Source organism: Marinomonas gallaica (assembly GCF_049821165.1).
In the GTDB taxonomy this organism is placed as follows: Bacteria; Pseudomonadota; Gammaproteobacteria; order Pseudomonadales; family Marinomonadaceae; genus Marinomonas; species Marinomonas gallaica.
This window is the reverse complement of sequence record NZ_CP187511.1, coordinates 3755857-3871199: the sequence shown is the minus strand read 5'-3', so window position 1 is coordinate 3871199 and position 115343 is coordinate 3755857. Positions and strand designations below refer to the sequence as shown.

Annotated in this window: 96 protein-coding genes, 1 tRNA gene and 2 pseudogenes (2 of these 99 only partly in view); 67 read left to right on the top strand and 32 right to left on the bottom strand. The window is 45.4% G+C overall.

Annotated elements, in window-relative coordinates:
• The 4 genes in view from ACPUEK_RS18290 to ACPUEK_RS18275 are tightly spaced (at most 10 nt apart) and all read right to left on the bottom strand, a layout consistent with a single transcriptional unit that may run on beyond the window.
• Positions 1-630, bottom strand: partial view of an ABC transporter ATP-binding protein gene (locus ACPUEK_RS18290; RefSeq protein WP_067032511.1) — the 5' portion only. The gene continues 231 nt to the left of window position 1, outside the view; only the first 630 of its 861 coding nucleotides appear in the window; the start codon lies at positions 628-630; the stop codon falls past the left edge of the window.
• Positions 627-1700 carry a FecCD family ABC transporter permease gene (locus ACPUEK_RS18285; RefSeq protein WP_425641744.1) on the bottom strand — a complete coding sequence of 358 codons (1074 nt, stop codon included), beginning with the start codon at positions 1698-1700 and terminating at the stop codon, positions 627-629. The genes ACPUEK_RS18290 and ACPUEK_RS18285 overlap by 4 nt, the downstream gene beginning before the upstream one ends.
• 10 nt (positions 1701-1710) lie before the next feature.
• Complete coding sequence (locus ACPUEK_RS18280; RefSeq protein WP_425641742.1) at positions 1711-2742, bottom strand: FecCD family ABC transporter permease; 1032 nt, start codon at positions 2740-2742, stop codon at positions 1711-1713.
• The gene (locus ACPUEK_RS18275) at positions 2742-3671 is read right to left on the bottom strand and encodes an ABC transporter substrate-binding protein (protein WP_425641741.1); all 930 of its coding nucleotides are present in this window, start codon (positions 3669-3671) and stop codon (positions 2742-2744) included. The genes ACPUEK_RS18280 and ACPUEK_RS18275 overlap by 1 nt, the downstream gene beginning before the upstream one ends.
• 314 nt (positions 3672-3985) lie before the next feature.
• On the opposite strand from ACPUEK_RS18275, the gene ACPUEK_RS18270 reads away from it, so the two are divergent.
• The gene (locus ACPUEK_RS18270; protein ID WP_067032498.1) at positions 3986-4180 is read left to right on the top strand and encodes a hypothetical protein; all 195 of its coding nucleotides are present in this window, start codon (positions 3986-3988) and stop codon (positions 4178-4180) included.
• 56 nt (positions 4181-4236) lie between these two features.
• Here ACPUEK_RS18270 and epmB read toward each other — a convergent pair whose 3' ends face one another.
• Positions 4237-5253 carry an EF-P beta-lysylation protein EpmB gene (gene epmB / locus ACPUEK_RS18265; protein WP_425641739.1) on the bottom strand — a complete coding sequence of 339 codons (1017 nt, stop codon included), beginning with the start codon at positions 5251-5253 and terminating at the stop codon, positions 4237-4239.
• Positions 5254-5420: 167 nt separating this feature from the next.
• Between epmB and efp the strand changes: the two genes are divergently transcribed.
• The 5 genes from efp to ACPUEK_RS18240 all read left to right on the top strand — a co-directional run bounded on the left by efp (position 5421) and on the right by ACPUEK_RS18240 (position 11575).
• Positions 5421-5996, top strand: a complete 576-nt coding sequence (efp, locus tag ACPUEK_RS18260; RefSeq protein WP_067032494.1) for an elongation factor P — start codon at positions 5421-5423, stop codon at positions 5994-5996.
• A gap of 85 nt (positions 5997-6081) precedes the next feature.
• The gene (gene epmA, locus ACPUEK_RS18255; protein WP_425641737.1) at positions 6082-7056 is read left to right on the top strand and encodes an EF-P lysine aminoacylase EpmA; all 975 of its coding nucleotides are present in this window, start codon (positions 6082-6084) and stop codon (positions 7054-7056) included.
• Between the two features lie 20 nt (positions 7057-7076).
• Positions 7077-9350 carry an ATP-binding protein gene (locus ACPUEK_RS18250; protein WP_425641736.1) on the top strand — a complete coding sequence of 758 codons (2274 nt, stop codon included), beginning with the start codon at positions 7077-7079 and terminating at the stop codon, positions 9348-9350.
• Between the two features lie 16 nt (positions 9351-9366).
• A complete protein-coding gene (locus ACPUEK_RS18245; RefSeq protein WP_067221497.1) occupies positions 9367-10725 on the top strand; it encodes a sigma-54-dependent transcriptional regulator in 1359 nt (452 codons plus the stop codon).
• 97 nt (positions 10726-10822) lie between these two features.
• Positions 10823-11575, top strand: a complete 753-nt coding sequence (locus ACPUEK_RS18240) for a sulfite exporter TauE/SafE family protein (protein WP_425641735.1) — start codon at positions 10823-10825, stop codon at positions 11573-11575.
• Here ACPUEK_RS18240 and ACPUEK_RS18235 read toward each other — a convergent pair.
• Entirely contained in the window at positions 11568-12461 is an 894-nt protein-coding gene (locus ACPUEK_RS18235) for a LysR family transcriptional regulator (protein WP_067221493.1), read from the bottom strand. The two genes, ACPUEK_RS18240 and ACPUEK_RS18235, sit on opposite strands and share 8 nt — an antisense overlap.
• A gap of 119 nt (positions 12462-12580) precedes the next feature.
• On the opposite strand from ACPUEK_RS18235, the gene ACPUEK_RS18230 reads away from it, so the two are divergent.
• From ACPUEK_RS18230 to ACPUEK_RS18220, 3 genes are read left to right on the top strand one after another with little or no spacing between them, the layout of a single operon-like run.
• Entirely contained in the window at positions 12581-13636 is a 1056-nt protein-coding gene (locus ACPUEK_RS18230; RefSeq protein ID WP_082866240.1) for a 4-oxalomesaconate tautomerase, read from the top strand.
• 33 nt (positions 13637-13669) lie between these two features.
• Positions 13670-14743, top strand: a complete 1074-nt coding sequence (locus ACPUEK_RS18225) for a Bug family tripartite tricarboxylate transporter substrate binding protein (protein ID WP_425641734.1) — start codon at positions 13670-13672, stop codon at positions 14741-14743.
• A gap of 32 nt (positions 14744-14775) precedes the next feature.
• On the top strand, positions 14776-16734 hold the full coding sequence (locus ACPUEK_RS18220; protein WP_425641733.1) for a tripartite tricarboxylate transporter permease: 1959 nt from the start codon (positions 14776-14778) through the stop codon (positions 16732-16734).
• A 428-nt stretch (positions 16735-17162) separates the two neighbouring features.
• Here ACPUEK_RS18220 and ACPUEK_RS18215 read toward each other — a convergent pair whose 3' ends face one another.
• From ACPUEK_RS18215 to ACPUEK_RS18165, 11 genes are all read right to left on the bottom strand, one after another.
• Entirely contained in the window at positions 17163-18776 is a 1614-nt protein-coding gene (locus ACPUEK_RS18215; protein ID WP_425641732.1) for a TRAP transporter large permease, read from the bottom strand.
• Positions 18777-18793: 17 nt separating this feature from the next.
• Positions 18794-19471 carry a TRAP transporter small permease gene (locus ACPUEK_RS18210; protein WP_067221485.1) on the bottom strand — a complete coding sequence of 226 codons (678 nt, stop codon included), beginning with the start codon at positions 19469-19471 and terminating at the stop codon, positions 18794-18796.
• A 137-nt stretch (positions 19472-19608) separates the two neighbouring features.
• Complete coding sequence (locus ACPUEK_RS18205; protein ID WP_067032478.1) at positions 19609-20601, bottom strand: TRAP transporter substrate-binding protein; 993 nt, start codon at positions 20599-20601, stop codon at positions 19609-19611.
• A gap of 248 nt (positions 20602-20849) precedes the next feature.
• Positions 20850-22850 carry a GNAT family N-acetyltransferase gene (locus ACPUEK_RS18200; RefSeq protein ID WP_425641731.1) on the bottom strand — a complete coding sequence of 667 codons (2001 nt, stop codon included), beginning with the start codon at positions 22848-22850 and terminating at the stop codon, positions 20850-20852.
• Positions 22851-22982: 132 nt separating this feature from the next.
• The gene (gene prpD / locus ACPUEK_RS18195) at positions 22983-24467 is read right to left on the bottom strand and encodes a 2-methylcitrate dehydratase (protein WP_425641730.1); all 1485 of its coding nucleotides are present in this window, start codon (positions 24465-24467) and stop codon (positions 22983-22985) included.
• 51 nt (positions 24468-24518) lie between these two features.
• Entirely contained in the window at positions 24519-25646 is a 1128-nt protein-coding gene (gene prpC / locus ACPUEK_RS18190) for a bifunctional 2-methylcitrate synthase/citrate synthase (protein WP_067032703.1), read from the bottom strand.
• 185 nt (positions 25647-25831) lie between these two features.
• Positions 25832-26716: a methylisocitrate lyase gene (gene prpB, locus ACPUEK_RS18185; protein WP_425641728.1), complete on the bottom strand. Its 885-nt coding sequence runs from the start codon at positions 26714-26716 to the stop codon at positions 25832-25834.
• A 19-nt stretch (positions 26717-26735) separates the two neighbouring features.
• The gene (locus tag ACPUEK_RS18180; protein WP_170756299.1) at positions 26736-27443 is read right to left on the bottom strand and encodes a GntR family transcriptional regulator; all 708 of its coding nucleotides are present in this window, start codon (positions 27441-27443) and stop codon (positions 26736-26738) included.
• A 155-nt stretch (positions 27444-27598) separates the two neighbouring features.
• Positions 27599-28312 (bottom strand): SDR family NAD(P)-dependent oxidoreductase, encoded by a 714-nt coding sequence (locus ACPUEK_RS18175; protein ID WP_067221465.1) that lies wholly within the window; start codon positions 28310-28312, stop codon positions 27599-27601.
• Positions 28313-28367: 55 nt separating this feature from the next.
• On the bottom strand, positions 28368-28763 hold the full coding sequence (locus ACPUEK_RS18170; RefSeq protein ID WP_067221461.1) for a thiol-disulfide oxidoreductase DCC family protein: 396 nt from the start codon (positions 28761-28763) through the stop codon (positions 28368-28370).
• Between the two features lie 10 nt (positions 28764-28773).
• Positions 28774-29220, bottom strand: coding sequence for a DUF3429 domain-containing protein (locus tag ACPUEK_RS18165; protein WP_067221458.1), 447 nt, complete (start codon positions 29218-29220; stop codon positions 28774-28776).
• A gap of 208 nt (positions 29221-29428) precedes the next feature.
• Here ACPUEK_RS18165 and ACPUEK_RS18160 point away from each other — a divergent pair, with 208 nt between their 5' ends.
• On the top strand, positions 29429-30805 hold the full coding sequence (locus tag ACPUEK_RS18160; protein WP_067095251.1) for a glycine--tRNA ligase: 1377 nt from the start codon (positions 29429-29431) through the stop codon (positions 30803-30805).
• A 103-nt stretch (positions 30806-30908) separates the two neighbouring features.
• Here ACPUEK_RS18160 and ACPUEK_RS18155 read toward each other — a convergent pair whose 3' ends face one another.
• Entirely contained in the window at positions 30909-31292 is a 384-nt protein-coding gene (locus ACPUEK_RS18155; protein ID WP_067221453.1) for a rhodanese-like domain-containing protein, read from the bottom strand.
• Positions 31293-31304: 12 nt separating this feature from the next.
• Positions 31305-32099: an alpha/beta hydrolase gene (locus ACPUEK_RS18150; RefSeq protein ID WP_425641725.1), complete on the bottom strand. Its 795-nt coding sequence runs from the start codon at positions 32097-32099 to the stop codon at positions 31305-31307.
• A gap of 226 nt (positions 32100-32325) precedes the next feature.
• On the opposite strand from ACPUEK_RS18150, the gene nfsA reads away from it, so the two are divergent.
• Together nfsA and ACPUEK_RS18140 are read left to right on the top strand one after the other, a co-directional pair.
• Complete coding sequence (gene nfsA / locus ACPUEK_RS18145) at positions 32326-33063, top strand: oxygen-insensitive NADPH nitroreductase (protein WP_067221449.1); 738 nt, start codon at positions 32326-32328, stop codon at positions 33061-33063.
• 130 nt (positions 33064-33193) lie between these two features.
• Positions 33194-33270, top strand: a tRNA-Ile gene (locus ACPUEK_RS18140).
• Positions 33271-34095: 825 nt separating this feature from the next.
• Here the strand turns inward: ACPUEK_RS18140 and ACPUEK_RS18135 are convergent.
• Entirely contained in the window at positions 34096-35265 is a 1170-nt protein-coding gene (locus ACPUEK_RS18135; RefSeq protein WP_425641724.1) for an EAL domain-containing protein, read from the bottom strand.
• 227 nt (positions 35266-35492) lie between these two features.
• On the opposite strand from ACPUEK_RS18135, the gene ACPUEK_RS18130 reads away from it, so the two are divergent.
• From ACPUEK_RS18130 to ACPUEK_RS18100, 7 genes are all read left to right on the top strand, one after another.
• Positions 35493-35924, top strand: a complete 432-nt coding sequence (locus ACPUEK_RS18130) for a helix-turn-helix domain-containing protein (RefSeq protein WP_425641723.1) — start codon at positions 35493-35495, stop codon at positions 35922-35924.
• 1609 nt (positions 35925-37533) lie between these two features.
• The gene (locus tag ACPUEK_RS18125; RefSeq protein ID WP_425641722.1) at positions 37534-38064 is read left to right on the top strand and encodes a hypothetical protein; all 531 of its coding nucleotides are present in this window, start codon (positions 37534-37536) and stop codon (positions 38062-38064) included.
• 134 nt (positions 38065-38198) lie between these two features.
• Positions 38199-38927: a DUF4145 domain-containing protein gene (locus tag ACPUEK_RS18120; RefSeq protein ID WP_425641721.1), complete on the top strand. Its 729-nt coding sequence runs from the start codon at positions 38199-38201 to the stop codon at positions 38925-38927.
• Between the two features lie 25 nt (positions 38928-38952).
• Positions 38953-39474 carry a cysteine hydrolase family protein gene (locus ACPUEK_RS18115; RefSeq protein ID WP_425641720.1) on the top strand — a complete coding sequence of 174 codons (522 nt, stop codon included), beginning with the start codon at positions 38953-38955 and terminating at the stop codon, positions 39472-39474.
• Between the two features lie 162 nt (positions 39475-39636).
• Positions 39637-40200, top strand: a complete 564-nt coding sequence (locus ACPUEK_RS18110; protein WP_425641719.1) for a DUF6891 domain-containing protein — start codon at positions 39637-39639, stop codon at positions 40198-40200.
• A 79-nt stretch (positions 40201-40279) separates the two neighbouring features.
• Positions 40280-40594 carry a DUF1330 domain-containing protein gene (locus ACPUEK_RS18105; RefSeq protein ID WP_425641718.1) on the top strand — a complete coding sequence of 105 codons (315 nt, stop codon included), beginning with the start codon at positions 40280-40282 and terminating at the stop codon, positions 40592-40594.
• 377 nt (positions 40595-40971) lie between these two features.
• A complete protein-coding gene (locus tag ACPUEK_RS18100) occupies positions 40972-42957 on the top strand; it encodes a methyl-accepting chemotaxis protein (RefSeq protein WP_425641717.1) in 1986 nt (661 codons plus the stop codon).
• 58 nt (positions 42958-43015) lie between these two features.
• On the opposite strand, the gene ACPUEK_RS18095 is transcribed toward ACPUEK_RS18100, so the two are convergent.
• The 6 genes from ACPUEK_RS18095 to ACPUEK_RS18070 are packed head-to-tail and all read right to left on the bottom strand — an operon-like array spanning position 43016 to position 53559.
• A complete protein-coding gene (locus ACPUEK_RS18095) occupies positions 43016-44302 on the bottom strand; it encodes a DEAD/DEAH box helicase (protein WP_067032422.1) in 1287 nt (428 codons plus the stop codon).
• A 32-nt stretch (positions 44303-44334) separates the two neighbouring features.
• Positions 44335-45216 carry a transglutaminase family protein gene (locus ACPUEK_RS18090; RefSeq protein ID WP_067216873.1) on the bottom strand — a complete coding sequence of 294 codons (882 nt, stop codon included), beginning with the start codon at positions 45214-45216 and terminating at the stop codon, positions 44335-44337.
• Positions 45213-47783, bottom strand: coding sequence for a circularly permuted type 2 ATP-grasp protein (locus tag ACPUEK_RS18085; RefSeq protein WP_083202891.1), 2571 nt, complete (start codon positions 47781-47783; stop codon positions 45213-45215). The genes ACPUEK_RS18090 and ACPUEK_RS18085 overlap by 4 nt, the downstream gene beginning before the upstream one ends.
• A 21-nt stretch (positions 47784-47804) precedes the next feature.
• Entirely contained in the window at positions 47805-51158 is a 3354-nt protein-coding gene (locus ACPUEK_RS18080; RefSeq protein WP_067032417.1) for a DUF2126 domain-containing protein, read from the bottom strand.
• Positions 51155-52102, bottom strand: a complete 948-nt coding sequence (locus ACPUEK_RS18075) for an alpha-E domain-containing protein (protein WP_067032413.1) — start codon at positions 52100-52102, stop codon at positions 51155-51157. Before ACPUEK_RS18075 ends, ACPUEK_RS18080 begins: the two co-directional genes overlap by 4 nt.
• A 2-nt stretch (positions 52103-52104) precedes the next feature.
• The gene (locus ACPUEK_RS18070; protein ID WP_067216871.1) at positions 52105-53559 is read right to left on the bottom strand and encodes a circularly permuted type 2 ATP-grasp protein; all 1455 of its coding nucleotides are present in this window, start codon (positions 53557-53559) and stop codon (positions 52105-52107) included.
• 263 nt (positions 53560-53822) lie between these two features.
• On the opposite strand from ACPUEK_RS18070, the gene ACPUEK_RS18065 reads away from it, so the two are divergent.
• A complete protein-coding gene (locus ACPUEK_RS18065; RefSeq protein WP_067216867.1) occupies positions 53823-55043 on the top strand; it encodes an FAD-dependent monooxygenase in 1221 nt (406 codons plus the stop codon).
• A gap of 58 nt (positions 55044-55101) precedes the next feature.
• Positions 55102-55983 (top strand): DMT family transporter, encoded by an 882-nt coding sequence (locus ACPUEK_RS18060; RefSeq protein ID WP_067032406.1) that lies wholly within the window; start codon positions 55102-55104, stop codon positions 55981-55983.
• 9 nt (positions 55984-55992) lie between these two features.
• On the opposite strand, the gene ACPUEK_RS18055 is transcribed toward ACPUEK_RS18060, so the two are convergent.
• A complete protein-coding gene (locus ACPUEK_RS18055; protein WP_067216866.1) occupies positions 55993-56565 on the bottom strand; it encodes a TetR/AcrR family transcriptional regulator in 573 nt (190 codons plus the stop codon).
• A 105-nt stretch (positions 56566-56670) separates the two neighbouring features.
• Between ACPUEK_RS18055 and ACPUEK_RS18050 the strand changes: the two genes are divergently transcribed.
• The gene (locus ACPUEK_RS18050; protein ID WP_067216862.1) at positions 56671-57867 is read left to right on the top strand and encodes an efflux RND transporter periplasmic adaptor subunit; all 1197 of its coding nucleotides are present in this window, start codon (positions 56671-56673) and stop codon (positions 57865-57867) included.
• A gap of 15 nt (positions 57868-57882) precedes the next feature.
• Entirely contained in the window at positions 57883-60990 is a 3108-nt protein-coding gene (locus ACPUEK_RS18045) for an efflux RND transporter permease subunit (RefSeq protein ID WP_425641714.1), read from the top strand.
• A gap of 83 nt (positions 60991-61073) precedes the next feature.
• On the opposite strand, the gene ACPUEK_RS18040 is transcribed toward ACPUEK_RS18045, so the two are convergent.
• Entirely contained in the window at positions 61074-62981 is a 1908-nt protein-coding gene (locus tag ACPUEK_RS18040; RefSeq protein ID WP_425641713.1) for an alkaline phosphatase family protein, read from the bottom strand.
• Positions 62982-63212: 231 nt separating this feature from the next.
• Here ACPUEK_RS18040 and ACPUEK_RS18035 point away from each other — a divergent pair, with 231 nt between their 5' ends.
• From ACPUEK_RS18035 to ACPUEK_RS17920, 24 genes are all read left to right on the top strand, one after another.
• Positions 63213-63944 (top strand): hypothetical protein, encoded by a 732-nt coding sequence (locus ACPUEK_RS18035; RefSeq protein ID WP_067216854.1) that lies wholly within the window; start codon positions 63213-63215, stop codon positions 63942-63944.
• A 298-nt stretch (positions 63945-64242) separates the two neighbouring features.
• Positions 64243-65817, top strand: coding sequence for a type VI secretion system-associated FHA domain protein TagH (gene tagH, locus ACPUEK_RS18030; protein WP_425641711.1), 1575 nt, complete (start codon positions 64243-64245; stop codon positions 65815-65817).
• Positions 65814-66320 carry a type VI secretion system lipoprotein TssJ gene (tssJ, locus tag ACPUEK_RS18025; RefSeq protein WP_067216849.1) on the top strand — a complete coding sequence of 169 codons (507 nt, stop codon included), beginning with the start codon at positions 65814-65816 and terminating at the stop codon, positions 66318-66320. The genes tagH and tssJ overlap by 4 nt, the downstream gene beginning before the upstream one ends.
• A gap of 6 nt (positions 66321-66326) precedes the next feature.
• Positions 66327-67649 carry a type VI secretion system baseplate subunit TssK gene (gene tssK / locus ACPUEK_RS18020; RefSeq protein ID WP_067032382.1) on the top strand — a complete coding sequence of 441 codons (1323 nt, stop codon included), beginning with the start codon at positions 66327-66329 and terminating at the stop codon, positions 67647-67649.
• Between the two features lie 23 nt (positions 67650-67672).
• Positions 67673-68995: a type IVB secretion system protein IcmH/DotU gene (icmH, locus tag ACPUEK_RS18015; protein WP_067032379.1), complete on the top strand. Its 1323-nt coding sequence runs from the start codon at positions 67673-67675 to the stop codon at positions 68993-68995.
• Complete coding sequence (gene tssM / locus ACPUEK_RS18010) at positions 68995-72543, top strand: type VI secretion system membrane subunit TssM (protein ID WP_425641710.1); 3549 nt, start codon at positions 68995-68997, stop codon at positions 72541-72543. The genes icmH and tssM overlap by 1 nt, the downstream gene beginning before the upstream one ends.
• Positions 72543-73253: a type VI secretion system-associated protein TagF gene (tagF, locus tag ACPUEK_RS18005; protein WP_425641709.1), complete on the top strand. Its 711-nt coding sequence runs from the start codon at positions 72543-72545 to the stop codon at positions 73251-73253. Before tssM ends, tagF begins: the two co-directional genes overlap by 1 nt.
• Before the next feature lie 8 nt (positions 73254-73261).
• On the top strand, positions 73262-73996 hold the full coding sequence (locus ACPUEK_RS18000; RefSeq protein ID WP_067032371.1) for a PP2C family protein-serine/threonine phosphatase: 735 nt from the start codon (positions 73262-73264) through the stop codon (positions 73994-73996).
• 2 nt (positions 73997-73998) lie between these two features.
• Positions 73999-75123 carry a hypothetical protein gene (locus ACPUEK_RS17995; protein WP_425641708.1) on the top strand — a complete coding sequence of 375 codons (1125 nt, stop codon included), beginning with the start codon at positions 73999-74001 and terminating at the stop codon, positions 75121-75123.
• A 24-nt stretch (positions 75124-75147) separates the two neighbouring features.
• Positions 75148-76263: a type VI secretion system protein TssA gene (tssA, locus tag ACPUEK_RS17990; RefSeq protein WP_067216837.1), complete on the top strand. Its 1116-nt coding sequence runs from the start codon at positions 75148-75150 to the stop codon at positions 76261-76263.
• A gap of 105 nt (positions 76264-76368) precedes the next feature.
• Complete coding sequence (gene tssB, locus ACPUEK_RS17985; RefSeq protein ID WP_067032361.1) at positions 76369-76881, top strand: type VI secretion system contractile sheath small subunit; 513 nt, start codon at positions 76369-76371, stop codon at positions 76879-76881.
• 11 nt (positions 76882-76892) lie between these two features.
• Positions 76893-78389 (top strand): type VI secretion system contractile sheath large subunit, encoded by a 1497-nt coding sequence (gene tssC / locus ACPUEK_RS17980; RefSeq protein ID WP_425641707.1) that lies wholly within the window; start codon positions 76893-76895, stop codon positions 78387-78389.
• A 71-nt stretch (positions 78390-78460) separates the two neighbouring features.
• Positions 78461-79906, top strand: coding sequence for a type VI secretion system contractile sheath large subunit (tssC, locus tag ACPUEK_RS17975; RefSeq protein WP_425641706.1), 1446 nt, complete (start codon positions 78461-78463; stop codon positions 79904-79906).
• Between the two features lie 2 nt (positions 79907-79908).
• Positions 79909-80745, top strand: coding sequence for a type VI secretion system accessory protein TagJ (locus tag ACPUEK_RS17970; protein ID WP_067216827.1), 837 nt, complete (start codon positions 79909-79911; stop codon positions 80743-80745).
• 18 nt (positions 80746-80763) lie between these two features.
• Positions 80764-81231, top strand: coding sequence for a type VI secretion system baseplate subunit TssE (gene tssE, locus ACPUEK_RS17965; RefSeq protein ID WP_425641705.1), 468 nt, complete (start codon positions 80764-80766; stop codon positions 81229-81231).
• Positions 81231-83057 carry a type VI secretion system baseplate subunit TssF gene (tssF, locus tag ACPUEK_RS17960; protein WP_425641704.1) on the top strand — a complete coding sequence of 609 codons (1827 nt, stop codon included), beginning with the start codon at positions 81231-81233 and terminating at the stop codon, positions 83055-83057. The genes tssE and tssF overlap by 1 nt, the downstream gene beginning before the upstream one ends.
• On the top strand, positions 83054-84142 hold the full coding sequence (gene tssG, locus ACPUEK_RS17955) for a type VI secretion system baseplate subunit TssG (protein ID WP_425641703.1): 1089 nt from the start codon (positions 83054-83056) through the stop codon (positions 84140-84142). The genes tssF and tssG overlap by 4 nt, the downstream gene beginning before the upstream one ends.
• 12 nt (positions 84143-84154) lie before the next feature.
• Positions 84155-85822 (top strand): protein kinase domain-containing protein, encoded by a 1668-nt coding sequence (locus ACPUEK_RS17950; protein WP_425641702.1) that lies wholly within the window; start codon positions 84155-84157, stop codon positions 85820-85822.
• A complete protein-coding gene (gene tssH, locus ACPUEK_RS17945; RefSeq protein WP_425641700.1) occupies positions 85819-88470 on the top strand; it encodes a type VI secretion system ATPase TssH in 2652 nt (883 codons plus the stop codon). The genes ACPUEK_RS17950 and tssH overlap by 4 nt, the downstream gene beginning before the upstream one ends.
• A complete protein-coding gene (locus tag ACPUEK_RS17940) occupies positions 88463-89098 on the top strand; it encodes a hypothetical protein (protein ID WP_425641699.1) in 636 nt (211 codons plus the stop codon). The genes tssH and ACPUEK_RS17940 overlap by 8 nt, the downstream gene beginning before the upstream one ends.
• A 284-nt stretch (positions 89099-89382) precedes the next feature.
• The gene (locus ACPUEK_RS17935) at positions 89383-89859 is read left to right on the top strand and encodes an Hcp family type VI secretion system effector (RefSeq protein ID WP_067032331.1); all 477 of its coding nucleotides are present in this window, start codon (positions 89383-89385) and stop codon (positions 89857-89859) included.
• 113 nt (positions 89860-89972) lie between these two features.
• The gene (locus ACPUEK_RS17930; RefSeq protein WP_425641696.1) at positions 89973-91820 is read left to right on the top strand and encodes a type VI secretion system Vgr family protein; all 1848 of its coding nucleotides are present in this window, start codon (positions 89973-89975) and stop codon (positions 91818-91820) included.
• A gap of 14 nt (positions 91821-91834) precedes the next feature.
• Positions 91835-93310, top strand: a complete 1476-nt coding sequence (locus ACPUEK_RS17925; RefSeq protein WP_425641695.1) for a YwqJ-related putative deaminase — start codon at positions 91835-91837, stop codon at positions 93308-93310.
• A gap of 1 nt (position 93311) precedes the next feature.
• Positions 93312-94190, top strand: a complete 879-nt coding sequence (locus ACPUEK_RS17920; protein WP_425641694.1) for a hypothetical protein — start codon at positions 93312-93314, stop codon at positions 94188-94190.
• Here ACPUEK_RS17920 and nfi read toward each other — a convergent pair.
• A complete protein-coding gene (gene nfi / locus ACPUEK_RS17915; protein WP_425641693.1) occupies positions 94180-94857 on the bottom strand; it encodes a deoxyribonuclease V in 678 nt (225 codons plus the stop codon). The genes ACPUEK_RS17920 and nfi overlap by 11 nt on opposite strands.
• 188 nt (positions 94858-95045) lie before the next feature.
• Positions 95046-96202 (bottom strand): IS3 family transposase gene (locus ACPUEK_RS17910; protein WP_425641692.1). Its coding sequence is split into 2 segments (ribosomal slippage): positions 95046-95954 and positions 95957-96202, totalling 1155 coding nucleotides; the frame shifts between segments, so codons are not numbered across the junction.
• Positions 96203-96278: 76 nt separating this feature from the next.
• Here ACPUEK_RS17910 and ACPUEK_RS17905 point away from each other — a divergent pair.
• From ACPUEK_RS17905 to ACPUEK_RS17825, 17 genes and pseudogenes are all read left to right on the top strand, one after another.
• Positions 96279-96707: pseudogene (locus tag ACPUEK_RS17905) on the top strand (polymorphic toxin type 15 domain-containing protein); the annotation flags it as partial.
• Positions 96708-96723: 16 nt separating this feature from the next.
• A complete protein-coding gene (locus ACPUEK_RS17900; protein ID WP_425641691.1) occupies positions 96724-97407 on the top strand; it encodes a GAD-like domain-containing protein in 684 nt (227 codons plus the stop codon).
• A gap of 140 nt (positions 97408-97547) precedes the next feature.
• A pseudogene (gene tssI / locus ACPUEK_RS17895) lies at positions 97548-98495 on the top strand (type VI secretion system tip protein TssI/VgrG); the annotation flags it as partial.
• Between the two features lie 11 nt (positions 98496-98506).
• Entirely contained in the window at positions 98507-98644 is a 138-nt protein-coding gene (locus ACPUEK_RS17890) for a hypothetical protein (RefSeq protein ID WP_425641690.1), read from the top strand.
• Between the two features lie 14 nt (positions 98645-98658).
• On the top strand, positions 98659-99408 hold the full coding sequence (locus ACPUEK_RS17885; RefSeq protein WP_425641689.1) for a PAAR domain-containing protein: 750 nt from the start codon (positions 98659-98661) through the stop codon (positions 99406-99408).
• Positions 99386-99748 (top strand): hypothetical protein, encoded by a 363-nt coding sequence (locus ACPUEK_RS17880; RefSeq protein ID WP_425641688.1) that lies wholly within the window; start codon positions 99386-99388, stop codon positions 99746-99748. Before ACPUEK_RS17885 ends, ACPUEK_RS17880 begins: the two co-directional genes overlap by 23 nt.
• Positions 99749-99833: 85 nt before the next feature.
• Positions 99834-100259, top strand: a complete 426-nt coding sequence (locus ACPUEK_RS17875; RefSeq protein ID WP_425641687.1) for a hypothetical protein — start codon at positions 99834-99836, stop codon at positions 100257-100259.
• The gene (locus tag ACPUEK_RS17870; RefSeq protein ID WP_425641686.1) at positions 100252-100599 is read left to right on the top strand and encodes a hypothetical protein; all 348 of its coding nucleotides are present in this window, start codon (positions 100252-100254) and stop codon (positions 100597-100599) included. The genes ACPUEK_RS17875 and ACPUEK_RS17870 overlap by 8 nt, the downstream gene beginning before the upstream one ends.
• A gap of 53 nt (positions 100600-100652) precedes the next feature.
• Positions 100653-101264: a type VI secretion system tip protein TssI/VgrG gene (gene tssI, locus ACPUEK_RS17865; RefSeq protein ID WP_425643041.1), complete on the top strand. Its 612-nt coding sequence runs from the start codon at positions 100653-100655 to the stop codon at positions 101262-101264.
• A gap of 603 nt (positions 101265-101867) precedes the next feature.
• On the top strand, positions 101868-102311 hold the full coding sequence (locus ACPUEK_RS17860) for a DUF5675 family protein (RefSeq protein ID WP_425641685.1): 444 nt from the start codon (positions 101868-101870) through the stop codon (positions 102309-102311).
• Positions 102308-102796 carry a hypothetical protein gene (locus ACPUEK_RS17855; RefSeq protein ID WP_067216750.1) on the top strand — a complete coding sequence of 163 codons (489 nt, stop codon included), beginning with the start codon at positions 102308-102310 and terminating at the stop codon, positions 102794-102796. The genes ACPUEK_RS17860 and ACPUEK_RS17855 overlap by 4 nt, the downstream gene beginning before the upstream one ends.
• A gap of 176 nt (positions 102797-102972) precedes the next feature.
• A complete protein-coding gene (prfC, locus tag ACPUEK_RS17850) occupies positions 102973-104562 on the top strand; it encodes a peptide chain release factor 3 (protein ID WP_425641684.1) in 1590 nt (529 codons plus the stop codon).
• 91 nt (positions 104563-104653) lie between these two features.
• Positions 104654-104995, top strand: coding sequence for an iron-sulfur cluster insertion protein ErpA (gene erpA / locus ACPUEK_RS17845; RefSeq protein ID WP_067032299.1), 342 nt, complete (start codon positions 104654-104656; stop codon positions 104993-104995).
• A 278-nt stretch (positions 104996-105273) separates the two neighbouring features.
• Positions 105274-106371 carry a polyamine ABC transporter substrate-binding protein gene (locus ACPUEK_RS17840; RefSeq protein WP_425641682.1) on the top strand — a complete coding sequence of 366 codons (1098 nt, stop codon included), beginning with the start codon at positions 105274-105276 and terminating at the stop codon, positions 106369-106371.
• 56 nt (positions 106372-106427) lie between these two features.
• On the top strand, positions 106428-107549 hold the full coding sequence (potA, locus tag ACPUEK_RS17835) for a polyamine ABC transporter ATP-binding protein (RefSeq protein ID WP_425641681.1): 1122 nt from the start codon (positions 106428-106430) through the stop codon (positions 107547-107549).
• Positions 107546-108460: an ABC transporter permease subunit gene (locus tag ACPUEK_RS17830; protein ID WP_425641679.1), complete on the top strand. Its 915-nt coding sequence runs from the start codon at positions 107546-107548 to the stop codon at positions 108458-108460. The genes potA and ACPUEK_RS17830 overlap by 4 nt, the downstream gene beginning before the upstream one ends.
• Positions 108457-109275, top strand: a complete 819-nt coding sequence (locus ACPUEK_RS17825; protein WP_067216735.1) for an ABC transporter permease subunit — start codon at positions 108457-108459, stop codon at positions 109273-109275. Before ACPUEK_RS17830 ends, ACPUEK_RS17825 begins: the two co-directional genes overlap by 4 nt.
• Before the next feature lie 7 nt (positions 109276-109282).
• Here ACPUEK_RS17825 and ACPUEK_RS17820 read toward each other — a convergent pair whose 3' ends face one another.
• The gene (locus tag ACPUEK_RS17820) at positions 109283-110095 is read right to left on the bottom strand and encodes a hypothetical protein (RefSeq protein WP_425641677.1); all 813 of its coding nucleotides are present in this window, start codon (positions 110093-110095) and stop codon (positions 109283-109285) included.
• A gap of 92 nt (positions 110096-110187) precedes the next feature.
• Positions 110188-110490 (bottom strand): YhbY family RNA-binding protein, encoded by a 303-nt coding sequence (locus ACPUEK_RS17815; RefSeq protein WP_067216728.1) that lies wholly within the window; start codon positions 110488-110490, stop codon positions 110188-110190.
• Between the two features lie 758 nt (positions 110491-111248).
• On the opposite strand from ACPUEK_RS17815, the gene ftsH reads away from it, so the two are divergent.
• The 3 genes in view from ftsH to glmM are tightly spaced (at most 40 nt apart) and all read left to right on the top strand, a layout consistent with a single transcriptional unit that may run on beyond the window.
• Complete coding sequence (gene ftsH, locus ACPUEK_RS17810) at positions 111249-113222, top strand: ATP-dependent zinc metalloprotease FtsH (protein WP_156489030.1); 1974 nt, start codon at positions 111249-111251, stop codon at positions 113220-113222.
• Between the two features lie 40 nt (positions 113223-113262).
• Positions 113263-114102, top strand: a complete 840-nt coding sequence (folP, locus tag ACPUEK_RS17805) for a dihydropteroate synthase (protein ID WP_425641675.1) — start codon at positions 113263-113265, stop codon at positions 114100-114102.
• A protein-coding gene (gene glmM, locus ACPUEK_RS17800; protein WP_425641674.1) for a phosphoglucosamine mutase crosses the window boundary here: on the top strand, positions 114095-115343 show its 5' portion. It continues 110 nt past the right edge of the window; the window shows 1249 of its 1359 coding nt (coding positions 1-1249); its start codon is at positions 114095-114097; the stop codon falls past the right edge of the window. Before folP ends, glmM begins: the two co-directional genes overlap by 8 nt.

Sequence of the window (115343 nt, the reverse complement as noted above, 5' to 3'; positions counted from 1 at the left end):
ATAACGGGCTGCCATAGCCAGATCATGTACCACCATCACAATGGTTTTACCTTGTGAGGACAGTGCTCGAATTAATTCAAACACTTCGATTTGATGACCTAAATCTAGAGCAGAGGTTGGTTCATCCAGTAACAGCAGCGGCGTTTCTTGAGCCACGGACATCGCAATCCATGCTCGCTGACGTTGACCGCCCGAAAGCGTGTCTAACAGTCGCTCTCCTAAGTCTTCTAGATTGGCGGCTTTCAAGGCAAATTCAATCGCCGTGCGATCATCCATGCCCCATTGTTTCAAAAAACTTTGATGAGGGTGACGACCAAAACGAATCAACTCTCGAACGGTAATACCATCAGGCGCCGATGTTTCCTGTGGTAGCAGAGCCAATTTTTTTGCGACTTCCTTAGCTGGCATTGTATGGATGTCTTTGCTTTCAAGAATGATGTGCCCCGATGATGGACGGTGTACACGAGACAAACCATTCAGTAGAGTCGATTTACCACAGCCATTGGGCCCGACAATGGCGGTGACTTTCCCTTTTGGGAAGGTCACACTTAAGTCTTTAATGATCGTATGATCGGCATGTTTTAACGTGATAGTTTCTGTGCCTAATGGCGCTTGAGAAAGCTCGCTCATAGGGTGCTCCGCTTAGGTTTGCGAATTAAGATCCAGAGTAAGAATGGGCCACCAACGATAGCGGTGATCACACCAACAGGAATTTCAATGGGGCTAAATAGAGTACGTCCTGCTAAATCGGCTAACACCATCACAATAGCGCCACAAATAGCACTCGACAGTAATGGTAGCCCTTTATGCCGAGCAAAGGCGCGTGCCATTTCTGGTCCAACCAGAGCAACCAAACCCACTGGACCTGCAAGAGCAACGGCGAAGCCAGTAAGCACTACGGCAATGACGACCGCCGCAAAACGTAATCGATTTGGTGTATGCCCTAAGGCTGTGATGACTGAGTCTGAGAACGCCATCAGTTGAAATCGATAGCAAAGTACTAGACCAGATAGCACGCCGATGAGCGTAATTAAGCCCATAACAGGAATTTGTTCTTCAGGACGACCAGATAAACTGCCTACCGTCCATGGATAGGCTTCGTTCGCGACATCAATATGCACTTGAGTTAATAGCAACTGCGACACTGCGGCTGACACAGAGCCAATGGCTAAACCCGCAACAATAAATCGATAGCCGCGGGTACCGCTACCGCCACCGATCATAAAGGCCAAAGCCGTTGCCGTAGCTGCACCAGTAAGCGCCATGGCTGATGGTGCAAAGCTGACTCCAACACCCACTACTGAAGCAACAGCAAAGGCCATAGCAGCATTATCGATGCCAATAATGCCCGGTGTCGCCAGTCGATTACGTGCTACCGTTTGCATTAAACAGCCCGCTACGCTAAATGCAGCGCCGGTAAAAATACCGGCTAACAAACGATTCAGACGCAATTCGTTGATCACAAATTGTGTCATGCTGTCCCCTTTGCCTAATAACGCGAGCAATACATCGTAAGGCGCGAGGGATAAGGTACCCATCCCCAAACTGAGTACACTGATGGCGAGTAATGCCACAGAGAGAAGAGCGTTGCGCTGTATCGCTCGTTTGTCTATTAAGACACTGTAGCCGGCAATGGCGACTAGCCAATGACCCGTTGGAGCAGGTACGTAAGAACGAGAAGTCGAATCAAAAACAGACAAAAAGTGACTCCTAGGCCAAGGTGGGAAGACGCTTAGCGCGCACAATTATCATCAATACTGGCGCACCGATTATCGCGGTTAAAACGCCCAGCGGCATTTCAGTAGGTTGCGCGATTACACGTGTCAGAATGTCCGCACTAATGATCATCAAAGGGCCAATCGGTAAACACATGATCATCGTACGACGAATGTCAGGTCCGACTAACGCACGCGCGGCGAAGGGAACCACTAAACCTACGAACATAATGGGTCCTGCAATCGCCGTTGCTGAACCTGCTAGGAGTGCCACGGTGAGCATAACCAAGTAACGTATTGTTCGTGGATTGTGGCCTAAGCCAAGCGCGACTTTTTCACCCAAAGCCATGGACGCCAATGGGCGAGCAACATATAAAGTTAAGAGGGCGGCGATGACAAAGTAGGGCATGACCGCCATGAGATGATCGAGCGCGCGCCCAGCCACACTGCCTGTTACCCAGAAGCGAATTTCATCTGCAGCACGTTGGTCATACATTAGTAAAATAGACGTTAAAGCCGTTAATAATGAGCTCAGCGCCGCACCCGCTAAAATAAGGCGCACAGGATCTTTAAATTGACCTTGAAGGCGAGCCGCTGCCATAACAAAAAAACAGCCGATGAGTGCGCCAATTTGAGCAACGCCTGCCGCAAGGGTGGCCGCACTTGCGCCCAATAAAAGCGCTATAGCTACTGCAAACGATGCACCAGCACTGACGCCGAGTAAACCGGGTTCCGCCAGAGGGTTGCGAGCAACCGCTTGCATTAACGCCCCAGCAATACCGAGTGCCATGCCGACGACTAAGGCGACTAATGTCCTAGGGAAGCGTAACTCTCGGATGATAAAGGTGGCTTCCTCAGTGCCTTGCCCAATCAGCGCTTGCCATGATTGGCTGATATTGACACTGCCTGCCCCGATAAGAAGAGACAGTAGTATGCAAGTCAGCAATATAAGACAAATGAGCGTAAAGCAAACTGATAAAGGGCGCTGCGAAGGCGCCCTTTGAAAAAACTGAACGAGGTAGGGCATTATTGATGGCTATCCAATAACTGTTCGATGTCATCCAGTACCACTTGTGCTGCCAGCGGGCCAGATGTGCTGCTCCACACTTGACCATCCACCGTTTGTACGCGGTCTTGCTGTACTACGTTTAAACGTGAAAACGCGGCCGACTGCTTCGCGGCATCGTACGCTTTTTTACCATCTTGATTAAGGGTTGCCATAAATAGCCAGTCTTGATCGATCACAGCGATATTTTCTAAACTTAATATGCTGGAGTGTGGGCGGCCTTCTTTTAAAAGATCCCCGTCTTGCGGTTCAAACCCAGTTGATCTCAGTAAGCTACCCGTGAATAAGTCTTTAGACATGATCATTGGGCCTTGGGGCATCCAGCGTGTCACAAACACTTGACGCTGGTCGCTAGGAACCTGTTGCTCAACACGTTTTTTAAGCGTCGCCGCACGCTTATCTACCGCGTTGAGGGCACGCTCTACATCAGCACTGTGACCGACGGCTTTGCCGAACAGACGTGCTTCATTGCGCCATGCGTCAGGTGTGCTAAAACTCCACTCAGGCACAATAGTCGGAGCAATTTTTGATAAAATATCGTACTGCTCTTTTGATAGGGCGTTTGATGCAAGAATGACATCCGGGCGCTCTTTAATGACCGCTTCTAGGTTGGTTTCACGTGCTGTACCAACGATTTGAATACCGGGTTGCTTGTCTGCTAAGTAGTCCGATACTGTGTCGCTACCTCGAGTAGCGACTGAGCCCGCCACTGGGACGTCAATTGAAGACATCACGTCTAAGGCACCTTCATGCAGCGTTACGATACGTTTTACGTTGTCTTTAACGGTGACGGAGCCGTATTTAGTGTCGACGGTAACGTCTGCAAAGGCAGTGTTGGCAGACAAACCTAAAATGGCTGAGCACAACACAAGAGGGCGCATAATAGACATAATATCTCCTTAGTTAAAAATGAATCTCTAATATTAATGATAATGTTTATTATTAGTCTTTAATATGCAGTTGCACTGGATTTACTTAGTTGTAAGGGCAATGAAGTGTTGCGAATTTTGCAACCTATTTGCGGGAACTAATAGAAAACCTGTTTGTTATTTTTTGTAAAACTGACCGTTTTTTCAGCGGTTTATGTAATTTTGCGTTAAAGTACTCTTATGCTTTGCCGTAAAGGTAGAGTGAGTAAAGCTAGGAGAGCTTTGCTTGTAGATACCAGACTTGGTAGGGATACCACCCAAAAAGAGGGTTGACTATGAACAGTGTCACTAATGTCAGCACGTCGTACGCGATGGAAATGATGGGTGTGGCGATGGCGAAAACGCAACAAGAGGAGCAAGGGCGTCAGGCTTTGCAACTACTTGATGGTGCTGCGTCGTCTTCCAAGCAAATTCAGTCTAGTGCGCCTGCTACTGGCAACCTTGGTCAAAACATCAACGTCAAAGCTTAGTATTTGATAGATGTTTAAAAAGCCGTTCACGTTTACCGTGAGCGGCTTTTTGCTTTTTAACGGCTTAAAGTTGGGGCCAATACCGTTTTTGCGGGTTGTCCGGGGATTTCTTTGGCCAATTTAGGCATCAAGTAGCCTGGCAATTTCTCTGCGACTTGCCCCATGAGTCGTTGCGCGAATGACACCGATAGATCAAAGTGCGCTCCCCCTTCAATGGGGTCAAAGGTGAACATGTAGTACGGTAAAATTCCGGCTGAAAATAAACGTTCGCTTAGGTCTACCTGCGCTTCAACCGAGTCGTTAACCCCTTTTAACAAGACACCTTGGTTTAATACGGTGACGCCTGCTTGTTTCAGTAAGGCTACTTTTTCCGCTACTGATTGATCGATTTCATTGGCGTGGTTACTGTGCAGTACCAAGATAATGTCTAGACGGCTGTTATTGATCCACCCCAACAGTTCGTGATTGATACGGCTAGGGATCACTATGGGTAAGCGGGAATGAATGCGTAGGCGTTTAAGTTGTGGCAAAGCGTTCAGCTTTTCAATGTGCGGGCCTAGCTGACTGTCTTTGAGCATTAATGGATCACCGCCACTGAGGATTACTTCGTTTACTTCTGGGTGCTGCGTGAGGTAATCGATCACACTGTCCCATTCTTTTTGTGCCAATTGGTTATCCCCATAAGGGAAATGACGGCGAAAACAGTAGCGGCAGTTGACCGCACAGGTGCCTGTGGTGATCACCAAAATACGGCGCTCGTATTTATGTACGATGGCTTTTTGTGGATTGTGATTGCCTTCTTCTAACGGGTCTTTGCTATAGCCTGCGCTGGGTAGCATCTCAATATCATCGGCTAAAACTTGTCTGAGCAGCGGGTCATTGACGTTGCCATACTCCATACGCCCAACAAAAGGTCGTGGTACCAACATTTTAAAAGAGGTCATGGCTTGCGCTGCAGGCGGCAGTGTTTGCTCACTTAAACCAAGTAGTGGCATAAGCTCCGCTGGGGATTTGATGGCTTGAGCCAGCTCAGTCGACCAATGAGGGGCCGTAGTATTTTGAATCGGGATCACGTCAAATATCTGCAAAATTAAGTTAAATTGGGTTATTATGGCGGCCAATCTTTGGCCGTTTGGCCAACGGCTCTAGCGAGTCTCGCAACATTATCGAGCGATTGACTCCTTGAACAAAGACTTGTTCGAACAGAGCCTTTATCTAAATCATGACATTGTGAGGATTTATGGCGAGTTATTCTACCAGCGAATTGCGCAGCGGTAACAAAGTAATGGTCGATGGCGACCCTTGTGCAGTATTGGACAACGAACACGTAAAGCCTGGTAAAGGCCAAGCGTTTAACCGTATCAAACTACGTAACCTAAAGTCTGGTCGTGTATGGGAACGTACGTTTAAGTCTGGTGAATCATTAGAAGCTGCAGATGTAATGGATACGGATATGGAATATCTGTACACAGATGGCGAGTTCTACCACTTCATGTTAACGGATGGCTCGTTTGAGCAGCACGGTGCCGATGCAAACGCTGTAGGCGAGACGTCTAAGTGGCTAAAAGAGCAAGAAACGTACGTTGTCACGCTGTACAACGGTGCACCGTTGGCCGTTACGCCACCAAACTTCATTGAACTTGAAGTGACAGAAACTGACCCGGGTTTGAAAGGCGATACCGCAAACGGTGGTTCTAAGCCTGCTATTCTTTCGACCGGCGCGATGGTGCGTGTGCCATTGTTTATCAACATTGGTGAAGTATTGCGTGTTGATACTCGTACTGGTGAGTACGTATCACGCGCGACAGGTAAGTAATTAGCTCTGTTAAAAAGCCCTCAAGCTGCGTGTTTGAGGGCTTTTTTTGTAGCTAAAATAGAGCAATCAAGGCGAACTGAGCAGCATGTACAATAAACAGATTTGGCAACCCACAGCGGATTTAACTACGCTGCAGTATCGCGCAAAGGTGTTCCATAAGATTCGAGCCTTTTTTTACGAGCGAGAAGTATTAGAGGTGGACACCCCTTGCTTGTCGTTAGGCAGCATCAGTGACCCGCATATCGAAGTCTTATCTACTCAAACAAAGACACTCGGCAAACACGTTACCTATTACCTACAAACCTCTCCTGAATACGCGATGAAACGGTTATTGTCGGCGGGCGCAGCGAGTATTTACCAATTAGGTAAAGTGTTTCGTGCTGAAGAGATCGGCCGTCGTCATAGCATTGAGTTCACTATGCTAGAGTGGTACCGCTTGGGGTTCGATCATTGGCAGTTAATGAACGAAATAGACGACTTACTCAGCGTACTGACGAATGATGTGATTATCTCGGAACGTTTAAGTTATCAAGACGCATTTTTACGCCATGTAGGATTGGACCCTTTTTCTGCATCGTTGTTAGATTTACAGCAATGTTGTCACCAACACACAGAATACGGTCTTGAAGAAATGGATCGTGATACGTTATTAGAATTGCTGTTTACGACACTGATAGAGCCTCAAATTGGGCAAAATCAACCCTGTTTTATTCACTCGTATCCTGCCTCACAGGCAGCCTTGGCAAAACAGCAAATTGAATCAAGCGGAGCGCGAACCGCAGCACGTTTTGAGTTGTATTGGCGTGGTATGGAGCTGGCCAATGGATACTTCGAGCTGACAGATGCGAAAGAGCAACAGCAGCGCTTACAAGAAGACATGGCACAAAGAGCCGAACACCATAAAATGTGGCGCCAAGTTGACGAACGTCTAATTCGTGCGTTGGAAAAAGGACTGCCTGATTGTGCTGGTGTCGCCTTAGGTGTTGATCGTCTGCTAATGTTATTGCTTAAAGAAACACACATCGATGCGGTCATACCGTTTGCCGGTGCCCACGCCTAAACGCTAACAGAGAGCTTTGAATGCCACGATTATTTGCTACCTTCAGTGATTGGTTGTCTTCGCCTCAAAGGAGCTTAGATCCAAAGCGATTTGCTTGGTTGTATGTGGCGGTGTTTATCATCTGCTTGTTGACGCTGTGGCGGGGGGGCGATGCACTCAAACAGCAGCAAACTCAAGATCTAGCCATCGATACTCAAGAGCAGCTGGATCAGTTAGCCAGCGTGGTGGAAAGTGTCATTGCGAAGTATCAGCATATGCCGACGCTATTAGCGTCGAATGATCGAGTTCGCAAAGCATTACGTGACGGGCTGCCATCGGATATCAATCAGCTTAACCGCGAGTTGGAGCAGATTAACCGCATTACCGAAGCCTCAGATAGCTATATTATTGATACCAACGGCGACACCATTGCGGCCTCTAATTACCGTCTAAGTACATCTTTTGTCGGTGGGAACTTTGCTTTCCGCCCTTATTTTAAAGACGCCATTGGGGGTAAGCCGGGACGATACTATGCACTTGGCACCACCTCAAATCGTCGTGGCTATTATTTTTCCTATCCTGTTTTTGAAGGGGACAGCATCATTGGCGTGGCGGTCGTGAAGGTTGATCTGACCCAATTTGAAAAGCGTTTTAGTAATCAAACGTATGACTTTTTAATGCTAGACCCAGATGGCGTCGTTTTTAGCTCATCACGCTCCCAGTGGCTTTATAAAGTGATGGGTGAGCTGTCCCATGAGGAGTTGATCCGGATTGCCGAATCTCAGCGTTATTTCGATCAAGCCATTGAAACATTGCCGATTGTCAGTCGTCGAGAGTATAGCGAACACGCCAATATTATCGAAATGTTGGATAAAGTTACTGACAATTTAGGCAATCAATTGGTCGAGAGACATCGATATTTGGTCATGAGTCGACCGATACAATTGCTGAATTTTCAAGTGGCCGTGTTGGTCCCTCTGACATCTATTGAAGAGCAGATTGCGCTATGGCGAGCCATTTTTGCCGGTGGTATTACGATTACCGTACTTATTTTTGGGCTCGCACATTTACGCTCTCGAATGCTGAAAGAGCGCTCCGATGCGATTGAAATGGCTCGTCATAATCAAGCGTATATCCGAGAAGTGATTCAACATACACAAGCGGGCCTAGTGACGCTTGATGACCGTTATCGAATCGAAGCGTTGAACCCCGCGGTCGAAACGCTTGCTGCGCGACCTCTTTCTAGCTTAATTGGTCGGCCTTTGTCTGACTTGTTTCAAGTCTCTGAAGTCGATCGCGAGCGTTGGATGGCGGCTTTATCTACCACATCGACAGACAGTGAGTTAAGGCTGACGACGGTTGAAGGTAAGTTCGATATAGAGGGCGCGGATCAAGATGTAGTCGTTGAAGCAACATTATGTGAACTGCAATTACCGAATCGTCGCAGTCATTTGGTGACATTTCATGATATGACTGAGCGCAAGCGCTACGAACAAGAAATTACGGACGCGCGGCGTGCATTGGAAATTCGAGTCAAAGAGCGTACATCGGAACTTGAAGAAGCGAATCAACGCCTACGTCATGAAATAGCAGAGCATAAAACGACCCAACAAGAGCTAATACAAACGGCCAAATTAGCGGTGTTAGGTCAGCTAAGCGCAGGGCTTAATCACGAATTAAATCAGCCGTTAACGGCTATCCGTTCGTTTGCAGACAACGGATTGAAATTTCTTGAGCGCGAAAAGTATGACCAAGCGAAAGGCAATTTACAGCATATTAGCCAGCTGGGCCATCATATGGGGGACATCATTGCCCGGTTTAAAGTGTTTGCCCGCAAAGGCAATGTGGCGCATACCCCAATAGATGTGCAAACCGCGTTGAATGGGGCGATGAAGATCATGCAGCCACGTCTGAAAGAAGCCGATATTCAAGTCGACATGCCAGATAATATTCAGGTCGTCGTTTTAGCTGATATGGTGTTCTTAGAGCAAGTGCTAGTGAACTTATTAGCCAATGCCAGTGATGCCATTTTAGAGGCAAAAACGAGTGACAAACGAATCTTTATCCGAGTTCAACCGTTCTATAGCAAAGTACATATTTATGTACGTGATAGTGGTACGGGGTTGAGTGAGAATGCCATAGAGCATCTATTCGAACCGTTTTACACTTCCAAGGTCTGTGGTACAGGTCTTGGCCTTGGTTTGTCTATCAGCCAAAGGATTATGGACTCGATGAATGGCGACTTGACGGCTCGAAATCACCCTCAAGGTGGTGCTGAGTTTTGTGTTACTCTAAACGCCTACGAGCTAGAATAATAATAAGGATTCTGCCATGTCAGAACTTGATCGCGTCATTGTCATAGATGATGAACAGTCGGTCCGAATGGCCATATCACAAACCCTACAGCTAGAAGGCTTTGACGTGGCGGAATTCGCCAGCGCGCAAGGCGTTACGGAGCAGGTGTCGATAGACTGGCCTGGTGTCATCGTTAGTGATATCAATTTGCCGGGTATGAACGGCCTTGAGTTGTTCGAACACGTCAAAAAGATTGATGCTGAGATTCCATTTATTCTGATTACGGGTCATGGCGACATCAGTATGGCAGTCAATGCTATTCGGGATGGCGCTTACGATTTTATCGAGAAGCCGTTTTCTAACGATGACTTTATTGAAGTGGTGCGCCGTGCTTGTGAGAAGCGTCGTCTGACCTTAGAGAACCGTAACCTTCGTTTAGAGTTGGCTGCACATAATGCGCCCGGCCCACGCATTATTGGCAACACTCCTGGTATTCACCGTTTGCGTCAAGCGTTACTGCATGTGGCCGATACCGGTGCGGACATCCTTGTGCAAGGGGAAACGGGTACCGGTAAAGAAATGGTGGCGCGTTTTATACACGAGCACGGCTCGCGACGCAGTCATCCGTTTGTTGCTATTAACTGCGGCGCTGTACCGGATTCGATCATGGAATCAGAGCTTTTTGGTCATGAGAAAGGCGCGTTTACCGACGCCAAAACTCAGCGGATCGGTAAACTCGAACACTCAAACGGCGGCACATTGTTTTTAGATGAAATCGAAAGCATGCCCATGTCCATGCAGGTTCGTCTACTGCGCGTATTAGAAGAGCGCAAAGTTGAACGGCTTGGTTCAAACAAAGGCGTTGATTTAGATTTACGCATTCTAGCCGCCACCAAAGTCGACCTAAAAGAGCTGAGTGAAACGGGTATTTTCCGTGAAGATTTATACTATCGCTTAAACGTTGTACGCGTTGATATTCCACCCCTGCGCGCACGCAAAGAAGACATTCCACTCTTATGGCAACACTTTTGTTTGGTTGCTACCGCCCAATATAAGCGTGAATCAGAACCTTTGACTGCTGAGCGAATGCACAGCTTGATGAGCTATGATTGGCCGGGAAATGTCCGCGAATTACGCAATCTTGCAGAGCGTTATGTATTGATGGGCGAAGCGGGTTCGTTTGAGTTTGACCAAATCATTACCAATGAAACTAACCCTGGCATTATGACCCTGCCGGAGCAAATGGAACGTTTTGAGAAAACCTTACTAGAACAAGAGCTAATGCGTCAAAAAGGCTCCATTAAAGACACTATGGATGCGTTAGGTCTACCACGTAAAACCCTCTACGATAAGATGCGTAAGTACGACCTCGATAAGGACTTGTATAAGTCGTAATTCAATTTTCTCCTAAGCTATTGAAAACACCGCGATTCATCAGCTCTATGATGAGGTCGTGGTAGCATCGTATATCAATCATGTATGCGGAGTAATCATGGCTGACGTTTTCTTAAACGGCTTATCGCCAATCGTTTTCATTTTGTTAGTTGTTACGGCAGGACTAACCTCATTATTTACCGCAAGTTTTGGTGCGGGTGGTGGCGTCATGCTGTTGGGTGTCATGGCGCAGATACTTCCGCCGCAATTGATTATCCCATTGCATGGGGTTGTACAGCTGGGCTCGAACGCAGGTCGTTCAGCCATGAGTTGGCGCCATATTGATTGGCCTCTGATCGGAACTTTTTTACCTGGAGCTATCATCGGTGCTTTGATTGGCCAGTTTGTATTGGTGGCGTTAGAGCCTTCCGTGATGTACTTATCGATCGCTGTTTTCATTCTATTTCTATGCTGGGGACCGAAATTACCGAAATTGGTATTAGGTAAGTTTGGAACCGTGTTAGCAGGCGCTATAACAACGTTTTTAACCTTGTTTGTCGGCGCCACTGGGCCCCTTGTCGCTGCGTTCATTAAACAAGTTTTTGTCGATCGATTTCGTACAGTGGCGACGTTTGCTACCGCCATGTCATTACAACATGTGTTAAAAATAGTGGTATTCGAACAAGTGGGTTTTCCAATTACACCATGGTTGCCACTGCTTCTGTGCATGGTCATCAGTGGCGCCATAGGCACTTGGATTGGCCTAAAGGTGCTAAGAAAAGTGTCAGATCACCATTTTAATCGTATTTTTAATATCATTCTAACGCTGCTGGCTGGGCGTCTGTTTATCCAAGCGTTTTATCTTATGTAGACCACTGTTCTAATAGAATTTCGATAAAGAGATCTGCCGAAGGGGAAACAGGTGTCGCGGTTCGTTTAATTAAGCCAATAGAGCGGTCAATTTGTTCACCCGCTAAAGGACGAAACGTCAAGGCGCTATTGGTGCCTAATGGCATTGCCAGTCGCGGTACAATGGATAATCCTAATCCGGTTTCTACTAACCCTAATGAGGTTGATAAGTGTTGAACTTCATAAAAGCTGTTGAGGTTGACTTGATCGCGGGCGATGGATTTATCGAGTAGCAAGCGGTTACCACTGGTACGACTCACGCTGATCAATTTGTAATTTTCTAGATCTTTCCAAGTGACTTCTTCCAGTGCCGTGAGTGGGTGATCCTGTCGCATACAGACGACAAAAGGGTCATCGATAAGCGGTGTAAAACTCACTTCCGAATGCTGCGCAATGGCCATGTTAATGCCAAAATCTGCGTCACCTTGAATGACCGATTCAAGCCCTTGGTTGGCACTTTCATCAAGAATTCTAATGCGGATGCCAGGGTACTTCTCGTTAAAAGGCTTGATAACGGATGGTAAAAAATAGAAGGCGGCGGTCGGAATACAGGCAATCGTGATGGTGCCTTTTTGCTGGCTTGCCATGTCCTTTATGCCCAGCACAGAAAGCTCAAATTCTTCTAACATGCGTCTTGCTTTGGGGAGGAATTCTCGACCTACCGTCGTTAGTTTGGTTTTCCTAGTGGTGCGCTCAAATAGCGTTGCGCCTAAGACATTTTCTAGTTTTTGTATACGTCGACTAAGGGCTGGCTGAGATAAAAATGTGGCTTCGGCTGCTTCATGGAAGTTGCCCGTTTCTGCGACCTTAACAAAGATGATGAGGTCTTTGAATTCAATTTGATGCATAGGTTTACCAGCTCTATTGATGCGTTTCTTGCATTGATTATGCTCTATATTTGCATTTGATGCATCCGTTGGGGCGTGTAATTCTTTAGCCCAAAGAACAACAACGGATACTTACGTAAATGGCGGAACTTACTATACCTTGCATGTTAATGAGAGGAGGTACCTCAAAAGGGCCTTACTTACGTTTGACTGACATGCCAGAAGACCGTGGGCAGTTAGCTGAATTGCTAATGAAAATAATGGGAGCTGGGCATGAATTGCAAATTGATGGTCTTGGGGGCGGGAACAGTCTAACCAGCAAAGTTGCTATGGTTGGCCCTTCAAGAACGCCAGATGCAGACGTTGAATATTTGTTTGCGCAAGTAGGCATTGTAAATAGGTCAGTCGATTTTTCTCCGAACTGTGGAAATATGTTGGCTGGCGTCGCTCCCTTTGCCATTGAGTCAGGCCTTGTGTATGCGACGGAAGGACGAACCACAGTTAGAATTAAGAATTTGAACACTAATAAGGTGATCCACTCAACGGTTCAGACCCCCAACAGACGTGTTGAATACGGTGGCGAGTTTATGATCAGCGGCACCAATACACCGGGCGCACCGATCGAATTAACTTTTTTAGATGTAGCTGGTTCTAAAACAGGCAAGCTATTCCCCACAGGGCAAAAGGTCGATGATATTGATGGCATTCAAGTGACCTGTATTGATGCAGCGACACCGGTAATGATTGTTAACGCTTCGAGCCTTGGTAAAACGGGCCATGAAACACCCAGTGAGTTCGATGCGGATGAAATTTTCATGCAGCGCCTTGAAGAACTACGCCGTAAAGCCGGCTTACTGATGGGCATGGGCGATGTCTCTAATATGGTGATACCAAAACCTATTTTGGTATCACTACCGCAAACTCAAGGGGTGATTTCTGCTCGCTATTTTGTGCCAGATCGCTGTCATAAAGCGCTAGCGGTGACAGGTAGTATTGCCATCGTCAATGCACTTTGCAATGAAGGCACTATTGCACAAACACTGGTTCAGTCTGCTCAAGGTAGAACTGGTTTTAAGTTGGAGCATCCCACAGGTTTTATTGATTTAACCGTCAATTGGCTAAATGGTGAAGTTCAATCTGTTTCGTTAGTGCGGACAGCGAAGCCGATCTTTTCCGGTCTGGTCTACTTAAACTAGGCTAGTTTAATATAAAAATAATAGGTAACTACTATGAAAAAACTAAAGCATATTGCCATGGGAGTTGTGACAGCTCTCTCAATTTCAACCGCTGTTGCAGCAGACAATGTTGTGCCTGACACAGTTGATTTTACCATTCCATTTGGTGTCGGAGGTGGGACAGACGTTTGGGCACGCTTCATGGCTCCTAACTTGTCTAACTTTATTGAAGGCAATCCAACGGTTGTGATCAAAAACCAGCCAGGTGGTGGTTCGATAACAGGGGCGAACTTGTTCTACAAGCGCGCTGATAGTGATGGTTCCGATATTATTGGTACCTCTGCGTCGACATTGTTCCCATACATGCTGGGTGACAAACGCGTGCGCTTTAATCTAGATGACTGGTCTCCGATTCTAGCCAGTCCAACAGGCGGTGTGGTTTACGTTCAGCCTGATTTAGGCATTTCCGACAGCAGTGATGTTAAGAAATTAATGGATCAACAGCTTAAGTTTGCGTCGCAAGGCCCAACTCAGCTTGAGTTGCCCATTTTGATTGCGTTGGACTTGATGGGTGCTGACATCAAACCTGTTTTTGGTATGAAGAGCCGTGGCGCGGGTCGTTTAGCCTTTGAACGTGGCGAGGCAACAATCGATTTCCAAACATCTTCAGCTTACAAAAACTCTGTTCAAGGCTTGGTAGATGACGGTAAAGCTATTCCTGTGTTCAGTGTTGGTGTTATGAACAAAGAAGGGAAAATTGTTCGTGATCCTGCGTTCCCTGATATTCCAACATTTGAAGAAGCTTACCAAACGGTTCATGGTAAACAGCCTAGTGGCATGCAATACGATGTGTACCGTAAATTCTTGGCAGCAGGCTTTGCTTTCCAAAAAGTTATTTTCGTCCCTTCTGATGTACCAGGTGAAGTACTGGCAGAATACAACAAAGCGGTACGTGAGATGATTGCTGACCCTAAGTTTCAGGAGGAAGCAGCAGAGCAAGTGGGTCCATATGAAAATGCCGTTGGTGTCGACATTGCGATGTACCTAGGTGATGCCGTAAAGATCTCTCCTGAAATGTATAAATGGATTAAAGACTGGTTGAAATCTGAGTTCAACTACTCGCTGTAATTGGTTGATCTTATAGATTTATTGGAGAGTTTATGTCTGTTTTATTCAGTGCCCTAGATCAGGTGATGTCTGTTATGCATCTGTCATACCTGATGCTTGGTGTCGTCATAGGTCTAATTGTTGGGATCATCCCAGGATTAGGCGGTATTGCAGGGATGTCTTTGCTGTTGCCGTTTATTTACGGTATGGATGCTTCTGTTGGTTTAGGGATGCTGATGGGACTGGTGGCCGTCGTACCCACGGGGGATACATTTACCTCAGTCTTAATGGGGATACCCGGTTCCAGCTCTTCACAGGCTACAGTCATGGATGGCTTTCCATTAGCGAAAAAAGGGCAGGCAGCGCGCGCGTTGTCTGCCGCTTTCTTATCTTCAATGATCGGCGGTGTGGTTGGTGCTGTTATACTGAGTGTGTTTATCTTGGTCGCGCGCCCCGTCGTACTCGCCTTCTCTTCCGCTGAGCTGTTTATGCTCACCTTGCTCGGCCTTAGTGTGGTCGCTTCGCTCTCGGGTGGCAGTGTTTACAAAGGTCTTGCTGCATGTGGCATGGGGCTATTGATTGGTACTATTGGTGGCGCGCCTGCAACAGGCGATTTCCGATTTACCTTCGACGTAGACTATTTATACGACGGTATTCCTCTGATCGTTGTTGGTTTAGGTATTTTCGCGTTACCAGAAATTATTTCGTTATTGATTAAAAATAAGTCCATTGCAACAAAAGGCAATCAGCTTGGCCAAGGTTTAGGTCAAGGTCTGAAAGACGTTATGAGCAACTTACCTTTGGTTGGACGTTCATCCGTTTTTGGCAGTCTTGTCGGTGCAATCCCGGGACTGGGTGGTTCGGTTGTGGACTGGATGACCTACAGTTTTGCCATGAGTGCCAGTAAAGATAAGAGCCAGTTCGGTAAAGGTGAAATCAAAGGTGTCATTGCACCAGAGTCTGCGAATAATGCGTGTTCCTGTGGCAGTATGATTCCGACTATTTTGTTTGGTGTACCTGGCTCAGGCTCTGCCGCGGTATTTTTGGGCGGTATGTTGTTACTGGGTATCCAACCTGGCGTATCCATGGTATCGACTCACCTTGACCTGACCTATACCATTATCTGGTCTCTGGCTTTAGCGAATATTTTAGGTGCGGCGTTATGTATTTTCTTAACACGTCCTATTTCGATGCTGACGTACATCAAATTCTCTATTCTAGCGCCCGTTATTTTAACCTTAATTCTGTTTGCCGCTTATCAAGCCACTCGTAGTTTTGGTGATTTCCTAGCGTTAGGCGCCATTGCCTTAATTGGTGTGTTAATGAAGAATGCAGATTGGCCTCGACCAGCTTTCTTAATTGGCTTTGTACTGTCTGCGGGTGCAGAAAATTACTTTTTCCAAAGCATTCAGTTTTATGAATATAGCTGGTTTACACGTCCTGGCGTGTTGATCATTGGCGCACTGATTCTATGTGGTTTATTCCTACCTACGGTATTCCGTAGAATGATGCGTAAACGCCAAACCCCTGAAGAGGCAAAAGCCGCATCAGAAACAGCGATTGTCACCAACTTTAATTTGGATATATGGATTGCTGGTTTATTTTTGCTAGTAGCCGTTGTATTTGGTTACCAAGTTTGGGGCGAACAAACGCTAACAAGCGCTTTCCCATTGATTGCGGTGACCTTATTGGGCGGCTCTTCGCTAATGGTCATTATTAACCATCTGCGTCATCGTGGACAAATTGCAACGGCTGAGATTCGACAAGGACTGTTCTATATAGTGGGCTTTTTCATCATGGCTTTCTTGTATTTCGAACTCGGTTTCTTAACCACTACCTTCGTGTTCTCGCTGTCGTTCATCTACTTCTTTGCCCGTGCAGGAGTAGTAAAATCGTTATCAATTGCCTTCGGTTTGTTGGTATTTCTTTTGGTGTTAGGTCGAGTCATGAGTGTCGACTACCCTGAAGGATTGCTAGACGGCTATGTATTGGCAATAGCGAATCTGGTTTAACAAGTATTCGCTGACCCCGCGACTTGTTTGATGCCCGGCTATTTAGGCGGGCATTTTTTGTCTGTTACATAACCTATGAAAAGCCCCTTTTCTGTTCGCAAAGGGGGATCGAAAATAGTATTTAAGAGATTTTCAAAACCGTAGTCTTTGTCGAAAATGTCGCTACCATCGAGCCTTTTGTCGCTGCGTTCATTAAACAAGTGTTTGTCGATCGATTTCGCACTGTAGCGACGTTTGCCGCCGCTATGTCATTACAATGTGTGTTTAAAAAGTGTCAGATCATCTTTTTAATTGTATTTAATATTATTTAAACGCTGCTTGTTGGGCGTCTATTATGGCAAGGCATGTTGTTTTAGTGGGGGACTAGCAAAAAAAAGCGCCCCGTAGGGCGCTAATAACATGACAATAGTTAATGTCATAAAAGGGTGTTACTGGACAATCTCAGGTCCCATGATCGCATATGGAAGTGCAGTCGATAGAGAAGGAATGTAGGTGACAAGGATCAAGAAGACAAACAATACCGCAACGAAAGGCATGGCTGCTTTTACTACTCGAGCCAAGCTCATCCCGGTGATCCCTGAGGTCACAAAGAGGTTGAGACCTATTGGCGGCGTTATCATCCCGATCTCCATGTTGACCACCATGATGATACCTAGATGAATTGGGTCAACCCCCAGCTCCATCGCGATTGGGAACACCACAGGTGCAACAATCACCAATAGACCAGATGGTTCCATAAACTGACCACCAATCAACAATAGAATGTTGACAGCGATTAGGAACGTGAACCAGTTGAAACCAACACCTAGCATCCATTCTGTAATCGCTTGCGGAATACGCTCAGCGGATAACGTATGTGCGAACAGCAATGCGTTAGCGATGATAAACATCAGCATGATGGTTGTCTTAGTACCATCTAGCATGGTTTTACGAGTCTCTTCGCCAAATAAAGCAGGGAAGAAGCCACGCGCCATCAGTGAAAAATTACGACCCCAAATAGGCATACCCTGAGCAATACAGCTCACTAAGCTTGTTTCAAGCTTAGCACCACGTTTGGACACGTAGAACAGAGCCAGTAAAGCACCTAGAACCAAACCAATAATAGCTCGTACACCAGCGGTCATTGCTTCACTGCCAGACAGCGCGAAGAAAGACATGATTTCCCACACTAGGAAAAATGACACACCGTAAACCGTACCATTGAAACCCACACGTGCTGCGGGTGCATCCGTTTCTTTAGTCCATGTCTCGCCTTTAAGTGGCCCCATGTCGCGATACACGAATAGTGCGATGAAGATCGAGTAAATCGCGGCTACCACAGCTGCTTCTGTTGGTGTAAAAGCACCACCGTAGATACCGCCCATGATGATTACGATTAGAAATAATCCCCACCCCGCGTCTTTACCGCCACGGATTAAATTACCAAAGCCTTTCCACTCTTCCGCTGGTAGATTTTTGATACGTGCAACCACATAGATTGCCAACATCAACATACCACCCGCCATCAAGCCTGGGATCACGCCCGCTAAGAACATACGACCAACAGATACGTCCGTTGCAGCCGCGTAGACTACCATTACGATGGAAGGCGGAATTAGGATACCTAAAGTACCCGCATTGGCGATGATGCCGGAGGCAAACTCTTTTGAGTAACCGACTTGGCGCATGCCCGCAATGGCAATGGTACCGATCGCTACCACGGTTGCTGGCGATGAACCAGACAGTGCTGCGAACATCATACATGCCAATACGGAGGCCATTGCCAAACCACCACGGAAGTGACCGACAGATGCGATGGCAAAGTTAATCAAACGCTTTGCCACACCACCAGTAGACATAAATGACGACGCCAAAATGAAAAACGGAATCGCTAAAAGTGTGTAGTGTTGACCTGCGCCAAATAATGAGATTGCTACCGATGACAAAGAGTCATGGGAGAAAAATGTAATAAACAGAATGGACGTTAAGCCCAAACAAATACCAACTGGTAGCCCGATAAAGAGCAGCGTTAGTACCATACCAAATAAAATTAATGCTTCCACGATACGCTCCTAACCAATTAGTCTTTCAATGCACCTTTGTTCTCTTCAACAAGGTCTTGCGCTTCGTGACCACTGATCAACATATCACGCTTGCCTGTTGCGATGGCTATAAAAGCCTGTAGAGAACGGTACGCTAGTAATGCCAAACTGATTGGCAGAATCACAAGTACTAACCAGCGATGTACACGCGGTTGAATGTCGAACGCTTCGACCATAAAAGCAGGGTAGCGAAGTTCTTCTTGGCCTAGACCAATACGCCACATTTTGTACCAGTACTCAATGGCACCACCACGCACGTCTATGCCTAACATCGCAACCCAAGTTGAATCGAGTAAGATAAGACCATAGAGCATCGCACCTGCGGCACCGATCAGAGACAACACTTTTGCAGTCCCTTTAGGTACTGCATTCAGAAGAATATCGACCCCAAGATGCGAACCCGTTTTGATGCCATAGCTCATGCCCAAAAGGATCAGCCAAGAAAACATAACGGTATTGAATTCCAGCGCCGCCACCCAACCTGTGTTGAAAGCATAGCGCGCAATCACCTGGCCGAATGACACCACCATGATTGAAGAAATGACGAGAACTAATAGATTTTCTTCAAATCGTTCCATGAATTTCGGAAAACGTTTTTCCAGCACCCATAGGGCTAGAATAAATATCAATAAGTATAAATGAGGCCAGTATGCCATGGGGGACTCCTAAACATCGGAAGGCAGCGTAAAAAGGCCTTTCACACCAGAGCTCACGGGTGGGTTAACACATATGTGAAAGGCACGAAAGGGCTAGCGCCATATGGCGCTAGCTTTGCTGCTCGGTCGTACTACGCTTATGCGCCAGCGGCTGCATCGATTAGATTTTTACCGATATCGCCTTCGAACTGTTTCCAAACAGGTTTCATTGTGTCAACCCATTCAGCACGTTGCTCTGGCGTTAGCGTATTGATCGTTCCGCCTGCTTTTAGGATATTTTCACGGTTAGCGGCTTCTTTTGCTTTAACGGACTCGTTCGCTTCTTGAGTGACTTCGTCAGCAATGGCGATGAATTGAGCACGATCTTCATCGCTTAGGCTCGCTAGAAAATCAGAAGATGTCATAAATAGGTAAGCCAACAACTGATGGTTGGTTTCCGTAATACTGTCTTGTACTTCGTAAAATTTCTTCGTGTAGATGTTTGACCAAGTGTTCTCTTGACCATCTACAACGCCTGTCTGTAAAGCACCGTATACTTCAGAGAAAGCCATTGCTTGAGGCGATGCGCCCATGGCAGAGATCATTTGTTTCGCTACATCAGAGGTCTGTACGCGGAACTTAAGGCCTTCAGCATCGCTAGGTACCATTAGAGGCTTGTTCGCTGAGAAGTACTTCATACCTGACATCCAGTAACCTAGACCAACGAAACCGGCATATTCGTCCATCGCAGTTAGAAGTTCTTTACCTTCGTCTGTTTTGGTGAAGCGAATCGCATGATCCATGTCTTTAAAAATGAAAGGTAGATCAAAGACACCGTATTTAGGTGTGTAAGAACCGAATTTAGAAAGAGAAGGTGCTAGAAGTTGTACGTCACCTAGAAGCAGCGCTTCAAGCTCTTTGGAATCACCAAACAGTGTTGAGTTAGGGAAAACTTCGATACACAGTTTACCGTCCATCTCCTTGTTAACACGTTCCGCGAAGTTGTTAGCGGCAACCACTTTAGGGTGCGTTGTACCACCTGTTACGTGACTGAACTTTACAACGCGCTCACCTGAATCACAGTTTGCAGAAGCGGCAGTCGCAGACAGTGCAAGGGCAGCAGTGGTTAGTGCAAGGCTGATTTTTTTCATTTTCATGACTCCAAATTTTGAGTATTTATTATTGTTAGCTTGGGCATTGCCAAACATGCAACGCAATTTGGTTGTTGCTGTTCGTACTTGTTACACATTTTGTGCCAACTATTTAATAAAAATATAAGTGATTGAATTGTAAAGGAAAAATAAATTTTGGTGGATATTGCTATCCAGTCAACTTGGGAGGGATGAGTGACAATTCGCCCATGAAAAAAAGCTAATGGGTGGTTATTCACCCATTTAAGTTAAGCCGGTAAAAGTGCGTTTACAGTGGCTTTTAGAGCTTTAAAAAGATCTTTCTTGCCACTGAAATCTAAGTCATGAGCGTCTTTTTCAGTAAAGATATTTAGAGCGCAGCCCAGTAATAGCAAGTGTTGGGGGTTATTTGGGTGTAGTTTTTTCTGTTCTAATAAATTGAGCGTAAAATGAAGTAATTGAGAACGCACGGAATCGTAAGGGCGGCTGTAGTTCGCAAAAAAGATCAAATCTGACACAGTTTTGTCTGTCAAAGAGGGAATGTGTGGATTCTCCCCCATGAGACAACTGGCTGCAATGGTACTGATTAAAGCAGGGGATAATTGCTGAAGTCCAAGGGGTAAACTGCTTAACCAGAGCTGGCTAAACTGCTGGCACCAGAAATGATGACGTGAGTGAGCGATTTTAGATAAGGGCCTTAGCATCATTAAAGAGTAGGCCCCGCTCGCTTGGTCTTTTGCACTGCCCAAACGTACTGCACGGAAGTTGTTTTGTTGCCAGAATGACACCACTTCAGTGGTTGCAGCAAAGCTAGTACAAAGAAAATCGATCGCTTGGCTATGAGCCGCTTGGTAGATACTCTCGATAAGCTGGCTACCTAAGCCTTGTCTCTGCGCTTCGGGCGCGATAGCAATACGGCTGATCCGCCAATAGGTGTATTGTCCTGCGTCTTGTATTCCTTCGTGGGCCAATAAAGACTGTGGTACAAGATGGCCTCTTGGGCGCCGTTTGCCTTGGGCAACTTGCTCTGATAAATCTTTAGGTAAACGGCCCTCAGCTGTCATCAATGCTACGCCTAATAACTTTTTATCGCGGTAGTGAAAAAAGGTGATTACGCTTGGGTCGTCAACCAGCCATCTTTTATTTTCAGGCGTTGTTTGATAGTGGGCGCTTACTAATAAAGCAAATGCTTGATCTAAAAGGTTCGGGTATTGTAACCATTGAGCACCACTCAATGTGCTTGGCGTGTCTTCTAGTTCTACATTCCTTTGATACTCTTTAAACAGCAGCTGATCGAGCCAAGTTTCCAATGGGTCACTTTCCCCCCACCTTAAAGGCGTACTCAATGTGTACTCGTGACAAGGGGTTTTTAAGTGTCGAAGGTGTTGGCGAAAGCGTAGACCAAAGCCCCTACCGGAGCCTTCGTAGCCAAAATCGGTACTGCTGAATATCACGCGCTTCGCTTTCTGGGCCATTTGCTCCAGCATTGGTAATGGTATGCTAGCTGCTTCATCGACGACCAATAAATCAATGGGCGTGTGTAAGCGAAGTAATTCATCCGGTGCGATGAAAGGTGCTTGTGTCTCGGACAGCTCTTGAAAGTGCTGCACTAGCGTCGCTAAGTTATGAAGACTTGATGCCGTACAAAAACATTGTTGGCCGCGTGTCTTAGCTTGATATAGCAACTCAGCTAATGCATAGGATTTCCCTCTACCTCGAGCGGCGATCAGTACATGTGTGCTGGGGGGGCGCTCTAGCACTTGGCTTATAAATTGGTGTTGATCCGAGGTTAAGTTCTTCTCGGTGAGTTGATAGGGCGATAACGTTTGAGGCCATTGCTCTGTAAAAGGAGAGTTAGGTTGGCTAAGGGCTTGCCAAAACAGCGTTTTATAAGTGCTGCTCACCTGAGTACTTTCTAAAGGCCAAGGAAGAAAACGGGCTAACTCTTGATCTTCATTTGAACACCAGTGGGGGCCGAGATAAAGAACTAGAAGGCCTCCGCCTTTTAGTGTTCCGGCTACTATTGCTAATGCCGATAGATTAAGGCCCGCAGATAAATCGAGAAAAATAGCCGAGTAATTATTGCCGAGTTGGCGTTTCAGACCATTGAAAGTAGTTTGTGTGGTGCCGGCTAAGAGTACCTCTTCACAATGCGAGACGACCAGTGTGTCCGCTAGCCTTTCGGTTAACTCTGCAAAGTTATTTAAGGCATTGCCACGAGTTTGCTGGCTGATCACACAGTGGCGATGAGGCGAATGAATACTGGTCATGAATGGCCCTGCTGACATAAAAAAAGAAGCCTATCTATGTAGGCTTCTTTTTATCATACCTAGGTTCTTGGTTTCAGAGAATCTAGGATTCACATGAGTACTTTAAGTTCGGTCGTTTCGCATACGGTTGAATTAAATAACCAATAGATCCATGAACTTATGTACGGCTGTCGCTTCAAGTTGCGACTGATCTTTACATAAAGAGTAAATGTCGCTGCAACGAGCAGAGGGGAACCGAGTTGCTAAATTGGCTCTGAACTTCTTCTCGAGTAGCGGAATGCCTTGCTCTCGGCGACGGCGGTGACCAATCGGGTACTCAACTGATACTTCTTCTGTCGATGTGCCATCTTTAAAGAAGACTTGGATAGCATTGGCAATAGAACGCTTATCTGCCTCCAAGTATTCACGAGTAAAGCGCTCATCCTCGGTGATTTCCATTTTTTCACGCAGCTCATCAATAATGGGGTTCTGTGTATGGAAGTCGTCTTCATAGTGTTCAGCGATCAGGTTACCAAAGGCAAGTGGTACGGCCGTCATGTATTGTAGACAATGGTCACGGTCTGCAGCATTGGCTAATGGGCCGACTTTGGAAATGATTCGAATAGCGGATTCGTGGGTACGAATCACAATTTTCTCGATTTGATCTAAGCGGTCTTTCACTTGCGGGTGTAAGGTGACGGCTGCTTCAGCCGCTGTTTGTGCATGAAACTCCGCAGGGAAAGAGATCTTAAACAGCACATTTTCCATAACATAGGTGCCGTAGTCCTGAGTAAACTTAAAGGTACGATCTTCAGGTGTTTTTAACTGCTGGTCTTTATTGGTTTTAGAAAAAGACACATCGTAGAACCCCCATTGCGGCGCGGTCAGTACGCCGGGAATACCCATTTCACCCCGCAATGACATATCGGCTAGACGGACTGCTCGAGACGTAGCATCCCCCGCCGCCCATGATTTACGTGAGCCTGCATTTGGAGCGTGACGATAGGTACGTAATGCTGAGCCATCAACCCAGGCTTGCGAAATGGCGGCCATAATTTGCTCACGGTTGCCGCCCATCATTTTTGCTACAACCGCAGAAGATGCTACACGCACTAATAAAACGTGACACAGACCGACACGGTTAAACGAGTTCTCCAAGGCAATCACGCCTTGGATTTCATGGGCCATGATCATGCCCTCTAATACTTCTCGCATGGTTAATGGTGCTTCGCCGCGAGAGACGCGCACTTGAGACAAATGATCAGCGACCGCCAAAATACCACCGAGGTTATCGGAAGGGTGGCCCCATTCTGCCGCGAGCCAAGTGTCGTTGTAATCGAGCCAGCGAATAATACAACCGATGTCCCATGCTGCTTTCACTGGGTCGAGAGTGAACGACGTGCCCGGCACACGCGCACCATTCGGTACAACAGTGCCTTGCACCATAGGGCCAAGGTGTTTAGTACACTCTGGAAAACGTAGGGCTAATAGGCCGCAACCTATAGTATCCATTAGACAGTTGCGAGCTGTATCGAGGGCTTCTTGGCTTTCAATTTTGAAATTTAAAACATAATCCGCGATGTCTTGGATGACCTGATCGTATTCAGGGCGGTTATTTAAATCGACGTTTGCACTCATGGTGGTTCCTCTAATTCTTATCTAACCAGCTCATGCTGGTGTATCTGTCTATTAATCTCGGTCTGCAATATCGACCCAAGTGGCTTTTTCAGGGCCCGTGTAATCTGCGCTGGGTCGAATTATGCGATTGTTTGCGCGTTGCTCCATCACATGGGAAGCCCACCCTGTCACACGTGAACATACAAAAATTGGTGTGAATAACTTGGTTGGAATGCCCATAAATCGATACGCACTGGCATGGAAAAAATCGGCATTACAGAAGAGTTTTTTCTCGCGCCACATAACGGCTTCGCAGCGTTCAGATACCGCATATAGATGTGTGTCACCGACTTCTTCAGACAATCGCTTGGACCACTTCTTGATGATGTCGTTGCGAGGGTCGCGTTCACGATAGATTGCGTGACCAAAGCCCATGATTTTTTCTTTGTTGACCAATTTATCGAGGATCGCCGCTTCGGCTTCGTCGGCACTTTGCCAAGGCTCGATCATGTCCATTGCTGCTTCGTTGGCACCGCCATGAAGCGGGCCGCGTAAGCTGCCAATGCCGCCGGTAATACAGGAGTGCATATCGGAAAGCGTTGAAGCACACACTCGCGCCGTAAAAGTAGACGCATTAAATTCGTGTTCTGCATATAGAATCAGCGAGGCGTTCATCACTTTTTCATGTAATGGATTAGGGGTGTCACTGTGCAGCATCGCTAGAAAATGCCCTGCTAGGCTGCTCACTGATGGGTTGAGTGTGTCGATACGAACACCGTCATGACTAAATCGATACCAATACAATATGATGGCAGGAAGCGTTGCCAATAGGCGATCGGCAACGTCCTGTTGCTGACTAAAGTCGGTTTCTGTTTCAACGTTGCCTAAAAAAGAACAACCTGTGCGCATGACATCCATTGGATGGGCGTCTTTGGGAATTAATTCCAAACACGATTTTAGGGCTTGTGGCAGCTCCCGTAAGTTCATTAGCTTAGTTTTGTAATGATCCAGTTCCGTTTGGTTTGGCAGTTTGCCATACAGGAGCAAATGCGCCACCTCTTCAAAACAGGCTTTTTCAGCCAACTCTTCTATGTCATAGCCTCGATAAGTGAGGCCAGAGCCCGTTTGGCCAACGGTACAGAGAGCGGTTTCACCTGCACTTTGACCTCGAAGGCCAGCGCCTGATAATTCTTTAGCCATTTCTTTATCTCCATTTTTATTGTTAGCGAGATAATCAGTTAAACACCAGCTCGTACGACCCGATTCCATCGGGGACATCGCACTTTTATCACTGAGCAGAGTTAGCTCGTAGCCCCGATTCTATTGGCAACAAAGCGTGGTGTATGACTGATAATATGTATGTCATCAAGAGTTTCTGATCCTTATTAACGCTTATTTTCAGAGAACAACGCATCGAGCTTTTGTTCGTAATCGTGGTAATTTAAGAAGTCGTATAAATCCATGCGTGTTTGCATCGTGTCGACCACATTGCGCTGGTGGCCATCATCTAACAGGTGTTGATACACATTCAGTGCGGCTTGGTTCATCGCGCGAAAAGCACTGAGTGGATACAGCACCATATCGATGCCTGCGCTGGCTAACTCTTCACGACTAAACAATGGCGTGGCGCCAAATTCAGTGATGTTAGCTAATACCGGTACTTTTACAGCATCCACAAACTCGCGGTATTGCTCAAGAGTCAGCATGGCTTCGGGGAAGATCATATCAGCCCCTGCCTCAACGCAGGCTACGGCCCGTTCAATGGCGGAATCCATGCCTTCTACGGCTAACGCATCGGTACGAGCCATGATGACGAAGCTGTCATCGTTACGCGCGTCGACACAAGCTTTGATGCGATCCACCATTTCAGCTTGGCTGACAATGGCTTTATTTGGGCGGTGGCCACAACGCTTTTGCTGAACTTGGTCTTCAATGTGAACGGCAGCCGCACCTGCTTTTTCCATTTGTTGCACGGAACGGGTGATGTTAAATGCACCGCCAAAGCCGGTATCAATATCGACCAGTAATGGTAATTGGCTGGCTGCAGTAATACGGCGTACATCTTCTAATACGTCATTCAGGTCGGTCATACCAAGATCGGGCAAGCCGTATGAGGCGTTGGCAACCCCACCACCTGATAAGTAAATGGCATGGTGGCCTGTTTGTTCCGCCATCATGGCGCAGTAGGCGTTGACGGTACCAACGACTTGCAATGGTGAATGGTCTTTTATCGCTTGGCGAAAACGTGCGCCGGGTGATGCTAACGTCATACGATCCTCACTTTTATTGTTATTGGCTCGGTTGGCCAGTGTTACCCTGAGAAATGCTGTTGTGCAGCATCGCTTTTTTCAAAAGACTTGCGGCGCGACTAATGTGGCGACGCATGAGCAGTTCGGCTAGATCGCCCTCACGGTTGGCGATGGCGTCTAGAATGGCTTTGTGTTCGCGCAATGCCTGACGTGGGTCTGGACGCGAGTCGGCCGTGTAGCGACGATACATACGAATCGTGGCATACAAATCTTGTGTTAATACACGAATCAGTTTTTTGTTTTGGCTGGCGTGAATAATACGCAGATGGAAGTCCTCGTTGCCGTTTTGGCTGGCATAGTGCTCATCTTGATTGGCGTCTAAATGCGCTTGGTGATCTTCTAGAAGCGCATAAAGTTGTTCGATTTCAGCCTCACTAATCAATTCTGCCGCCAAGCGTGCAGCCATTCCCTCCATCGCTTCACGTAGCGTAAACGTGTCTAACAGGTCGGCTATATTTAGCTCAACCACACGAGCCCCAACATTGGCTGTACGTGTGATGAGGCCAAGGGTTTCCAGTTTTACTAAGGCTTCACGTAGCGGTCCACGAGACACACCATAGCGTTTGGCGAGTTCCGGTTCTGAAATTTTACTGCCCAGTGGTAGCACCCCATCAATGATTTCAGCGGTTAAACGCTGAGTTAAATCATCCGGCAGTGTGGCAGACTTTAGAGTTGTGACCTTGTTCACGCTCATTTCCTATTTTGTTGTCTACAATGAAACCCGTTATAGAGTGAAAATGAGTATAGATCAATATAGATTGTCGACAATTCGACTTAGGTCTTAGTCTAAAAAGAAAGGCAAATCCTACATTGTCGACAATGTAGAGGGTGTTCAGGGGCGTGTTACCAAGTGATCGATTGGTGGTTCCAGTCCATATAGCTGGCTTTTCCGTCCATTTCTAAAGTATCGAGTAAGCTCAATAATTGCGAGGCGACAAACTCAGGTGTAAACAACTTCCCCTCAGGGACAGAGCGTTGGAAGGGTTCAGAAAGCGGTGTATCCGTTGTACCTGGGTGAAAAGCTAACAGCTTAACGTTTTTGGCACGCCTTGCGAGTTCCACTGAAAACGTCTGTACCATCATATTCAGAGCGGCTTTAGAGGCGCGGTAGCTGTACCAGCCTCCTAATTGATTATCACTGATGCTACCAATGCGTGCACTAAACAAAGCCACTTTACAGGGCTCATTGCTTTTCAAATGCGGGGTTAAGTACTTTAACCAAAGCGAAGGTGTGACTGTATTCGCTTCATAGACTTTGAGCATGTTGTCTGAGGAGATTGACTCAAACTTACGTTCTGGTTGTAGTTCGTCTTGGTGCAAGATCCCTTGGCAAATAAACACTTTGCCGACAGGCGCGGATAACGAAATCTGAGAGCAGGCTTGCTCAATGCTGGCTTCGTCGTATTGAGTGTTAATGGATGTGATTTTGGGATCAGAGAAAGCTTGTCCCCGGCTGATGGCAAGAATATGTTGGCAAGTATCTTCTTTTACTAATTTAGCGATTAATGCTTGTGCGATTTTACTTCCGGCACCGACAACAATGACTGTGTGTGGCATAGAGCCTCCTTCGTATAATAATGAAGCATACGCAGAAGGCGTGTGACTTGGATGACTAGCGAGGAGGGCAATGGTCTTTGCTGCAAGGCTCGCAGCGCTTTTCACCCGTTAACCAATAAGACAGTTTGTGGCGGTGTTTGGCAAATAATAAGTAGCCTTGGTCCGCAAACCAGCGAATGACCGGCCAGCGCAACACTTTAAGCCATTTATGTTTGCCGATGGCTTGCCAGACGGCCACATTGGCATCTAAACCTGTCACGAGTTGACCGTTGTCTAAAATAGCATGCAGTAAACGATCGGCCGCATGTTCATCAATTTGCGGATAAAGGTTGTTGAAGGTGTCACTGTGAATGTCCACTAGGTTTAGGCGCTGTGCGGTATCGTAGCGCTTTAGTAATGTGATTTCTTTTACACAAAGTGGGCAGTACCCGTCGTAGAACAACGTAATCATAAGGGGTAACCTAAATTTTTGGGTAGAGCATGAGCAAATGCATAGCACACACCGCTACCGTTAGACCAAAACGCAAATTTGGGTAATAACTTTGATCCGGACGAATTTGTTTTAACCAACGTACTTCCAACCAAAAGATGCTGATGTAGCCACATAACAGTAGCAGTAAAGACATGTGCGGCTGATCAATGAGTAATCCACACCATGCGATCAACGCTACCACATTACTGGCGATGAGCAGTATTTTACATTTCGATTGAAACGGCTGTTCCAGTACTTGTCCCCAAATTGCACCGCTTAGAAAACTTAAGATAACAGCGCTGTACGCGACGAAAACAGACTGAGCAAGCAGACCATAATGGTAAAAATTGAAGTGAAAAGCTAACGTACTCGCGATAAATGGGATAAGCCCTAAAACGCCAAGCGTTTTAATAAGCGAGCTTGAATTGTTACGCATTGTTTATCCTAAAAGTAAAAGCTGCTGACAATAATTACGTATTATCTAACAGAATAGATCTTGAGGCATTTAAAAAAGTATCTAAGAGCGAACTTTTTCGCCCCATTGAGTAGAGCGAGGGCACAGAGTACAATGGTGAACTTATTTTATCGGCTACGCCGTTGCGCGCCAGCCGCCCCTAAATTAACGAATTAAGGTGTGTTGAAAAATGCCAGCTAAAACGATGGATGAACTCGTCTCCCTTTGTAAACGTCGTGGATTTATCTTCCAAGGCAGTGAGATTTACGGAGGTATGCAAGGTGCATACGACTACGGTCCACTAGGTATTGAGCTTAAAAACAACCTTAAAGCAGCATGGTGGCGCGCTATGGTCTATGACCGTGACGATGTTGAAGGTCTAGACGCTGCCATTATTCAAAACAAATATGTGTACAAATACTCGGGTCACGAAGATACCTTTACAGATCCGATGGTAGACTGCCACGAATGTAAATCGCGCTTGCGTGCTGACCACATGAAAGACATCAAAGTATGTGACAACTGTGGTTCAACCAACGTCACTGAGCCTCGTGATTTCAACTTGATGTTTAAGACGAACGTTGGCCCGATGGTTAACGAAGAGTCTTACACGTACCTGCGTCCAGAAACGGCGCAAGGCATTTTTACAAACTTCAAAAACGTCGTTGATTCAACATCGCGCGCATTACCATTTGGTATTGCTCAGATCGGTAAATCGTTCCGTAACGAAATCACGCCACGTAACTTCATTTTCCGTGTTCGTGAATTTGAACAAATGGAACTGGAATTCTTCTGTAAACCAGGTGAAGACGAAAAATGGCATCAAACATGGGTCGATCTTCGTACTCAGTGGTGGCTTGATCAAGGTTTGGCAAAAGAGAACATCGAGTTTGAACATGTGACTGGCGATGATCTAGCGCATTACTCAAAAGCGACGGTTGATATTTTGTACAAATTCCCGCATGGCTTTGAAGAGCTGGAAGGGATCGCAAACCGTACCGACTATGACCTAGGGTCGCACACTAAGGCTCAAGAAGAGTTCGGCTTGTCAGCCAAGGTTAAACCAAATGCGCACTCAACGACTAAGCTAGCAGTACGTGATTTAGAAGAAAACAAAATGGTTGTGCCATTCTGTATCGAGCCTTCAGCAGGTTTGGATCGCGGTTTGTTGGCGGTGCTGACGGAAGCGTACACCGAAGAAGAGCTTGAAAACGGCTCAAGCCGTACCGTGTTAAAACTTAAGCCGCATCTAGCTCCGATCAAAGTTGCTGTTCTACCTCTTAAGAAGAACAAACCTGAAATCGTTGAAGCCGCAAAAGGCATTAAGAACCGTCTACAGAAACTTGGCCTAGGTCGTATCCTTTATGAAAATACCGGTAACGTAGGTAAAGGCTACCGTCGTCATGACGAAGTAGGTACGCCGATCTGTATCACAGTTGACTTTGATACGATTGAACAAGAAGGCGCACCAGTGACTGTTCGCCACCGTGATACCATGGAACAAGAAGTGGTTAACACGGCCGATCTTCCAAGCTTCATCTTGAACTACTTTGTAAATCAAGACTAAGTCAAAGTCGCGCTCTTAAAAAAATCAAAAGCCGATGCAGTGTGAACTGCATCGGCTTTTTAGTTTTTGACAAACAGACAGGTTCTGTAATGTGTCTATTAGGCTAAGGTTTACTTGCCTGCATTTCCTCTAGACCACCACCATTGATGACATTGACAAAGCCCATATCATACAGCTGGCGCTTTGCGTGGCCGGCACGGCTGCCTGATCGACAATAGACAACAATTGACGTGTCGCGGTCTATTGGGTTGGCCAATTTATTCAAACTGCTAAGAGGCATATTGACCGCTTCTTCTAAGTGACCAGACTTAAACTCCTGAGCGGTGCGAACATCAATTAACATGGCACCATTATTGAGGGCTTGCCAGGCAACATCTGAGCGTTTTGACGCCGTTGCACTGAGGCTAAACACACCGATAATCAAAGCAATTAACGCTAATATAGAAAACTTTATAGGGGTATTGGTATCTAGCGACAAACGTTCCATGGTGATTCTCCGTTAGTGTTGTCGAGCAAAAAATTCCGAAATTTCTTGGTCGATAGAGACCTCACTCGGAATAAACCAAATCAAATTAGAAATCATGTCTACGTGCCCCATTTCTGGGAAGGTTTTTGTGGTGACGCGTCCTCGTTCAAGTTTTATTTTAGTGCTTAATAAATCGATATTGCGTTGGCCCACTAACGTATCTTCCTCTCCCCACATTAGTAGCATCGGTGGCTCATTGCCATCAATAAAGGTCGTAACCGTCATTTGAGGGTAGCATTCTGGAGGGCCAAAGATATCTTTAAGATCCTCTTCCATAGGAATAAAGTCATAAGGTCCAGATAGCCCCGCAAATGCTTTAATGTTTTGGTTTGAGCGTCCTTTGCTAGATAGGTATTGTTCGTCTGCACTGATCAGCGCGCCAATGTGCGCCCCAGCAGAGTGTCCCATCACAAATAACTTATCAGGGTTTCCTTGAAATGAGCCTATGTTGTCCATGGTCCAGACAATCGCATCCGCACCATCTTCAACAAAGCTTGGAAACTTAACTTGAGGGTATTTGCGATAGTCAGGAATCACAACAATGTAACCACGATCAACAAAAGGCTTGGCCACAAAGGGGTACATTTCTTTATGACCGTCTTGCCAGCTACCGCCGTAGAAAAACACAATGACTGGATGCCGTTGGCCTGTTTCTTGTTGTGGCGTGTAGATGTCTAACGTTTGTTCAGGCAGGTTGCCATAACTTATATTTTCATGGCGTATAACATCCCCAAAATGACTCGGTATGTTAGCTACGTTTACACCCACTTGAGTGCATCCGGAGCTGATGACGGCCGCAACAGTCGTAAAAAGGGATGAAAGTTTGATAGGATCCACCTATAGATTTTTAATAATCAATTACCATACGTAAGGTAATATCAATTGGATCTGTTTTTACTGAAAAAAAGGAAGTATTTTTAAAATAGCGGGTGTGGCTTGGTCTTACCACCTTGGCTGTCATAATGCGTAGCATGACAAAGATAAGGAGTTATTCATGAATTCTGTTATGACGTTGTTAAAGTCGCATCGATCCATTCGAAAGTTTACCGAAAAACCGTTAGCAGTCGGAATGCTTGAGCAGTTAGTCAGCGCAGCCCAAGGCGCATCATCAAGCAATCACGTTCAGGCCTACAGCATTATTCGAGTAACAGACCCAGAGAATCGGGCTAAGTTGATGGCTCTCTCTGGTGATCAAGCCTACATTCAACAAGCTGCTGAGTTTCTTGTATTTTGTGCCGATATGAAACGTAATACAGAAGCAGCGGCTCGCACAGGCATTGAACCGACTATGGGCATGACGGAACAATTACTGGTATCGACCATTGATACGGCCTTGGTCGCGCAAAACCTAACCATAGCCGCTGAATCTGAGGGTCTTGGCGTCGTCTATATTGGTGGAGTGCGTAATAATCCAGAAGCAATCAGCGAATTACTGCGATTGCCAGAGCATGTCTACCCAGTGTTTGGTATGTGCCTTGGCTACCCAGATCAAGATCCAGACGTTAAACCGCGCTTACCCTTGGCAACAGTGTTGAAGCAAGACTACTACGATGCACAACATGACCCAGTATTAATTGAGCAATACGATTCAGAGATGGAGCGTTACTATCAAGCACGGACGGGCGGGAACAAATCCTCGAATTGGTCGCAAAGTATGGCGCCCATGTTCTCCGGGAAGCTGCGCCCACATATGCGCGATTTTCTGATCTCTCAAGGCTTTGAAATGAAGTAATGGCACTTTGAGCCTTTTCTAATAATGGCGATAGAGTGATTGGGTGCTTAGTTGCTTGATTTGTCGGAAGAATTTTACTTAATGTTCTTGGCAAGTAGATGTGGTCTGGCTATAATAGGCGCCGATTTAAGGCCCCATAGCTCAGTTGGTTAGAGCATCCGACTCATAATCGGCAGGTCCCCTGTTCAAGTCAGGGTGGGGCCACCATATAAATAAGCCCTAGCAGGTTAATGCCTGCTAGGGCTTTTTTATTGCCAGCATTTGCTGCACCTCATTTACCTAGGTAAATGTGATCTCGTACGAAATCCTTTCTCGATTGGTAGGACCTCGGTCTCCGAGGAAAACACACTCAGACCAAGCGATCCTATGAATAATACAGAGTAACGAGTTTCGGTGCTTACCAGCTACTTTGTTGCTTCATTCCATGCCATTTAATTTGTTTGCGCTATGTCTTGCCTCGTACCTCGCCAGCGACGCGTCAGCACAAATCAAACGCATGGAATACCGCTGACCAGCTTTTGTACGAGCGAAATCCTTTCGCGATTGGTAGGACTTCGGTCTCCGAGGGAAACACACTCAGACCAAGCGATCCTATGAATAATACAGAGTAACGAGTTTCGGTGCTTACCAGCTACTTTGTTGCTTCATTCCATGTCATTTAATTTGCTTGCGCTATGTCTTGCCTCGTAACTCCCCAGCGACGCGTCAGCACAAATCAAACGCATGGAATACCGCTGACCAGCTTTTGTACGAGTGAAATCCTTTCTCGATTGGTAGGACTTCGGTCTCCGAGTGAAACACACTCAGACCAAGCGATCCTATGAATAATGCAGAGTAACGAGTTTCGGTGCTTACCAGCTACTTTGTTGCTTCATTCCATGCCATTTAATTTGTTTGCGCTATGTCTTGCCTCGTACCTCGCCAGCGACGCGTCAGCACAAATAAAACGCATTGAATACCGCCGCTCCAGCAGGGCCTTAGGCTAAGTAATCTATTAAAAGCGTGGAGTAATGAGCTTGCTGAGGTCTGGTGTCACACCAGAGAGTCTATAGAAATATTGGAGTGCTGGTGTTGAGCCAGCCAATTTTCAAAGTCCGAAGCAGGTAGTGGCTTTGAGAAAAAGTACCCTTGGAAGATTGTGTACCCGAGTGATTGAAGTATTTGCAGTTGCTGTTCATTTTCGACGCCCTCTGCAATCACCGCTAAACTAAGGTTATGGGCAATAGATAAAATAGATTTGCTTATTTCTGTATAAATAAATTTTGGCAAGTTCAAAACAAAAGATCGATCAAGCTTTAGTTGCGATACAGGGATTTGTGCTAGCCGATTAAAGTTGGAAAAACCAATGCCAAAATCATCCAGAGATATTTTCAGGCCAGCATTATAAAGTTCAAAAATAGTTTTCTCTGCTTGGCTATAACAGTTTATTTCTTTGCTTTCTGTTATCTCTATTGTGATATTTTTAGGATGAACCTCGTTGTATTTAAGCGTTTTTAATATTTTTTCACTGAGATACACATCGTTAAAGCTGGATGCCGAAAAATTGACGGCCGTCACGGGGAGTTCGATCCCCTTGCTTTCCCAGTCCGCTAACTGCTGGCAGACATGATCCAATACCCAGAGATCCAGCTCTGCGATGAAATTATAACTTTCCGCCAAGGGGATAAATGTATCAGGGGGGATTTGCTCGCCGTCTTGTCTTATCCATCTAACTAAGGCTTCTACGCCAAACAGCGTTTCATTTTCTGCATCGTACTGAGGTTGGTAGTGAACAAAAAGCCTGCCAGCGGCCAAATCACTGACCAATTCATCCATCAGCGTTACGGAAGGGGCAGTGTTGTGGGTAGTCAGTAAGCTCTCATTAACCAACTTGATGTTGATATACTGGTTGCCAGATATTTCAATTTCTTCTGGCAAAAAACGTAATTCAATAGGAGCGTGATTTTTAACTTTAAAGAGAAGATCAACCTGTTGGCCACTTAACTTTCGGAACTCACTTGGATGAAAAATACGCTGTTCCGATTCGAGCCAAAAGCAATCCAAAGATAAGAAATAACGATTGTGTGAAGGAGAGTAAGTCGCACCCGCCATAGGATTACAAAAAACCACTGAATCATTACGGTCCAACACAATAAAGCATCGAATCGTTTCTTGTAAGGCAAGCCAATCAGCCGCAAAATCTGTTTTGTTAGTGTTGATCAAGATCCTACCCAAAAATTTACTACAAGCTGAAAATTGCACCAGAATTGCAGACTCGAACTAACGAAACAACAAAACGTCTAGGACAGTTAGTGAAGACTAATATTGCCTTAAGGGCAATTAAAGTCAAGCAATTTGCCCGTACTGCGTTGCCTCAATGGCAATAAAATGTCGAGTAATTTGCCCTATTGGTTTTGCCTAGATGGCAAAAAAATACGGATAATTCCGCTATGAATATTGGCTATGTTATAAAAACCCTTCGAAAACAACGTAAGATGACGCAAGAGCAGATTGCACTGGAAGCAGAAATTGCCACCAGCAATGTTTCGCGCATTGAAAAGGGCTTAAGACAACCCTCTCAAAAGGTGTTGCAGAAAATATCAAAAGCCTTAGATATCACACCCTCAGTGCTTTACGCCGCATCTGAGCTGCCTATTACAAGCATCCCAAGTTTCTTAGAAAACCATAAAAGCGCGGCATTGCAAGAACATATCCACCCGATTGATCTTAATGCAGACACCAGCGCCTTATTAAAGCTTTTTCACGAACTCTCCCCGAGTAACAAAAGCTTATTGCTTGAGCAATTGAAAACCCTCCACCGTTGGCAAATTTCCACTGATGTGGACGTCGACAACCACACCTCTATACATCGTTTTAATTAAGCGCTCGCCAAGGTAGAACCCAGTCCCATAGTGCGTGGGAATAATACGTAGGAATCCTTTCGCGATTTGTGGCGCCTCGATCTTCGAGGGAAACATTCTCAGATTAAATGATCTTATTAAAAACTAAGAATAACGAGTTTCGGTGCTTAGCAATCGCTTTGTTGCTTCATTCCATGTCATTTGATTTGCTTGCGCCATGTCTCGCCTCATACCTCGCCAGCGACGCGTCAGCACAAATTAAACGCATGGAATACCGCTAACCAGCTTTTGTACGAGCGAAATCTTTTCGCGATTTGTAGAACCTCGGTCTCCGAGGGAAACAGTCTCAGATCAAATGATCCTATTAAAAACTAAGAATAACGAGTTTAGATGCTTACCAACCGCTTTGTTGCTTCATTCCATGTCATTTAATGTGCTTGCGCCATGTCTTGCCTCATCAGCTTTTGTACGAGCGAAATCTTTTCGCGATTTGTTGGACCTCGGTCTCAGAGGGAAACATTCTCAGACTAAATGATCTTATTAAAAACTAAGAATAACGAGTTTCGGTGCTTACCAACCGCTTTGTTGCTTCATTCCATGTCATTAATTTGCTTGCGCCATGTCTCGCCTCGTACCTCGCCAGCGGACGCGTCAGCACAAATTAAACGTATGGAATATCGCTAACCAGCTTTTGTACGAGCGAAATCCTTTCGCGATTTGTAGAACCTCGGTCTCCGAGGGAAACAGTCTCAGATCAAATGATCCTATTAAAAACTAAGAATAACGAGTTTAGGTGCTTACCAACCGCTTTGTTGCTTCATTCCATGTCATTTAATTTGCTTGCGCCATGTCTCGCCTCGTCAGTTTTTGTACGAGCGAAATCTTTTCGCGATTTGTAGGACCTCGGTCTCCGAGGGAAACAGTCTCAGATCAAATAATCTTATTAAAAACTAAGAATAACGAGTTTCGGTGCTTACCAACCGCTTTGTTGCTTCATTCCATGTCATTTAATTTGCTTGCGCCATGTCTCGCCTCGTACCTCGCCAGCGACGCGTCAGCACAAATTAAACGCATGGAATACCGCTTACTCTGTAGAACCGCGCTGCGCGAGGGATTGAACATATTTTAATTTGAAATGATCTCGATGATTCAACTGCTTTTATAGCCCTTGTGGATAAGCCAAAAAACTTGTTTGTATATACAGTCTATTTTTGCTTTATCAAATTGAATGCTCAGCTTTATGATCTGAACGCGGCTCAGCTTCTCGGTTTGTCATGGAAGCGTCAACGAAAGTGTATTAAGATCAATAATTAACCAATATCACAGTCAGCGAAAGTGTATTAAGATCAATCATTAACCAATATCACAGTCAGAATAACGTGCTGTGGACAAATGATATAACACGCATGCTTAAATATGTGTTTTACATTGTGACGGGATAAGCCAAAAAAAGGCTGAAAAACCATCACATTAGTGGGTTTTATTTAAGCTCACTGGCATTGCGTAAATGCGCATTCACACTATTAAGCTGTTATGTGAAGTCCTGAATTTAGCTGCAGTCCTTGAAATACACCAATATTGGTGTATTATGATGTTTCATACACCAATCTTAGTGTACTTGGGGCACAGTATGAATAATATTGAATATAAACAAGCAAAAGAAAAATTAGGGATGAAAAACCCTGATATATGGTGCGGCTATTTTAATATTGCTAAAGACACTGATAAGTCATATAGCAGTGGGCGATTATCAATTCCTGACGAAATTGAAGCTAAGGTTCAAACGTTAGTTGAAGCTAGGCAGCTAAAAGTACAAAAACTGAAAGATAGAATATCTGAAATTTTCCCTAATGATAGTGTAGATTTATGTGATCATACTAATGATATTAACCTACATATCAAAGAGTTAGGTGTTACTGTTAATTTTAAAAATAATGGGAAAGATCATTTTCTACATGATGTGTATAGTTTCATCGGACCCGGAAAAATCAACCACTTATTACTTTACTACCCCGAAAAGCCTTGGGTAAAGGATAGGTCACAAACTGCATTTGATTGGTTCTATTGGCGTTCGGATCCATCTCAAAGTATAGGTATGCAAAATTATCATAATGTCATCACAGAAGAGCTGTTAAGGCAGTTGGTGCTACCGAAAAAATAATCACATAACAAGGCCATCAAGATTGACGTCTTTTCCGTTGTTAGGTTTGTGGCTTAACGCTACGCTACCACAAACCTAACAACTCTAAAGCCGCAACTTATGGCGGCGTTAGATTTACACGAGGAAATTAGAGTATGGCAATAAAATTCAATTGGTCGTGCCCATACTGCAATAGGGATGCAACGATTACTGATTCTAATTTCAGTAGAAGTGTTCATTTCTACGACAATGATAATAAAGACGGTGACTCTGCAATAGTAACAACCGTAATAACCTGCCCAAACGAAACCTGCAAAGAATACACAATAAAGGGCGCACTTCATTCAGCATATTGGGATCGCAATCATAAAATAAACCCTGATGTCCGTTTTGAGTGGAGCATGAAACCAAATTCGATGGCCAAGCAATTTCCGCCGTACATCCCCAAAGCCATCATTGCAGATTATGAAGAAGCCTGTCTTATAAAAGAGCTAAGCCCGAAAGCATCAGCAACTCTATCTCGGCGTTGTTTACAGGGAATCATTAGGGATTTCCATGGAATCAAAAAAGGTAGGCTTGTCGATGAGATAAATGCTATCCAAGAATTAGTGGATCCGATTACTTGGCAGGCCATAGATTCGGTGAGAAGCATTGGTAATATCGGCGCCCATATGGAAAAAGATATCAATTTAATAATTGATGTTGAGCCTTCAGAAGCTCAATTGCTTATAGGACTAATTGAAATTCTAATTAAGGATTGGTACATAGCGAAGAATGAGCGTCAAAAGCATCTCGAAAGCATAATCGGTGTGGCCGGCGCTAAAGCCGAAGAGAAAAAATTTAACAAGTCAATGCAGCCGACCGCTAAAGCGTCGGCTGATTGAAGTGTTAGCCCTAGGAGGAAGTAATATGAAATCGGCACTTTTAGTCGTAGATGTACAAAATGGAGTTTTTGGTTCCCCCAATCCTCCATATTTATCTGAGAATGTAATAAGCAACATTGAGCAATTGTTGAGTTATGCCAGTTCTTCTGAAATTGAAATTATATTTATACAACATGAAATATCGGGAGTGCTCGAGCCAGAAAGTGATGCTTGGCAACTATTTTCAGATTTAACAATTAATGATTCTAGCTATAAGGTTCGCAAAAAAACGCCAGATTCGTTCTATAATACAAACTTAAGAGAGTATCTAGATGAAAATGGAATTGAGCATGTACTTATATGTGGCTATTCAACAGAGTTTTGTATAGATAGAACGGCGTTTAGTGCCGCAAGCAAAGGCTACAAAGTTACCTTGATAGAGGATGCTCATACAACACACAGTAAGCCTCATTTAGATGCACCTTCGATTATTGCACACCATAGCTTTACTCTGTCTAAGCATCCCAATATTTTTCTGAGCTCTACTGCAACGTTAACTTCGGGCTAATAAGTTGATGCATGAGGATTCGATACAGTTATTGCGGTTTAAAAGGCAGTAAAAAAAGCGCCAACTTACTTGTCGCTTAGCGAAGCTTTATCCGCTATGAGAGTTATCGTTCTATCAATACTGCTAATAATTAGCGGATTTGCTGTGTCCAAGGAAGCAACCATGAATGAAGTGAATCAATACATCTTAGATACCATCAAAAGTCATGTATGGGGTGGGTTTGATACACCTGACGATATTCAAGAGGTCATTTCTGATTTACTTGAAGAAGGCGCTGATGAAAAGATGCTTCGTGAATCTGTAAGCACCGAATTTATGAAAAAGTTAGAAGCTGAAAAGTCATGGCCTAAAGTGACGGATATTGACCGGTTGGAAAGTGTGTTTTTAACGCTCAAGACTAATGGTATTCTTTGTTTACATAATGCAGGCTATACAATGTCTGATGGGCATGAGGATTCGAATGAGGCGTTGAGTTCCTATCCGAAAGATAAATTCTTTGGCTATTGCTTTTACCATGGTCAAGATTTAGAACGTGCTGTTTCTGGTGAAGGATTGATGCTAGCGTATGATCACGTTAATGGTGATGTGCCTGAAAATATTAATGTTGCTCAAACGATTCAGAAAGCGTTAAAGAAAGCGGGATTCGACGTAGAGTGGGATGGCACCACTAATCAACGACTTTCTATCCCTAAATTCGATTGGAAACATCGTGCAAACAGCAGATAGCGAGCGCGTGTTATCGGGCTGGTTTTCCGGTTCGCTGCAAAAAGGTCGCCGCTAGACATAAAATCATGGAGAGATATTTTTGAAAGCATACTTAGTTTTGGATTTTGAAATTACTAACTTACCTGCATTTATGGAGTACGTTGAAAAAATTCCAGAATATCTCAGGAAGCATGCAGGTCGATATTTGGTTGAGGGAGTTACCCCAGAAATTTTGGAAGGTGACTGGGAGCCAAAAACAATTGTCATTCTGGAATTCGAAACTCAGGAGAATTCAAATAACTTTCTATCTGACCCTGAAGTAAAGCAATTGTTTTCTATCCGTCATAAAAACACGAATAGCAATCTTATCAAAGTTAGCGGTGGGTCGTGGAGAGATGAATTATCTTCAAATTGAGGCCAAAGTATAAGGTATAACAAACTCTGGGAAGTCACAAAGCGTTCATTTTTAGTCGCTCTTACCAGCTCTGAATAACAACCTAAACCCCCTCTAAGAAAACGATTTTGAATGCATCATGCCACCGCATTGAGAAAATAATGCCTGATGTCGGCCCAAACTTCGCCTATGGCGGCCTGCTTCATAAAGACTCATGTCTAGTAAACTTTATCTTTCTAAAAAGTCGTACTGATGTTGGCCTGTTCGCTTTTCCATCTTCACTTCACTCTCTATTGATGCATTAGACTTTTCTTACCATAAATTGACATTTACGTTTGCTTAGGTAAATAAGTTGAACCATGATAATAAGACGCAAGAAGGAATGTAGGGAGAGATGCGTGTTTAAGAATCTTAAGGTATCTAATGCGATCGCGCTGGTGGGCTTTATACCACTGCTATTAGTTGTAATACTCGCTTTTTTCTTGGGTTCGAGTTTGATGAACAGTATCCGAGATACTCAAAAAGCTAATGACATTGTGCATTTAACGGAAAGGCTTGATGCAATTGCTCACAACTTTGCCGTTGAACGTGGTTTAACTGCAGGCTTTTTAGGGTCTAATGGTGAGCAAGGAAAAGACAAGGTTTTAAAACAGCGCTCGGTCGCTGACCAAGCTGAACAGTCGTTACGGAATCTTTCTGCCGACGATTTTCATGCGCTGACCCAGTCTGAAATTAATACGTTAATCCAACCTACTTTGGCGCTTCTTAACAACAAATCCTCAGTTCGCAATAAAGTCGACAGTTTATCTACTGATAATGGGGCATTTGCCTTTTATTCTGATCTTAATGCCTCGGCTTTACGCGCTATTCAACGCGGTATTAATCAAGTGGCAAGTCCTAAGATTACCCAAGCGTTGTCATCGCGTTTAAGTCTGCTTTGGATGAAAGAGCGTATTGGGCAATACCGAGGGGCTCTGAATGGTGTATTCGCGGCGGGTAGTGTCAGTGAGCGTCGTTTTGTTCAAGTGTCGAGCTTTATTGCAGATGAATCTGTCTGGGAAAGTTATTTTAACGATGTCGCCACGCCTGAACGTAAGCGTCAACTTGAAAGTCTGAAAAGTCAGTCTGAGTGGAAAAGTGTTCAGCAAGTACTGTCTGGTTTTATGAATACCAGTGACCTTCAAGCCGTTCAAGGTCCAGATAACTGGTTTGCGTTGGCGACTGCGAAGATCGGTCTTGTTAAGAGCTTGTCAGACGAGATTGGGTCAACAGTAGATGATATTGCGGATGCTCAAGAAAGCCGTGATGTAACAACCTTTACGTTAGTTGTTATCGCCATCTTAGTAGTGGGCTTATTGGTGCTACTGCTGACGATCAGTGTGATTCGGTCCGTTTCTAGCCGTGTTGCTATGGTTCATAATGCATTGAGTTCTGTGGGTGAGAAGAAAGATTTCACGGTGAATTTAGAGGTCAATTCTAAAGATGAATTGGGCCATATAATGCATGAGCTGAATTTACATCTTGAGCATTTATCTAGCACGTTTGGAATGTTGGCGCAAAAGTCTCAAGAATCAAACAGCAGTATGGATGGCTTAATCGTGCAAGCCAAAGAGGCCGCGGCAGAGACTCAAGACCAGTTGGCTCGAACGGATCAAATTGCCGCTGCGATCGAGGAGATGTCGTTAACCAGCGGAACTATTTCAGCAGACATGCAAGCGGCTGCAAAAGCAACGGAAACCATTCAGTCTCGTGCTTCGGAAGGCCGTGCAGGCATGCATTCAATTCAGTCATCGATTGAAATCTTGAGCCGTGAAGTGACCGGTGGATTTGATTCTGTGCAACAGGTCACCAATCAAACGGAACAAATTGCGTCGATCCTACAAACGATTGAGTCGATTGCTGAGCAGACTAATTTGTTGGCGCTGAACGCTGCTATTGAAGCGGCACGAGCAGGTGAACAAGGTCGCGGTTTTGCTGTGGTCGCGGATGAAGTTCGTAGTTTGGCACAGCGAACTCAAGACTCGACAGAAGAGATTCGTTCGATGATCGAGACGTTGATTAGCTCCAGTAAAAATGCGTTATCGTCGATGGAAAGTTGTTCTTCGATGGCGACGAACACTGCATCGGAAGTGATCAACAATGCGGAAATGATTGAATCATTGCTTGAGTCTGTGGACGAGATCAATATGACCATTGAGCGTGTTGCTACGGCGTCGGAGGAGCAGTCTCAAGTCACCGAAGACATTAACCGTAATGTGCAGATGGTGCGAGATCGCTCAAGCCATATTACGGAAACGGTTAATTTAACCGAGTCTGAGGCGCGTCAAACTCAGGATCGCTTTGATGCGGTGCTTAAAGAGTTACAGTCTTACCGACTACGTTAGTCGTTGGTGGCGTGTCACGATGTAAGAAAAAGCCGCTTGTGAGCGGCTTTTTTGTCGATTACTTTTTGGCTTTCGCAAAGGGGTTACTGCGCAGTCCAGGGCCTTTTGTGACATCCGGTTTGACGGGGTCAATCTTGGCTTTTTTGCCTTGAACTTCTGGCGCAGCTTTGACGACTTTCTTTTGGCTACGAGGATGGGTATCGGGCACGCGATGTTCCGGCTCAAAGCCTGGGATTTCTTTGCGTGGTACGCGTTGTTTTAGTAGCACTTCAATAGCACGTAGGTTTTCTACCTCATCGGCACACACTAAGGAGACAGCGCGACCTTCTAGCCCAGCACGTCCGGTTCGACCAATACGGTGTATGTAGTCTTCTGCGACGTGTGGCAGGTCAACATTGATCACCACTGGCAAGCCTTCGATGTCCAGCCCACGAGCGGCGACGTCGGTTGCCACAAGGTAGGCCAGTTCGCCTTTTTTAAAAGCATTAATTGCTGATAAACGTGCGTACTGTGGTTTGTCGCCATGCATCGCGAGGGCATTAAAGCCTTCTGCTTGCAGGATCTCCGTAATTTCATCAGCACCACGCTTTGTCTTGGTGAAGATCAACGCTTGATTCCAGTGTTGACGATTAAGTAGTTCAGCTAACAGTTCCGGTTTACGCACTTTATCGACGGTGTAAATTTGGTGACGAACGGTGTTTGCAACGCGGTTGCTTTGTTTTGCGGCGACTTCTTCTGGGTCTCGTAGCCATAGCTTGGCTAATTGTTTGACGGCATCAGAATAGGTCGCAGAAAACATCATGCTTTGACGTGTTTTAGGCAGCAGCGCCAGCAGCGCATTAAGCGCTTCTTCAAAGCCTAAATCCAACATACGATCGGCTTCGTCTAATACTAAAAACTCCAGTTCATCGAACGCCACGGCATTTTGCTTAAACAAGTCCATTAAGCGTCCAGGTGTGGCGACCAGTAAGTCTGCTCCGCGTTTCATGCCGTTGATTTGCGGGTAAGCTTGAACGCCGCCGTACATGGTCTGGCTACGCAGCCCTAGACCTTGGCTGTAGGTGCGTACGCTGTCGCCGATTTGGCTGGCGAGTTCGCGAGTAGGGGCCAGAATTAAACAACGAACTTGTGTTGCACTGGCACGTTTACCTTTGCTCAGTTGCTCGATGATTGGCAGAGTAAAGGCAGCGGTTTTACCAGTACCGGTTTGCGCCGCGGCCAATACGTCTTTACCCGATAGAATCAGTGGAATCGCTTGTGCTTGGATCGGTGTCGGGGTGTGGTAGCCCAGTTCTTTGAGTATGTCCGTGACAGCGGAAGATAAACCAAGTGTTGCAAAGGTCATTGTAGTACCAAATTGAGGGAGGCAACGCTGTATTAAACGCGCTGCACGTCCACAGAAACATTAAGTGATTGACTGTCGCCACCGTCGAAAATCACGCCTTGTAGCGGTGTGACATCAGCGTAATCACGCCCCCAAGCGGTGACGATGTGCTGTTCGTTAGGCATTAAGTCATTTGTGGGGTCGAATTCTACCCACCCTAGATCAGGAATGAAAATAGCAAACCACGCATGGGAGGCATCGGCTCCAACTAATTTCTCTTGCCCAGGAGGTGGCAGTGTTTCTAAATAGCCACTCATATAGCGTGCAGGCAAGCCAATAGAGCGAATACAAGCGATGGCTAAATGGGCAAAGTCTTGGCACACACCGCGTTTTTCTTCCAGCACTTGTTCCGCCGGAGTGCTGACGCTGGTCGCCGCTGGGTCAAAGGCGAATTCTTCAAAAATCTTGTGCGTGAAGTCCATACTGGCTTGAAGTACGGGGGTATCATCCAGAAAGCAGTCGCGTGCGTAATCTGCTAATGCTTTGCTACGACGAATATGCAAAGAATCTAAGGTGTACTCTTTGACCATGCGCAGCTGTGGTGTGGATGCTTCGGTAAGCTGATCGCGTAACTCTTTACAGGTCAGGCCATGCAGTGATAACTGTCCAGAGACATCATTTTGTTCAATTTCAAAATAACACTCCACATCAATCGCGAGTTTTTTATGGGGCTCTTGCACAGAAAAATAAAACGTCGGGTTGCCAAAATAGTCTTCCCCGTTGGTCTGATACACCGGTGTCGGTGTTACTTTAATTCGACGGCTTAAGCAACGTTGGTTGAGCGTATCACGCGGAAGTAGATGCGCCATGTTGTAACACAAGGTGACGGGCGCATTGTATAGGTATTCCGTTATGTGGCGGACTCGATATTTCATACGTTATTCTTCCATTTCGCTTTCACGAGCTGCTGCGGTCCTGCGGTGTGATCAAAGTACTTATCACTTAGAATGGTCGTCAGATGCTCTAGGTTATCCATTACCTGAGTCATCAGCTCGGTTAAGTTATGACGAGTTTGGCTAGTCTCATCGATTTGCGCTAAGGAATCCAAGTCTGCCAATTGAATGTCGTTTAACGATTTTATGATGAAACGATTTTCCGGTGATAAGCCCAATGTGCCTTGATCTGTCGTTGGTAGCTCGCTGACGTACTTGCGCAGTTGCTCGACTTGATAAATTAAGGAGCGTGGATTGGATCGATCGATCATCAATAAATCTAAACCGTAGGACACACGTGCTCGTGTTCGATAGCGGCGACGGAAGGATATTAGCGCTTCTACACTGAGTAATACCGACTCGAGTACTTGTTGCTGTTGCAAGCTCGGAAGCGGTTCAGACAAGGTGTTTTTCAGTAGGTTTGCCGTCAGCATTGCCCGTTCTGTTCGACGGCCAATTTCTTGGAACATCCAGTCCATACCGCGCAGCATGCTTTCATGATTGAGCCCCGAAATCGCTAGCAAAGACGTTACAAGGCTGTCTAATGACTCTTCTGGAACGGGGGGGAGACCATTGATGTAGGCCCGATCAATACTGTGAATGTGGTCGCGCAGTTCGTTCAAAATGATACGCGTATCCGCGGATAGCATTTCTTTTACTTGCTCGGCACAAGCTAGCATCTGTTGTAGATTCGACTTGATCGATCCCATACGTTGACTGTCGACTACCAGTGCAGCCAATTCATCGTTCGGATTTTCAAGCAGCTCAGGCTGATCGTGGAAACCGGGGAGTGAACCACTGATATCAGACATGGCGCACAGCAGTACTTTGCGGCTTTCTGTAGGGAAAATATCAATGCCATTCAGTTGTTTAAAGATCGTGCGCATTAAGCGTAAGCTCATTTCCGCACGTTCGGCATATCGCCCAAACCAGAATAAGTTTTCAATGACACGACTAGGCAAGTTTGCGGCTTCGGCCTGCGCGCCCGGTAAATTGTCCAACGGCACGTCGATATCGGCTTCCACCGTATCGCTTAAGATCCACATATCTTTGCTGCGTGAACCCGATAAATTCTTACTGACGATTGTTTGGTCACGAGAGTCCGCAACGCGCGCTAACCCTCCCGGCATTACACGATAACCCTCATCACTTGCGACACTAAAGGTACGCAAAATACAGGGTCTTGAGCTGAGCGCACCATCTTCCCAAATGGGGCTATGGGAACCGGGAATATACGTTTGAGCGACATAGGCGATTGGGTTTTCTAAAATCGCGGCCGTCATATCAGCTAGACCTTGCTTATCAAGCTGGTGTCCGTAAACGCTTTTGCTAAGTTGGCTACGGAACGCTGGTTTGATGATCAGCTGTGGCAAGTTATTTAAGACATAGTCGAGCTGCTTCGCATTGCCACACCAATAGCTGTCTACTGACGGAAGCAGTAATTCTTCGCCCATTAAACATTGCGCAATGTCGGGTAAAAATGCCAATAGGGCGGGGGTCTCTAATAAGCCTGAACCAAGTGGATTGGTGACGATGACATTGCCTTGACGCGCGACTTCGAGCAGTCCAGGCACACCTAATCCAGAGTCTGAGCGCAATTCGGCTTGGTCACAGAAGGCATCTTCGACACGACGTAATATGACGTCGACGCGAGACAAACCATCTAAAGACTTCATCCACACTTTGCCATTGCGAACCGTTAAGTCACCCCCTTGAACCAATGGATAGCCTAAATGATTTGCTAGAAAGGCTTGTTCAAAGTAGGTGCTGCTGTAAGCCCCTGGTGTCAGCACTACAATACGGGGTGATTCGGTAATGTGTGCCGCCAGCTGGCTAATGGTTTCACGCACCGTTTGAAAGAAGCCAGAGAGTCGCATGGTACGACTGTCGCGAAACAAACTGGGCAAAATACGAGACACGACCGTGCGGTTTTCCAGTGCATAACCCGCCCCACTCGGGGCTTGAGTACGGTCGCCTGTGGCAATAAATCGACCACTTTGGTCGCGTACCAGATCCACGGCATGAAAGGTCAGTCGATGTTCGCTTGGCCACGGCATATCATGGCATTGACGTAAAAAACCGGGATGAGAAAAAATGATTTCAGAAGGAATGACGCCTTCTTTGAGCAGTCGTTGCTCACCGTATAAATCCTTATAGAGCAAATCAAACAGCTTTGCGCGCTGTTGTAATGCGCTTTCCAGTTTCAACCATTCGGCTTTCATCATGACATTAGGAATAATGTCTAATGACCAAACATTAGGTGAAAGAGGATCGCTTTTTAAGTTATAGGTGGCCCCATCATCACGCAAAATCCGTTGCGCTCGCAGATGGCGGTCTTGCATCCCTTCTGCACCGAGCTGTTGCATCGCGGTCGTGATCGCTTGCCAAGGCAAGCGAACCGAGCCACGACCATCAAATGCCTCGTCGTAGGCATTTGATGGTGCAAGGTAAGGTGCAACAAACAACTCATCAGCAGTGGTTGTTATGGATGGAGCAACTGTATCTGTCATAGTTAGACGTTCTAATGGAAATTAGAGCCTAGTATACCTCTTCCTTAGATCAAGAGTATGAGGATATTCATGACAGACTTCCTCTTCCGGCGGCGCCATAGGACGAGTTGCTTTGTCGTGAGGCATTAGATGGCGCAATTTACTCAGCTCCGGCTGCGCGGGTAACGTGCCTTGCGTAAAACCATGATCCCAGAAACGATTGATACGTCGAGCCTCGGCTTCGTTGCTGTTGACTGGCAAGGTATCGTAGCTGCGGCCACCTGGATGGCTAACATGATAAGTACAGCCGCCAATAGAAACCCCGTTCCAAGTATCGATCAAATCAAACACTAATGGCGTATCCGTGCCGAGTGTTGGATGCAGGGCAGACGGTGGCGCCCATGCTTTGTAGCGAACCGCGCCAACCGCTTCGCCTTTACGGCCGGTGTTTCTAAGCGGAACGCGGCGTCCATTACAAGACAATACGTAGCGCCCTTCGGTTAGTCCTGACAAGCGCACTTGCAAGCGTTCTACAGAGGAATCCACATAGCGTGCCGTACCTGACTGAGAAATTTCTTCGCCCAGTACATGCCATGGCTCAATTGCCCAACGCAATTCCAGCTCAATATCGTCGATTTGTTGACGGCCATAGTGCGGGAAGCGGAACTCTTCAAACGGTGCTAGCCAATCAAGTTTGAATGGTAAGCCGTGCTCTTGAAGATCGTCTACGACGGCTTTTATGTCCTGCCAAACAAAGTGCGGCAACATAAACTTGTCGTGTAACGAGGTGCCCCAACGTACTAATGGCTTGTGATACGGTTTGTCCCAGAAACGCGCCACCAAACAGCGTAACAACAGCATCTGTACCAATGACATACGCGCATGCGGAGGCATTTCAAATCCACGAAACTCAAGTAAGCCTTGGCGGCCACTGCTGGTGCCTGCGGCATACAGTTTATCAATACAGAACTCTGAGCGATGCGTGTTGCCAGTGATGTCTACTAGTAAATTACGCATTAAGCGATCGACTAACCAAGGTTCATCGACCAACCCTTCGGGGATGTTTTGGAACGCAATTTCCATCTCATATAAGGCTTCATCACGACCTTCATCCGGGCGAGGTGCTTGGCTGGTTGGGCCAATAAACATGCCTGAGAACAAGTACGAAAGTCCTGGATGGTGTTGCCAGAAGGTCACTAAACTGCGCAATAGATCGGGGCGGCGTAGTAATGGGCTGTCAGCTGGCGTAACGCCACCTAAGGTGACATGGTTACCACCGCCGGTGCCAGTGTGGCGGCCATCGTTCATGAACTTTTCAGCACCCAAACGAGACTGATAGGCCTGCTCATAAAGTGTTTCGGTATTGTGCAGCAGTTCGTTCCAGTTTTTTGCTGGATGAATGTTTACTTCGATAACACCTGGGTCTGGGGTGATTAAGAACTTCTGCATACGAGGGTCTTTCGGAGGTTCATAACCTTCGATAACCACCGGCAGTTTCAGTTCGGTTGCCACTTTTTCAATGCTGTGAAGCAAGCTTACGTAATGCTCCAAGTTTTCAAGTGGTGGCAAGAATAAGTGCAGTCGTCCTTCACGAGCTTCCACGCATAATGCGGTACGAATGATCGGTTTGGTCGCATTTTTAGCCGCTTGACGTTGCGCCATTCGTGCCTGAAGCGTTCGCACTTGAGGCGTCGTTTTAGGCGCATCGGACTGACTAAATGCAGGCAATGGTCCACGTTCTGCAAAAGGATCGCATTCAGGTGTTTGATCTTCTTCTTTGATCGCTGGTAAGGAGTTCAATGGCAGGCGGTAACCCATAGGACTGTCACCCGGAATTAAGGTGATCACGTCTGAACGCATTGGCCATAAGCTGCTTTGCCATTTTGCACCATCAAACTCAATGGGTAACACATAACCGCTGACACGCTCTAAGCCTCGGCTTAGAAGTTTGGCTAAGCGACGACGCTCTAGATCGTCTTTTAGCGTTGCTTTGCGCGGGTTCACATCATCCGGTAAAGAGCGCTCTAACCAAAGGTAATAAAGCGTATCTTCGTAAGAAGGCTGAAGGAATTGCGCATCCAACTTTAGCTTTTTACACAGTGCTTGGCCGAAGCGTCCGGCATCTTTTTCAGTATGACCGTAATCTTTGTCGACACGTGCTAAATAGCTAGGATCCTGCCATAAGGCTTCACCGTCAGTTCGCCAGAAACAACCTAAAGCCCAACGCGGTACTTCTTCACCTGGATACCACTTACCTTGGCCATAATGCAGCAAACCGTTGGCACCGAACTCTTGTTTCATGCGCAACAGTAAATCTTTGGCAAGGCGCAATTTATCAGCGCCCAGCGCGTCAGTATTCCATTGCTCTGAATCCATGTCATCAATGGAGACAAACGTTGGTTCACCGCCCATGGTCAGGCGAACGTCGCCTTCCTCTAAACGCTTATCCACTGCGTGGCCTAGCGCTTTGATATTTTCCCACTCGTCGTCGTCATAAGGTTTGGTGACACGTGGGTCTTCATGAATACGAATGACTTTGTTGGTGTAGCTAAATTCGCATTCACACTCATCAATAAGACCGGAAATAGGCGCAGCAGAAATAGGTTCGGCTGTACACGCCAGCGGAATATGACCTTCGCCAGCGAACAAGCCACTGGTTGGGTCAAGACCTACCCAGCCTGCACCCGGTAAGTAAACTTCACACCAGGCGTGAAGATCGGTGAAGTCTTCTTCTGGGCCAGATGGGCCGTCTAACGCTTTGATGTCAGAGGTAAGCTGAACCAAGTAGCCTGACGCGAAACGTGCAGCTAGACCGAGGTGGCGTAAAATCTGTACCAACAACCAAGACGTGTCACGGCAGGAGCCTTTTTTTAGCGTCAGCGTTTCAGCACAAGTCTGTACTCCGGGTTCAAGACGAATACCGTAGCCAATTTCATTTGCTAGGCGGCTGTTTAACGCCACCAAAAAGTCGATCGTCACCATGGGGGTTAGATCAACGCTTTTCAGCCACTCGTCTAATTCAGCGCAACTTTCAGATTTGTTTAAATACGGTTGCAGCTCCTCTAACAGCTGTTGGTCATATTTAAAGGGGAACTTATCCGCGTATTCTTCAACAAAGAAGTCAAACGGGTTAAGTACCGTCATATCGGCAATAACTTCTACTTCAAATTCAAGACGATTGGTTTTTTCTGGGAAAACCAGACGTGCTTGAAAATTGCCGTACGGGTCTTGCTGCCAGTTAACAAAATGCTCTCCGGGCTGCACTTTAAGTGAATAGCCATGAATATGTGTACGCGAATGTGGTGCTGGACGTAAGCGTAGAATATGCGGCGAAACATTGATAAAGCGATCAAACTCATAGGTGGTTTTATGCTGTATCGCGACGCGAATGGTCATGCCGCTTCTCCTTTCTGGAAGTTAAACCAGTTTTCCGTGATTTGCTGATTCAAGGTAATAATACTCAGCTGAATGTCGTTTAAGTAGTCACTAAACTCATGGTTAAGGTCACTTGAAAGTTCGATGGAGCGCGTCTCTTCAAGTAATCGATCCGCACTCATAATGACAATGCCAGAGCGTGGTAGCTCTGCTGCTGCCACTTTAATTTGTTCTAAACAGTAACGCTGTGAGCGTGGGAAGTATTTATCGTTCAGCAAGAAGGTCACCGCTTTAGCGCCGCGAATCGAGCTGCGCATAGTGCGTCGAAAACTCAAGTACGCACTTTGCGATTTCAGTACTTTGGACCAGACAATCTGTCCAAGTTCTAGGTCTTGCTCTTCTTGAGATTGAACCATCAAAGAAGTGGCGGCATCGATGATACGCGTATTCATATCGGCGCGTTCTAGGTAACGCCCTAAAATAAGGAACTGCCAACCCGCATCGCGATCCATTGTTCCAGCCAGCAAACCTATGATTTTTTGACAGCCTTCAATAATTGTATTGAGGTAAGCGTGTCGCGCTGAGCGATTAATGCCTTGCTTGATATTCTGTTTGGCAAATAAATCCAGCTCGTTAATCAGTTCCCACATTTCGTTAGGCAATACATCGCGTGTCGTACGAATGTTTTCGCGTACCAATTTGATGGAATTTAACAATGAGCTTGGGTTATCGTCGTCTGACAATAAAAATTTCACCACATTGCGCTCATCTTGTACTTTGTAGCGATTATTAAACGCTTCGATACCACTGTTGATCTCGATAAGGTTATACCAAGAAATTTCGACCACATTGTGCGGTAAGTCGTACAGTAAATCGTCGTATACGCTAACTAAACGGGCCGTATTTTCCACGCGCTCTAGGTAGCGAGCACTCCAATATAGGCGTTCTGCAACTCTTGAAAGCATGATTAGGCTCCTTTTGTATCCACAATCCAAGTATCTTTACTACCACCACCTTGTGACGAATTAACGACCAGAGAGCCTTTTTTCATCGCCACACGGGTCAATCCTCCCGTCGTGACATAGGTGTCTTTGCTTTGCAAAATAAATGGGCGTAGATCCAAGTGACGCGGTTCTAACGATCCTTTTCCGATCAAGGTAGGTGCTGTGGACAGTTTCAAGGTGGGTTGAGCAATGTAGTTACGAGGGTTGTTTTTAATCAGTTCCGCAAACTGCTGCTGCTCTTTTTTGGTTGAGTGTGGTCCAACAAGCATGCCGTAGCCGCCAGATTCATTGGCTGGTTTTACGACTAATTCGTCAAGGTGCGCTAGCACATATTCGCGCTCTTCTGAGTTATCGCATAAGTAGGTTTTGACATTTTTCAGAATCGGCTCTTCGTCTAGGTAGTAACGAATTAACTCTGGTACATACGCGTAAACCACTTTGTCATCGGCAACGCCTGCCCCAGGGGCATTGGCTAAGGCCACATTGCCCGCTTTCCAAGCGCGCATCAGACCTGCAACGCCCAATACTGAATCAGGATCAAACGCTTCAGGGTCGAGGAACAAATCGTCAATACGGCGATAAATGACATCAACGCGCTCAGGCCCGTAGATGGTTTTCATATAGACGCAATCGTCTTCGTCGACGAACAGGTCAGAACCTTCGACTAATTCAGTACCCATTTTCTGCGCTAAAAAGGCGTGTTCAAAGTAAGCCGAGTTATAAATACCTGGCGTCATGACGACAATTTCTGGTCGCTCAATATCACGTGGAGATAGGGCGGCAAGCGTGTCAAATAGGTTGGATGTGTAAGCACCAACGGGCAATATTTCATCGTTTTCAAACAGTTCTGGTAACACGCGCTTAGTGATTGCACGGTTTTCTAACATATAAGACACGCCAGAAGGCACTCGAAGATTATCTTCTAATACATAGAAATCGCCGTGCTCATCACGCACTAAGTCTGTACCACAAATATGTGCCCAAACACCGTATTTCGGTGACACGCCAACACATTCTGGGCGAAAGTTCTTAGAGTCTTTAATAATATGTTCTGGAATGATGCCGTCTTTGATGCAGTTTTGGTCGTGGTAGAGATCGTCGATGAAGCGGTTAAGGGCGGTGAGTCGTTGTTTGAGGCCTTGGGCGGTAATCTCCCAATCTTTGGCGGCAATGGTGCGAGGTACGATATCGAAGGGCCAAGCTCGGTCAATGTTGCCTTCTTCGGTATACACTGTGAAACTAATGCCCATCTCTTGAACCGTTGCTTCAGCCATAATTCGCCGCTTTTCAAGCTCGTCTGTTGGTAGGCTGTTTAAGTAGTCTAGCAATTCTTTAGCGGGTGGATGGGCTTGTCCAGATGAAGTAATAAGCTCATCGAAAAAAACGCTGGTGTTGTAATTATCTGTCAATTTATCCATATCTTATTATCCCCGTTAACGTCTGCGGGAGTGCGTCAACACAGTTCATCCTCATTTGCGTATAGGTTATTGATGAACCAAAAGCATGCATTAAGCAAGTGAAACTTCGAATTTACTAATACAATTGTTATGGACTTAGCAATTATTACGCCAGAATACCGGCTAAATATTCCCATTAAGTGACTGAGTAAACTTGTTGGGTTTCCGTATTTATGTCAGGTTTCTAGCGAGAGTTTTTGTTATGATGCGGAATGGATTGATAAATGAGTAAGGAAAATACTGTGGCGCATTTTGACCAAGCCAAGCACGTAATCGTCGTTGGCGCTGGCATCGGTGGTTTGACGGTTGCTTTAGGATTAGCCAAGCAGGGCTTTCATGTCAGAATCTTTGAGCAAACATCGGCGTTAAGTGAAGTGGGTGCTGGCTTGCAGCTTAGCCCTAATGCAATGAAAGTGCTTCGTGAGTTTGGTATAAAAGACCGCCTCGAAAGTCACGCCTTTACTCCGCAGAAAGCCTGTATTCGAGATTATCATTCTGGTCGTTATTACTTAGAAGCACCACTTGGCAAGCATATTGAGCAACGTTATGGCGCGCCTTATTGGCACATTCACAGAGCTGATTTACACAAAGAATTAGTGCAAGCCTGTTACAGCGCTGGGGTCGAAATAGAACTGGACCATAAAGTGTTGGGTTATCGTGAAGATCATAAAAATGCCACGGTACTACTGGAAAACAGTACAGAACATGCGGACATTGTGATCGGCGCTGATGGCATTCATTCCAAAATGCGGGAGCTAATGCTAGGCGTTCAAGCGCCTATTTTTACTGGCCAAGTAGCATGGCGCGGTACGGTTCCAGCGGCCGCGATCAAAGGTACCATGATTGAACCAAATGCCACCGTTTGGGCGGGGCCGAACAAGCACCTTGTGACCTATTATCTGCGCGGTGGTGAGTGGGTTAACTTTATTGCCGTGGAAGAGCGAGCTGAATGGCGGTCTGAATCGTGGCGTGAAGCGGGAGATGTCGAAGAGTTACGTAGCAAGTTCGTCGGTTGGCACCCTGAAGTTACCTCTGTTTTAGAAGCCTGTGACGAAACGTTTTTATGGGCTTTGAATGGTCGTCCAACGCTCCCTAAATGGCATGATGAACGCCTAGTGTTGCTGGGCGATGCATGCCACCCAATGTTGCCTTTTATGGCACAAGGTGCAGCGATGGCCATTGAAGACGCTTTTGTACTTGTTACAACACTGACAAAGTATCCTTTTAAAGACGCTTTTGAGAAATACGAAAGCGTTCGTAAACCGCGAGCAACTGCAGTTCAGCGTCAGTCTCGTGATAATGCCGCCTTGTATCATATGCATGGTGGTTGGGAAGGGCGCTTAAAGCTCAAAGCGCTTGGCGTTGCATCAAAATACTTCAGTCGTATTATTGAGTCTAAACTGGATAATATTTATGGTCATGATGTGACCACGTTGGCTCTGTAAGTCACTGATCTGACAATCATCTATTCAACGAAATTCGTGTCATGCATAGGACGCTTCTGTGAGCACCTCTTCTCATCTTAAAGCTGAACTGATTTTAGTGTTGGTCACTGTTATCGCTGCGTTTGGTTGGATTTTTTCCAAAGAAGCACTGGCTGGCTTACCGCCGATTTTTTTTCTTGGCGTACGCTTTGTCTTGGCTGGGCTGATTTTGTTTTTTGCGGGCGCGCGCTTTTTTAAAGGCGTTACATGGCATGATTTAAAAGGCGCGATGATTGTCGGGGTTGTCATGGGCATTGCCATGATGTTTTGGATCATTGGGCTTGATCAGGTCAGTAACTTAGGCGTTGGGGCTTTCATCAATAGCCTTGGGGTTATATTGGTGCCTGTGTTTGCGCGCTTTTTATTTAATGAGCGCCCAGCCAAAAGTATTTGGTTTGCCTTGCCTATCGCAATAATTGGTCTAGCGTTTTTGGCGTTGGGTAATGGTTTGGCTTTTGAATTCGCGCAGGTGTATTTTTTTATTGCCGCGGTGACCTTTGCGTTGCAATTCAATCTACTGACGCGTATGTCGAGCCGCTTACATGTGTTGGTACTTACTTCGATCCAACTGGTAACAGCGGGCGTATTGTTATTGATCATCTCACCAACAGTAGAAGAGATTCCCCATTCTGTGTCGATACCGATCGTTGGCTGGTTTTTAGCCAGCACCGTGATAGCGACCAGTTTACGTTTTTTGTTACAAACCTATGGACAAAGCTTAACGCCCGCCAGCCATGCAGCGGTGATTATGAATTTAGAGCCAGTGTGGACGGCGTTGCTAGCCGCCATATGGTTCAGTGAGACAATGACGGCGTTGCAAATGTTTGGATGCTGTTTGATCTTTGTCGCGATGTTGGTGAGTAAATGGCAACAAGTGTTGGTTTTTCTGCGTCTACGTTAGGGGTGCCATTCATTCATCTGGAAAAAGCTCGTTGAGCATATGCTCGAAGAGGCGATGAGACGGCTCACTAAACGGTTCTGCGTAATCGGCACTGCGGTGAAATAAACCATCGGTTAACGCGACCAGAAAACGTACACGTGCCTGAATATCTGCTTCATCATTGAGAGCATAGCGTTGGCGAACGATGTTCACGGCGTGTTCGGTTAAACGACGGTCAGCGTTCGCTTGAATTTCTGCCAGCGCTGGAGAACGATTAGCCTCAGCTTTGATTTCCATGTTAAGAATGCGTTCTATACGAAACTCTTCACTGTTTTTTTGTTCGAAGACGCGTGCTAGCCAATTTCGCTTTTCTAAAAAGTCTTCCATCATTTCCATGTATTCTTCCGTTTTATGCTCTACAACGGCGCGGATGATGTTCTCTTTGTGTGCAAAGTAACGGTAAATTTGACCGACACTTAACTCTGCCGTCTTAGCGACGTCTGCCATGCTGGCTTTATGGAAGCCTTTTTCCACAACGTGTACGATAAATGCATCCATGATTTGCTGGCGACGTTGTTGCTCGTTGATCGGAGACTTTTTCATATTTATTTGCACGATTAAAAGATGGGAAGTGTAACGTCCCTAGATTATAGTAGGAATGAACGCTCATTCTCAAATGATAATTAATTATTGGAGTTGTCACAGTTTATGCTGTCTCGGAACTTTTTATTAACAGGGGTAGTGCTGGCCTCAGCTATTTTGGCAGGATGTCAAGAAAGCGAAAACAGTGCAGCTGGAGGTAATGCGCAAGCTCAGCAAGCGCCTAAGACCCAAGTGGGGATTATCACCATAGAAAAACAAGCTGTTGAATTAACGTCCGAGTTACCTGGCCGCACGAAATCCAGTTTGGAAGCGGAGATTCGCCCACAGGTTGGCGGTATCGTAGAAAAACGTTTGTTTGAAGAAGGACAAACCGTTGCCGCAGGTGATTTACTGTATCAACTGGACGATTCCATTTACGAATCCAACCTAGAGCAAGCGCAAGCGGATTTAGACAGTGCACGCGCGACGTTAACGTCGACCAAGCAAACCTACGAGCGCTATCGTCAGCTGAAAGAGCGTAATAACGTCTCTCAGCAAAACTTAGACGATGCCAATGTGGCTTATTTGTCTGCTGTCGCTGCTGAAAAGCGTGCGGTGGCTTCTTTAAATAGCGCTAAGATTGACCTGAAGTACACACAGATTGCAGCGCCTATTGACGGTAAAATCGGCATCTCCGAAGTGACGGTGGGGGCTTTGGTGACCGCTGGACAAGCGACACCAATGACGACGATTCGTACCACTGATCCGATGTATGTAGATCTAGCACAAACCAGTGTAGAGCAACTTCGTATTCGCAACCTTTTGAGTCTTGAGCATGTTGAGTTGGGTGACCAAAATGTCACTCTAGTGTTAGAAGACGGATCGATCTACCCATATGAGGGTCGCTTAAAAACACGTGAAGTCAATGTCGATGAAATGACGGGCAGTGTGACGCTGCGCGCAGAATTTGATAATCCAGACGGTTTGTTGCTACCGGGTATGTTTGTACGTGGTCGTATCAACGATTTAACCGATAGCCAAGCGATTCTAGTGCCTCAACAAGGTGTTGCGCGAGATGTAAAAGGTAATGCTTTTTCATTGGTTGTGAACGCTGAAAATAAAGTAGAGCGTCGTTTTGTCACCACCGAACGTGCACTTGGCAACCAATGGTACATTACTGATGGTATTAAAGATGGCGACAAAGTGATCGTTGAAGGCAGTATGAAAGTGCGCCCCGGCGCTGATGTCACGACGGTTGAGTTAAAGCGAGACCCTCAAACCGGTCGTATGGTAGAGGTTAATGCCGCGACGACTGGCCAGTAGCAAAGGGAGCTATAAATGATTGCGCATTTTTTCGTAAAGCGTCCGGTTTTCGCGTGGGTTATCTCCATCGTTATTATGTTGGCGGGTGTGCTTGCGATTACCCAACTGCCGGTATCTCAATACCCCAATGTTGCGCCGCCAACGGTCAGTATCTCGGCCACTTATAATGGTGCGTCGGCGGAAACCGTTGAAAACAGTGTGACTCAGATTATTGAGCAACAACTGACAGGTATAGATGGACTGCTCTATTTCTCATCAAGCAGTAGTTCAACCGGTCGTTCCAGTATTAGTGTGACCTTTGAACAAGGCACTGATGCCGATACGGCTCAAGTTCAAGTACAAAACAAAGTACAGCAAATCACGTCCAATCTTCCTTCGTCTGTACAGCAGCAAGGGGTCACAGTGACCAAGTCACAATCCGACTTCTTGTTGATTATGGCGCTGTACGATGAGAACGACCAAGACACCGCGAGTGATTTATCAGATTACCTTGTATCAAACATGCAAGATCCGGTATCTCGATTAGAGGGGGTGGGTAGTGTGCAGGTGTTTGGTTCTGCCTATGCTATGCGTATTTGGTTAGACCCACTTAAACTATCGACCTATAACCTTATCCCTGCGGACGTAGCTAATGCGATCAAAGCACAAAACGTCCAAGTGGCTGCAGGTAGTTTAGGCAGTTATCCGATTGCGAAAGGCCAAGAGCTGAACGCTACGGTGACCGCTCAATCTAAGCTGGAAACGCCGGAAGAGTTTGAAAACATCATTCTTAAGTACGACGACAACGGTGCCACAGTGCGTATTAAAAACGTGGCAACGGTTGAAATCGGCAGTGAAAACTACAACTTCTCACCACGCCTAGATGGCCACCCAGCAACGGGTATGGCCGTGATGTTGGCTCCGAGTGCAAACGCATTAGAGACTTCTGAACGCGTGAAGGCGGCGATTGAAGAGCTTAATAAAAACTTGCCAGATGGCTATAAAACAGCGTTACCACTGGATTCGACCGAGTTCATTAAGATCTCTATTGAAGAGGTGGTGAAGACTCTGTTTGAAGCCATCGTGCTGGTTGTCATCGTAATGTTCGTGTTCTTGCAAAGCTGGCGTGCGACCTTGATACCAGCCATTGCTGTACCGGTGGTATTGTTGGGGACGTTCGGTGTACTGCAGGCGTTTGGTTATTCGATTAATACATTGACCATGTTTGGTTTGGTGCTGTCGATCGGTCTTCTAGTGGATGATGCCATCGTCGTGGTGGAAAACGTTGAGCGTGTGATGGAGGAAGAAAAGCTTTCACCACGAGAGGCGACCATCAAATCTATGAAAGAAATCACCAGTGCCTTGATCGGTATTGCGGTGGTGTTGTCAGCGGTATTCGTACCTATGGCTTTCTTTAGTGGTTCGACCGGTGTTATTTATCGTCAATTCTCGATCACCATTGTGTCGTCGATGGTGTTGTCTGTGATTGTGGCGCTAACGTTGTCTCCCGCACTGTGTGCAACGTTACTAAAACCGGGGCAGCACGGTCAGAAACGTGGACTAGGGGGGTGGTTTAACCGCAAGTTTGATTCAACCACCAACCGCTACAGCAGTGGTGTATCTAAATTAATTAAGCAGCCAATGCGTTGGTTGGCGGGTTACTTAGTGATTATTGCGGGGATGGGTTACTTGATGGTCAATGTACCAACTGGTTTCCTGCCAACGGAAGACCAAGGTAACGTGATGGTGATTGTTTCTTTGCCTGAAGGCGCCTCCATGGCGCGTACTGAAGAGGTAATGGATCAGATTCAAGATCATTTCCTAATCAAAGAAAAAGACTACGTCGATTCTATTTTTACCATTTCTGGCTTTAGCTTTATGGGAACAGGGCAAAACTCTGGTATGGCGTTCGTGCTGTTAAAGCATTGGGATGAACGTACCGAGCCTGGTAGTTCGGCGTCAGACATTGTTGGACGTTCTTATCCAGGGCTTGCTGGCATTCGTGATGCGCAAATCTTTTCCTTGTTGCCGCCGTCTATTCGAGGTATGGGACAAAGTAATGGCTTTACGTTTGAGCTTCAAGCAGCGGGTAATACTGACCGTGATACCTTGTTAGAAATGCGTGATCGATTGCTCGGTGATGCGCGTGCAAGTCAGATCTTGGAAGGCGTTCGTATGGGGGGGCAGAGTGAAACGCCGCAACTTCATATTGATGTCGACCAAGAGAAAGCATCAGCATTGGGTCTATCTATGGCAGATATTTCCAGTACGCTGTCGGCTGCGTGGGCAGGCAATTACGTCAATGACTTTGTTGATCGAGGCCGTGTTAAGCGCGTTTATATAGAAGGCGATGCGGAATACCGTGGTGCGCCATCTGACTTACAGCATTGGTATGTGCGTGGCAATGGCGACAAAATGACACCGTTCTCAGCCTTTGCTGACAGCGAGTGGACGTTTGGTCCGAAAGCACTGACCCGTTTTAATGGACTGCCATCCTATGAGATCCAAGGTTCTGCGGCACCGGGTTTAAGCTCGGGTGATGCAATGGATGAAATGGCGCGGTTAGCGAACAAGCTGCCTCAGGGAACGTCGTATGCATGGAGTGGCTTGTCTTACCAAGAGCAACAATCCGGTGGTCAGACGTACTTCTTGTACGCGGTCTCCATTTTGGTGGTGTTCTTGTGTCTGGCGGCGCTTTATGAAAGCTGGACGGTACCGTTCTCTGTGATCATGGTGATTCCTTTGGGGGTCATTGGTGCGGCAGGTGCGATCTATCTACGCGATCTTCAGAATGATGTGTATTTCCAAGTGGCACTCTTGACCATCATTGGTTTGTCCTCGAAGAATGCCATCTTAATCGTGGAGTTTGCTGAAGCGGCTTATCGCCGTGGTGAAGATGTTTGGACAGCTGCGACCGAAGGCGCGCGATTGCGTTTACGTCCGATCATCATGACATCGTTAGCGTTTATCGTGGGCACGTTGCCGTTAGCTTTGTCTTCTGGTGCAGGTGCTAACAGTCGAATTTCAATTGGTACGGGGATCGTAGGTGGGACATTGACCGCTACGGTTCTGGCGATTTTCTTTGTACCTTTGTTCTTCGTCATAGTGCGTCGATTATTCCCGAAACGCCCGATTGAAGACTAAATGATCATGCTGACGTGATCTGCATTAAGAAGGAGCCTCTCGGCTCCTTCTTTGTTTTTAGCAAGCGCTATTTAGTGTGTGTTTTATTTTTTTTTGCTAACAAGGAAGCGAGTTTTCTGATGATTATTACCCAGTTGAGCTATTTCTGTCGGGCGGCCCACCGTGTCTAAACGTACGTAGCCAATGCCTGATTGGTTGATCAAGCGTTCGCCTCGAGAGGCGTGTTCGGGCTTTCGAGGGGAGATTCGCAAAGAACGTCGTTTAGTAAAAATATTCAGCGGAGACCACGGGGCATAAAGCCAACGGTTTAGGCGATCAAACCATTCTAATAACGTATTCGGGAATTCGTTGCGTAAGCCACTGCTGGTGATCTGCCAAATAGTTGGGCTGCTTTTATAGCTGCGTAGTTTAATATCGTAGGCAAAAGAGTAGTGCACATCGCCCGATAAAATCACGAAGTTGGTTGGGGTTTTTGCGTGCGTAAATAAATTCATCAAAGCATAAGCTGAACCTGGGTGTGCCATCCAGTTTTCCGCATCGACCATCAAGGGTTTACCGAACCAAGTAAACACTTCCTGAATGGCTTCGATCAGTTTTACCCCGAACATCGGGGCAGGAGACACTAAAATCACCGAGTCCAAGTCTTTGATGTCTTGTTGTAAATCGGTGATCGCCTCCCAATCCATTAACCCTGAAGGGTGATTAAAGTTTTGTTCAGAGCGCCAGCGGCGAGTTCGCGTATCTAGTACCACCAGTCGTGGTTGAGTATCCCATTGATAGTGCCATTGTTCATAGGCCAAGAGTTGATCAATGTACTCATCCTGTAAGACACTGTCTTGGCTTTGTAGGGCGAGTTCCGCCTGTTTTAAGAATTGATCATCGTATTGTGACGGGTTGTTTCCCCAACCTTGGCAAATCATATATCCGAACAGAGCGTTGCCTAAAATTCGTTTAGACAGATCATGGCCGTAAGCTGTTTGCTCCCAGTCAGCGGTTAAGTTCCAGTCATCGGTGACATCATGGTCATCAAATATCATCGCGGTAGGTAAGTGGGCCAATACGCGCTGCACTTGAGGTAATGTCTCAACAAACTCTTTAATAGCTTTGCGCTCTTCTAAGTAGCGTGTTCTATGGTCTTCATTGGTTAAACCTTCTGGGATTTCTAACGATATGTAAGCCCATAATGTCGGCGACCAAACTAGTAGATACATACACATGATTTCGGCAAAGCTAATCAAATGATTGTGTGCTGTGTCCGTGGTAAAGACAGGTTTCTTTTTGCCTTTAAAAAACTGACGGCGAACGTCGTCACCTTGTTCTGACTTGGGCAACAGCGCTTCACGACAGTAATAGAATGGATCGTCGTGCAAACGGTGGCCTGACTCGGGTAAACGCTCCTCCTTGATACCTAGTAAGTCAACGGCTTGGCGAATCGCGTACAGCATCGGTCCGGCTACGTCGTCGGCGTAGATTTGATCGCCTGATAGCATTAACAGGGAGGGCCAATCACTTATGTTGGTGCGGGCCAAATGTCGATCTGCTTGCGCTAGACCATCGCCAATGGAGGCTCTGCTAGCAAGCTGCTGATAGCCAAAATGGGCTTTACGACAAGAGCCATGAAGCAGTGATGAAATTTCTGGCTTCCAAATGAATTGGATTGTGTCGTCTTGTTCGTCGTAGAGGCAGTTGCCACTGTTGAGTTCTACTGGGTAGCTTTCCTCAAATGCTAAACGGTAGCCAAGAGCTTCTGTGTTAGGGAGCGAGTCTTTAAGTGTGACGCTGATGAGTTTAATGAATAAGCGTGCGCCGACGCGGATTGATGTACATTGCGTTTCACTGATAAGTGAGTTGGCCCCATGAAATATGCTCACCGTTGGTGTGAGATCAAGGCTTGTGGCCAGCCATAAATGCACAGCGTTAGCCTCTACTTTGCGCAAAATAGGGCCTGCGATAATTGACGGTAACGTCACATCTGTCGCCATAGAATTCATAGGGAATGCTCCAAACCTATCAGTAAATTTTCATATCGTACCTCAGAGTTGCTTTGAAAGCCTGTAACAGTGCGTAAAACTTATTCACTTTTTTTGCAAAAAGCTTCTCCCTGTAGCCATTGCAACAAACGGATGGATTCGTTAGCGTTAACAGATTGAGCTAAAACGTGTTTCGTGACTTAGTCACGGGGCCTCTTACACACAACTATCCAATTTGCTTAAGAGATTCCGATGCTGAAAAAGTCGTTGTATTTACCGTTAGTCTGCGCTCTACCTCTAACAACATACGCCGGAAATCTTTCTACAGAACAGCACCAGTCCTCTCAAATTAAGCAAGTATTCCCCTCTAAAACCTATTTCTTGATGGCGGTTGATAACGAAATCAAGAGTACGATTAAATACGATGACATTGGCCAATTGTTAGGCTTGCCAAGCATGAGTGAAGAAGATGCCGAAACGGTCTTTTTTGGTATGCGTAAGTCAATGTTGAGATACGCGGCTCGAGCGTGGGATGCAGGCGTTGCCGTGCATTATGGTAAAGATGTTGGCGGAATGGTTGGCTTAGAACCTGCTGATTCTGAACGTTTCGCGAATGAGGACAGTGGAGTAAGTCAGTTTAATAAGCTGCTGTTATTCCGTTACGCGCAGCAATACCCAGAGTCTAAGCAACTGTTGCAGCAATACCAGCAGCGTCTCAATCAGGAGGTTGCAAAAATAGAGGTAACCCCTTCGGATTTTAGTACCTATTGTGCGCAGTTGGAAAGCTATACCGACTTTACTTTTTATCGTTCTCTTGGCCAGCTTTCTGCTGCACCTTCCCGTGTATATTCCGTAACGAAACAATATGAGATGCTGCCACCATGTAAAAAGCATCATGTAGAAAACCTCTTGTCTTCTTCCTATTCTGCGCCGTCGCTTTCTGATTTTCTGATGGTTGTGAGCTCTAACTCAGATGCCCCTTAGTGTATAAAGCGAAAATCAATAGTTTTCTGTTTTCAATCCCCCTTTATGAGTATTAGGTAAGCCTAAAGTAATGCTCTTTTATGGCCTCTCGCTTTGAAAGTTTTGTGTAGGTTCGTGCTTGTAAAATGTAAAGACTGCTTTAAAAAAATGAATGATTTGCGGCGGAGTTAGGCTTAACAATGTAACTGATGTTAAAAATATGCCCGTATAGAGGTGAAGGTAGACAGTGGCACAGAGTGTCTCGGTTCTTCGTTCGTCTTTGATTAAAGCTTTTGTGTTTTTAAAGGGTTAATTATTCATGGATTTGAAGCTTACTGCTCATCAGGGAAAAGAGTTACTAGGTAATCGCGCTAGTGTTTTAGTGGATGCCGATGTCTATTCCATTGGCCGTGGAAACGACAATTCTTGGGTATTACCCGATCCTAGACTTCATATTTCTAATAAACACTGTGTAATTCATCGTAAGAATAATGAGTTTCATCTCACTGATATCAGCACCAATGGTGTTTATCTAAACGGTTCATCAGACCCTCTTGGACGTGGCCGAAGCCAAGTGTTAAAGCAGGGTGATGTGCTAGTGATCGGTGAGTACACGGTTTATGCCGATATGATCGGAAGTGATGCTTATTCAGAAAGCTTGGCCGAAACGCCAACCCACCAAGAGTTGGATCAAAGCGCTATTATTGCGGAAGCTATGCAAGAAGCCGAATCGCGTGATATGAAATCCGCATCGGTGTCTGACGTTGTTCGAGATGTACTGACTCATACTGATCCTGTCAAAGCGGACCAAGACTCTCATAAAACGGCGGTCAGTGAATTAGTGAATTCAAGCGCGGCCCCCGCTAGTACCTTATCACCAGATCCTACAATCAGTGAGCTGCTACGGCCCATTGCGCCAGAAAAAGCCTACTACGTACCGCCTAAAGTACAGTCTGCTGCTCAGCCAGATCAGAAGCATGACACTGAGACACCTCATGCAGAAGATAATAGCCATGATGCCATTCCTGATAACTGGCTTGATTTAGTGGCAGGAAATGAAAGTGAAACAGCACCCGTTCATGAAGAAATGTCTCAAGCTGCGGCATCTGTAGCGCAAGCGGAAAGGGGAGAGGTAACGAGCCAAGCGAGTGATCTGACAAAGCAAGAGTTGGGTTCGTTTGAAAACGTGGCGTCGCCAGCGCAAACAGACACGCCTCCCAAAGCAGAGCCTTATGTTATTAAGCCTACTAGCAAACCCTCGGTACAGACCCCCGCTCAATCAACACCGGTATCCCAAAAGACACCAGAGAATAATGACTTGTTTGAGCTGATGATGAAGGAAGCCGGACTTCCTGAGCATCTCTATAAAGGCAAAGATCATACAGAAATGGCACTGCAAATTGGGCGTATGTTAAGACAGTTTGCTCAAGGGACAACGGAAACGTTAGCGACTCGCAATATGGTAAAAAGTGAGTTTCGTTTACAGCAAACGATGATACGCCCCGTTGATAATAACCCCCTAAAATTGTCGCCATCAGGTGATGAAGCATTGAAAGTTATGTTGATGGCCGATTCGGCGGCGTATTTGCCTGCTGAAAACGCAATACAAGAAGGTTTCAAAGACATTCAAGCTCATCAGCTTGCGATGATGTCTGGCATTCAGGGTGCGTTTTCACACTTATTGAATCGCTTTGACCCACAAAAACTGGTGCAAAAGTTTGACGCGCGCCCGCGTTATAACAAAGGCTTGCTGGCTCGAGGTAAAACAGATTATTGGCGTGAATATCAAGATTACTATCAAGATATTTGTACGATGATGGAAGACGAGTTCCAAGACCTATTTTCTAATGAGTTTGGTAAAGCCTACGAAAGTCAGTTAAGGAAGTTACGATGAAATCGAGACTTCTAAAGGGAATGGTTCTTAGTTGTTTGTTCTTGATAGGGTGCTCTTTAAATCCATTTTCCGATGCGGATGAAAATGCAGTGACGCTGGTGTTCAAAATAAAGGCGTCAGAGGACCTCAATCCAGATATACAAGGCAAACCTTCACCAATAGAGATTCGATTGTATCAACTAAACTCTTTAACAGAGTTTCATCAAGCCGATTTCTTCGACTTGTTTACTGAAAAACCTTTAGCCTCGAGTTTACTGGATACACGTATCTTTATTGTGAAACCCGGTGAAGAGGTTTTTGTAGAGACAGATTTAGACATAAATACACAGTTTATCGGGGTTGTGGCAGGTTATAGAGATTTAGATAACGCTATCTGGCATGACTCCATTCGAGTACGCGATGAACGGGGTTTTTTACTGCGTTTAATCGGTTCCCATAAGCGAATGACTTTACAGGCAAAAGCCAGTGAAGATCAGGTTTCCCTAATAGTTGAGCAAGAGTGAATTTGCATGAGTTGGCACAGGAAAGTTGCATGGCAGGAAGGGGCATTCATTCGGCCTCAGCATTTTCAGCAGCAAGATCGTCATTTGGAGTGGAGTCTTGCTTCCCTTACGCATCAGTTACACAGCTATGGTTGGGGAATATCTGAATTAGAGTTTGATGTCGCTGCACTGCGTTTAGGGCACTTTGTGATTAAGAAATGTCGAGCATTTCTTCCCGATGGCAGCGTTATTGATATGCCTAGTGAAGATGGCATTCCAGACCCCATCGTTATACAAGAGAAAGACGAAGGTCTACTTATATATTTGGCCTTACCTATTTGGCGGGCCGGTGCAAACGATATTGATCGCCAAAATGCGGATGACAGCAATGCGCGTTACCGCCTAAGTCATATGGAAGTTCCGGATATCGTTAGCAGCTCTAATACCGCTGCCAACATCGAGCTTGCCAGTAAAAAGGTACGTGTTGTTACTGAGCGAGATGGCCCGCAACAGTATTCTGCCATTGCAATCGCTAAAGTGAAATCGGTAAAAAATAAAGCGATTGAGCTTGACGAGCGCTTCATTCCAGCTGCGTTAGATGTGCAGTCGAGCGCAGCCTTAGTCAATATTATTCGAGATGTCCAAGGGTTAGCGCAGAAGCGTACGATTTTGCTAGCAGAGCGTTTGAAGTCTTTAGCGGATGGTAATGGCGTTGAAATGGCTGACTTTCTGTTGCTGCAGATGTTGAATCGCTATCAACCAATTTTAGCGCATTACTTAACAGCAGACAGTGTTCATCCAGAACGTGTCTATCAGTTGTTTGCTCAGCTTGCGAGTGAGCTAGCAACCTTTACGCATCAAGATAAGCGTTTGGCATCCGTGCCACCTTATTTGCATGATGATTTGCAAGTGACGTTTGAAAGCTTTGAGCCATTGTTACAGCAGCCGTTGAGCTTGCTGTTAGATCAAAGTGCCATTCAGATAGAGCTTGAGAACAAAGGCTTTGGTATTCGCATCGGCTATATTCCCCAGCTCGAATCCAGTGCAAGTTTTGTCTTGTGCGCACGAGCTGAAATGCCGAATGAAGAGTTACGTCGTCAGTTGCCTATGCAGGCAAAAATTGGCTCAATCGAAAGAATTAATAATTTGGTCAATAAGCAGCTGCCGGGTATTCAAATTGATCCTTTGGCCTCTGCGCCGCGACAAATTCCATTTTATTCTGGCGCTGTGTACTTCGAACTCAAGACGCAAGGCAAGTGGTGGCAAGATGTTGTTGATAGTAAAGGTCTTGCATTACACGTAGGTAGCCAGTTCCCAGGTATTTCCTTGGAACTCTGGGTTATTAAATAACGACTTACAGGAAGAGTTCGAAAATGGATTTTAATGGTAATCGCACCGTCATCATTCCTATGCCTGGCGGGCAAACTTCCCTTTCAGAGCAAGCGCCCTCTACAAGTACGCAGGGCGACGTTAATTGGTCAGGTTTATTTGATGACCCTGAAAAATTTACGTGTTCAGGGCTGAATCGCTTAGAGAGTTCTGCATTTAAGTTGCTGTCTTTGGTGCCCGCTATTCGTAAGTCTCAAACCAACCCTAGCTTAGCTTTGTTACGTCAACAGATCGTTGAGGAAATCGAGGTCTATGAAGCTTCCGCTCGTAAAGCTGGGATTGATGCTCGCACAGTGATGATTGGTCGCTATATTCTGTGCACGGTATTAGATGAAGCCGTATTGAATACTCCTTGGGGTGGGCAAAGTGATTGGCAAAATGATTCATTGCTAAGCCTGTTTCATAAAGAGACATGGGGCGGCGAGAACTTTTTTGTCATGCTTGAGAATCTTGAAAAAGATCCTGCGGGCAATATTGATCTGCTTGAGTTGATGTATGTCTGCCTTTCGCTGGGCTTTGAAGGGCGCTATGCCGTTGAGGAAGATCGTGCTGGTAAGCTTATGCAAATCAGATCGCGTTTGTACCGGTTAATCAGTACTCAGCGTAAGGATCCAGCACGCTACCTTTCAGCAAACTGGCAAGGTGAAAGTATGAGTAATCAAGGGCTGCGCCGGTTTGTGCCGTTGTGGGTCTTTGTTGCCGTGCTTAGCGGTGTCTTAGCACTATTACTGTTTGTTCTACTGTATGTTTTAAATCAGTCTTCTAACCCGCCTTACCATCAGCTTACTAGCTTATCTGAACAGACGGTTACAACGCTGGATCGTCCGCGCATTATTGATGTCTCGGCGCTGCAGACGCTTCGAGAATTCTTGAAACCTGAGATAGAGCAGGGTTTGGTTAAGGTGGAAGAGCGCAACGCCAATGTACGAATAATCATGCAAGGTGATTTATTCTTCCGCTCAGGCAGTGCCCAACTGACGTCTAAATACGACTCTCTGGTGAGGCGAGTCGCTCAAGCGTTACTGGAGGTTGAAGGTTCCGTCTTGGTAGAAGGTCATTCCGATAACCAGCCGATCAATACACTTCAGTTCCCATCAAACTGGCATTTATCGAAAGCTCGAGCGGAAGCCGTAGCAACTGAATTGCGCGACTATACAAATGAAAGTCAACGCTTTAAATCTGAAGCGAAAGCGGATAGTCAACCCGTGGCAGATAACAGCACCCGTGATGGTCGAGCTCAAAATCGTCGAGTAGAAATTGTTTTGCTTTCCAATGTGATTTGGCGTTCCCAAGGAGGGAGTAACTAATGCGTTTTATGACGTCATTCCTACGTCTTTTTAAGGGCCTATTGTGGCTGCTTGCACTGGTTATTGTTGCCATATTGATTTGGTTTGTCCTACCGATGATCAGTATTGGTGGCAGTACGCCTTTTGGGTCATCTATGACACGTATTGTCGGCATAGTGTCTATGTTTGCTATGGCAGGGGCCTACAAGCTGAAACAATATATTGGTCGTAAGCGAAATAACGCTGCAATGGCCAAAGAGATGACAGAAAAGCCTGATGTTCCACAAGCAGCGGTTGGTGAGGCAGAAGTCGCTGAGCTGAAAGGTAAATTTGAGTCTGCCCTAGAAGCGCTTAAGAAGGTAAAAACCAAAGAAGGCGGACGAGGTAGTTATTTATATGTTTTGCCTTGGTACGCGATTATTGGCCCGTCAGGTGCAGGTAAAACGACCGCGCTATTAAACTCGGATTTACACTTTCCATTAATGGATTCCGTTGGCGCATCTGTTAAAGGCGTGGGCGGTACCAGAAACTGTGACTGGTGGTTTACTGATGAAGCTGTCTTGCTGGATACCGCAGGGCGTTATACGACCCAAAATAATCAAAGTGAGTTAGATGAGGCTGAATGGAAAGGCTTTTTAGGATTGTTGAAAAAGTTCCGATCCCGTAAGCCGATTAATGGTTTGATCGTCTCTTTTCCCGTGGATTATTTTCTAAGATTGCCTGAATCTGAGTTGATTGCGCACGCTAAGTTTATTAAACAGCGAATTCAAGAGTTCCAAGAAACCTTTAAAATTCGGTTCCCTGTCTACATCACGCTCACTAAAAGCGATTTAATGCCTGGTTTTAGTGAGTATTTTGACGACTTAGGTAAAGAAGATCGAGCTCAAGTCTGGGGAATGACGTTCCCTGTCAGCGAAGATCAAGAACAGGATGTTGTGCCTGATTTCTTAACCGAATACCGTACTTTGCAAGAGCGAATTCAATCGCGAGAGTCTAGTCGGCTGCAAGCGGAAAGTGATGTAAATCGCCGCGAACTTATCTATGTTTTTCCTCGTACATTGGGGTTGCTGCAAGCACCTATTGCGACTTTCTTGGGCGAAATATTCAAACCAACACGTTATGAGACGCAACCTTTGTTACGTGGTGTGTATTTCACCAGTGGTACACAAGACGGTACGACGCTGGACCGCGTCATAAGTTCATTGGGTGCGAACTTCGGCCTTAAGAGCGATACCTCATCACATCGTGCTGGCAAAGGTAAAGCATATTTCCTGCATAACTTAATGACAAAGGTGATTTTCAAAGAGTCGGGTCTTGCTGGCGTTAACATTAAGCAAGAGCGACGTATGTTGTGGATGCATTTGGCTGCTTATGGTGCCGCAGCATTAATGACATTAGGACTCTCCAGTTATTGGATCTACAGCTACTTCGATAACAAACAGCTGATTGCCCAAGTAGAACAAGACATTGCGGCAGCACAAGATGAAATCAGCAATATTAGTGCTTACGATCATAACCTGATGGCACCTGTACCAGCGTTAGATAAAGTGCGCAATATTACGACAGGCTACGTTGATAAAGATGCTAGCCGTCTACAGTCGGTATTCCAAATGGGTTTGTATCAAGGCGATAAGTTGGGTCAAGAGGCGATAGAAGCTTATAAACAGCTGCTTTATAAAAGTTTCTTGCCGCGCATTATGGCGCGCTTGGAAGAGGCTATGTATCAAGAGCGAAGCAGTGCGGATGCGCTATATGAAACACTGAGGGTTTACTTGATGTTGTCTGACTCACAGCATTTTGACGCTGATGTCGTGAGTGGATGGTTTGAACGGGATTGGCAGAAAAGTTTGCCCAATGCTCGTCAGCAAGAATTGATCAACCGCTTGCAAGAACACTTGAGTGCCTTAATGGAATTCATGCCTGGTCTTCCAGCGCTACAGCCTAACGAAGAGCTGATTGCCAGTGCGCGTACCATTTTAAGTAAACAGCCGCCCGCTCGCCGTTTTTACGCACATCTAAAACAAGATGGTTTAAATAACCCTGAATTGGGTGAGTTTCGTCTAGTAGATGCTGTTGGCGCGGATTCTATTTATTTATTCCGTTTTAATAACGGGCAGAAGCTTACGGCAGGTATTAATGGGTTTTATACGGGAACGGCGTATCAACATTACTTTATTAAACAACGTCATATCCTGATTCAAGATCAACTTACGGACGAGTGGGTGATGGGGGATGAGTATGGTTTATCTGCTGTGGGTGCCAATGGCGACCGATTATTTAAACAAGTAGAGCGTTTGTACTTAGAGGATTATTTGTCTCAGTGGCGTGGTTACATTGAAAGCATTGCGTTTAAGCCAGTGCATTCTAATCAAGAAAGCCTGCTGCTGCTAAAGCGATTGTCTCGCGATGATTCCCCTTTGATAGGATTGTTGCAAGGCATTAAAAAGCACACCTCTGCTGAAGCATTTTCTGTATTGCCATCAGAGTCAAAAGAAGGTGTGATGAGCAATGTTTCATCGGTCTTAACGTCGATTAATAATAAAGCGCCTGTTGAGCAATTTGAGAGGCCAGATAATCCAGTTGTGGCGTACTTTAAAGACCTTAATCTAATGGTTGAGGGCAGTGAAGGAAGTGCTCTACCCATTGATGAAATACTCAAGCTTTTGGATGAGCTGTATGTGTATATGAGTGCAATGGATGGTTCTTTAAATCGAGGTAAGGCAGCTTTCCAAAATACCTCTGATCCTAATGGACCCTCTGCTGTCCTGCGTGAAATAGATGTGGAAGCTTCTCGCTTTCCACAACCATTGGCTGGTTTCATTGGCCGAGTGACCGATAATGCTCGTCGATTAACGACCACCGATGCAAAAGGTTACATGGCGCGCCGTTGGGAAAATGATGTGGTTCAGCAGTGTAAAGCGATGATCGAGGGCCGCTATCCGTTCGACAAATCCAGTAAGAGAGAAGCAACATTGGATGATGTAAGTGCTTACTTCGGTCCAGGTGGAATTGTTGAAAGTTATTTTGACGAAGTGATGATTGATTATGTCGACACGACTCGCCGTCCTTGGCAGTGGAATACAACGAATGGGATTAGTCTTGGTTTTTCCGATGAAGTGTTAACGCAGCTTGAAACAGGCCGAGTGATCCGAGATACCTTCTATCGTAATGGGCATCCTAATCCAAATATCAACTTTGAGTTGAAACCTATCAGTATGGATAAGTCTATTTTGCGTATGAGCTTAACAATTAACGGGCAGCAAATGGCTTATGCGCACGGTCCTCAACGAGGTAAACGCTTTCAGTGGCCTGAGTCTGATGGGCATGCTGAACGTGGTTTAGCGCGCTTAGTTATTGTCACAAGTGATGGTCAAGAATCGATTACTGAGCAAGGGGATTGGGCACTCTTTAAGCTATTTGATCAGGCTAAAATTCGACGCGTTGACAGCGAGCGCTACCTGCTTGATTTTACCCTTAATAACACTTATTCGATCTCTCTCGAACTACGAGCTGGGAGTGTTTATAACCCGTTTTTAATGTCCGAGCTGCAGCAAGTGAGGTGTCAATAATGTCACTTATAAGAGTAGGTATATACGGTAAGCTGCCAGCCCATTCTGATTTTATATCGGATGGCATGCCTACGGATATTTCAAATGAGCTGTATGAATGGATCCAATCTGTTATGTATCACAGCCGGGAGAGGCTGGAGGATAATCAATGGCTTTCAGCTTACTTGGTATCACCTATTTGGCGCATGTTCGTACCAGAAAGTGAAACTCGAGCACATGGTTGGATGGGGATCATGGTCCCCAGCGTCGATGCTATAGGTCGGTACTTTCCACTTTTTATAGTATTTGAAACAAAGTGTAAATCGTTGACAGTCGAGTGGTTATTTAAGGAAGCCACTGATCTGTTTGCAGTCATGGAAGCGGTAGCTATAAGTGCGCTACAGCAGCAGCTTAATTTTTCACAGCTTAAGAGTCTTTTGGCGAATAAACTGGAAGACTTTAATTTTGGTCAAAAGCCAGTGCTACCAAATTCCCTAAATTCTGAGGTATTGGAGTTTAGTTGTGAGCAACCTTCCACGTCTAATGATGCGTTTTTACAGCAGCCATTAGCCCAGTTAGACGGCGTTTTTTGGTGGACTTTAAGTGATATCAATAAACATCAAAAACCGTTTTTTAAATGCCGTGCTTTACCAACATCAAACGAATATGAGTTTTTGTTAACTGGCACAGTAGTAAGTACTCAAAGTAAACATAAAGCAATGCAAAGTTAAGGTTAACTATGACTAAGCCAAGTTGGACTGGGCACGGACAAACGGACATTGGACCGCTTCGTAAAGAAAATCAGGACAGCCTAACCGTTCTTGATCAGATCGGTGTTTGGTGTGTAGCCGATGGCATGGGCGGCCACAAAGAAGGTGGCATCGCCAGTCATTTGGCCACGCAAAGTCTTGAAGACTTACAACGCCAGCAGTTCACCTCTATTGAACAAGTGACTCAAGCGGTTAAAGACACGATTCATGAGGTGAATCAGTCTCTTTGTGCGATGTCCAGCAGCTTTTATGAGCAGGAGGTTATAGGAACGACTATCGTCATTTTAATTATTCATGATCGCCAAGCGAAGGTGCTATGGGTAGGCGACTCCCGTCTTTATCGCATGAGAGATTTGGCGTTTGAATTAATGACGGAAGACCATACCCAGTTTCAAGAATTGGCCAATCAAGGTGTCTTAGAAATGACGAATTCTGATCACCCTAGCAATCATATGTTAACCAGAGCGTTGGGTGCGAGCACCTACTGTGAAATTGAAGAGCTCGATATTGAATTAGGCGACAGTGATGTCTTTATGATGTGCAGCGATGGATTGTCAAACATCATTAGCCAACTTGATATGGCAAAAATTATTTATTACAGCGAAGACAAACACCGAGCAGTAGCTAACTTGATCAACATGTCTATAGCGAAACAAGCGACCGATAATGTCACCGCGTTAATTGTCGATAAAGAAGGGGTGTGACTATGAGGATAGTATTGTACTGCCTCTCAACTTTATTAGCGTTATCAGGGTGTTCGGCTTTTCAGACCGCTGAAGATCGTGCGCAAGAAAGCTGGCAAACTGTCACCGTTGCGGATCAACAACAGATTGAACCGAGCATAGACAGCTATATTGGCATGGAGCGTATTGGTGTAATAACACTGACACCTTCCACTGAAAGTCCAAATGATCTTATAGAAAAAGCGAAGCAGTGGGTTTATGCGTCTGCGGATTATGATCAAGCTCGTCTTGAATTAGGTAAAGTCTTTTACCAAGATCAAGATAATTCGGAAGCGATCGAATTATACAATCAAATATCTAGCGAATTAGCTGCGTTAGCGGTTAAGGAAGGATTTGACCTAAATGCGGATAAGGTGGTTTATATCACCAAAGCAAATGACAACTTGAAAAGCATCGCTGAACGGTTTTATGGCAATACAGACGGATTAATATTTTTGATGCGTTTAAATAAGCTTTCTGGAATAAACCTGGATGAGAAAAGACAGCTTTGGATTCCCCTTAAAAAGAACGCTTCAAAACCATTACCTATTAAAAAAGCTTACAAAGCTAGCCTGGCTAACCGAAAAGAAAGTGTAAAAAAAGTTAATGTAAAAGCAGTGTCTACCAATAAAGAGGCAGGCGTGGTTGCTCTTTCTGAGCCGGGAAAAACAATTATATTAGATAAGCGTTCTAATAAAATAGGTGCTAATAAATCACCGGAAATCGATATTTTAAATGAACACCCTCAGTCGAATCATGGAGGAACAAAGCATAACCCTAAGGAAACTCTTGCCAAGTCTAAAGAAGAGATAAAAGGTTTGTCTGAATATCGTAAAGGCTCACACAAGGTGGCTTATTCTCTGTTAGTCTCTGCATCAAACCTTTCTACTGAAGGGCGAAAAGTCCTAAGTGACTTAAAACGTGAATTAATTGAACAGCCTTATGCTCGAGGTCTAACGTTGTATCAAGAGCAAAAACTTGAACAAGCCGTTAACGAGTTCGATCAAGTGCTAAGTGTTGATCCGACGTATTCACAAGCAAGTGTCTACCGAGCGAGATGTATGCAATTGCTAGAAAGGTTGAAAACGATTCAAGAATCAATTGACTGAACAAAATCGTATGACAGGGATGGTATGGAACTTAGTAGCGTACTTACGCCAATCACCCAAGATGCTCCTGCTGGATTTGATATCCGCGAACACGCAGACTTTAGTGAGCAATATTTTACCTTACGTGACCTGCGTAACCGTATTCGAGCAGAAGAACGACAAGTTGTTCAGCTGGAAGACTTACAAGGTCTGACGGGTGAATGGAAGCCTGTGCGAGACGAATGTCTTGTTGTGTTGTCTCAATGCTCAAAAGATGTGGAAGTGCTTGCATGGCTTATTGAAGCCAGCATTCGATTAGAAGGCTTCCAAGGTCTAGCTCAATCCTTAGAGTTAGCTGATCAGCTTATCCGTCAATATTGGGGGGACTTGTATCCTCGCCCCGATGAAGATGGCATTCAAGCTACCCTGTATCCGTTAAGTGGCTTAAATGGTGATAACGGCGAAGGCACTCTTATTATGCCGATTCGCATGGCACCTTTTATGTACAGTGCCGAACAAGAGCCAGTGTTGGTATGGGATTACATTAAAGCCTGTGAGCTAGCCCAAATTCAAGACCAAAATAAACTAAAGCGTCGAACAGATAATGGTGAACAGACCATTGCCCAGCTACAAAAACGGGTTCATGGCAATGACTTGACGGCGATACGTGCCACCGCTGATGCAGTGCATGCAGCCAAAGAAAGCTTTATTTCCTTAGAGGGCTTTTTGAGTGACATGTGTGGCTTCGATGCACCGCCAACGTCTGCCATAAAAAACACCTTGTCGGTGGCTCAAGAAGCCTTGAAAGTTATTGCTCATATTGAAGCTCGTTCTGAAGAGCCTGAAGACATACCAGAGCCAGAATTAGAAGCGTTTGAAGATGGTGATCAGGCGGAATCAAAACCAGTGATGCGCGCAGGCGTAATTGATCCGACCAGTTATTACCCCGCCTCTCGAGAAGAAGCATTGGTGATGACTTCAAGACTTAGTTTGTTTTTTGAAAATACTGAGCCTCATTCACCATTGTCCCACCAAATGAAACGAGTAGAGCGTTGGGGAAGAATGAGCTTGGCTGAGTTAATGGAAGAACTATTGGACGATGATAATGCACGGCAACAGTTCTTCCGTCTAATTGGCTTAAACCCGAATACCGGGAGCTAATGGGATTGTATGCGCGATTGAGTGGTACGCGTAACAGTTCGAGATGTTTGCTCAAGCGCTTAAGCCAAAGCAAATACGAAATAAAGGAATAGTCGAGGACGAAACATGAGTAGCGAAAGTATTCACAAAAAGTTAGAACGGGTTCGTAAACCACGAGTTCATATCACTTACGATGTTGAAACAGAGGGCGCTGTTGTTGTTAAAGAGCTGCCGTTTGTCATGGGAATCATGGGGGAGTTCACCGGAAACAATCCAGGTGCGCCATTGAAGAGCCTCAAAGATCGTAAGTTTGTACAAATTGACCGTGACAATCTAAACGATGTGATGGCTAAGCTTGAGCCTGGTTTAGCGTTTAAAGTCGATAATAAATTGACCGATCAAGAAGGCACTATTCCGGTTGATTTGAAGTTTCGTTCGATGAATGACTTTGAACCTGGTCAGGTTGTTGAGCAAGTTGAGCCATTGAAAAATTTGCTGGATACACGTAACAAATTGCGTGACCTGCTTACTAAGGCCGATCGCTCAGAAGAATTGGAGTCTTTGCTAGAGCAAGTATTGCAAAGTACTGATAGCGTACAGAAGCTTTCCAATGAACTGCAAGACAGTGATGTAAACTAGAGGCAACAGGGATGACAGATACTACAGCAACACTAGACCCACAGACGCAAACCCAAACGCTTGAGCAAACAAGTTTACTTGATCAAGTGATCGGTGCGACCAAACAAACTGAGAGCACGGTAGCGAAAGATCTGCTTAAAACATTAGTAGATGGCGCGATGGAAGGTACTGTGGTTTGGGATCGAAATATCGCCAAAACCATCAACCAAGCGATTGATCTACTGGACCGTAAGCTTTCTGAGCAACTTAATGAAGTCATGCACTCAGAAGAGTTTTTAGCATTAGAAGGTTCATGGCGCGGTCTTAGCTATTTGGTGCATAACTCTGAAACAAACTCTGCGTTAAAACTAAAAATGCTAAATCTGAGTAAGCGTGATCTTTATAAAGACTTAGATCGAGCTGTAGAGTTTGATCAAAGCGAAATGTTTAAAAAGATTTACGAGGAAGAGTTTGGTACACCGGGTGGTGAGCCGTTTGGTGCTATGATTGGCGATTATGCGTTTGATAGCTCTCCAAATGATATTGAACTGTTGTCGAAAATGTCTAACATTTCTGCTGCAGCATTCTGTCCTTTCATTGCATCTGCCGGCCCTCAGCTGTTCGGACTGGAAAGCTGGACTGAATTATCACGTCCACGCGATCTAGAAAAAATCTTCGATTCTAAAGAATATATTAAATGGCGTAGTTTCCGTGATACGGAAGACTCACGTTTTCTATCATTAACGCTGCCACGCGTTTTGGCTCGTTTGCCTTATGGAGACAAAACCAAGCCTATTGATGCGTTCGGTTATGAAGAAGCGCCGATTGATCAAGGTGGTACAGCACGTGTGAGTGATCATGATGATTACTGCTGGATGAATGCTGCTTATGTAATGGGCTCGCGTATGACACATGCCTTCTCAACAACAGGCTGGTGTACTGCGATCCGCGGTGCGGAAGGTGGTGGTCGTGTAGAAGATTTACCAACGCATGTTTTCACGAGTGATGATGGTGATTTAGATCTTAAGTGTCCAACCGAGATTGGTTTGACGGATCGTCGTGAAGCTGAGCTATCGAAATTAGGTTTCCTTCCTTTGTGTCATTATAAAAACACAGATTACGCTGTGTTCTTTGGTGGACAAACGGCTCAAAAACCAAAAATCTACGACCGACCAGAAGCGACCGCTAATGCGGCGATCTCTGCTCGTCTACCTTACATGATGGCTACCTCTCGCTTTACGCATTACCTGAAAGTAATGGGTCGGGACAAAATCGGTTCCTTCATGGAAAAAGACGATGTGGAATCTTGGTTAAACCGCTGGTTGCTTAACTATGTGAACAACAATCCGGACTCAGGACAGGAAATGAAAGCCCGTTACCCGCTTCGTGAAGCGAAGGTTCAGGTGACTGAAATTCCAGGTCGCCCAGGGTCTTACAACGTTGTCGCGTGGATGCGTCCTTGGCTACAACTGGAAGAGTTGACGGCATCTATGCGTATGGTTGCGCGTATTCCTCAAATGGGCAACTAAGCTAGAGGTATGGCACAACGAGGGCTGCAATTCTCAGTAATTAGCAGTCCTCGTTCAAAGGAGATCAAGCCATGGATGCACAAGGCGTATTTCATCAGAAAATTCAGACATCACGAACAGAATCTGCTTCCCAATATGCATGGGTCAATGAGCTCATCAATGCATTAGGTCTTGATGAACTAGATCGTGTGCCAAGCAAGCAGGAAGTGATTCATCTGTTGGCAATACACATCGCTAAGCTTGATCGCCTAATGCAAACTCAATTAGATGAAGTATTGCACCATCCTCAGTTTCAAGCACTAGAAGCAAGTTGGCTCGGCTGTCATTTTTTACTAAACCAGATTGGTTTAAGCTATCAAATTAAAGTGAAAATGCTGAATGTGTCTTGGTCTGAGCTGAATCGCGATGTGATGCGTGCGATTGAAATTGATCAGAGTGAAATCTTCAATAAAGTATATAACGGTGAATTTGGTATTGCTGGTGGTGAGCCTTTTAGCGCCATGTTGTGTAATTTCGATGTGGCGTTGAAACCGCATTATCACGGGGTTGATGATCTTCGTTTGGTGGATAGTTTGGCACAAGTGGCCGCTGCTGCTTTTTGTCCGTTTATTTTCAATACTCATCCGTCGCTATTAGATCTAGACGAGTTTACTAGCATGAACTCACTGCTGAACCTACAGCGCACCTATCAGCAACTGGATTTTATGCAATGGAAAAACCTGCGACGCAAAGAAGATGCGCGTTTTATTGGGCTAACACTACCTAGTATCTATCTGCGACGTCCCTATATGCATCGACCGACACGTACCGATCAGTTTGTTTACCAAGAGCGTTTATCGCATCGCTCGGACCGATTAAAGACAGGCGCTGTATTTGCACTAGGGGCCATTATGGCTCGGTGTTTTGCTAACACTGGATGGTTGGCTGAAATAACAGGAGAGCGTCATTTTGGTGGTGGAGTGATTACAAACCCTTATGCCCATCAATCTGAAGTGGATCTTGAATCCATTGTCGCAGCTGAAATTATGATTCCAGATAATTTAGAGCGAACGCTTACGGAGTACGGTTTTATATCGGCTTGCTACAGTGCAAACGGTGGTGCAGGGCTGTTTTACAGTGTGCCATCTATACAAAGTCCACCAATGTATAGCAGCGAACAAGCCAATATCAACGCTCGCTACTCTGCCATGTTGCAGTACGTGTTATGCACTTCGCGCTTTGCGCATTACCTCAAAGTGATCGTAAGGGACCATGTTGGGTCTTTCTATACCGCTGAGGAGTGTCGCCGTTTTTTACAAGGCTGGATCATGAATTATGTCATGGCAACCGATGAAGCGAGTGATGAGTTATTAGCCCGTTATCCATTACGAGATGCTCAAGTCTCAGTCAATGAGAAAGCGGGAGTGAGTGGTACTTATATGTGTGTGGTTCATCTTAAACCACATTTTCAACTAGAAACTATTGAAACCTCAATACAGTTTAGTGCTGAGGTTGTCTCCAACAGAGTGACAGGATAATCATGGATATTAAAGGAATTAGCGAACTGTATGATCAAGGGGATCTTTCCTCTGCTCTGACACATGCCAAGACATTTGTTCGAGATAATCCGGAAAGCAATGAAGGTCGAAGCCTATTACTGCAGTTTTATTTGTTTGTTGGCGAAGTCGATAAAGCCATCAGTCAGCTTACGATTCTAGAAAAAGAATACCAAGATGATCTGCCTTCGTTTATGACACTTAAAGTGATGGCTGAGATGCTCAAAGCAGATAACCAGCGACGCGCTTTCTTTTCTTCATTGACAACTATGCCAGCATTGAACGAAGCGCACGAAGCGTTTTTGCAGCCAAGCTTTGCTTTGATGAAAGGTGTTGCCGACGGTTCCATGACCAAAGATCAGGCGCAGGAATTATTGGCCGATCGACCACAGCCATTATTTGAATGTAAATCAGGTGAAGAAACACTGACTGGTGAATTGATTGAGCCGGATGATTTAACGGCGTTTGCCTTAGAAGTGTTTGTGGCGAATCAGGGCTATGCATGGCTGCCTTGGCAAGAAATACAAAGCATCGAGTTTTTCCCGTATGAAAAACCGATCGACTTGTTATACCGCAAAGCAATGGTGCATTTGCTACCGCAAGACGGTGAGGAAGCACAGCCAATGCATGTGTTTGTTCCGACAATATATGCTGGTACCAGCAGTACAGACACTCAAGCCTCCTTGGCCCGCGCAACGGATTGGGACGCCTGCCCGACAACAGAAATCGTTACTGGTATTGGTCAAAAGTGTTGGTTGATTGGCGATGATCTGGTGCCGATTTTACAAATTCAATCTCTTCAGCGTCGACAAGTAAGTTGAGCAAAGGAGTAACCAGATTTGAGTGACGCACTGCAATTACCCTTTATTGAGCTGATTCAAGACGCAGCCCCTGAAAGTAAAATCGACCGGCATCGTCCTGAGGTTGAGTATTACATTCAGTACAAAGATAGTGTGATGCGAGATCTGCAGGACTTATTGAACAGTCGTTGTCGTTCTCTTAATCCATTTTCAGAAGTTAAGGGCGACGTCTTGTTGACGTATGGCGTAACAGATTTTGCTCACATCAATATTTCGTCACTGAGCGGGCGTGATGAGTTGCGCAGGAAAATACAGGAAACATTGCGTCTAAATGAACCGCGCTTAAGTGACATTAATGTCACGCTTAGCGAGGAAAAAAGCGATACCAATAGCTTAGGGTTTTGTATCAAAGCCAGGCTTATGTTTTACGGGGAGTCGGAAGCCGTGATGATTACAGCTTTATTCGAACCCGCATTGAAAATGTTTAATTTCAGGTCAGGAAGATAATGAAACAAGCGCTGATAGATGTTTACCAAAGGGAGCTAAGCTACCTTAAGCGACGTGGCGAAGCGTTTGCTAAAGAGCATCCTAAAATTGGTGCGCGCTTACATATCACGGATGATCATGCTCGTGATCCTCATGTAGAGCGCATCATTCAAGGTGTCGCTTTTCTGAATGCGCGAATTCGTAAAAAATTAGACGATGAATTTCCTGAGCTGTGTCAGACACTATTGGATGTGATTTATCCGCATTATTTACGTCCATTGCCAAGCTATAACATTATCAGCTTTGAGCCAGATAAAAATCTTACCAATTTATCGCATGCCCCTAAAGGTTTAGTGGTTGAGCACAGTGGACAGAATTCAAGTGAGTTATGTTTCTTTAAAACGGTGTATGACGCCCAGATTTTACCGTTTAAAGTGGGTAGCGCGCGCTTACAAACTTGTCCTGTTGAAGCACCGAATCCCGGCAGTTTTAACGATATTAAAGCCGTATTAAGCATTAGTCTGGATGCAGTTAATAGTGCTGTTGAAGCTGAGAAACTTGATTTAAATACCGTTCGTTTTTACATAAAGGGAACACGTCACTACAGCTTCGCTTTGTATGAACTTATTTTAAACCACAGTTTGAAAGTAGCGGTAGCAAAAGGTCCACATGACTCTGATGCCGTATTTTTAGACGTGAAAACAGCGCTTAAAACCGTAGGGTTTGAAGAAGACGAGGGCATGTTGCCGTATCCTGAGCAGTCGTTTATTGGTTATCGATTGCTGACTGAATATTTTGCTTACCCAGAAAAATTCTTATTTTTCGACGTTGATGTCAGTACCGCTCAAAGTGTTTTAGAAGGGCAGCATATTGAGCTGTATTTTTATCTTGATAAAGCCTTGCCAGATATCGAAGCGACGGTAGATAAAGATAATTTCGTATTGAATGCTACGCCTCAAATTAATTTATTTAAAAAACGCTCTGAGCCGACATTATTAGACTTTTCAATATACGAATACCCCGTGATTGCCGATGCGCGCCATCCAGATAGAGACGAAATTTATAATATTGACTCACTGTCGATATCTGCTGATGGTGGCAATATTGATTATATTAGCCCTTTCTTTGGGGTGAGTACGACACCTGATTCTGAGTTGAGCGATGTTCGTTGGCACACTCGTCGAGAAGAGTTGGAACAAGGCAATGTACGCAGTTTATTCCACTTATCGCTGATAAATTTAGAAAAAGCGCTCAGTACAAATAAGGGCGGTGTGTTTATCGCCAATTTGACTTGTTCTAATGGACGCCTGCCTTATCTTGCGAGTCAAAGGGAGAGCCAACCTAACCTTGTGCCGCGTGGAGGTTCCGCTGCGATTAGCAGAGTTGTCAGTGAGACGCCTTTTACAGATACGGTTCGTCCGCGTATCGACGATGACATTTATTGGCAGCTCTTGTCTCACTTGAACTTGAATCATATTTCTTTGACCGCAGGGGCATTAGGCTCTAATGCCTTCCAGAAAATTCTCTCGCTGTATAATTTTAATGAGACTGGCGAAAACGAAAGCGTTGTTAATGCCGTCCAAATTCAGTCCGTATCCCCAAGTACTATGCGCATTCTTGATGACAGTGGGATACCGTTTTTTTGTCGTGGCAGTCAAGTGACGTTGCTACTAGACGAGTCTCGTTTTGCGGGAAGTTCACCGTATTTATTTGCCGCAGTGCTGGAACGCTTTCTTGGTCTTTATACGCAAATTAACTCTTTTGTGCAGCTAACGGTTGAGTTGCAAGGCAGAGAAATGCCGTTATGCGCTTGGCCGCCACGCAGTGGGGATCAGGCACTATTATGATGAATGCCGCTGTTCCGTATGCATTACCAGACATCGATTTTTTCCAACGACTTCGGCTTCTGGAGGCCGATGCTCGTAAAAGCAATGAACTGGCTGATGCCCCCATTGGGTACGATTACCCGTTGTATCGGGAGTTTGTGGATTTTTGCGTCATACAATCCTTGGTTTCACCTTATGCGGCCAAACAAAAAATTGAGATGACGCCTATAGAGCATGGCTATCAGAAACGCATGCTTCATGTGGCTTGTTTTGGTTTGACCGGCCCGTCTGGCGTGTTACCTCAGCACTATACCGAGATGCTTGCTCAGCGTAATCGTGACAAAGATACGGCCTTAAAAGTGTTATTGGATGGCTTCAATGCCCGAGCTATTAGCTTTTTATATCGCGCTTGGCAAAAAAATCGCTTAGCCATTTTAGAAGAACAAGTAGGGAAAAATCCGCAGAGTACTCAGATTCATCCCGCTCGAAAAATGATGATGAGTTACACCGGGCTTCGCCATGGCGAATCGGCATCTGAAAGCGTTGAGCATAGCCCTGAGGAAGCGTCTACCGATGACGAGCTAAATGTGCCGAGCTGTGAAGACATTGCCTATTATTTTTCGGGCTACTTTAGTCAGCGACCTCGTAATGCCAATGCGCTACGTAAAATCATTGGCCATGTCTTGGGATGTGATGTGTCCTTAAAACAGTTTTTTGGTCGCTGGTTCGAGCTTGAACCGAGTCAGCGCAATGTTTTAGGTAAGGCCAATTGTGCATTGGGTCAAAGCTTTGTTGCGGGTGGGGCTATTTATGAAGGGGGCTTTAGTATGCGATTACGCACAGAGCCACTGGATTATTCTGCATTTCAGCGCATTAGACCCGGCGGTGTTTTGTTTGAGCGTCTTAAAGAGGTCTTATTTTCCTTTCTTGGGGCCGACTATTGGGTAGACCTACAAGTTGTATTGAAAGGGCACGATCGGCCAGCACTGCAAATAGGAGAGGGCTCAAGCTCGCAACCCTCTTTAGCGCTTGGTGAAGGACTCTGGTTATCCAGTGAACCGGCTGACCATGATGTTGCAGATACTGTTTATAACTTAAATCGTTAATCTGGTGTGACCATGAATCAACTTGGACGATATGAATTAAAAGAATTGATCGGCGAAGGTGCGATGTCTCAGGTGTATAAAGCCTATGACCCCGCGTTGCAGCGTACGCTGGCCATCAAAGTATTAAAACCTGATTTTGCGCAAGACAAAGAGCGCCTAAGTTATTTCTTAAACGAAGTGACCATCTCTGGAAAGTTGAATCACCCCAATATCGTACAGATTTTTGATGTGGGTGAAGTCGATGATGTACCGTTTATTGTGATGGAATTTGTCGACTGTGAAAGCCTTGATGAATGGTTAGCTCGACAGCACGAAGTCCCCTTGGAAACGGTGATTGATATTGTTGGACAACTTGGCGCTGCTTTAGAATACGCTCATTCAAAGGGCATTGTGCACCGGGATTTAAAACCGAGCAATGTACTGATTGAATCGAATGGCCGTGTTCGCTTGACCGATTTTGGCGTCGCATATCTGCATGAACAGACCGATGTTCAACAGGTCGAAGAAGGCGAAACGATTGTGGGGACGCCTTACTATATGTCTCCTGAGCAACTGGCAGGCAAAACACCTGATCAACGCAGTGATTTGTATTCCCTTGGGGTCGTCATGTATCAATTGGTGTTTGGGACCTTGCCTTTCGAAGCCTCGACTATTCGCGATTTGTTTAATCTTATTCAAACCTCAGATGTGAATTTACACACATCTCGTTGTCCTCATGCAGTGAAAAAAGTCATTCGTCGCTTGCTGCATAAAAAGGCTACGTTCCGTTATACCAATGCCAAAGAGCTGCTCAGACAACTAGAAGCTTTGGATTTAGAGTTGGCCAATCAAGCCAGTAAATGGAGTGAGCGTATTACGGCTACGTGGCTCTATACCGCCGTAGTAGCGGGAGCCTGCAGTATTTTGTTAATTGGGTTTTTATTATTCACGCTGAATGATTTATCAAAAAACCTGACACAAGTACTCAGCGATTACGGCAGCATGTTGGTACAGCAGACCAAAGAGCAAGTGGATGAAGCCTTGCTACTAAACGACGGTCTGGCTTTGGCTGTTTCAGCAGAGCGTATCGCCTCGAATGAACAAGTAAATTACTTATACATCACAGACCACAGTGGCACGATCAAAGCCTCTAGTGATGCGCAAAGTATTGGCACCGTCTATCGAGCCCCTGCTGAGTTACAGCCTTTGACTGAGCATCAAGGTAGCCGAGTTTCACAGTTGCCTCCCAGTGCGAACAATGGCGAGCGGGTCTACAACTTCAAAGCGCCGATTTTATTTAACGACAAGGTCATTGGCAGTGTCGTAATGGGGTTGTCAGCACGTTCTATTGACGATGTGTGGTGGCGTACGACGTCTGTATTAGTCTGCTTTATTTTACTTGTCTGCATGTCTATTTCTGCATTGGTATTTTTTATCTGCCGTTTCTTTACCAGCGAATTTAAGCATTTGGGAAAAGCCATGCAGAGCCTTTATGTCGGCAATTACTTTACCCGCTTACCGGTAAGCAAAATAGATGAAGTGGGCTATGCCAAACGTCAGTTCAATGAACTGGCAGAGCAAATGGAAACCTTTATTAAAGAATCTGATCCAGATATTGAGCAAGCACAGCTGAGCGAATCTGAGATCGAAACCGATGACAATAAAACCGTGGTAATCCGCAAAACAGAGGATGTTACATGAACACACGAGCACTAATTGGTAAATTATCCGCAACCAGCCGAGCCGCTTTTGAAAGCGCTGCATCCTTAGCGGTCACTCACAAGCATTACGCCGTTGAGCTTGAGCACATTGTCTTGGCGCTTACGCAAGCGCCTGCAACCGGTGCACGTCAAGCGCTTAGCCGTTACAACGTCAATGTTGATCAGTTGCAAGGGAATATCTTGACCGTCTTTGAACGCTTTGACAAAGGTCATACCGGCGCGCCGTCGTTCTCCCCTAATGTGGTTGAGCTGATTCGTAAGGCGTGGCTATTGTCGAGCCTTGAATACGGCGATGAAGACGTCGCGGGCAATGCGTTGCTGGTTGCCTTGTTTAAAGAGCCAGCAATGGCATTACAATTGACCTCTCAGCTTCCAGCGTTGGCTCAATTTGATCAAGAGGACTTTGTTCGCAATGGCCCGAATCTTATCAAACTTGAAAACCCGAATGCTGGAGGGAGCCAAGGTACTCAAGCCGATGGCGCGGCAGAGGCCAGTGTTGGCAATCCTGCTCAAGGAGACAGTGCACTCGCGTCATATACGCTTGATTTAACCGGGCGAGCGCGCTCAGGTGAGTTAGACCCAGTGGTCGGTCGTGAAGCAGAAATTCGTCAGGTGATTGATATTTTGTGTCGTCGCCGTCAAAACAATCCCATTCTGACCGGTGAAGCGGGTGTCGGTAAGACGGCTATTGTAGAAGGGTTAGCACAGCGCATTGTCGATGGCGATGTACCAGACTCGTTGCAAGATGTCGATATCCGTATTCTTGATTTAACGCTGCTGCAAGCCGGAGCCGGTGTACGAGGGGAGTTTGAAAATCGCCTTAAAGGGGTCGTTGAAGAAGTTAAGCAGTCACCTAAGCCAATCATTCTTTTTATAGACGAAGCGCATACTTTAATTGGTGCGGGCAACTCTGGTGGCCAAGGGGATGCGGCTAATATCTTGAAGCCAGCCTTGGCACGAGGAGAGTTGCGCACTATCGCTGCGACGACTTGGGCTGAGTATAAAAAGTACTTCGAAAAAGATGCGGCATTAACGCGTCGTTTCCAAGTGGTCAAAGTGGATGAGCCAAGCCCTGAGAATGCCATGCGCATGCTGCGTACGTTAGCACCGCATTTTGAAGCCCATCATCAAGTCATGATTTTGGATGAAGCCATTCGCGATGCGGTATTGTTGTCGAAGCGTTATATCTCCGGCCGTCAGATGCCAGATGTGTGTGTATCGGTACTGGATACGGCGTGTTCACGCGTCAACCTAGAACTCCGTAATGCCCCCGCTGCACTGGATAACTTAAATGCCAGTTTAGATCAGCAGCAACGTGAACTGTCTGCATTAGAGCGTGAAAACAGCCTTTATGGTGGCTTTGTCGAAGAAGTTGAAGCGCTGCGCGCGACGATTGATCAACTGGAATCTGAGAAGGTTATCGTTGAGCAAGCGTGGCAAAAGGAAAAGGCGTTAGTTGATCAGATTGTAGCGTTACGCCAACAGATCAGTGACGCGGATGTTGAGCAAGCGTTGGAATTGGTGGCTTGGAAAGAAGAGTTGACCGCCCACCTGGTTGAATTAGACGTTCTGCAAGGTGAAGCGCCGTTGGTTCGTCCTCATGTGGACAGTCAAGTGATTGCCGAAGTCATTTCTTCATGGACAGGCATACCTGCGGGTCGCATGGTTTCTAGTGAGATTCAAAAAGTTCTGACGGTTCAAACAGAGTTGCAAAAACGCATCATCGGCCAAGACCATGCATTGGATGCAGTTAGCCAAAGTGTACGTATTGCCAGTGCTAAGCTGAAAGATCCGAAGCAGCCAATTGGCGTATTTATGTTCTGCGGCAGCAGTGGTGTCGGTAAGACAGAAACAGCGTTGGCGTTGGCGGATTTACTGTACGGCGGCGAGCAAAATCTTACGGTCATCAATATGTCCGAATTTAAAGAAGAACATAAAGTATCGCTGCTAATGGGCGCGCCTCCGGGCTATGTTGGCCACGGTGAAGGGGGCGTACTGACCGAAGCCGTTCGACGTAAGCCATTCAGCGTTATTTTGCTTGATGAAATGGAGAAAGCGCACCCTGGCGTGCAAGATATCTTCTATCAAATCTTTGATAAAGGCAGTATGAAAGACAGTGAAGGGCGTGATATTGATTTTCGTAATACGCTGATCATTATGACCTCTAATGCTGGTACTGAGACCATTTCTCAGTATTACGCTGACCCTGATACCGCGCCAGCACCGGAGAAGCTCGAAGGGCTGATCAAAGACGAAATGTTGAATTACTTTAAACCAGCCTTCTTGGGGCGTACTCGATTGGTGCCTTTCTTGCCACTAACGGACGATGTAATGAGCAACATTATTCGTCTACAGCTAAATCGTGTCGGCCAGCGTTTAGCTGAGCAATACAAAGCACAGTTTGAGTTCAGTGATGCCGTAATCGACACCATCGTAAGTCGTTGTAAAGAAGTGGATACAGGGGCACGTAATGCGATTCACATCATCAATCGTACCTTGTTGCCTGAAATCTCAATGCATGTGCTCGAATCGATGGGTGAAGAGCAAAGCATTATAGGCGTCACCATTGATATGGACGATAACAGTCAATTCACTTACCAACTTCAGCGGAGCCCTAAAAATGCATAGCGTATTGAAGCGCTTATCAGCACGTTGTTTTGCTCTCGGTGTATTAGGGGGGGCTGCTTTATTGTCAGGGCCCGCCTTAGCGGCAGAAAATGATAACTTTCGTGTGGCATTACCGGAAGGTTATGAGGTGGCGTCTTACACAACGAATGCGAATTTAGACGGTGGCTTGGTTAACTTTGCAGCGAGTAATGGCAGTAAGCGATTACGTTTGCAAAGCTATTTAATGGAATACATGCCTTCAGATCTACAAAAGCAGGCCGTATCGAATCCTTCTCGCTTTGCAAAGACTATTTTATCGACAAGGCTTACGAAAGATTGTGTAAATTATAAGGTGAATATTGGGCAAGTTAGGCACTACAACAATGGCCAGCATATTAACTGGTGGAGTGTGTGCGAGCAGGTAAATAGCGCTGCTAGCTATGAATTTGAACGAGGTCGATTATATATAAGTGATTTCGGAACATACATATATAGCCATTACGAGACAGGGAAGGGTAAAGACTTTAAGTTTTCTGTAAAGGAAGTTAAGTGGTTTGACCGTTACCTAAGCAACAGTGCTTTGTGTGAGAGTGGCAAAGATTGTGGTTTAGAAGGTAAACTTGTCGATAAAATATTTGTACAGAAATAAACAATAGAAATAAGATTTTTTCTATTGTTTTAATTAGAAATGTAGGTTGGTTAATAAATGCGACATATTAGCCAAATAGTAAGACAAGGATGTCTGTTCTAATGTTTTCTATATTAGAACTCCCCATCCTGTTATTGGTTTTCCAAGATTACTAACTACTAAAGATTTATTTCATAAAATAAAGTGAACTAATTTTAATGCTTGATTTTCAAGTTATCGGAATTGGCTTAATTTTATGGGGTAAAAATCCAGTAAATTAATTTTTTAAAAGGAAGTGTAAAACCATGGCAATCTATCTAAAAATTGATGGTATTGATGGCGACGTAACAGCAGCGGGTCATGAAAATTGGGTTGAGTGTGACTCAATGGATTGGAACATCAATCGCAGCCTATCTACTAAACCTGGTCAAGGTAAAGATCGTGAGTCTACAACACCTGTTATTGGTGAAATCACGTTAACAACAAAGATGGATAAAACGTCTCCGTTGTTCTTCGTTGAGTCTTGTGTAGGTCAAGGTAAGACAGCAATGATTCACCTTGTTCAGACGACTCCTGAAGGCATTGAGACGTACATGGAATACACGCTGACCAATACGCTAATCAGCGGTTACAACGTTGTATCGAATGGTGACCGTCCAGTAGAAGCCATCGCTCTTAACTTTACTAAAGTTGAAATGAAATACACGTCTTGGAACGAACAGCATCAGCCAGAGGGCAGCGTGCCTTCTGGTTACGACTTGGCTACAGGTATTCGCTCGTAAGCAATGTCTTCAAACCACAGCCCTTTGGGTTGTGGTTTGTTTTGTTTATTCAAAGCGCATTTTAGGTTGGATGTTTAATTCTTATTTCTTAATTAGGAACAACAAGGAAGTATATGGCTGATTTCTCCCAAAAAAGCCGCCTTTTGGCGATTGACTCACCGCTTGGGCCTGACGCATTGCTGCTAGCAAGATTATCAGGTGAAGAAAGAGTGTCATCATTGTTTGGCTTTGAGATTGAAGTGTACTCCTTGCAGAAGCAGATCTCACCAGACCAAATAGTCGGTAAAAACGTCACCCTAAAAATAGTTCTAGTCGATGACAAAGGGCATTATAAACCTGGTAGCTATCGTTATATTAACGGCTATGTTCAAAGCTTCCGTCAAGATGGCCATATTCTGCAAGGGTTGCAGGGTTATACTGCTACGGTTGTGCCAAAGTTTTGGTTTTTAACTCAAACCAGCGACTGCAAAATTTTCCATGACTCTGCCGCAGGCAAAGACATCAAGCAAATTACCGACGAAGTTTTAAAATCGAATGGCTTTGGTGGCAGTGATTATCGACTGAGTTTAACCGGTGACCACCCAAAACGAGAATACACCGTTCAATACAAAGAAACGGATTTTAATTTCCTGTCTCGTTTATTCGAAGAAGAAGGTATTTTTTACTATTTCGAGCATAAAGCGGGTCAACACACACTGGTGATCAGCGACAACATTGGCGGTTATGGCCAATGCGAAGAAGCCTCTGTTGACTATCGTGCAGGCACCGCCTCCGCGCATACCATTCATACTTGGAATCATCGCTACGAATACCGTACCGGAGCCTACGCTCATCGCGATTACAATTATCGCTTAAACAGCCCCATGAAAGCCCACTCTGCCTATTCGGAAAAAACCGAAACCGCCAGCATGAAGGTGCCGGGTACGGATCAGTACGAACACTTTGTCTACCCAGGGCGTTATGTCGAAAAAGACAATGGCATTGGGGATTGGGGCGGTAGCTCACAAAATTGGGCGAAATTACGTGTCGAAGCAGAAGAAGCGCACCACGACATTGTGCATGGTGAGAGTGGTTGCCGCAGCTTTACGACGGGCCACAAGTTTACGCTTAAAAAGCACGACGATTCGCCCAGTGAAGCATCCGACTATATGTTGTTATCCGTGCGACATGAGGCACAAGATTACTCTTATACAGTGGGTGGCACGGACGATGAAAAAGACCAATTTTACGAAAACCATTTTGAGTGTATCCCCGCAAAAACGGTTTATCGCCCGCTATTGGTGACGGGGTGGCCTAAAATGCAAGGCCCTCAGAACGCGGTCGTTGTGGGGGAGCCGGGCGAAGAAATCTACACGGATAAAATGGGGCGGGTAAAAGTCCAGTTTCCGTGGCAGCGCACCGCAGAAGACGACAGCAACTTTGATGACAAAAGCTCTTGCTGGGTGCGTGTTAGTTCCATGTGGGCGGGTAAAAACTGGGGCGCTATTTTCTTGCCGCGCGTCGGCCATGAAGTAATTGTCGACTTTATAGACGGCGACCCCGATCGCCCGTTAGTCACGGGCAGCGTATACAACGTTGAAAACGTCCCCCCTTGGACCTTACCTGATAACAAAACCCAAAGCGGTATCTTAACGCGTTCCAGTAAAGACGGCACCGCTGAAAATGCCAACTGGCTGCGCTTCGAAGACAAAATGGGCGAAGAGCAGATCTTCGTGCATGCCGAAAAAGACCTCGATACGGAAGTGGAATACAACGAAACCCGCTGGGTGGGCAAAGACCGCAGCTCCGAGATTGCCGAAAACGATACGTTAAAAGTGGGCAAAGTGCTGTCGATCGAAGCGGGCGACATGATCAAGCTCGTCTGTGGCGGCACCATGATCAAAATGGAAAGCAACGGCACCATCACCATTGAAGGCTCGACCAATATCAAACTCAGCAGTCCTCGAATCGATCTAAACTAAGGGAGCGTTGTGATATGGGAAAGCCAGCAGCTCGAATAACGGACGCCCACGCCTGCCCGATCCATGGGCGTAACAGCATTACAGCGGGCTCACCCGATGTATTTACCAATAAGCTTAACTCCGCCCGAGTCACCGATGGTGAAGCCTGTGGCAGTGCCATCGTTGCAGGCTCCGCGGGCGTGTTTATCAATGGCCTACCTGCCGCACGACTCACCGACCCCACCAACCACGGCGGGGCCATTGCCTCAGGATCACCTGACGTCTTTATTGGCGAAATAGGCAGCGCGGGCAGCAGCAGTGTTAGCATCCGCAAAGGCAAGAAAAACAGCCCGAACGCCGGCGCAGCCGCGCCTGCATCAGCGTCAGCCTCACCGAATACCAGCGCAGCCGCGCCTGCATCAGCCGCTTCTGAGGCCGCAGAATACACGCCGGGCGAAGAGGCTTGGAAAGTTGCAACTGATATAGGGACTAGTATTCGCGACGGTTTTTTTACCGGATTGGCCGCGCTGCCTATGGTCGGTGATGACGCCTCACGCACCCAAGCTAGGGAAGACATCTGGCAAGATACAAAAGACATGGCTCAAGGTTTCAGTGACCTAGCGGGCCCGAGTATTATTGATGTTGCCAAAAGTGCTTATGGTGTCGTCACCGGCGACCCTGAAAAAGCGGCGGCCATTAGTGATCAGTGGGATCGAACGAAAGAGGTATATAGCAATATCGCCGACAGTGCCGTCGACGGCTGGAATGAAGCCGTGCAACGTAACGGCATACCGGGAGGCATTGAGAAGAGCGTTGCTGTCATCATACCGGAACTTCTTACGACCAAAGGAGTAGGTCCTGCAATCAAAGCCGGAAAATTGGGTAGTAAAGTCCCTGACGCGCCGGATCATGACGACTTATCGACTATGACATCCGAAGCTGAATTGCGTACAATCCGAGAGGAAGGTATTGCTTCAAACAATCTAACTCGTAGGCTTTCAGACGATGCATCAGAAATAATTTCTAACTCAACAAAAGGTCAGTTACGTAGACAGGCTGCTTTATCTAATGCGAGTATTGATGAATTAGACATAGTTTCTGGTAATTTCACTAATTTACCTGGTTCCGTAAAGAACTTTCCAGGTGTAAACCAAATTAATGATGATGTCTTCTCAATTGAAGACCAGACTGCTTATATAAATCAGGTCGAGAAACTATATGCTGACTCTGGGAGTCCACTAAATGCAGTAACGAGATCTCGAATATTGGATCACATCGGAGATAAGTCTATGCAATTTCCTACTCAAGCTGGCATACCCGGATTGCATGCTGAAGTCCAATCTGTAAATAACGTGATTAATCAAGCTCCCTTGGGATTTGATTTGTCAAAAATAAGCGTATCTACTATAAAGCTCTACCCTGGGTCCGGGCAAGGCTTACCATTCCCAGCTTGTACTAATTGTGGTGGAATTCTTTCTAACCATGTAAACATACTAACTGGAGTCAAATAGCATGTTGAGAGTAAATAAAATTGCACTTAGAGAAATAGAAGGAGTGCTTTTTTATAAAGGAGAGCCTTTCAATGGAATAGTTTTTTCACTAAATGATGGCATTCTGATTGACGCCTTTAAGTGTGAAAGCGGTTTTAGGAAAGAAGAGTATTCTTTTCAGTATTTTTCAAACATAACAGAAACTACGACTGTTGTTGATATGGATATCCTTGAAGCAGAGAACGATGATGACTATGAGGCTTTTCAGTGTTTGAATGGCAATCGATTTAGTGGTGTTGCTTTAGAGTTTGACGGAGATTTTTGTACAGGGGAGATTTTTTTCGTAAGGGGGTGGAGTGATTCACAAATCACCTATTTTCAATCAGGTAAACTCGATTCCGTTGAGCTTATTGAAGAACGTTTCTCCCAAATCTATCAATGGCATGATAGTGGACAGTTAAAGAGGTTTGAAATATCAGAAAGAGATTCTTTCTCTATATCTTTGGCTTTCAACTCAGTCGGAGAATTTAGTGCATTTGGATTAGAAGGAGATTATTTTGAGAAAATAAAAAGGGTCATCAAAAAAATTAAACTCCCTCTATATACTGATAAAACATCAGTATATAAATTAACCTCTGGAAGTTTTGCCTCTCTTTCTGGGAGTGCATTTAATGATGATATTTTTAAAATAATGTCTTTAAAAGGATGCTTCAATAAAACTCAAAACATAGTTTTGCATACTGCAATGACGAAAAAAAGTTTCAGCAACTTAAAAGACTTAAACCATTTGGTCAGATTAGTCATAAACTCTAACTCGTTAGAATTAAAAGATGCAAAAAATTTAAAGCTTGCGAAGCCAAATTGTTATATTGAGTTTAAAGGACAAGAAATCACAGTTTAGTTTTAAGAGCTAAGTTAACAGTTTGATCAGCTTTTCGGGTTGTTTCAGGCAGGCGGTAATCAGTCGATAGTTTTAATATCCACTCAGTTGCTGTTGTTAATGCTATACGATGACCCACAGAAACATAAATTGGGTTAATTTTGGTCTGAGTTCTTAGCACATTACCAATTACCTCACCATTGTCAATAAGAGGTGCAATCGCGCCTCTCTCTATATCGAGTTCTTGGTATTCACCTATTAATCGACTTTTACCACAACCAATGGTGGGAACATCAAAGATAACACCCAAGTGGCAAGCTAAACCAAACCGTCGAGGATGAGCATAGCCTTGCCCATCGCAAACAATTAAATCAGGTCTGGATTTCAGTTGCGCAAAAGCTTTTACTAATGAAGGTAACTCTCGGAAAGAAAAAAGGCCTGGAATGTATGGAAATTGTTCCTTTTCTTCTGCTGTAACTGTTTCAATTACTTCTAAAGTCTCAGCATCAATAATCACTACAGCAGAAATTAATTTATCACTTTCTTTAGAGTAGGCAACATCAACTCCGGCAACCAGCTTAACTTTATCTAGCAGATTTTCTTTGATCACTCTAGTCGCTAGATCTTTTTGTAGCTGCAAGGCCTCTCCTTCAGTGAGATCCCAAGAGTGATTGATAACGGGTTTCATTACTTATTCTACTCCATATCATCTGCTAAGGCTTGGAGAGTTAGCCTAGCTCCTAATCTAGGGTAATTAAGCGTCCTAAAAATTTCAATATAGATATGTATGTAATGCTCCTCTAGATATTGCACTAAGGCCTAAGGCTTGTATGTATACTCTATCGGGATGCGATCATTTGGTAGAGTGAATCGCCACTAGTTCAGTAGACACTTCTCAGTCATCTTTTCGAACAGTTTCTCATACTCAACAGGTGACAACATATCATTAGCGCTATGGCGTCTGACAGGGTTATAAAACATTTCTATATAATTAAAAATGTCTTGTTTTGCTTCGCCCCTTGTCGAGTAAATCTTTCGCTTCACTCGCTCTCTCTTTAAAAGCTGAAAAAAGCTTTCAGCAACAGCATTATCATGACAGTTCCCACGTCGACTCATGCTGGCTTGTAAGTTGTGATCGTCCAAAAATCTATGCCGCTCATAGCTCATAAACTGACTGCCTTGGTCTGAGTGAATCGTGACCCTTTGCTTTGGTTTTCTTCTCCATATCGCCATCATCAGTGCATCAAGAACAAGCTCCTTCACCATTCTTGGCCCCATACTCCAGCCTATTATTCGACGAGAATAGAGATCGAGCACGACGGATAAATATAGCCAGCCTTCATGTGTTCGGATATAAGTAATATCAGTAACCCACGCTGTATTTGGGCTTTCTGGATTAAACTGTCTTTCAAGCACGTTGCTGGCTATCGTATGTGTTTCTCCTGACCGAGCTCTAGGCTTTCGGTAACCCACCTGAGCCTTAAGGCCTGCTCTTCGCATCAGATAATGCACTCGATTAATACCACAAGCTTCATTCAAGGATCTCAGGTCTTGATAGATCTTTCGATAACCGTAGACACAACCCGATTCCAGCCAAAGTTGTTTAACAAGACCTGTTAGCCGTTCATTTTCCTTAGCAAGTTTTGATTTTGGCTCTTTCAACCAAACGTAATAGCCACTGGGATGAACATCGAAGAGATTACACAGTCGCCTTACTGAAAAGTCAGCACAGTGATCCCTGATAAAGGCGTATCTTAGTCTGGGTGGCTTGCGAAGTACGCCGCGGCTTTTTTTAACAGATCGCGCTCTTCCGTCACTCGCTTGAGTTCTTTTCGAAGACGAAGAATCTCGCTCGACTCAGCAGAGGCCTCTGCAAGCGATTCTGCCTCTGGGCCATATCGTTTAATCCAAGCGTATAAACTGTGGGTGGTGGTGCCTAAGCGATTAGCGACTTCAGCAACACTAAAGCCTGCTTCTGTCACTTGCTTAACCGCTTCAATTTTGAATTGTTCTGGATAACGTGTTTTGCTCATAAATACCTCTCAATTAGATCATTTTATCTAACTAAAAAGTGTCTAGCTAACTAGTGGCGATTCAAAGCTCACAGTTGGTGAGTATTTAGATAATCGCAAAAAGTATACGGACTTAATAAAAGAGCATGGAAATAAGAAAGCGCGAGAAATTCTAACGAAAGGCTCAGCTGCACAGCAAGATGCAAGAGATAAATTAGAGAGTAAGATGACTGATTCTGTAAGACGGTCGCAGCAAAATAGAGGTCTCTCTTCAAGGGAAGCTGACAAGATTGCAAAAAAAGCAGTTAAAGAGAAAATGGATACACTTGCTGCACTGCATGACCCTGATATGATTGCAGGAGGGCATGATAAAGACATTAAGCGAGTTGGAAATACAAATGTTAACTCATCTCTAGGTTCGCAATGGAAGGCTAGAGTTGCAGGCATGGATCGTGCCGCAGAGGAAGCAGCTGAGACGCATGGTCGTGATGCCAAGATGAATGTTGAATTAGAACGATGTAAATAGATTTAGAGGATGAGCTATGTCATATAAACCAGATGAAGAATTTGATTATTTTTTAGAAAAGTTTGGCTTGCCTGAATTTTCTGAGGCAGTCCCTGATAAAGTTTTTGAAAAATATAGAGGTAAACTACCTGAACAGCTATTTATATATTGGAGAGAGTATGGGTTTTGTACCTTTAAAAAAGGATTGTTTTCGTTAGTCAATCCAGATGATTATCATCACTTAATGACTGAATGGATTCATAGGACTGAAGCTTTCAAGGAAGATAGCTTTCATGTTATTGCACGATCTGGATTTGGTGATCTTTTTTTATGGGGAGAGAAAGCGGGAGACTCATACATAATAGAATCTAAGGATTCATGTTTATATAAAACAGACGGGTATCCTGATCTTATATCAAAAGGACAGGAAAACAAAGCTGTGCAGTTTTTCTTTGGTTCAAAGTCTCCTGAAGATATTGATTTGAAAGACGCTGAAACTGGGGGGGGAATATTTAATCAGGCTGTTAAGAAATATGGGCCTCTTAAGGCTGATGAGATGTTTACATTTGCTCCTGCGCTATTTTTGGGTGGAGAGAAAATAATAGGAAATATTAAGAAAGAAAATGTATATATTCAGCTGGATATACTGGCAAAAATGGGAGTTCCAGAGATATTAGATTTAGATACTCTCACAAAAAGAGCATTTGGCGTAGATTCCTAAAGAGTTGACTAACTGCTTCAGGTGAACATTCGATTAAGTCAGCTAATTAGCACTAAGTCACAGCTGACTTGATTTGCTTTTCAATTAGCCAAAAACCTCAGTTTCTAGTTTATCTTGTTCCCTAGTTTAAATACCGTACTGGAGCCTACGCTCATCGCGATTACAAATTTCGCTTAAACAGCCCCATGAAAGCCCATTCAGCCTATTCGGAAAAAACCGAAACCGCCAGCATGAAGGTGTCGGGTACGGATCAGTACGAACACTTTGTCTACCCAGGGCGTTATGTCGAAAAAGACAACGGCATTGGGGATTGGGGCGGTAGCTCACAAAATTGGGCGAAATTACGTGTCGAAGCAGAAGAAGCACACCACGACATTGTGCATGCTGAAAGCGGTTGCCGCACTTTTACATCGGGCCACAAGTTTACGCTTAAAAAGCACGACGATTCGCCCAGTGAAGCATCCGACTATATGTTGTTATCCGTGCGACATGAGGCACAAGATTATTCTTATACGGTGGGTGGTACGGACGATGAAAAAGACCAATTTTACGAAAACCATTTTGAGTGTATCCCCGCGAAAACGGTTTATCGCCCGCTATTGGTGACGGGGTGGCCTAAAATGCAAGGCCCTCAGAACGCGGTCGTCGTGGGGGAGCCGGGTGAAGAAATCTACACGGATAAAATGGGGCGCGTAAAAGTCCAGTTTCCGTGGCAGCGCACCGCAGAAGACGACAGTAATTTTGATGACAAAAGCTCTTGCTGGGTGCGTGTTAGTTCCATGTGGGCGGGTAAAAACTGGGGCGCTATTTTCTTGCCGCGCGTCGGCCATGAAGTAATTGTCGACTTTATAGACGGCGACCCGGATCGCCCGACCTTACCTGATAACAAAACTCAAAGTGGTATCTTAACGCGTTCCAGTAAAGACGGTACTGCTGAAAATGCCAACTGGTTGAGGTTTGAGGACAAAATGGGCGAAGAGCAGATCTTCGTGCATGCCGAAAAAGACCTTGATACGGAAGTGGAATACAACGAAACCCGCTGGGTGGGCAAAGACCGCAGCTCCGAGATGCCGAAAACGATACGTTAAAAGTGGGCAAAGTGCTGTCGATCGAAGCGGGCGACATGATCAAGCTCGTCTGTGGCGGCACCATGATCAAAATGGAAAGCAACGGCACCATCACCATTGAAGGCTCGACCAATATCAAACTCAGCAGTCCTCGAATCGATCTAAACTAAGGGAGCGTTGTGATATGGGAAAGCCAGCAGCTCGAATAACGGACGCCCACGCCTGCCCGATCCATGGGCGTAACAGCATTACAGCGGGCTCACCCGATGTATTTACCAATAAGCTTAACTCCGCCCGAGTCACCGATGGTGAAGCCTGTGGCAGTGCCATTGTTGCAGGCTCCGCGGGTGTGTTTATCAATGGCTTACCTGCCGCACGACTCACCGACCCCACCAACCACGGCGGGGCCATTGCCTCAGGATCGCCTGACGTCTTTATAGGCGAAATAGGCAGCGCCAGCGCAGCCGCGCCTGCATCAGCGTCAGCCTCACAAGCAGACAGCCCAAGTCTTATGGATACGGTTTCAGAGTCTGTCGGCGCCCATGAAATGTTGGATGCCGCAGGAATGATTCCAGTGGTTGGTATCTTTGCTGATTTAGCCAATGCTGTCTTCTATGCGATAGAAGGAGATGGACTAAATGCAGGCTTTAGCTTAGCCGCCTGTTTGCCGATCTTCGGACAAGCAGCAACGGCAGCGAAGTATGCGAATAAAGCCGTGGACGCTGTTGGGGCAGGTGCGAAAGCCAAGGCCAAGCAAGAGGCCGCTGAAGCCGCAGCCCCACCGTCCAGTAAACCACCGAAGAAAGACAAGGATCCTGAAGAGGCGAAAGAGGGTGAGGGTAAAGATGGTGGGTATGTTGAGGGCGGTGGGAAATTTAATGACCCAGAATTGGAAAAAGGTTATCAAAAGTATGTATCTCGTAAAAAAATCTGAAGGTAAAGCTTATAGAGATAGAGATTCGTGGAAAACAGAGTCAGATTATTGGAAAAATGATTCGCCAATGGCACGAGGTAATCGTTTCAATAAAAAAGCTGAAAAAGAGGGATGGTATGATTATAATGAAGTTCATTTGGAAAATGGAAAGCGATTAGACTCATATTCTGAAGGAGAAATAGTCTCTAGAAAAAGTACCGATTTTGATAAAATCAAAGAATCGACTTTTGAGGGTTATGTAGATGAAATTAATAAAAAATACTCGCCAGGAACGAAGATAAATTCTAGGAAGTATCCTGGTCTTAATGGTAAAGAGTTGAAAGGTGATCGTATTTTATAGGTTCCTGATGGGAATTTTAATTCATTAAATAAATCTAAATTTGAATCGATTGCTGAAAGTAAGGGTGTTAAAATGAGGTACAGAAATGAATGATAATCTTAAAGAAGCTTTTTTAGATGTTGGTTTTTTTGATAAATATTTTTTGATTTGTGAAAAATACCCTGAAAGAGACCCACTTGAGAAATTTGATATAAATTATATTTTAAATCTATTTTCAGAAGAAGGGTTTAATATTAAATATTTTAAAAAAGAACGTTTTTTTAGTGTTTTTTATACTCCTGAATTTTATATGAATTTTTCAATAAAACATGGATGTTGTGAATTTATTTTTGTTATTAATGATAGCGAAAGTATAGCTTATCCTGTTTCGAAAATTATTCGGAGTCTATCTAATGTAAAGTTGGATACGGTAAAAAAACCTTTTTTTAATAGCTATGATGAACTTTTTTTCTTAGTTTCATATTTTTTTGAATTATTGAAGATGCTTTTATACAGGTTGAATAATGGGTGAGATATATTTTTTGTTTTCTGGCACTATCTACGATAATAAAAAAATCAATCTTGTTTTAGATAAAGCTAAAAATAGTCCAGTATTTAAGGAAATAACTGATAAATACGGTGATAATACATTGCTTCTAAAAGAAGGTGTAGATTTTATTGAAGGTCGTATACAGTTGCCTATTGACGCTTTTGAATTAGATATCGATGACTTTATTTATTCTGCAGAGCACTGGTTCGATCTGTTGTCTGAGATAAGAAATAATAGTAATTTTAATGAGTATATAGCTGAAATAGATGGGGTAGAACTATTTTGGGACTCTAGTGAACGCAGCTACAAAAGACCGAGATAAAGTCATCTACAACTGTAGTTAACAAAATACGATGATATACGGAGCCAGATGCTCTGCTGTTAACCCGTTTGGTCGGGGAAGAGAAGGTTTCGACACTGTTTGGCTTTGAGATCGAAGCATACTCCTTACTCAAAGACATCCCGCCAGCACAAATAGTGGGCAAAAATGTCACTCTAAAAATCGCTCTTACCGATGACAGTGCGTTATTTCAAGCCGTTAGCTATCGCTATATTAATGGCTATGTACAGAGCTTTCGTCAAGATGGTAAAAAATTACAAGATTTACAAAGTTACACAGCCGCTGTCGTGCCTTCGTTTTGGTTCTTAACGCAAACCAGTGACTGCAAGGTTTTTCAGTTCAAAACGGTAAAAGAAATCGCTTCAGCGGTCTTTGCTGAAAACGGTTTTAGTGACTTCTCCTTTCGTTTGGTGGGCCAACACCCTGCACGCGAGTATTGTGTTCAATACAAAGAAAGTGATTTTGACTTCTTGTCACGATTGTTTGAAGAAGAAGGTATTTACTACTATTTCGAGCATTCGGCGGGTTCGCACACCCTAGTGATCAGTGATCATGTCGGTGGCTACGGTCAATGCGATGAAGCGGCTGTGGATTACCGCAGTGGTACTCACACAGCGCACTCGGTTCATGGAATGAACACACTTTGAATATGGAGTTAGAGCAGACTGGTGAGAACTTACTCATCACTCTGACAACTGATGCCGGCTCTTATGAAGCGACTAACGAAATAATTCTGCTAGGTGTCCAAGCAGCTGATTTTACATCTAGTTCCTATGACTTTTATGCTCATGGATGATGATTTTTTGATCAGAAGGTGGTGATCTCTTCTCTGAAGTTAATCATCAAAAATCTACTATAAGAATCATTATCCGAGAATTCAATTTCGAAGTGCACCATTCTTTAAATTACACGGCACTTCGTAGCTCATCAAACAAGACTATAAGTTAATTTGATCACTTTTTTTAGGTCATCTCTTACTTATGACTCCCTGTATCAAGCCACTTTATGCATTCAGCCAATAGGTCTATGTCTTAGTTAAATAATGTGTTCATTTTTTCTTTCATAGTGATCGTTGTTTGATACTCCATTAAAAAAATTAAATAAATGAATTTTCTATTGTCAGTTTGTTGTGAGTTTTGTGTGTTGCGGTGTCAGGAATTCGAAATACTCGTGAGTCGAGGTTAGTGGCCTACTTATCCGGTGTTAGCATAGCCGCTGTATAAAAGCGCAGTATATATAAGGATTTACGTATGGGTAATAACACTCACGTGCGAATAAAGCTTGATCGACAAGAAACCTCTGCCAATGCCACTCGTGGCGTATTAACCATCGGTGGCAAAGCGGGCACTTGGTACATTTTAGAGCCAAGTGGCCCCGACTCCACAACGGAAGGCTCGGATCAACGCATTTCTCAGGGGACGTATCGAGTGACGTCTTATTCTTCACCCAAGTATCCTGATGCATTCGAGTTGAAAGACGTGCCCGGTCGTACATACATTTTGATTCACCCTGGTAATTTTCACTCTAATACCGAGGGGTGTCTAATGCCCGGCAAAGTGAAAATGTCAGACAACAATGATCTTGCTGTTGGACGAAGCCGAGTTGCGTTTAATGAAATAAAAGCGCATCTAGTCGGGGCGCAGCGCATAACGATCGAGATTAGTAATTCAATTATAGGAGACGCTTCAGAATGATTCGGAAATTGATGGCGGCAGGACTGTTGCTGTGTTCTTTCATGGCATCGGCTCAGACCTTGATTGAGACAAACATGTCTTGGCTGACACAGCACCAAGAACAGGTTGAAATGAGTTTATCGTCCGCAGAAGAAGAGAACTTTCTACCGGCTTTAAATACCGTGATTTTAGTGTGGGAGCACCGTGATGGTGCGTTAACCGCTGAAATCTCGCCTTATATCTTGAAGGCGATGATTGCGGAACCTGAATTAACCTTGGCCGCCTTGTTTAACTCGCCTGCGTCTTTTAACCGCTGGTTGAGCCAGTTACAAGGCCAAGTATTTATGGCGGTAACGCCAGAGCAAGTGGTGCAGCTTAATGACTTAAAAAAAGCATTGGAAGTGTCATTAGCAAGTTACATCATCAAGCCGGATTCACAATTTGATGAACAAGCAAAGCGATTGTTAGAGCAGGTTCAAGCCTCTTCCGTCTATATGGTCGATTAGTTTAAGTGGTATAAGGGGAATAATGACAAGCAGTCGTGTTCCTAGATTGTTTATATACTCAATATGAGCGAAAATAGCGTCCAATCCCTATTATCAAAACAAGCTTGCAGTGAAAAAGTCCCTCATTAGGGACTTTTTATCGACATGTGAGTTTGTGAATACAAAAGAGTTTCTAAATGGCTGACCAGCATTTTCTTGATGAAGTAAACAAGCGCCGCACGTTTGCGATCATTTCCCACCCCGACGCCGGTAAGACAACGATTACTGAAAAAGTATTGTTGTTCGGACGTGCGATTCAGTCTGCCGGTACGGTAAAAGGTCGCGGTTCCAATGCGCACGCCAAATCCGATTGGATGGATATGGAGAAAGAGCGTGGTATCTCGATCACGACGTCGGTGATGCAGTTCCCATACAATGATTGCTTGGTTAACCTGCTGGACACTCCTGGACACGAAGATTTCTCGGAAGATACCTACCGAACGCTAACGGCCGTGGATTCTTGTTTGATGGTGATCGACGCGGCAAAAGGTGTCGAGGCACGTACCCGTAAGTTAATGGAAGTAACGCGTCTGCGTGATACGCCGATTGTAACGTTCATGAACAAATTGGACCGTGATATTCGTGATCCGATGGATCTTCTGGATGAAGTAGAAAACGAATTAAAAATGATGTGTGCACCGATCACGTGGCCTATTGGTTGTGGCAAGCTATTTAAAGGTGTGTACCACATCCATAATGATGAAACGCTGCTTTACTCCACGGGTCAGGGTCACAAAATTCAAGATCTACGTGTTGTAAAAGGCTTGAACAACCCTGAGCTAGATGAAGCCGTTGGCGAAGAGTTGGCCGAGCAGCTACGAGAAGAGCTTGAGTTGGTGATGGGCGCATCGAATGAATTTGATCAAGAGCTGTTTCTAGCGGGTGAGTTAACGCCAGTTTACTTTGGTACGGCCTTGGGTAACTTTGGTGTCGATCACATGCTGGATGCCTTGACGCAATGGGCACCGGCCCCAATGCCGCGTGAGACACATGATCGCCAAGTGGAAGCCACAGAAGAGAAATTCTCTGGTTTCGTCTTTAAAATTCAGGCCAATATGGACCCGAAACACCGAGATCGCATTGCGTTTATGCGTGTGGTATCGGGTACGTACAAGCAGGGCATGAAAATGAATCATGTTCGTTTGGGTAAGCAAATCAGTATTTCCGATGCCGTCACCTTTATGGCGGGTGATCGTTCACGTGCTGAAGAGGCTTTTGCCGGTGACATCATTGGTTTGCATAACCACGGTACGATCCAGATTGGTGACACTTTTACCCAAGGCGAAAACTTAAAGTTCTCTGGTATTCCAAACTTTGCGCCAGAATTGTTCCGTCGTATTCGCTTAAAAGATCCATTGCGACAGAAACAGCTATTAAAAGGCTTGGTGCAGCTTTCAGAAGAAGGTGCGGTGCAAGTGTTCCGCCCGATGCAAAACAATGACTTAATCGTCGGTGCGGTCGGTGTTCTTCAGTTCGATGTGGTTGTGGCGCGCTTAAAAGCGGAGTACAACGTGGAAGCCATCTACGAAAATATTAACGTGGCAACAGCGCGTTGGGTGCAGGCGGAAGAAGGTAAGAAGTTCGAAGAATTCAAACGTAAGAGCGAGGCAAACTTAGCATTGGATGGCGGTGATAATTTAACTTATATTGCGCCGACAATGGTGAATTTGAACCTAGCAAAAGAACGTTACCCAGAAGTTGAGTTCCGAGCAACGCGTGAGCACTGATCTATACTTGACTAATTTACTTGGTTAAGAGGATAATCTTGCCATTATTTTAATGGTGTAAAGGTGTCTCGATACCTTAGTGGAGAAAGCAATGGTCGAATCAGCTGACCCTATTTCAATGACGGATGCTGCCGCAGCAAAATTGCAGTCATTGATTGTGGAGGAAGAAAACGAGCGCTTGATGTTGCGTGTGTACGTGACAGGTGGCGGTTGTTCTGGCTTCCAATACGGATTCACATTTGATGAAGAGTATCAAGAGGACGACACAGAAGTGATGCGCAATGGCGTAAAGCTGGTAGTTGATCCGTTAAGTTTCCAGTACTTGGTGGGCTCAGAAGTCGATTATAAAGAAAACTTAGAAGGTGCACGCTTTACCGTGGCTAACCCTAATGCATCTTCTACTTGTGGTTGTGGTGCGAGTTTTAGTATATAGGGATTCGCATTGCGAAAGCGTTACCAGTAGTCTTAGAAAACCCTCGCGTAACACCGAGGGTTTTTTTATGACCTCAATCTGGTTATGACGCTGTTTTGAATGATAGAGGTAGTGAGAGGTGATGCTAGGTCAATAACGACGTCATCGGTAAGCTTATTGCATGATAATCGAGTGATTGAAGCGGACTTGCTTAGAATTTCCACAGCATGACCTTTATCTAATGAGTGCGGGTACGTATGATACTCCGCTTTTTAATGAAACCGACTAGGGGAAGTTATATGAAATTTAAGTCTTACGTTTCGGCGTTGGCCCTGACGGCAGTGGCAGCGGTTCCGTTCTCTGCTCAAGCAGAAGATGTTGTGCACTTTTATAACTGGTCGGATTACATCGACGAAGAAACGTTGCCAAGCTTTGAACAAGAAACGGGTACATCGGTTGTCTACGATGTGTTCGATAGTAATGAAGTGCTGGAAGCCAAGTTACTCTCTGGCCAATCTGGCTTTGATTTAGTGGTTCCCACGAATGACTTTATTGGCAAACAAATTCAGGCGGGTGCGTTTATGCCGCTTGATCGTTCAGCGCTACCAAACTGGTCGAATCTGGACCCGAAAATCATGTCTTTGTTAGAAGGCGTTGATCCTGGTAATAAATACTCAGTGCCTTACATGTGGGGCACAACAGGTATTGGTATAAATGAAGCCAAAGTCAAAGCGCTTTTGGGTGAAGATGCTCCGATTGATAGCTGGTCTTTGGTGTTTGAAAAAGAATACTTAGAAAAGCTGCAATCTTGTGGTGTCGTGGCGTTGGATGCACCAACAGAGATTATCAGTTCTGCATTGAACTACTTAGGTCTTGATCCGAATACCACGGATAAAGCGGATCTTAATAAGGCAACGGAGCTAATGTTGTCTGTGCGTCCTTACTACCGCTATTTCCATAGCTCGAAATACATCAATGACCTAGCCAACGGTGACGTTTGTGTTGTGATTGCTTGGTCGGGCGATGTGGCGCAAGCGGCTGCCCGTGCAGAAGAGGCCAACAATGGCGTTGATATCCTTTATGTGATTCCGAAAGAGGGCGCGCTGATGTGGTTTGATATGCTGGCCATTCCTCGTGATGCGAAGAATGCAGCAGGCGCTCATGAACTGATCAATTTCCTATTGCGTCCTGAGATCACGGCAAACATAACGAATTACGTTTGGTACGCCAATGCCAATCCAGCGTCTATGGGCATGGTGGATGCCGACGTAGCCAATGATGAAAGTATTTTTCCGACACAAGAAGTGCGCGACAAGTTGTGGTTACCGAGCGTGTTGGATCAACGCACGACGCGCACCATTACGCGTGCATGGAACAAGATTAAATCCGGTCAATAACCACATCGCCAGCGGGCGGTGCTCGCTGGCATGATTTTTAGCTTTGAGGGTTTTAAATGATTGAGCCAAGTCTTTCACGCGATGGCGTAGATGGCCACTTTCTTCAGATAAGAAGTATCGTAAAAACCTACGACGATGTGGTCGCCGTTAATGATGTTTCTTTAGATATAGCAAAAGGCGATATCTTTGCATTGCTTGGTGCGTCAGGGTCAGGCAAGTCAACCTTGCTGCGTATGTTGGCTGGATTTGAAACGCCGAACTCAGGCAAAATTATCTTAGATGGCGAAGACATTGTTTCGCTCGCACCGTATCGTCGCCCGATTAATATGATGTTTCAATCCTATGCCTTGTTTCCACACATGACGGTTGAGCAGAATATTGCGTATGGCTTGAAGCAAGACCGTATGCCCAAAGCGATGATTGCTGACAAAGTTGTGCAGATGCTGCGTTTGGTGCACATGGAGAAATACGCAAAGCGTAAACCAGAGCAGCTGTCCGGTGGGCAGCGTCAACGTGTGGCGTTAGCGCGCAGCTTGGCGAAGTCACCAAAGCTTTTGCTGTTGGATGAGCCAATGGGGGCGTTGGATAAAAAACTACGTAATCGTATGCAGCTTGAGGTGGTGGATATCATCGAAAGTGTCGGCGTGACGTGTGTCATGGTTACCCACGATCAGGAAGAAGCCATGACCATGGCCAACCGTATTGCTATTATGGAAGAAGGCAGTATTGTGCAGTCTGGTACTCCGCGAGATATCTATGAAGCGCCGAACAGCCTTCAGGCGGCAGAGTTTATTGGTAGCATGAATTTGTTCCGAGGTGCGATTACCGTTGACGCACAAGATCATGCAGTAATTGATTCAGAAGAAATTAACAACCAGTTGTACGTTTCCTATGGCGTTACTACGGCGATTGAAGACAAACACGTGGTGTTTGCGGTTCGTCCTGAAAAAACGCTGATTTCCCGTGATCAGCCACAAGGTGAGTACAACTGGTGTCGTGGCGTTGTACATGACATTGCTTATCTTGGAGGGCACTCGGTTTATCATATCCGTTTAAATAATGGCAAAATCCTTTACTCTTTCATGGTGAACTCTGATCGTTTTGCTGATCAACCTACGTGGGAAGAGCAAGTTTACGTTTATTGGTCTGATGACAGTGGTCTGGTGTTGCGTCCATGAAGAAAGTCACTGAGCGTCTAAAGCGCCATGCTGAGCACGGTAAACGCTGGGTTATTGCCGTTCCAACCTTATGGCTGATGTTGTTTTTTGCGTTGCCATTTTTGATTGTCTTAAAAATAGCCTTTGCGGAATCGGCGATCGCGATTCCGCCATACACGCAGCTGTTAACTATGGCGGATGACGCGTTTGATCTGCATGTGTATTTTGGCAACTTTATTTTCTTAACCGAAGATGCGTTGTATCTGACTGCCTATCTGAACAGTTTAAAGATGGCCGCGATATCGACGTTTTTATGCTTGCTTATTGGTTACCCTATGGCGTACCACATTGCCCGAGCTAAGCCTTCTACGCAAACCGTCCTATTGTTATTGATACTGCTGCCGTCATGGACATCGTTCTTGATTCGTATTTACGCGTGGATCGGTATTTTGAAAAGTAACGGTATTTTAAATAATGCTCTTATGTGGCTTGGTGTAGTGGATCAGCCATTAGCCATCTTAAATACCAATGTGGCGGTCTACATAGGCATTGTGTATGCGTACTTGCCGTTTATGATATTGCCGCTATATGCCAATCTTGTTAAGCACGATAACAGCTTGATTGAGGCGTCACAAGACCTTGGTGCGCGCTGGCTGCAGTCGTTTTGGCGAATCACCTTCCCACTATCGCGCAACGGTATTATTGCAGGGTGCATGTTGGTGTTTATTCCTGTGGTGGGCGAGTATGTGATTCCTGAGTTGCTCGGTGGTACTAATTCGATTGTGATTGGTAAAGTGTTGTGGCAAGAGTTTTTTAATAATCGCGATTGGCCGCTGGCGTCATCGTTGGCTTTGATTATGTTGTTGCTCTTAATGTTGCCGATTCATTTCTTTAGAAAGTATCAAGAGAAAGAATGGGAGGAAGGTAAATGAAACAGCCTATTCGCTTCTCTAGTGTGATGTTTTGGTTTGGCATGGCATTCCTATACCTGCCGATGCTGAGTTTGGTGATTTATTCATTCAACAGTTCCCGCTTAGTGACCGTATGGGCGGGTTGGTCAACCAAGTGGTACGGCGAGTTATTCCGTGATGAAGGCCTAATGGCTGCCGTATGGCGCAGTTTGGAAGTGGCATTTTGGAGCGCTAATACGGCTGTTTGCTTGGGGGTTTTGGCCTCTGTGGCACTGACACGTTTTGGACGCTTTCGTGGTCGCTCGATGTTGCACAGCCTTGTCGCAGCGCCTTTGGTAATGCCCGATGTGATCATTGGCTTATCGCTTTTACTGATGTTTGTATCGATGACAGATGTATTAGGATGGCCTCAAGAACGTGGTTTGTTCACTATATGGATCGCCCATGCAACCTTCGGTACGGCATACGCGACGGTGGTTATTAGCTCGCGCTTGAAGGAGTTGGACCGTTCTTTTGTCGAAGCTGCTATGGATTTAGGCGCGGCGCCCGTTAAAGCTTTTGTGCAGATTACCTTACCAATTATCATGCCAGCGTTGGTGTCGGCTTGGTTGTTGGCATTTACGTTATCGTTAGACGATGTGGTGATAGCGAGTTTTGTATCGGGTCCAGGAGCCACGACGTTACCGATTGAAGTGTTTAGCTCTGTTCGTTTAGGGGTGTCACCTAAAATTAACGCATTAGCGACGCTGATTATCTTGATTGTATCCTTGGTGACATTGGTCGCTTGGTGGTTGTCTCGTCGCAAGTTAAAGCGAGATAAGCTCGTCCGTTCATAATGTATGACTAGGCGCGGGTGTCTAATGTACCAGAAGACGTATTGCTTTCTTCTGGTGCGTTGGCATCATGCCCGTAGGCTTCGTAATTGCCGATGTAAATATAGCCCAGTGTCACATCACTGATAAGTAATGGCAGTGCATCGTTTTGTCGCTCAAACCATATTTGCAATCCTGCGAAGCTTACGTCGTAATCCGCTTTGGGCGCCGATCCGCTAAGGTATAAATCTTCTAAAGGTTCTGCTTCACCATCTTGGTCAATTTCAAATAACCATTGTTGCGGTAAAGGCTCAAGTTGCTCTGCAGAGTAGGGTGTATGCAGTGTTTGCTTAGGCGATAGCTTGATCAGCGCTTGACGTAATGTGTCAGATAAGTGATGTGTTACAAACGTCAATAAGCACACCTTTTCAGTGCCGTCTGCGCCCAATAAATGCAGTTCTATTTTTTTGTTTTGTTTTTCATGTTTCAGGTCTTTGGCGCTGTCACCATAACTGGGTTCGTTGGTTGTAAACGATGGGGGTGGGGTTTGCAGCGGCAGTTGCCAAGAGTCGTTAGCTGGTGCGAAATGGCTAAGCGCTTCTACGTGAACATGAAGCTGATCTACTTGTTGAATAACAGCTTCTAGCATGTTAGCAATAATGCTGTCCGTAGGGGTTAGTTCGGTGGCATATTCATACGTTAAGGTGATTTGCTGAACATGAGATGCTGCGTCACTGAGTGTGAGGCTGTCATTTGAGGGGCGGTTACGACGCCGACGAAAGTGGGCGTGGTCTTCCCGTTCAGGAAGTTGGTTGATTCGTTTTACCGTGTCGATGAAAAGCATAGCGCGCACTCACTTTTTTAATTATGAGACCTTATCGGCGCTTTAGTTCAAAAATTAAGGCCAGCAAGTGGCTGACCTTAATCTTAATATGCTTAACGAAGTAGGTTAGATAGCTTCGGGTTCGCTTCTAACGCTGCACGGTGGAATAGTGCAACTTTACCGATAGTCTGAACAACTTGTGCCTTTAGCACTTTGCCAGTCTCTTCGATCAGCGCGTAACGGGCTTCACGGTCTACAACACTGTAGCGAACTTTGATTAGCTCGTGGTCTTCTAGAGCACGGTCGATCTCAGTCAGAACGGATTCTGTTAGGCCGTTGCCTGCAACAGTGACAACAGGATTAAGTGTATGCCCAATGTTGCGATATTGCTTTTTTTGAACGTTTGTCAGACTCATAATTAAAATTTCTCATCTTAGTTGACCCTCTTTATTGGAGGCTTCAGAGGTTAAGCGATATTATAGCGGAATATCGGGTGAATTAGGTATGATGAAACAGTGTAAGATCAAAAACTAACGATCTTATCTAAGCGGAACATTTGAACGATCTTTTTGTCAAAATTTCTTGGCAAGAGGGCGGTGATTTTGACGGATGATATTCTGAGCATCTAACGACGTTAGAAACGAATGAATTGGTTGAATGATTACGCCTACTAATGACCGTTTTACGAGTAATTTATCGTATAATGCCGCTCAAGTGATCGGAAATTATAGTTAGATCGTAATTTCTGTTATCAATGCTGCGTTATTGTGACATGGTAAATGATATAAGACGCTGCTTATGCACCTAAGGTATACGAAAAAATACCTTTAGGGGTTGGAAAGCGGGCGTTATATCTTGTAATTTCAACCATTGATCCCAATATCTGTGGTAGCAATGTCATTGATGACACAGATTGTGTGTGGCTGGCTCAGCGAAACGATTGCTGTCTAGGCATAACGCCTTAGTGGAATTCTTGTTGAGGTCCTTAAAAGCTTGGCTTTTAGAACCTGAAATCGATGCAGGGCCCTTTGGGTTCTGTTGTCACCCGTAAACCCTATACTTCTCAGCTTAGGCTGCTAAGTGTGCTTACTAGGACGACAAATTAAAGGTTACTAAGCCAGCGCGGTGACAGCGCTTGGTAAACTAACCGTTAAGAGGTGTGCTCTTGAACGATATGCTTAAAAATATTTTATTGTGGTTGGTGATCGCTGCGGTCTTACTGACAGTGTTTAACAATTTTAATACCTCTACGGAAACCAATCGAATCTCTTATTCTGAATTCGTACAGGAGGTTCATGACGGTCGTATTGCGAAAGTGGTCATTGAGGGTTACACCATCAGTGGTTCGCGTTCGAGTGGTGACAGTTTTGAAACGGTTCGTCCAGCAGCAGCTGATCCAAAAATCATGGATGATCTACTGAGTAACAATGTGGTTGTTGAAGGTCGTATGCCTGAACAACAAAGCATTTGGACGCAACTATTGATAGCCAGTTTCCCGATCCTTTTAATTTTGGCGATTTTTGTGTTCTTTATGCGCCAGATGCAAGGTGGTGGCGGTGGTAAAGGCGGACCAATGTCGTTTGGTAAGTCTAAAGCGCGTTTATTACCAGAAGATCAGATTAAAACAACGTTTGCGGACGTTGCCGGTTGTGATGAAGCCAAAGAGGACGTAGAAGAGCTTGTAGACTTTTTACGTGAGCCAGGCAAATTCCAGCGCCTAGGCGGTAAGATTCCACGCGGTATTCTAATGTGTGGACCTCCAGGTACAGGTAAAACATTGCTTGCAAAAGCGATTGCTGGTGAAGCGAAAGTGCCTTTCTTCACGATTTCTGGCTCAGACTTCGTTGAAATGTTTGTTGGTGTAGGTGCATCGCGTGTACGTGACATGTTCGAACAAGCCAAAAAACACGCCCCTTGTATCATCTTTATTGATGAGATCGATGCGGTAGGTCGTAACCGTGGCTCAGGTATGGGCGGTGGTAACGACGAGCGTGAGCAAACATTGAACCAATTGTTGGTTGAGATGGATGGCTTTGAAGGCAACGAAGGTATTATCGTCATTGCTGCGACAAACCGTCCCGATGTATTAGACCCTGCATTGCTTCGTCCTGGTCGTTTTGACCGACAAGTTATGGTGGGTTTGCCAGACATTCGTGGTCGTGAACAAATTCTTAAAGTTCACCTACGTAAAGTGCCTATGGCAGATGACGTAGTGCCGAAAAACATTGCCCGTGGTACACCAGGTTTCTCTGGTGCAGACCTTGCGAACTTGATCAACGAAGCCGCGTTATTTGCAGCGCGTTCGAATCGTCGCTTGGTTAACATGGAATTGCTTGAGCTTGCTAAGGATAAAATCCTGATGGGTGCTGAGCGTAAATCCATGGTGATGAAAGAAGAAGAGAAACGCAACACGGCATACCACGAAGCGGGGCACGCGATTGTTGGTTACTTGATGCCAGAGCATGATCCTGTTTACAAAGTAACGATCATTCCTCGTGGTCGAGCTTTAGGTGTAACCATGTATTTGCCAGAAGAAGACAAATACAGTCTCAGTAAGCGTGGTATTGAATCGCAAATCTGTAGCCTTTACGGTGGCCGAATTGCCGAAGAGATGATTCATGGCTTTGATGGTGTATCAACTGGTGCGTCAAATGACATCGAGCGTGCATCAAGTTTAGCGCGTAACATGGTAACTAAATGGGGACTGTCTGCGGAGTTAGGTGCATTTGCCTACGAAGAAGACGATCAACAAAGTATGACGGGCAGCAAGAATAATTATTTCTCACCTGAAACAGGTAAGAAACTGGATTCTGAAGTGCGTGGCATCATTGACCGTTGTTACCAAAAATCGACGCAAATTCTTGAAGAAAACCGCGAGAAGCTTGAAGTAATGGCGGATGCGTTGATGGTCTACGAGACAATTGATGCGAACCAAATCAAAGAAATCATGGACGGCAAAAAGCCAAGTCCGCCAGCGGGTTGGTCTGATCCAAGTGCTGGTAGTGATGTTTCAGGTGGTGGTGCAGCGGAAGCAGGCGGTACGACTGAAGCAGCACCAAATGATCCTGCAAATCCTGATCAAATGACCGACTCGTCTGATTCAACAGGTGAGACACCGGTTTCTCAAAAACCAACTGGCGAAGCGTAAGCTTCGTCGGTTTTGTTTTTCCGAATAAAGTGAATAAACAATGTCTGTGATGGTTTTTGGCGATAAGTCTTTGGACTTATCGCTTCCTCGCGTTATGGGTATCCTAAACGTAACGCCCGATTCATTTTCTGATGGCGGCAAACACAATTCTTTAGATTCTGCATTAAAACAAGCCGAGCGCATGATAGACGATGGCGCTGATTTTATTGATGTGGGTGGAGAATCAACTCGTCCTGGTGCCGCTGTTGTGGGTGAGCAGGAAGAACTGAATCGGGTTCTTCCGGTTGTTGAGGCTATTAAAGCGCGTTTTAATGTGATCGTTTCGGTGGATACCAGTACGCCTTCGGTGATAACAGGATCGGCTGCGCTTGGTGCGGGTTTGATTAATGATGTACGTGCATTAGAGCGTGAAGGTGCATTGAAGGCGGCTGCAGCGACGGCGTTACCTGTGTGTCTTATGCACATGCGCGGTACGCCGCAGACTATGCAGCAATCACCGTCGTACAGCGATTTAATTGACGATGTCGAACGCTACCTGATAACGCGAATCGAGGCGTCAATTGCCGCGGGTATTAATAAAGAGAATATTATTCTTGATCCGGGAATAGGTTTTGGTAAAACCCTGATTCATAACACAACGTTATTGAATTACACTGGGCGACTGCTGGATCTTGGTCATGAGGTCCTGATTGGGGTTTCACGGAAAACCATGATTGGCGATATTCTTGGTGTGCCTGTTTCTGAGCGCTTATATGGCACAATGGGGGCAAACGCATCGACGTACATGAAAGGCGCGAGAATCTTTCGTGTGCATGACGTCAAGCCCCATGTGGATATGTTGAAAGTGATGCATCAAATAGAAGAGAGTCGAAATGCGTAAATATTTTGGTACCGACGGTATTCGTGGTGAGGTGGGCAAGGATCCTATCACACCAGAGTTCATGCTCAAGCTAGGTTGGGCAGCGGGTCAAGTGTTCAAAGAGCATGATAAAAAAATCCTGATTGGTAAAGATACACGCATTTCTGGCTACATGTTTGAATCGGCACTTGAATCAGGCATCGTAGCGGCGGGTGCTGACGTGCGTTTAGTCGGTCCAATGCCGACGCCAGCCATCGCTTATCTAACCCGAACGTTCCGCGCCAGTGCTGGGATCGTTATCAGTGCATCACATAATCCTTATACGGACAATGGTATTAAATTTTTCTCTGCTCAGGGCGGTAAGATTTCGGACGAGCTTGAGGAAAAGATTGAATATTTTTTAGATCAGCCGATGGTCGTTGTTGAGTCTAGTTTGATTGGGCGTGCCAAGCGTATTGATGATGCGGCTGGGCGTTACATTGAATATTGTAAGGGTACATTTCCGATTGGCTTGCAGCTCTCGGGTCTTAAAATTGTTGTAGATTGCGCGGATGGTGCGACGTATCACGTTGCTCCTCGAGTGTTCTCCGAATTGGGAGCAGACGTGATTCCTATTGGCGTCAATCCCGATGGTTTGAATATCAATGAAGACAGCGGCGCAACCAAGCCTGAGTTGCTGCGTAAAAATGTCTTAGCTGAAGAAGCAGACATTGGTATTGCGTTAGATGGCGATGGTGATCGTCTGATCTTAGTGGATCGCTTCGGCAAGGTTTGTGATGGTGATGATGTGCTTTATATTATCGCCAACCACCTTATGCACACTGGTCGTTTTAATGGCGGTGTTGTTGGGACCTTGATGAGTAACTTCGGCCTCGAGTTGGCGTTCTCTGAAAATGGTATAGGCTTTAGTCGTGCGAAAGTTGGCGACCGGTATGTGAATGAAAAGCTGATTCAGCACGGTTGGGTACTCGGTGGTGAGCCTTCTGGTCATATAGTGTGTCGCGATATCACAACGACGGGTGATGGTATCATTGCGGCGTTGCAAGTATTGCGTGCCATGATAGAAGAAGGCAAAGCATTGCATGAGTTATTAGAGGGTTTAATTAAGTTTCCTCAGAAGCTGAAAAACGTTCGAGTAGCCGCGCGTTTTGCGCCCGCAGAGGAGCCAGCGTTACAAAAAGCGATTGCAATGGCCAATGAAAAACTTAATGGGCTTGGGCGTGTTTTACTGCGTGCATCAGGCACTGAGCCTCTGATTCGTG

Excerpts from the sequence above, each read along its gene's own strand:
- ACPUEK_RS17855 (WP_067216750.1), top strand. The coding sequence starts at position 102,308 with ATGATTCGGAAATTGATGGCGGCAGGACTGTTGCTGTGTTCTTTCATG.
- ACPUEK_RS18050 (WP_067216862.1), top strand. The coding sequence starts at position 56,671 with ATGCTGTCTCGGAACTTTTTATTAACAGGGGTAGTGCTGGCCTCAGCT.
- tssJ (WP_067216849.1), top strand. The coding sequence starts at position 65,814 with ATGAAATCGAGACTTCTAAAGGGAATGGTTCTTAGTTGTTTGTTCTTG.
- ACPUEK_RS17950 (WP_425641702.1), top strand. The coding sequence starts at position 84,155 with ATGAATCAACTTGGACGATATGAATTAAAAGAATTGATCGGCGAAGGT.
- ACPUEK_RS17825 (WP_067216735.1), top strand. The coding sequence starts at position 108,457 with ATGAAACAGCCTATTCGCTTCTCTAGTGTGATGTTTTGGTTTGGCATG.
- tssA (WP_067216837.1), top strand. The coding sequence starts at position 75,148 with ATGGAACTTAGTAGCGTACTTACGCCAATCACCCAAGATGCTCCTGCT.
- ACPUEK_RS18210 (WP_067221485.1), bottom strand. The coding sequence starts at position 19,471 with ATGGCATACTGGCCTCATTTATACTTATTGATATTTATTCTAGCCCTA.
- prfC (WP_425641684.1), top strand. The coding sequence starts at position 102,973 with ATGGCTGACCAGCATTTTCTTGATGAAGTAAACAAGCGCCGCACGTTT.
- ACPUEK_RS18130 (WP_425641723.1), top strand. The coding sequence starts at position 35,493 with ATGAATATTGGCTATGTTATAAAAACCCTTCGAAAACAACGTAAGATG.
- epmA (WP_425641737.1), top strand. The coding sequence starts at position 6,082 with ATGTACAATAAACAGATTTGGCAACCCACAGCGGATTTAACTACGCTG.
- ACPUEK_RS18125 (WP_425641722.1), top strand. The coding sequence starts at position 37,534 with ATGAATAATATTGAATATAAACAAGCAAAAGAAAAATTAGGGATGAAA.
- ACPUEK_RS18220 (WP_425641733.1), top strand. The coding sequence starts at position 14,776 with ATGTCTGTTTTATTCAGTGCCCTAGATCAGGTGATGTCTGTTATGCAT.
- efp (WP_067032494.1), top strand. The coding sequence starts at position 5,421 with ATGGCGAGTTATTCTACCAGCGAATTGCGCAGCGGTAACAAAGTAATG.
- ACPUEK_RS18095 (WP_067032422.1), bottom strand. The coding sequence starts at position 44,302 with ATGACCTTTGCAACACTTGGTTTATCTTCCGCTGTCACGGACATACTC.
- prpC (WP_067032703.1), bottom strand. The coding sequence starts at position 25,646 with ATGGCTAAAGAATTATCAGGCGCTGGCCTTCGAGGTCAAAGTGCAGGT.
- ACPUEK_RS17870 (WP_425641686.1), top strand. The coding sequence starts at position 100,252 with ATGGGTGAGATATATTTTTTGTTTTCTGGCACTATCTACGATAATAAA.
- ACPUEK_RS18175 (WP_067221465.1), bottom strand. The coding sequence starts at position 28,312 with ATGCCACACACAGTCATTGTTGTCGGTGCCGGAAGTAAAATCGCACAA.
- ACPUEK_RS18040 (WP_425641713.1), bottom strand. The coding sequence starts at position 62,981 with ATGAATTCTATGGCGACAGATGTGACGTTACCGTCAATTATCGCAGGC.
- ACPUEK_RS17860 (WP_425641685.1), top strand. The coding sequence starts at position 101,868 with ATGGGTAATAACACTCACGTGCGAATAAAGCTTGATCGACAAGAAACC.
- tssG (WP_425641703.1), top strand. The coding sequence starts at position 83,054 with ATGATGAATGCCGCTGTTCCGTATGCATTACCAGACATCGATTTTTTC.
- ACPUEK_RS18275 (WP_425641741.1), bottom strand. The coding sequence starts at position 3,671 with ATGTCTATTATGCGCCCTCTTGTGTTGTGCTCAGCCATTTTAGGTTTG.
- ACPUEK_RS18165 (WP_067221458.1), bottom strand. The coding sequence starts at position 29,220 with ATGCGTAACAATTCAAGCTCGCTTATTAAAACGCTTGGCGTTTTAGGG.
- ACPUEK_RS17995 (WP_425641708.1), top strand. The coding sequence starts at position 73,999 with ATGAGGATAGTATTGTACTGCCTCTCAACTTTATTAGCGTTATCAGGG.
- nfi (WP_425641693.1), bottom strand. The coding sequence starts at position 94,857 with ATGAAACCCGTTATCAATCACTCTTGGGATCTCACTGAAGGAGAGGCC.
- ACPUEK_RS18035 (WP_067216854.1), top strand. The coding sequence starts at position 63,213 with ATGCTGAAAAAGTCGTTGTATTTACCGTTAGTCTGCGCTCTACCTCTA.
- ACPUEK_RS18200 (WP_425641731.1), bottom strand. The coding sequence starts at position 22,850 with ATGACCAGTATTCATTCGCCTCATCGCCACTGTGTGATCAGCCAGCAA.
- ACPUEK_RS17820 (WP_425641677.1), bottom strand. The coding sequence starts at position 110,095 with ATGCTTTTCATCGACACGGTAAAACGAATCAACCAACTTCCTGAACGG.
- ACPUEK_RS18085 (WP_083202891.1), bottom strand. The coding sequence starts at position 47,783 with ATGACAGATACAGTTGCTCCATCCATAACAACCACTGCTGATGAGTTG.
- ACPUEK_RS18065 (WP_067216867.1), top strand. The coding sequence starts at position 53,823 with ATGAGTAAGGAAAATACTGTGGCGCATTTTGACCAAGCCAAGCACGTA.
- ACPUEK_RS18230 (WP_082866240.1), top strand. The coding sequence starts at position 12,581 with ATGGCGGAACTTACTATACCTTGCATGTTAATGAGAGGAGGTACCTCA.
- ACPUEK_RS18110 (WP_425641719.1), top strand. The coding sequence starts at position 39,637 with ATGAATGAAGTGAATCAATACATCTTAGATACCATCAAAAGTCATGTA.
- erpA (WP_067032299.1), top strand. The coding sequence starts at position 104,654 with ATGGTCGAATCAGCTGACCCTATTTCAATGACGGATGCTGCCGCAGCA.
- ACPUEK_RS17875 (WP_425641687.1), top strand. The coding sequence starts at position 99,834 with ATGAATGATAATCTTAAAGAAGCTTTTTTAGATGTTGGTTTTTTTGAT.
- ACPUEK_RS17880 (WP_425641688.1), top strand. The coding sequence starts at position 99,386 with ATGTATCTCGTAAAAAAATCTGAAGGTAAAGCTTATAGAGATAGAGAT.
- ACPUEK_RS17925 (WP_425641695.1), top strand. The coding sequence starts at position 91,835 with ATGGGAAAGCCAGCAGCTCGAATAACGGACGCCCACGCCTGCCCGATC.
- ACPUEK_RS18155 (WP_067221453.1), bottom strand. The coding sequence starts at position 31,292 with ATGGAACGTTTGTCGCTAGATACCAATACCCCTATAAAGTTTTCTATA.
- tssC (WP_425641706.1), top strand. The coding sequence starts at position 78,461 with ATGGATGCACAAGGCGTATTTCATCAGAAAATTCAGACATCACGAACA.
- ACPUEK_RS18250 (WP_425641736.1), top strand. The coding sequence starts at position 7,077 with ATGCCACGATTATTTGCTACCTTCAGTGATTGGTTGTCTTCGCCTCAA.
- ACPUEK_RS18120 (WP_425641721.1), top strand. The coding sequence starts at position 38,199 with ATGGCAATAAAATTCAATTGGTCGTGCCCATACTGCAATAGGGATGCA.
- ACPUEK_RS18225 (WP_425641734.1), top strand. The coding sequence starts at position 13,670 with ATGAAAAAACTAAAGCATATTGCCATGGGAGTTGTGACAGCTCTCTCA.
- ACPUEK_RS18075 (WP_067032413.1), bottom strand. The coding sequence starts at position 52,102 with ATGCTTTCAAGAGTTGCAGAACGCCTATATTGGAGTGCTCGCTACCTA.
- ACPUEK_RS18205 (WP_067032478.1), bottom strand. The coding sequence starts at position 20,601 with ATGAAAAAAATCAGCCTTGCACTAACCACTGCTGCCCTTGCACTGTCT.
- ACPUEK_RS18115 (WP_425641720.1), top strand. The coding sequence starts at position 38,953 with ATGAAATCGGCACTTTTAGTCGTAGATGTACAAAATGGAGTTTTTGGT.
- prpB (WP_425641728.1), bottom strand. The coding sequence starts at position 26,716 with ATGACGTTAGCATCACCCGGCGCACGTTTTCGCCAAGCGATAAAAGAC.
- tssM (WP_425641710.1), top strand. The coding sequence starts at position 68,995 with ATGCGTTTTATGACGTCATTCCTACGTCTTTTTAAGGGCCTATTGTGG.
- potA (WP_425641681.1), top strand. The coding sequence starts at position 106,428 with ATGATTGAGCCAAGTCTTTCACGCGATGGCGTAGATGGCCACTTTCTT.
- ACPUEK_RS17830 (WP_425641679.1), top strand. The coding sequence starts at position 107,546 with ATGAAGAAAGTCACTGAGCGTCTAAAGCGCCATGCTGAGCACGGTAAA.
- ACPUEK_RS18080 (WP_067032417.1), bottom strand. The coding sequence starts at position 51,158 with ATGACCATTCGCGTCGCGATACAGCATAAAACCACCTATGAGTTTGAT.
- ACPUEK_RS17935 (WP_067032331.1), top strand. The coding sequence starts at position 89,383 with ATGGCAATCTATCTAAAAATTGATGGTATTGATGGCGACGTAACAGCA.
- ACPUEK_RS17885 (WP_425641689.1), top strand. The coding sequence starts at position 98,659 with ATGGGAAAGCCAGCAGCTCGAATAACGGACGCCCACGCCTGCCCGATC.
- ACPUEK_RS18270 (WP_067032498.1), top strand. The coding sequence starts at position 3,986 with ATGAACAGTGTCACTAATGTCAGCACGTCGTACGCGATGGAAATGATG.
- prpD (WP_425641730.1), bottom strand. The coding sequence starts at position 24,467 with ATGAGTGCAAACGTCGATTTAAATAACCGCCCTGAATACGATCAGGTC.
- tssH (WP_425641700.1), top strand. The coding sequence starts at position 85,819 with ATGAACACACGAGCACTAATTGGTAAATTATCCGCAACCAGCCGAGCC.
- tssB (WP_067032361.1), top strand. The coding sequence starts at position 76,369 with ATGAGTAGCGAAAGTATTCACAAAAAGTTAGAACGGGTTCGTAAACCA.
- ACPUEK_RS17815 (WP_067216728.1), bottom strand. The coding sequence starts at position 110,490 with ATGAGTCTGACAAACGTTCAAAAAAAGCAATATCGCAACATTGGGCAT.
- tagH (WP_425641711.1), top strand. The coding sequence starts at position 64,243 with ATGGATTTGAAGCTTACTGCTCATCAGGGAAAAGAGTTACTAGGTAAT.
- ftsH (WP_156489030.1), top strand. The coding sequence starts at position 111,249 with ATGCTTAAAAATATTTTATTGTGGTTGGTGATCGCTGCGGTCTTACTG.
- ACPUEK_RS18170 (WP_067221461.1), bottom strand. The coding sequence starts at position 28,763 with ATGATTACGTTGTTCTACGACGGGTACTGCCCACTTTGTGTAAAAGAA.
- tssK (WP_067032382.1), top strand. The coding sequence starts at position 66,327 with ATGAGTTGGCACAGGAAAGTTGCATGGCAGGAAGGGGCATTCATTCGG.
- ACPUEK_RS18055 (WP_067216866.1), bottom strand. The coding sequence starts at position 56,565 with ATGAAAAAGTCTCCGATCAACGAGCAACAACGTCGCCAGCAAATCATG.
- ACPUEK_RS18240 (WP_425641735.1), top strand. The coding sequence starts at position 10,823 with ATGGCTGACGTTTTCTTAAACGGCTTATCGCCAATCGTTTTCATTTTG.
- tssC (WP_425641707.1), top strand. The coding sequence starts at position 76,893 with ATGACAGATACTACAGCAACACTAGACCCACAGACGCAAACCCAAACG.
- ACPUEK_RS18245 (WP_067221497.1), top strand. The coding sequence starts at position 9,367 with ATGTCAGAACTTGATCGCGTCATTGTCATAGATGATGAACAGTCGGTC.
- ACPUEK_RS17970 (WP_067216827.1), top strand. The coding sequence starts at position 79,909 with ATGGATATTAAAGGAATTAGCGAACTGTATGATCAAGGGGATCTTTCC.
- folP (WP_425641675.1), top strand. The coding sequence starts at position 113,263 with ATGTCTGTGATGGTTTTTGGCGATAAGTCTTTGGACTTATCGCTTCCT.
- ACPUEK_RS18045 (WP_425641714.1), top strand. The coding sequence starts at position 57,883 with ATGATTGCGCATTTTTTCGTAAAGCGTCCGGTTTTCGCGTGGGTTATC.
- ACPUEK_RS18160 (WP_067095251.1), top strand. The coding sequence starts at position 29,429 with ATGCCAGCTAAAACGATGGATGAACTCGTCTCCCTTTGTAAACGTCGT.
- ACPUEK_RS17930 (WP_425641696.1), top strand. The coding sequence starts at position 89,973 with ATGGCTGATTTCTCCCAAAAAAGCCGCCTTTTGGCGATTGACTCACCG.
- ACPUEK_RS17900 (WP_425641691.1), top strand. The coding sequence starts at position 96,724 with ATGTCATATAAACCAGATGAAGAATTTGATTATTTTTTAGAAAAGTTT.
- nfsA (WP_067221449.1), top strand. The coding sequence starts at position 32,326 with ATGAATTCTGTTATGACGTTGTTAAAGTCGCATCGATCCATTCGAAAG.
- icmH (WP_067032379.1), top strand. The coding sequence starts at position 67,673 with ATGGATTTTAATGGTAATCGCACCGTCATCATTCCTATGCCTGGCGGG.
- tagF (WP_425641709.1), top strand. The coding sequence starts at position 72,543 with ATGTCACTTATAAGAGTAGGTATATACGGTAAGCTGCCAGCCCATTCT.
- ACPUEK_RS17840 (WP_425641682.1), top strand. The coding sequence starts at position 105,274 with ATGAAATTTAAGTCTTACGTTTCGGCGTTGGCCCTGACGGCAGTGGCA.
- ACPUEK_RS17920 (WP_425641694.1), top strand. The coding sequence starts at position 93,312 with ATGTTGAGAGTAAATAAAATTGCACTTAGAGAAATAGAAGGAGTGCTT.
- ACPUEK_RS18280 (WP_425641742.1), bottom strand. The coding sequence starts at position 2,742 with ATGCCCTACCTCGTTCAGTTTTTTCAAAGGGCGCCTTCGCAGCGCCCT.
- ACPUEK_RS18235 (WP_067221493.1), bottom strand. The coding sequence starts at position 12,461 with ATGCATCAAATTGAATTCAAAGACCTCATCATCTTTGTTAAGGTCGCA.
- tssF (WP_425641704.1), top strand. The coding sequence starts at position 81,231 with ATGAAACAAGCGCTGATAGATGTTTACCAAAGGGAGCTAAGCTACCTT.
- ACPUEK_RS18000 (WP_067032371.1), top strand. The coding sequence starts at position 73,262 with ATGACTAAGCCAAGTTGGACTGGGCACGGACAAACGGACATTGGACCG.
- ACPUEK_RS18070 (WP_067216871.1), bottom strand. The coding sequence starts at position 53,559 with ATGGATAAATTGACAGATAATTACAACACCAGCGTTTTTTTCGATGAG.
- ACPUEK_RS17940 (WP_425641699.1), top strand. The coding sequence starts at position 88,463 with ATGCATAGCGTATTGAAGCGCTTATCAGCACGTTGTTTTGCTCTCGGT.
- ACPUEK_RS18090 (WP_067216873.1), bottom strand. The coding sequence starts at position 45,216 with ATGAAATATCGAGTCCGCCACATAACGGAATACCTATACAATGCGCCC.